Origin of the sequence: Ferrovibrio xuzhouensis (assembly GCF_042648965.1) — a bacterium.
In the GTDB taxonomy this organism is placed as follows: domain Bacteria; phylum Pseudomonadota; class Alphaproteobacteria; order Ferrovibrionales; family Ferrovibrionaceae; genus Ferrovibrio; species Ferrovibrio xuzhouensis.
This window is the reverse complement of the sequence record NZ_JBHRYJ010000001.1, coordinates 612,731-724,265: the sequence shown is the minus strand read 5'-3', so window position 1 is coordinate 724,265 and position 111,535 is coordinate 612,731. Positions and strand designations below refer to the sequence as shown.

The window sequence follows — 111,535 nt, the reverse complement described above, 5'->3', positions numbered from 1 at the left end:
TGGTCGCCCAGGCCGAGGCGCAGATCATCGCCGCCAATGCGGAAGTGGTGCGTACCCGCGCCGATGTGTCGCGCTATCGCCAGCTTGCCTCGGCCGAATATGTCTCGCAGCAGCGTCTGCAGCAGGCCGATGCCGACAACCGGAAAGGCGCCGCCGCTGTCGACAGCGCCCGTGCCGCACGCGATGCCGCCGAACGCCAGCTTGCGGTGATCGACACCCAGAAACAGCAGGTCCGTGCGGCGCTGGCCGAAGCCGAGGCCAATGTCGAGATCGCCCGGCTCAACCTCGGCTATACCGAGCTGCGGGCGCCGGTCGACGGCACCATCGGCAACCGGTCGGCCCGGGTCGGCGCCTACGCCACCATCGGCGCGCAGCTGCTGTCGGTGGTGCCGGCCAGCGGCCTGTGGGTCGATGCCAATTTCAAGGAAAGCCAGCTCGCCCACATGCATCCGGGCCTGCCGGTGACGATCCGCGCCGACGTGCTGCCGGGTCGTGAGTTCCGCGGCCATGTCGGCAGCCTGGCACCGGCCACCGGGGCGGAGTTCAGCGTGCTGCCGGCCGAGAATGCCACCGGCAACTTCACCAAGATCGTCCAACGCGTGCCGGTGCGCGTGCTGCTCGACGGCGATGCATCGCGGCTTGGCCTGCTGCGGCCCGGCCTGTCGGTGGTGGCCACGGTCGACACCAAAGGCGCGGCGAAAGAAGGAGGCGCGCCATGACAGCCGGCGCACCGGGGCAGGGCATCGACGCCCTGTCGCCGGGCCAGAAGATCTTCGCCTTCGCGGTGATGTGCATCGGCTTTTTCATCGCGCTGCTCGACATCCAGATCGTTTCGGCGTCCTTGCGCGATATTGGCGGCGGCCTGTCGGCCGGCAGCGACGAGACCGCCTGGGTGCAGACCAGCTACCTGATCGCCGAGATCATCGTCATTCCGCTGTCCGGCTGGCTGTCGCGGGTGATGTCGACGCGCTGGCTGTTCGCCGCCTCGGCCGCAGGCTTCACCATCACCAGCCTGCTGTGCGGCGCTGCCTGGAACATCGAGAGCATGATCGTGTTCCGCGCCCTGCAGGGCTTCCTCGGCGGCTCAATGATCCCGACCGTGTTCACCGCCGCCTTCGCCTTCTTCCCCGGCAAGCGTATCGTCGCGGCCGCGGCTACCATCGGCGCGCTGGCCTCGCTGGCGCCGACGCTCGGCCCCACGGTCGGCGGCTGGATCACCGAAAGTTATTCCTGGCACTGGCTGTTCTTCATCAACCTGGTGCCGGGCATTTTCATCACCATCGCCGTGCCGATGCTGGTGAAGATCGACAAGCCCGACCTGTCGCTGCTGAAAGGTGCCGACTATCCCGGCATGATCCTGATGTCGTTGGCGCTCGGCTGCCTCGAATATACCCTCGAGGAAGGTCCGCGCTGGGGCTGGTTCGGCGACGATGTGATCCGCACCACCGGCTGGATCGCCATCATCGCCGGCGTCGCCTTCATCTGGCGCAGCCTGACCTTCGCCAATCCGGTGGTCGACCTGCGTGCCCTGAAGAGCCGCAATTTCGCGCTCGGCTGCTTCTTCTCGTTCGTCACCGGTATCGGCATCTTCGCCACCATCTACCTGACGCCGCTGTTCCTCGGCCATGTGCGCGGCTTCAGCGCGCTGGACATTGGCCTCGCGGTCTTCTCCACCGGCGTCTTCCAGGTGATGGCGATCCCGGTCTACGCCATCCTCGCCAGGCGCTTCGACCTGCGCTGGCTGATGATGTTCGGCCTGGCCTGCTTCGCGCTCAGCATGTGGAACTTCATGCCGATCACCCATGACTGGGGCTGGCGCGAGCTGCTGCTGCCGCAGGCCCTGCGCGGCTTCGGCCAGCAGTTCGCCGTGGCGCCGACGGTGACGCTGACGCTCGGCGGCCTCGCGCCCGACCGGCTGAAGCTGGCGTCGGGCCTGTTCAACCTGATGCGCAACCTCGGCGGCGCCATCGGCATCGCGGTCTGCGGCACCATCCTGAACGACCGCACCAACCTGCATTTCCTGCGGCTGGCCGAACACCTGACCAGCGCCAATCCGGCCGTCACCGGCCTGCTCGGCAGGGTGGCAGCGGCGCAGACGGCCCTGCTCGGCGGCGATCCGCTGCATGGCCAGGCGGCGGCGCTGAAGCAACTGTGGGCCCTGACCATGCGCGAGGCGCAGACGCTCAGCTACGGCGATGCCTTCACCGTGATCCTGGTCTGCTTCGTGATCGCCACCGCGATGGTGCCGCTGATGCGCAAAGTGGGCGCGCCGTCGCCGGCGGCCGCGGCGGAGGCCCATTGACCGACGTTCCGTCACCATAACCATAATGATCCCCAGGGAGCTGACCCGATGACCATGCCGATCTCTGCCGCCGCCGGCCCAGCCATCACCCTTGCCGCCGCGCCGCCAGTCATGGACCCGCGCACCCGCCGGCTGCTGGAGGGCGCCATCGTGCCGACCCTGCTGCGCATGGCGGCGCCCAATGTGGTGGTGATGGTGGTGCAGGCCTCGGTCGGCCTGATCGAGACCTATTTCATCGGCAAGCTCGGCACCGACGCTCTGGCCGGGGTTACCCTGGTCTTCCCGGTGCTGATGCTGATGCAGATGATGTCGGCCGGTGCCATGGGCGGCGGCATCTCGTCGTCGATCGCGCGTGCGCTCGGCTCCGGCCGGCGCGCCGATGCCGATGCGCTGGTCCAGCATGCGCTCGCCATCTCGCTGCTGTTCGGGCTGGTCTTCATGGTCGCCGTGCTCGGCGGCGGCCGCTGGCTCTACGGCATGATGGGCGGCGATGGCGCCGCGCTGGAGGCGGCGCTGGTCTATTCCGGGGTGATCTTCTGGGGTGCCGCGCTGCTGTGGATCTTCAATGCGCTGGCCAACGTGCTGCGCGGCACCGGCAACATGATGGTGCCGGCGCTGGTCACCTGCATCGGCGCCGTGGCGCTGATCCCGCTGTCGCCCTGCCTGATCTTCGGCTGGGGTCCGCTGCCGCGGCTCGGCATCGCCGGCGGCGCCTATGCCGTGGTCGCCTATTACGGCATCGGCAGCCTGGTCTTCGCCGTCTACCTGTGGTCGGGCCGCTCCGTCGTGCACCTGTCGGCGCGGTTCGCCGGCTTCCGCCGCAAGCTGTTCGCCGACATCCTGCGGGTTGGCGCCGTCGCCGCGCTGATCAGCCTGCAGACCAACCTGATCATTGCCATTGCCACGGCGCTGGTCGGCCGCTTCGGCGCCGCCGCGATTGCCGGCTACGGCACCGGGGCGCGGCTGGAATACCTGCTGGTGCCGATCATCTTCGGCTTCGGCGCGCCGCTGGTTGCCATGGTCGGCACCAACATGGGCGCCGGCCGTCATGACCGCGCCCTGCGTGCCGCCTGGATCGGCGCCGCCATGGCGGCCGCGATCTGCGAGGTGATCGGGCTGGCGGCGGCGGCTTTCCCGCATGCCTGGCTGACCCTGTTCGACCGCGATCCGCTGATGCTCGATGTCGGCACCCGCTACCTGCAGACGGTCGGGCCGCTCTACGGCTTCTTCGGTCTCGGACTGGCGCTGTATTTCGCCTCGCAGGGCGCCGGGCGGCTGCTGTGGCCGCTGATCGCCAACATGACGCGGCTGGTCATCGCCGCCGGCGGCGGCTGGCTAGCGCTGCAGCTCGACGGCGATGTCTTCCACATCTTCGCCGCGCTCGGCCTCGCCATTGTCGTCTTCGGCGTGATCAATGCCGCCGCGGTCGCCGGCGGTTCGTGGTTCGGCCGCCTCAGCCTGCCGGGCCGGCGCCGGCTTGTCTGACAGGGGCCGGCCTGAATACGCGCGTCTTCAGGCAATAATGTCGGGCCGGCCTGACGCTTCGCGTCAGGCGATGATATCAGGAATCAGCAGGTTCTCGATCTTGGTAATCTGATCCTTCAGCGACAGTTTGCGCTTTTTCATGCGCTGGATCTGGATCAGGTTGAGATGCGGCTGCTCGGCCAGGGCGGCAATCGCGTCGTCGAGATCGCGATGCTCGGCGCGCAGGTCGACCAGCTTGCGCTGCAGTTCCTCGGTATCGATCGGACCGGGATAATTCATGCTGGAAACGGACCCCGGGTGGTTGGGCGGGCAATGACGGTCAGAGGGTGGCAATATGGCTTCCCAGCCGGCCGGAAAGCCCTTAACCATAGCATGGATGAGCGAGCCCGGCACACTGGCAAAAGACGGCAATCAGCCCCCGGCCGATGGCGGTTTCTGGCGTTTTTCCCTGGCACTTTACGGCCGGCCCGGGGCGGCGGCGGCCTGCCTTGCCCTGCAGGACCGCTGCGGCGCCGACGTCACCCTGCTGCTGCTCGGATTCTGGCGTGCCCATAAGGGATTTCCCGGCTGGGCCGATGGCGAACTGGCCCGCGTGACGGCGGCGCTGGCACCGGTCAATGCCGTGCAGCGGCCGTTGCGGCAGGCGCGCCGGGCGCTCAAGGCCCTGCAGGCCGACGAGCCGGCGGCGCCGGCGCTTTACGGGGAGATCAAGGCGCTGGAACTGCGCCTCGAGCAGGTCGCCCAGGTCTGGGCGCTCGGCGCCTGCCGCGCCTCGCCGGCCTTTCGCGACCCCGAGCCGCCGGGGCGCGAGGCCGAGATCGCCGCCGCGGCGCAGCATCTGTCGGCTAGCCTCGACATGATCGCGCCGGGCGACGCGGAGGCCCTGCAACTCGGCGCCGCGCTGCTGGACGCGGCCTTCGCGGCCTAAATCTCTTCGGGGTCGGTGCTGCGCACCGGCTTGCCGCCGGTCCAGCGTTTCACCAGCCCGGCATCGAGGCCGAACAGGTCGAGCACGCGGCCGACCGTGTGGTTGATCATGTCGTCGAGGCTCTGCGGCTGGGCATAGAAGCCCGGCATCGGCGGCGCGACGATGGCGCCCATCTCGGTCACCGCCGCCATGTTGCGGATATGGCCGAGATGCAGCGGCGTCTCGCGCGGCACCAGCACCAGCCGGCGGCGTTCCTTCAGGGTCACGTCGGCGGCGCGGCTGAGCAAAGTCCCGGTCACGCCGCTGGCGATCTCGGCCAGGGTCTTCATCGAGCAGGGAATCACCGCCATGCCCAGCGTCTGGAACGAACCCGACGAGATCGCCGCGCCGATGTCGCCGATGGCATAGACCTTGTCGGCCATGGCCTTCACCTCGGCGATGCTGCGGTCGGTCTCGTAGGAAATCGTCATCTCGGCGGCGCGGGTCAGCACCAGATGGGTCTCGACGCCGCTGCCTTTCAGCGACTCGAGCAGCCGCAGGCCATAGATCACGCCGGATGCACCGGTGATGCCGACGACCAGCCTGCGGTAGGCCGGTGCACGGATCGCCGGTTTCGCCACCGGTGCCGCCAGTTTGGCAGCGGTCGGGCGGCGCGGTGTGGATGGACCGGCCTTATCCACAGCTTTCGCCACCGGCCTGGCGGCTTTCTTCTGGCTGCGGACGGATTTTGCGGCGGGTTTCACGGGGCGTGGCATGACCATTTCCAATTATGAAGCAATTTTGACGCAGGGGGCTGACAAAGCGCAAGGGCAGTGCTTAACTCTTGTAGTGCGCGTGGCGGTGCGGCCGCGCCGCAATCAGGCGCCTGCCGTGCCGCTAGACGCGCTCCGAACCGCAAGGAGGAGGTCGCGATGAATACACCGGCGCATCTCGAAACGCTCATCGAAAAACATCACAGCCTGCAAGAGGCGATCGATGACGAGATCCACCGCCCCATGCCCGACTCGGTTCGCCTGACCCAGCTCAAGCGCGAGAAGCTCAAGCTGAAAGAGGAAATCACCCGCTTCGAACAATAACTGCCTGACCGGCGAAGGCGCTGCCGTCAGGCCAGCAGTCCTTACGGAAGAGCCTTCGCCTTCTCGCGCAGTTCGAATTTCTGGATTTTGCCCGTCGAGGTTTTCGGGATATCGCCGAACACCACGGTCTTGGGGCATTTGAACTTCGCCAGGCGCTCGCGGCAGAAGGCGATGATCGCGTCGCTGCCACTCTGGTCGGCGGCGAGGGCGGCGCCATTCTTGAGCGTGACGAAGGCGCAGGGCGTTTCGCCCCAATGCGCATCGGGCCGTGCCACCACGGCGGCTTCGAGGATGTCGGGATGCATATACAGCACGCCCTCGACCTCCAGGGTCGAGATGTTCTCGCCGCCCGAGATGATGATGTCCTTCGAGCGGTCCTTGATCTGCATATAGCCGCCCGGATGCAGCACCGCGAGGTCGCCGGAATGGAACCAGCCGCCGGCAAAGGCCTCCTGCGTCGCCTTCGGGTTCTTCAGGTAGCCCTTCATCACGACGTTGCCGCGGAACATGATCTCGCCCATGGTCTCGCCATCGGCCGGCACCGGCTGCAGGGTCTGCGGGTCCAGCACGGTGACGTCTTCCTCGACATGGTAGCGCACGCCCTGGCGCGCCTTCATCGCCGCCTTCTCGGGCAGCGGCAGCGCATCCCATTCGTCGTGCCAGTCGCAGACCACCGCCGGGCCATAGACCTCGGTCAGGCCGTAGACATGGGTGACGTCGAAGCCCATGTCGTCCATCGCCGCCAGCACGGCGGCCGGCGGCGCGGCGCCGGCGGTCATGCATTTCACACCGGGCTTCAGCCTGGCCTTCACTTCGGCCGGCGCGTTGATCAGCATGTTGAGCACCGTCGGGGCGCCGCAGAAATGCGTCACGCCGAGATGGACGAAGCTGTCGAAGATCGCCGCCGGATCGACCCGGCGCAGGCAGACATGCACGCCGGCCAGCATGGTGATGGTCCAGGGGAAGCACCAGCCGTCGCAATGGAACATCGGCAGGGTCCACAGATAGACCGGATGCTTGGGCAGGTTCCAGGTGACCGCGTTGCCCATGGCGTTGAGATAGGCGCCGCGGTGATGCGTGACCACGCCCTTCGGATTGCCGGTGGTGCCCGAGGTATAACCCAGCGAGATGGCATCCCATTCGTCGAGCGGGCCCTGCCACGGATACTCGAAATCGCCGAGTTTGAGGAAATCCTCGTATTCGATGGCGCCGATGCGCTCGCCGGCGGTCACGGCTGCATCGTCGATGTCGATCACGTAGGGCTTGTTCTTCGCCTGGGCGAGGGCCGCTTCGGCGACCGGCGCGAATTCGCGGTCGACCATCAGCACCTTGGCCTCGCCATGATCGAGGATGAAGGCGATGGCGGCGGCATCGAGCCGGGTGTTGATGGCGTTGAGCACCGCGCCGGTGGCCGGCACGCCGAAATGCGCCTCGAGCTGCGCCGGGGTATTGGCGGCGATGATGGCGACCGTGTCGCCGCGGCGGATACCGCGCCGCGCCAGCGCCGAGGCGAGCCGGCGGCAGCGCATGTACAGCGTGGCGTAATCGTAACGCCAGTCGCCGTGGACGACGGCCAGGCGATGCGGGAACACCTCGGCGGTGCGGCGCAGGAAACTCAGCGGCGACAGCGGCTCGTAATTGGCCGGCGTCTTGTCGAGGTCGCGGTCGTAGATCGTCGTCATGGCGGAAGCCTCCCCAGCAGGCGCGGCCAAGCTAGCCCGGATTGTACGCCGGCGGCAACGGCTGCCCCCGGTTGTCCAGCGGGCTCAGGTGAATTTGAGGCCGAAACCGTCGGCCAGCAGCTTCAGGCCGCAGAGCAGGGTGATGATGTTGACCATCTGGTAGAAGATCCGGTCGTTCAGCTTGCGGTGCAGCCAGATGCCTGTGGTCACGCCGACCAGCGCCACCGGCATCAGCACGACGGAGGTGCCGAGGTTCTCGGCGCTGAACTGGCCGAGCCACCAATAGGGGATCAGTTTCACGTAGTTGATGGCGGCGAAGAAGATCACCGCCGTGCCCATGAACAGCGTCTTGTCGAGCTTCAGCGGCACCATATAGACCATCAGCGGCGGGTTGCCGGCATGGGCGATGAAGCTGGTGAAGCCGGAACAGGCGCTCCAGAACAACCCCTTGGGCAGGCTGTGCGGTGCCGGCTGGTCACTGCGGCGGCCGAACCAGCGGTGCAGCGGGAACAGGACCGCAACAGTGCCGACGATCAGCAGGATCGCCTCGTTGTCGACCCAGCGGGCAATCGCCGCGCCGATGCCGACGCCGGCCACGCCGCCGGCCAGGATGGTGGGCAGCACGCGGCGGTCCCAGATGCCGCGGAAGCCCCACAGGCTGGCCAGGTCCATCAGGCACAGCACCGGCAGCATGACGGCGGCGGCCTGCAGCGGCGGCAGCACCAGGCTGATCAGCGGCAGGGCGATCAGCGACGAGCCGGGGCCGAAGCCGCCCTTGCTGAAGCCCACAATGATCACAGCGGGAAAGGCCACGGCGTAGAACCAGGGATCGGGAATCATGGCGAAATGCGACAGCATGGCGGGACAAAGCCTGATCGCCGGCAGACGGCCGGTTCGGTTGACGGTATGGTGCGGCGAAGTTTATCTTCCATATCAAGTTTGCTGTGCAACACCAATCACCAGAACGAAGCATGGATAACGGCGTCTCCGCGGCGGTAACCGCGATGGAGCAGGCGGTCCGCCGCCTCGATGCCGCGCTGGGCAAGCGTGCGGCAGCCTTCCGTTCGCTTTCCGACCAGCACGGGGCGACGGCGGCCGAGCTGCGTGCGCTGCGCGAGGAGCTGCAGGCGGCCCGCGACGAGGCGGCCAGCTTGCGCGAGCGCGCCGATCTGGTCGATGCCCTGCGCGAGGAACTGGCCCAGATCCAGAACGAGCGCGGCGAGGGCGACATGCAGCCGGTTGCTGCCGGCGCCGGCGACACCGCCCGGCACATGCAGCTCGAACAGGCGGTGGCGGCACGCGACGCCGAGATTGCCGCCCTGAAGGACGAGCGCGATACACTGCAGCAGCGGCTGGCCGCGGCCGGCAGTGCGGCGATGCCGGCCACGGTACAGGCTGCGGATGTGACGACCCTGAAGGCCGAACTGACCGCGGCGCGGGCGGCCCAGGCGGAAATGCAGGCCTTCCAGTCGGGCATCGCGGCGCGGCTGGAGGCCACCATGGCACGGCTGCGCCAGGCACTCGACGCCGAAGTAGCCGGCCAGAGATAGACAGGAGCACGCGATGGGACAGGTCAATGTCACTGTCAACAACCGGCTCTATTCCGTCGGCTGCGACGACGGCGAGGAGGCGCAGGTCCAGCGGCTGTCGCAGGTGCTGGACGGCCGCATGCGCGAACTGGCGGCCCTGGTCGGCCAGGTCGGCGAGGCGCGGCTGATGCTGATGACGGCGCTGACGCTCGCCGACGACCTCGAGACCGTGCAGGGCGAGATCGCGGCCATGCGGGCCGAGCTGGAGGCGCTGCGCGAACAGCAGAAAACGGCGGAAGGCGGCGCCGATGCGCTGGTCGGGCTGGCGCAAAGGCTGGAAGACATTGCCGCGCGGCTGGAGACCTCCTAGATTAAGGGCAGGACGGTGTGCTGCCCGGTGCGTTAGGTTTACATAACCCTGGGGCCAATGCTCATCTCTGAGGGAGCTGTCCCTGCCGGAACCGTGGTTCCGATCATACGGCGCCCACCTGGTACGCCAGGCCACAGAGGTTTGTTCATACCGACGGCCATGGTGGGCTCCGTCCGCTTTCCCTTCCCTCGCGCTGTTCCCGCATGTCAGAGTCCCGGCATGACCGATCTCGATGCGCGCAAGGCCGTCCTGCGCGGCAAACTGAAAGAGCGCCGCGCCGCGGCCGCGGCAGCCAACGGCGCTGCCGTCGCCGCGCTGGCCGCCGACCGCTTTCTCGCTGCCGTGCCGTTGCGCGCCGGCCAGGCGGTGGCCGGCTACTGGCCGATGGCGGACGAGCTCGATCCGCGGCCGCTGCTGGACGCGCTGCGACAATGCGGTGTGCTGGTTCTGCTGCCCTGCGTGGTGGCGAAAGCGCAGCCGCTGGCCTTCCGCCGCTGGGACGAGGATGTCGCGCCGCCGCCGGGACGCTACGGCATTCCGGCGCCGCCGGATCACCTGCCGGCCCTGCGGCCCGATATCCTGCTGGTGCCGCTGGTCGGCTTCGATGCCGAAGGCCACCGGCTCGGCATGGGCGGCGGCTTCTACGATGCGACGCTCGAGGCCTTGCGCGGCGACGGCCTGCCGTTGCTGGCCGCCGGCTATGCCTTCGCGGTGCAGCAGGTGGCGGAGTTGCCCCACGGCGCGATGGATGAGAGACTGGACCTAGTGGTGACCGAACGCGGCGCCATCGACTGCCACGCAGAGGGCGGCCAGACCATATGACGACGGGACACGACAGGGACAGCGACGTGAGGACGATGGCGTGAAGCTTCTGTATTGCGGTGATGTGGTCGGGCGGGCCGGGCGTGACGCGGTGGTGTCGCGCATCCCGGCGCTGCGCCAGAGCCTCGGCCTCGATTTCGTGCTGGTCAACGGCGAGAACGCTGCCGCCGGCTTCGGCATCACCGCCAAGATCTGCGAGGACTTCTACGCCGCCGGCGTCGATGCCATCGTGCTCGGCAACCATTCCTGGGACCAGCGCGAGACGCTGAGCTACATCAACGGCGACCCCAGGCTGCTGCGGCCGCTGAATTACCCCAAGGGCACGCCGGGCAGGGGCGCCGCGGTATTCACCCTGCCCGGTGGCCGCAAGGTGCTGGTCGTGCAGGTGATGGGCCGCATCTTCATGGACCCGCTGGACGATCCGTTTGCCGCGGTCGACGGCGAATTGCAGAAATACCGGCTCGGCAGCGGCAGCGTCGATGCCGTCATCGTCGACATCCACGGCGAGGCGACCTCCGAGAAGATGGCGATGGGCCATTTCTGCGACGGCCGCGCCTCGCTGGTCTGCGGCACCCACAGCCATGTGCCGACCGCCGATGCGCAGATCCTGCCCGGCGGCACGGCGTACCAGACCGATGCCGGCATGTGCGGCGACTACAATTCGGTGATCGGCATGGAGAAGACCGAGCCGGTCAACCGCTTCACCCGCCGCATTCCCGGCGGCCGTTTCGAACCGGCCAGCGGCGAGGGCACGCTCTGTGCCGTCTATGTCGAGACCGACGACCGCAGCGGGCTGGCGACGAAGATCGCGCCGCTGCGCCTCGGCGGCCGGCTGCAGCAGGCGACCCTGCCAGCCTGACCATGGCGGCCTGACCATGGCGGCATTCGGCAGACTGCTGAAGGACGTGCGAGCCTGCACCGTCTGCGCCGCGCAACTGCCGCTCGGGCCGCGCCCGGTGGTGCGCATGGCATCCTCCGCGCGGCTGATGATCATCGGCCAGGCACCGGGCACGAAGGTGCATGAGAGCGGCATTCCGTGGGACGACCGCAGCGGCGACCAGCTCCGCGCCTGGCTCGGCCTCGACCGCGATGTGTTTTACGACGAAACGCGCATCGCCATCATGCCGATGGGCTTCTGCTATCCCGGCCGCGACGCGCGCGGCGGCGACAGCCCGCCCAGGCCGGAATGCGCGCCGCTGTGGCATGACCGCCTGCTGGCGCATCTGCCGGGCATCGAGCTCACCCTGCTGGTCGGGCAATATGCCCAGGCGCGCTATCTCGGCACCCGGCGCAAATCCACGCTGACCGCCACGGTGCAGGCCTGGGCCGAATACCTGCCCGGCGGCCTGCTGCCGCTGCCGCACCCGAGCTGGCGGAATACCGGCTGGCAGAAGCGCCAGCCGTGGTTTGCCGCCGACCTGCTGCCGGTGCTGCGGCAGCAGGTCGCGCGGCTGCTCTAGCCGACGGCTTCCAGCTCGCCGGCGAGTTCGGCGCAGGTCTTGTCGAGCATCGTCCGGGCGAAATCGTCGATCGGCAGGTCTTTCACCCGTTCGTAGGTGCCGCCGGCACAGATGACCGGCACGCCGCAGATCAGGCCGGGCGGAATGCCGTAGCTGCCGTCCGACGGCACGCCCATCGATACCCAGCCGCCCTGCGTGCCCTGGATCCAGTCGCGCATATGGTCGATGGCGGCATTGGCGGCGGAGGCGGCCGACGAGGCGCCGCGTGCCTCGATGATCGCCGTGCCGCGCTGGGCCACGGTCGGGATCAGCGTCTCGCGATACCAGGCCGCGTCGCCGATCATGTCGCGCAGGCTGCGCCCGCCGACGGTGGCAAAGCGCCAGTCGGCGAACATGGTCGGCGAGTGGTTGCCCCAGACGACCACCTTCTCGATGTCGTGTACGGCGACGCCGGCCTTGGCGGCGAATTGCGAGGCCGCGCGGTTGTGGTCGAGCCGGATCATCGAGGTGATGTTCGCGGCGGGAAACTCCGGGGCGTTGCGGGCGAGGATGGCGGCATTGGTGTTGGCCGGGTTGCCGACGACGATGACGCGGGCGTCGCGTTTTGCGCCCTCGTTCAGCGCCCGGCCCTGCACTTTGAAGATCTCGGCATTGGCCGACAGCAGGTCGCGCCGCTCCATGCCCTTGCTGCGCGGTCGCGAGCCGACCAGGAAGGCCGCATCGGCATCGCGGAAGGCGGTGGCCGGATCGTCAGTGACGGTGACGCCGGCCAGCAGGGGGAAGGCGCAGTCCTCAAGTTCCATGACGACACCGCGGACGGCGGCCTGCGCCTGCGGCAGATCGAGCAGTTGCAGGATGACCGGCTGGTCCGGGCCGAAGACATCGCCCTTGGCGATCCGGAACAGCAGGGAATAGCAGATCTGGCCGGCAGCGCCGGTCACGGTGATGCGTTTGGCCTGTAGTGACATGGGTTTCTCCTTCGGCGGGCTGGGCGGTGATGGCAGGACAATGGTATTGGCCGTTCGATCAGACCAACAGATTGTCCGGTTCGTATCGACAAGAAAAATCGAACGATCTGGCGGTCAGGGGCGCCGGCGCGCCACGAATTCGAGGAAGCAGAGCAGCTTGTCGACCTGCACGCCGTCGGTCGACAGCGGCATGACGATGTCGACTACCGAGAGGAAGTCTTTGTGCGGGCCGACATAGGGCACCCGGTTGACGCGCGGCACCTGCTGCGTGGTGACGGCCTCAAGGCTCTGCCAGATGCGGCTGCCCGGCTGCTGGTGCGGCAGGTCGCTCATGCATGTGCCGGTATAGCGCGCCAGCATGTGCTCGTCGGCGAAAGTGCCGAGTACGCGGTAGCGGAAATCCAGCGGCCAGCCCGGCTTGGCGTCGCGCAGCACGTCCATCAGGATCAGGTTGGGCAGCAGCGGCGTGATCGCCGCCGGATCGATATCGGCACGTGACGGCATCGCCCGGTCGCCGCGCTGCGCATCCCAGTAGTCGAAGCCGGCCAGCAGCAGGGGCGTGGCGCCGTCGCGCTCAAGGCTGTCCCGCAGCGCGCTCACCTCACGGCGCCCCTTTGCCCGGACGCGGCACCGGCTGCGGGGTTTCCGCCGGCACCGGGCCAAGGCCGTGGCGGGGCAGGAAGTCGACCAGGTTGAACAGCATGGTCACGGTCCTGCCGTCTTCCGACAGCGGTGCGATCAGGTCCTGGGCGGCGAGGAAATCCTTGTGCTGGCCGATATACGGCACCTGGGTGACCAGCGGCCGGGCCGTTTCGACGACGGTGCTGAAATTCTGCCACATGCGGCTTGGCGGCTTCTGGTGTGGGATCTCGCTCATGCGCAGGCCGGTATAGCGCATGGTCAGATGTGCCTCCACCGCGCCGCCCATCAGGCGATAGCGGAAATCGAGCGGCGCGCCGGTCGTATTTCCGGATGGCGCCTCGCGCAGCACTTCGAGCAGCACCACATGAGGCAGCAGGGCGGGGATTTCGGCCGGATTGATGTCGCCGCGCGCCGGCATCGGCCGTCCGGCGCGCTTGGCGTCCCAGTAACGATAGCCCTGTTGCAGCAGGTGAGTGGCGCGGTTCAGCTCGAGCACGACCCGATGTTAGGCTGGCACCGCGCCGCTTGTCGCGCAGGTTCTAAAGACCTGCACTCATTGGGTTGAGCGGTTTACCACCGGCATGTCCGCGCGGTTGCGGTCAGCCAAGCTGGGTGAAGGGATGGGTGCCGTCCTCGAGGCGGACGGCAGGACCGAGATCGACGCAGACTAGCAGCCGGTCGACGGTCTCGCCGTCATCGGCCAGCGGCAGCACGATGTGATAGATGCTGCTGAGGTCGCGGGCGCGGCCGACATAGGGCAGTATGCCGTGGATCGGCGCCCGGGCGTCGAAGGCGGCCGACAGATGGTCCCAGACCTTGCTGGGCGGCCGCTGGTGCGGCAGCTCGCTGAGCAGCCGGCCGGTATTGTCGGAATTGCTGATCGCCTGGATGCGGCTGCCGATCTCGGCATAGCGGAAATCGAAGGGCTCGCGGATCGCCGCGAACAGGATGGTGAAGGGGCGGATGGTCTCGGGGATCAGCGGCGCCAGGGTCGCCCGGTCCGGCATCTCGCGGGCGCCGCGGGCCTGCAGCCACAGGCCATGGGCCTGGCGCATCATCCCCGACTGCGGGTAGCCCGGCAGCGCCGAGGGCGTCTGCGGCAGCGCCACCGGCGGGATGGCGATCCATTGGGCGAGGTCGGACATGCGTCTCCCATTATAATCTGTATGCAGATCAGCCCGTTGCCACGGACGGCTCCGACACACGCGTTTGATTGTATGGAGCAGGGTGGTTTCGCGCAAGAGTGATATCGGGATCGGCGGTAAAGGCTTCCGGCAGCTTGCTTTTAGCTCCGCGGAAGGCTATCCGGGCGCCTCGCCGGCTGCCGGTGGCGGCCGAAATATGGTAAACACACCCGATTCGCCCGTTTTCCGCTACGCCGCAGGTTGAAGGTCATGGCCGGCCATTCCCAGTTCAAGAATATCATGCACCGCAAGGGTGCGCAGGACGCCAAGAAAGCCAAGGTGTTCACCAAGCTGATCCGCGAGCTGACCACGGCAGCGCGCGCCGGCCAGCCCGACCCGGCGGCCAATCCGCGCCTGCGCGCCGCGATCCAGGCCGCCCGTGCTGCCAACATGCCGAAGGATACCGTCGAGCGCGCCGTCAAGCGCGGCGCCGGCGGCGACGGTGCCGACAATTACGAAGAGGTGCGCTACGAAGGCTACGGCCCCGGTGGTGTCGCCGTGATCGTCGAGGCGCTGACCGACAACCGCAACCGCACCGCCGGCGAGGTGCGCGCCGCCTTCTCGAAGAACGGCGGCACGCTCGGCGAGACCAATTCGGTCGCCTTCATGTTCGATCGCGTCGGCGAGATCGTCTTCCCGGCCGCTGCGGCCAGCGGCGAGGCGATGTTCGAGGCGGCGCTGGAAGCCGGCGCCGACGACTGCCAGTCCGACGACAACCATGTGATCACCTGCAACCAGGATGACTTCGCCCAGGTGCGCGAGGTGCTGGAAAAGCAGTTCGGCGATCCGGAATCGGCCAAGCTGGTGTGGCGGCCGAAAACCGGCACACCGATCGAGGGCGAGAAAGCGGAAACCTTGTTCAAGATGATCGAGGTGCTGGAAGATTCCGACGACGTCCAGCAGGTCTATGCCAATTTCGAGATTTCGGAGGACGAGCTGAGCAAGCTCGCGAGCTGACAGGACCGCATGCGCATCATTGGCCTCGACCCGGGTCTGCGCGCCACCGGCTGGGGAGTGATCCTCGCCGAGGGCAACCGGTTGAGCCATGTGGCGCATGGCACCATCCGCAGCAATCCGGACGAGGACCTCGCCTATCGCCTGCGCAGCCTGCATGACGCGCTGACCGAAATCCTCAATGAATGGCAGCCGCAGAGCGCCGCCGTGGAAGAAACCTTCGTCAACAAGAATCCGGCCTCGACGCTCAAACTCGGCCAGGCGCGCGGCGTGGTGCTGCTGGCGCCGGCCCAGGCCGGGCTGCCGGTCGCCGAATATGCGCCCACCGTGATCAAGAAGGCGGTGGTCGGCACCGGCGCCGCCGACAAGGACCAGGTGCATGCCATGGTCAAGCGTCTGCTGCCCGGCGTGACCGTGCAGGGCAGCGATGCGGCCGACGCGCTGGCGCTGGCGATCTGCCACGCCCATCATGCGGCCAGCCAGCGCGTGCTGCGTGCCGCCGAGGGCCGCGCCCATGCCGCTGCCCGGACTGCCAGACTGGCAGGTGCGCGGTGATCGCCCGGCTGTCCGGCCTGCTCGATTCCGTCTCCGAGAGCGCCTGCATCGTCGATGTCGGCGGCGTCGGCTACCTCGTCTATTGCTCGGGCCGCACGCTGCGTGGTCTGCCGCGGCCGGGCGAGGTCGTGCGGCTGCATGTCGAGACCCATGTCCGCGAGGACCATATCCATCTCTACGGCTTCCTCGCCGAGGCCGAACGCGGCTGGTTCAACCTGCTGCAGACCGTGCAGGGCGTCGGCGCGCGGGTCGCGCTCGGCATCCTGTCCTCGCTGTCGCCTGACGAGCTGTTCCGCGCCATTGCGTCCGCCGACAAGACGACGCTGCACCGCTGCGATGGCGTCGGCCCCAAGCTGGCCGCGCGGCTGGTCACCGAACTGAAGGACAAGGTCGGCGGCATCGCGCTCGGCCCCGTCGCCATGGCCGGCGGTGGCGCCGCCGAGACCGTGGCGGCGACCGAGGGCACCGGGGCCGTGGCCGATGCGCTGTCGGCGCTGGTCAATCTGGGCTATCGCCGCGCCGATGCCTTCGGTGCGGTCACGGCCGCCGCGCGCACGCTCGGCAGCGAGGCCAATGTGCAGGCGCTGATCCGCGCCGGGCTGAAGGAGCTGGCCCAGTGACGCCGAAACCGGCAAAGGACACGCCGGTCGATGCCGGCCGGCTGGTCTCGGGGGCCACGGCCGAGGGCGACGACTTCGAGCGCCACCTGCGGCCGCAGCAGCTCGGCGATTTCATCGGCCAGCGCCAGGCCCGCGAGAACCTGCAGGTCTTCATCCAGGCCGCCCGCGCCCGCGACGAGGCGCTCGACCATGTGCTGCTGCACGGCCCGCCGGGCCTCGGCAAGACCACGCTGGCGCAGATCGTCGCCCGCGAGCTCGGCGTCAGTTTCAAGGCGACCTCGGGCCCGGTGATCGCCAAGGCCGGCGACCTTGCCGCGCTGCTGACCAATCTCGAAGCTCGCGACGTGCTGTTCATCGACGAGATCCACCGGCTCAACCCGGCCGTCGAGGAAATCCTCTATCCGGCGATGGAGGATTTCCAGCTCGACCTGATCATCGGCGAGGGGCCTTCGGCGCGCAGCGTGCGCATCGACCTGCCGCCGTTCACCCTGGTCGGCGCCACCACGCGCTCAGGGCTCTTGACCACGCCGTTGCGCGAACGCTTCGGCATTCCACTGCGGCTGAATTTCTACGAAGCGGACGAGCTTGAGCTGATCGTGCGGCGCGGCGCCCGCATCCTGGCGCTGGAGCTGGATGCCAGCGGCGCCCGCGAAATCGCCCGCCGGGCCCGCGGCACGCCGCGCGTCGCCGGCCGGCTGCTGCGCCGGGTGCGCGACTTCGCCGCCGTCTCGGGGGTGAAGACCGTCGACGCCGCCGCCGCCGATGCGGCGCTGCAGCGGCTCGAGGTCGATGCCCGCGGCCTGGATGCCATGGACCGCCGCTATCTCGGGGTCATCGCCCGCGACTTCCAGGGCGGCCCGGTCGGTGTCGAGACCATCGCCGCCGCCCTGTCCGAGCCGCGCGACGCGCTGGAAGACATCATCGAGCCCTATCTGATCCAGCAGGGCTTCCTGCAGCGCACTCCGCGCGGCCGGCTGTTGACCGCCCAGGCCTTCGCCCATATCGGGCTGACCGCACCGGCAGGCCTCGCCGGCCGCCAGCTCGACATGCTGGGAGACGACGATGCCTGAGCAGGCCGCAGGGCAGGGCACAGGACAGGGCTTCGTGCATCGCTATCCGCTGCGGGTGCAGTGGGAGGATACCGATGCCGCCGGCATCGTCTATTACGCCAATTACCTGCGCTATATCGAGCGCGGCCGTTCCGACCTGCTGCTCGCCCATGGCATCGACCAGCGCGGCCTGATGGACGGCGGCGAATCGGACGGCCGGGGCGGCGCCGCCTTCGCGGTCCGCGCCTGCAATGTCGAGTATCTGAAGCCGGCCCGCCTGCATGAGGATCTGGTCGTCACCACCGCAATCACCGCTTTGCGCGGCGCCACGGTCGAGGCCCGCCAGGATGTCTGGCGGGGCGAGGAACTGCTGGTTTCCGCCGAAGTCCGGCTCGCCTGCATCGACGGCCGGGGCCGGGCGCGGCGGGTGCCGCCGGCGGTTGCGGCCGTATTCGCCACACTTTCACCAAATTTATCGCGTTGATCTGCTAGTTCTTAACGGAAGGACTCAAATCTAATGGACAGGACCGTCAGCGCCATGCAGCTCGGGGGCTCGTCAGCCGTATCCGACCTGTCCCTGTGGGCGCTCTTCATACAGGCCGACTGGATCGTCAAGGCCGTCATGCTGATGCTGATCCTCGCCTCCTTCTGGTCGTGGGCGATCATCTTCGACAAGATCCTGAAGATCCGGAAGGTGGTGGCCGATACCGACAAGTTCGAAAGCGACTTCTGGTCGGGTGGCTCGCTGGACGCGCTGTATGACCGCCTGTCGGTCTCCGGCCCGCAGCATCCGATGGCCGTCCTGTTCGTCGCCGCGATGCGCGAATGGCGGCGCTCCACCGAACGCGGTCTGGTTCGCGGCAAGCAGGGACTGGGCTCGCTGCAGATCCGCATCGGCCAGGTCATGCGGGTCTCGATCGACCGCGAGATGGACCGCATCGAACGCTACCTCGGCTTCCTCGCGTCCGTCGGTTCGGTGTCGCCCTTCGTCGGCCTGTTCGGCACCGTCTGGGGCATCATGAACAGCTTTCATGCCATCGCATCCAGCAAGAACACCTCGCTGGCCGTGGTGGCGCCGGGCATCGCCGAGGCGCTGTTCGCCACCGCGCTCGGCCTGCTCGCCGCGATCCCGGCGGTGATGGCCTACAACAAGTTTTCCAGCGATCTCGGCCGGCTCAATATCCGGCTCGAGGGCTTTGCCGGCGAGTTCCAGGCGCTGATGTCGCGCCAGCTCGACGAAGAAGCGGCGGAGTAATCCATGGCAATGCAACTCGGAGGCGGCAGGACCAGCGGCGGCCGCATGCGGCGCCGGCCGATGGCCGACATCAACGTCACCCCGATGGTCGACGTGATGCTGGTGCTGCTGATCGTCTTCATGGTGGCGGCGCCTTTGCTCACGGTCGGCGTGCAGGTTGACCTGCCGAAGACCCAGGCCGCCGCGATCCAGGGCCAGGACGAGCCGCTGGCAGTGACCATCGACGCCAAGGGCACCATTTACCTGCAGGAGACGCCGGTCGAAATCGACCAGCTGGTGCCGCGCCTGCAGGCGATCGCCCAGGGCGCCGCCGACCGCCGCATCTTCGTGCGCGGCGACCAGTCGATCAACTACGGCAAGGTGCTCGAGGTGATGGGCATGATCAATGCCGGCGGCTTCACCAAGGTGGCGCTGGTCGGCAATCCGCCGGCGGCCGGCGGGAAGAAGTAACGGCAGGACAGCACGAACCGTGCAGCGCACTTCGTACATATTCTCGGCCAGCCTGCATGCCGGTATCCTGGCATTGGCAGTCTTCGGGCTGCCGTATTTCCAGCCGGACGTGCAGACCGAGCCCACGGTGATCCTGGCCGAATTCGCGCCGATCGCCGAGCAGACCAATGTGCCGAAGCCGCAGCCCAAGACGGTCGAGACCAAGGCCGAGCCGAAGCCGGAACCGAAGCCCGAGGTCAAGGAGGCCAAGCCCGAGCCGCCGAAGCCGCCGCCGGCCGCCGTGACTCCGCCGCCACCGCCACCCCCGCCGACGCCGGAGCCACCGAAAAAGCAGGTCGAGGCACCGAAGCCCGCGCCGATGCCGGAACCCGAGCCGACGCCGAAGCCGGTGCCCAAGCCCGACAAGGTTGCCGACGCGCCGGAGCCGCCGAAGAAGAAGGTCGAAGCGCCGAAGCCGGTCGAGAAGCCGGCGCCGCCGAAGCCGCAGACCCCGCCGCAGAAGAGCAAGACGCCGGATTTCGCCGACGTCGCGGCGCTGGTCAACAAGATGCAGAAGACGCCGCCGGCGACTCAGCCCAACCAGGCGCCGCAGGTGGCCTCGCGCACGCCGCCGGCGTCCGCGTCGCGCGCCGAGGGGCCGTCGAACCCGAACCTGCCGATCTCGATGAGCGAGAAGGATTTTATCCGCAAGCAGGTCGAGGACAACTGGCTGTTCGATCTCGGCGCCAAGGATGCCGAGAACCTGGTCGTGCGCATCCGCTTCAGCATCAATCCCGATGGCACGCTGCGGACGCAGCCGCAGATCGTCGACCAGGCCCGCATGTACCTGCCGGGCCAGGAAAGCTATCGCGCCGCCGCCGAATCGGCGCGGCGCGCCGTCCTCAAGGCAGTGCCGTTCAAGCTGCCGCCGGGCGACAAGGAAAAATGGGGCCAGGATATCATCCTGAATTTCGATCCGCGGCAGATGCTCGGAGGCTGACAGAATGGAGGCACGTATGATGCGACGGTTGAACCTGCCGGTGACGGTGGCACTGGCAATGCTTGCGGTCGTCGCGGTCGCATCCTCCGCCTTCGCCGATGTCGTCATCGACATCACGCGCGGCAACTTCAAGCCGGTGCCGATTGCCATTTCGGATTTCGATGCCGACAATCCGCAGGCCACCAAGGTCGGCCAGGATGTCGCCCGCGTCATCCGCGCCGATCTCGAACGGTCCGGCCTGTTCGCGCCGATCGATCCGAAAGCGCATATCCAGACGCCGGCGGCCATGCGCGTGCAGCCGCGCTTTTCCGACTGGCGCGTGCTGAATGTCGATGCGCTGGTCAACGGCCGCATCGAGATCCAGTCCGATGGCCGCCTGCGCGGCGAGTTCCGCCTGTGGGATGTTGCCGCCGAGCAGCAGATGACCGGCCTGGCGCTGTTCACCACGCCGGACAACTGGCGCCGGCTGGCGCATCTGATCGCCGATGCCATCTACAAGCGCGTCACCGGCGAGGACGGCTATTTCGACACCCGCATCGTCTATGTCGCCGAGAGCGGTCCGCCCGACCGCCGCATCAAGCGGCTGGCGATCATGGACCAGGATGGCGCCAACCATCGCTTCCTCACCGATGGCCGCTTCCTCGTGCTGACGCCGCGCTTCAGCCCGAGCCAGCAGGAAATCACCTACCTCAGCTATTACAACAACAAGCCGCGGGTCTATCTGTTCAACATCGACACCGGACAGCAGGAGCTGGTCGGCGATTTCCCCGGCATGACCTTCGCGCCGCGCTTCTCGCCCGACGGCAACCGCGTCATCATGTCGATGGCGGTGAACGGCAATTCCGACGTCTACATGATGGACCTGCGCACGCGGGCGAAGACGCAGCTGACTTCCGATCCGGCGATCGATACCTCGCCCAGCTTCTCGCCCGATGGCAAGCAGATCGCCTTCAACTCCGACCGCGGCGGCACCAAGCAGCTCTATGTGATGAATGCCGATGGCTCGAACCAGCATCGCATCAGCTTCAACCAGGGCCGCTATGCGACGCCGGTGTGGTCGCCACGCGGCGACCTGATCGCGTTTACCAAGGAGCACCAGGGCCAGTTCTCGATCGGCGTGATGCGTCCCGATGGCTCGGGCGAGCGCATCCTGTCGTCCTCGAACAATGTGCAGGAAGCGCCGACCTGGGCGCCGAACGGCCGTGTCCTGATGTTCTATCGGGAATCGCCATGGAACGCCCAGGGCAAGGGCCAGCGGGTGCGGCTGTTCTCGATCGACCTAACCGGGTATAATGAACGGGAAATTCCCACTCCGATTGATGCGTCCGACCCGGCCTGGTCGCCGCTGTCGGCGCTGGTCCGCTGACCCGGCGCCGGTCATTCGGGCCGCTGTCCCAGGCAGATATCCACAGGGCCGGCTGTTGCAGAAATGCCGCAGCCGGCCGGTAAGTCCTTATGTTTACTTGGCGGCCTATTGATTCACCAAAAACCGATGGATATAGTCGATTGTGACGCAATGGCTTGAACCAAAGGTTCCGGCACCGTCAGCTGTGGGTCACAATTTTCGAGCAGAATGGACCGAACGGCCGACATGTCTGGAAAGGTCTGGTTTGTGTCGGCGCATCGTTCCGGATGCGAAAAAATTCAGCGCCGGACACGGTCGCCTGTTTAGGTTGTTCAGGTTCCTGCACTCACTCGAAACCCTTGGAGGGATAAAAAAAATGCGCCTCAACTCCTTCGGCTCCAAGTTCCTGGCCGTCGCTGCCGTGGGCTTGTTCCTTGCCGCTTGCGAAAAGGCCCCTGAGAATGCCGCCAACACCGGCGGTTCGGGTACGTCCACGATGTCGACCGGTCCGTCGACCTCCGGCATTGCGTCCGGTTCGGTTCAGGACTTTCAGGTCAACGTCGGCGACCGCGTCTTCTTCGATTTCGACAAGTATGACGTGAAGCCCGCCGGCAAGGCGACCCTCGACAAGCAGGCCGCCTGGCTCAAGAAGTATCCGAACTGGAAGGTTGTCATCGAGGGTCATGCCGACGAACGCGGCACCCGCGAGTACAATCTGGCGCTCGGCGAGCGTCGCGCCAATGCCGTGAAGACCTATCTGGTCAACCAGGGCATCCCGGCGAACCGCGTCACCACGATCTCCTATGGTAAGGAGCGTCCGGTGGCTCTCGGTTCGAACGAGGCCGCCTGGGCCCAGAACCGTCGCGGCGTGACGGTCCTGTCGAACTAAAGCTTTTCCGGCGGGCGCCTTGTCGCCTGCCGGATACCGCTTGTGGAACACCCGCTCTGCTTCCGGCTCCGGCCGGCGGCGGGCGGGTGTTTCCGTTTGCGGGCTCCTGTTGCCCATGCCATGGTCCGCGGCCGCGAATAACGGCGGTTTGCCGCCCTGCGCCATTGCGGGGCGCCATGCTTTTGACGTAAATCCCTGTAAGATCAATATGCTCGACCGGAACCGGGGTATCGCCATGCCCGTGCTGCTGACCCATCACGTGATCGTCCGTCCGCCGCTTTTCGCGGCCCTGCTGGCCCTGCTGCTGGCGGGGTCCGTGCTGCTGCCGCCGCCGGCCGCGGCCCAGGACAACCAGGCCCTGATCGATCGCGTCAATCGTCTGCAGGCCGACCTGCAGGCGCTGCAGCGCCAGGTCTATCGCGGCGGCAGCACGCCGCCGGCGGCGCTGCCCAGCGACGGCAGCCTGGGCCAGACCGGGGCCAGCGGCCAGTCGGTCGCCAACCAGCTCGCTGGCCGCATCGACGACCTGGAAAGCCAGGTCCGTGCGCTCACCGGCCGCTTCGAGGAGGTCGAGTTCAAGGCCAGCCAGGTGCAGCAGAATCTCGACAAGCTGAGCAAGGACATCGATTTCCGCCTGACCCAGCTCGAACGCGGCCAGCAGCCCGGCGTCCAGCCGGCCGCTGAAGGCCCTGCCGCCGCGGCGCCGGCCAATGCCGCCGGCCAGCCGCTCGCCCGCGGCTCGACCTCGGCGACGCCGGGCGCGGCGCCGACCAAAGAGGGCGTGCTCGGCAGCCTGCCGGTCGATGCCAGCGGCAGGCCTCTGCCGGGCGCCGCCGCCGCTGGCACCCAGACCGCCCAGCGCGCCGCGCCGCCCGCGGCCGCGGCGCCGTCGGCCCGCGCCAAGCTGCCGCCGGGCAGCCCCCAGGAGCAGTATAACTACGCCTACAAGCTGCTGGTGCAGAGCGACTATGCCGATGCCGAGGGCGCCTTCCGCGAATTCCTCGGCGCCCATCCGCAGGACCCGCTGGCCGGCAATGCGCAATACTGGCTCGGCGAGACCTTCTACGTGCGCCAGCAGTACGAACAGGCGTCCGCCGCCTTCCTCACCGGCTATCAGAATTACCCGAAGGGGGCCAAGGCCTCCGACAGCCTGCTCAAGCTCGGCATGTCGCTGGCGGCGCTGAAAAAGAACCCGGAAGCCTGCGCCGCGCTCGGCCAGCTGTCCAAGCAGTTCCCCGAGGCGCCGCCCCATGTGAAGGACGCCGCCCAGCGCGAGCGCGCCAAGGTCGGCTGCAAGTAGCATCATGCCGCGCCGGGGGGAGGGCGCCGCCGGCGTCACGGCCGCGGATTTCGCGGCCGCGCTCACCCCCCTGCTGGCCGGCGAACGCCCCGACCATCTGGCCGTCGCGGTCTCCGGCGGCGCCGACAGCCTGGCGCTGGCGCTGCTGGCGCAGCACTGGGCGCAGAAGCGCGGCGCCAGCCTCACCGCCTTCATCGTCGACCACCGCCTGCGCGCGGACTCCACCAAAGAGGCGAAACAGGTCGCCCGCTGGCTGAAAGCCGCCGGCATCGCCGCCCGCGTGCTGGCCTGGCAGCATGACGGCAAGCCTGCCGGCAGCCTGCAGGCCGCCGCCCGCGCGGCGCGCTATGCGCTGCTGGCACAGGCCTGCGCCAGGGCCGGCATCGGGCATCTGCTGCTCGCCCATCACCGCGATGACCAGGCCGAGACGCTGCTCCTGCGTTGCTTGCGCGGCTCCGGCGTCGACGGCCTGGCGGCGATGCAGCCGTCGCGTGTCATGGATGATGGCCTGGCCTTGCTGCGGCCGCTGCTCGACATCCCGAAGGCGCGGCTGGTGGCAACCCTGCAGAAACGCAGGCAGCCGTGGATCGAGGACCCGAGCAACGCCGACCCCGCCCATGCCCGGGTCCGCGTGCGCCGCGCGCTCGACGATCTCGCCGGCGGCGATCCGGCGGCGCGCAGTGAACTCGTCGCCCATCTGGCGCAGACCGCCCGCAACCTCGCCCGGGCGAAAGCCGCGCTGGCGGCGGCGGCTTACGACGTGCTGCGCGCCGCCGTCACCGTCACCCCCGCCGGCATCGCCTGGCTCGATCCGCGGCCCATCGCCGCCGCGCCCGACGAAGTGGGCTTACGCGCGCTCGCCCGCCTGCTCGGCGCCATCGGTGGCCAGCCTTTGCCGCCCCGGCTCGACCGGCTGGAGCGCCTGCTTGGCCAGCTGCGCAGCCCGCAGGCTTTCACCGCGCAGACCCTGCACCGCTGCCGCCTGCTGCCGCAGAAAGAACGCCGCGCCCGCGACCGCAGGACAGGGGAGGCGACTGCCGCACCGCCGCCGTTGCTGCTCGTCGTCTGCCGCGAGGCGCGCCACCTGCCAGCGCCGCAGCCGCTGGTGCCCGGCGCGACGATCCTGTGGGACGGCCGCTTCCGGATTGTGCTGACCCGCCGCGCGCCGGCCGGGCTGCAGGTCGCGGCGCTCGGCAATGCCCGGCTGCCGGTCCGCCCGCTGCCTGCGGCGGCCCCGGCTGCAACGCGGGCCGGCCTGCCGGCGATTCTGGGCGGCGATGGCGGCCTGCTGGCGGTGCCGGGCCTCGGCTGGGGCGATCTGCCGCAGGGGGTGACCGTCACATTCGCGCCGCCGCCGCTGGCGTGAGGCCGGCGTGAAGCGGGCATGAATCCGGGCTGCGACGCGGCGCTTGATCAGGATCATGCGGCCGGGCGGCCGTCTGATTTACGGTAATCCCCTGGACCGCCGCTTGTTTCCGGCCCGTCCGGTCATATCTATGGTCTTGAGCCGCGGAAATCGGCTAAACTTTTCCGCCCGCCCGGAGCTTTATCCCGGCAGCGGCGCGCGGGTCTCGTAACGGCCTGCCAGACATGAGGAATGTACTGCGGTGAACATGTTCGGTCGCAATCTGGCTCTGTGGGTGATCATCGGTCTGCTGGTGGTCGCGCTGTTCAATCTTTTCCAGGGGCCGAGCAATCGCAGCAGCAGCAGCTCCGTCGCCTATTCCGAATTCCTCAATGACGTGCAGTCGGGCCAGATCACCGACGTCAGCATCCAGGGCCATACCGTCAGCGGCCATTACCGCGACGGCCGCAGCTTCAGCACCTACACGCCGAACGACCCGACCCTGGTTGCTAAGCTGACCGAGCGCGGCGTGCGCGTGAATGCCGTGCCGCCGGAAGAAAACAACACCCTGATGCAGATCCTGATCTCGTGGTTCCCGATGCTGCTGCTGATCGGCGTCTGGATCTTCTTCATGCGCCAGATGCAGTCCGGCGGCGGCAAGGCCATGGGCTTCGGCAAGTCCAAGGCCCGCCTGCTGACCGAGAAGCACGGCCGCATCACCTTCGAGGACGTTGCCGGCATCGAGGAAGCCAAGAGCGAGCTGGAAGAGATCGTCGAATTCCTGCGCGACCCGCAGAAGTTCCAGCGCCTCGGCGGCAAGATCCCCAAGGGCTGCCTGCTGATCGGCCCGCCCGGCACGGGTAAAACCCTGCTGGCGCGCGCCATCGCCGGCGAGGCCAATGTGCCGTTCTTCACCATCTCGGGGTCCGACTTCGTCGAGATGTTCGTCGGCGTCGGCGCCAGCCGCGTGCGCGACATGTTCGAGCAGGCGAAGAAGAACGCGCCCTGCATCATCTTCATCGACGAAATCGACGCGGTCGGCCGCCATCGCGGCGCCGGCCTCGGCGGCGGCAACGACGAGCGCGAGCAGACCTTGAACCAGTTGCTGGTCGAGATGGACGGTTTCGAGGCCTCGGAAGGCGTCATCCTGATCGCCGCCACCAACCGCCCCGACGTGCTCGATCCGGCCCTGCTGCGGCCCGGCCGCTTCGACCGCCAGATCGTGGTGCCGAACCCCGACATCATCGGCCGCGAGCACATCCTGCGCGTCCATATGCGGAAAGTCCCGCTGGCGCCCGACGTCGACCCCAAGATCATCGCCCGCGGCACGCCCGGTTTTTCGGGTGCCGACCTGGCGAATCTCGTCAATGAGGCAGCCCTGCTGGCCGCGCGCCGCAACCGCCGCGTCGTCACCATGGCCGATTTCGAATCGGCCAAGGACAAGGTGATGATGGGCGCCGAGCGCCGCTCCATGGTGATGGGCGAAGAGGAAAAGCGCCTGACCGCCTATCACGAGGCGGGCCATGCGCTGGTCGGCCTGTTCATGCCCAAGCATGATCCGCTGCACAAGGTGACCATCATCCCGCGCGGCCGCGCGCTGGGTGTCACCATGTCGCTGCCGGAAAAGGATCGCCTGTCGATCTCGCACCTCGAACTGGAATCGCGCCTCGCGATGATGTTCGGCGGCCGCATGGCGGAAGAGATCATCTTCGGCAAGGAAAACATTACCACCGGCGCGTCGAACGACATCCAGCAGGCCACCGGCCTGGCGCGCCGCATGGTCACCGAATGGGGCATGTCCGACCTGCTCGGCCGCCTGCGCTATTCCGACAACGAGGAAGAGGTCTTCCTCGGCCATTCCGTCACCCAGCGCAAGAACGTCTCGGATGCCACCGCCAGGCTGATCGACGAGGAAATCCGTCGCATCATCGACGACGCCGAGGGCAATGCGCGCCGCATCCTCACCGAACATCGCGAGGACCTCGACAAGATCGCCCAGGCGCTGCTCGAATACGAGACCTTGTCGGGCGACGAGGTGCGCGCACTGCTGCGCGGCGAGCCGATCGTGCGCCCCGAGGACAAGACCCCGGCGGCGCCGACCGGCAGCGACACCGGCCCGCGCAGCGCGGTGCCGACCAGCACCAGCCGCCCGGGAGCCAAGCCCGGCCCCGGCTTCGAGCCGGAACCGCAGCCCGGCGCGTAAGCGCCAGAGCGGACGGCCGGCGCGTAAGCCTTACATACCATCGTCACCCTCGGGCTCGACCCGAGGGTCCACGCAAAAAGCCCGGCAGCACTGCCGGGCTTTTTTGTTGCGGCCGACGTGTCTCTCGCTGCAGGCACCGCATGGACCCCGGCTCGGGCTGCGCTTGGCCGGGGTGACGATCTATGGGAATGGGCACTCTCTCATAAACCGTCACCCTCGGGCCACCGGGTCCGGCCGAAGGCCGGCCCGGCGGTAAACTTCACGACCCGGGGATCCCATTCAAGAAGCCCGGCAGCGATGCCGGGCTTTTTTTGTTGCGGCCGACGTGCCTCTCGCTGCCGGCATCGCATGGACCCCGGCTCAGGGCCGGGGTGACGATCTGTGAGACAGTGAACAGCCTCACGGGCCGCGACGATCTTGAAGATAAAGCTCATTCACACAGATCGTCACCCTCGGGCTCGACCCGAGGGTCCCATTGAGAAGCCCGGCAGTGTTTTTTATGCCGCCGCCCATTGCTCCGCCAGGAAGCCGGCGATCCAGCGCATGCCGGTATCGTCCCCAGCCTCGTCCGGTGCGGCATCCGGCGGCAGGCCCGGCGCCGCGTCCTGCTTCGCCAGCACGTCGATCAGGTCGGCGAGATACGGCCGGCTGAATTCCGGGTGGAACTGCACCGACAGGATCGGGGCGTACGCGTAGCGCAGGGCGGCGTAGGCACAGGCCGGGCTGCTGGCCACGACCTCGCTGCCGGGCGGCGGCACGACCACCTGGTCCTGGTGGAAGGCCGGCATCGCCACGGTCCGCTCTGCGCCGCCGCCGAGCGTGGTCGTGTAGCGCTCCAGGCCGACGCGCCAGCCGACCGGGGCTTTCTCCACCTGGCCGCCCAGCGCCTCGGCCAGGATCTGGTGGCCGAAACACACGCCGACCAGCGGGCGCCGCACCCCGGCCGCCGCGCGGATGAAATCCTTCAAAGGGGCGATCCACGGCAGGTCGTCATAGACGCCATGGCGCGAGCCGGTCAGCAGCCAGGCATCTTGCGCTTCGGGTGCCGTCAGCGTCTCGCCATTGACCACCGAGACGGTCTCGAACGAAGCAAAGGGCAGCAGGGGCGCCAGTTGCGCGGCGAACATCGCGGGATAGCTGACATAAGTGCCGCGCAGCGCCTCAGGCACCGGCCCGCATTCGATGATACCGATGTTCATGGTTATGCGATTCGAAGGGTCTGTAAAAAAGCTCGATAGCTAGTTGATCGTTATATGTTTAGGGAATTGTCATCCCCCAATAGTTTTCGAAATTCGTTCTCCAAGTCTGCCAGAGCTGCTTTGATCTCATTTCCTACCCTTTGAGCTATTTCTCCCCATTTCTGATGCATGCTTCCATATTGCCCACTGTCAACAAACACCCGAAATTCATTGCCCGCTTTTATATATTCGGCGTTTACGTGGTCTAATTTGTCAGCCGTGCTTTTAGGAAAAAAGATAAGATTTAAAGAATAGGCAGCGCGGAACTTCTCGTGTGATTCTACCAATTTTCTATACCGCTCTTGACGAGGTTCCTCGCCGGACATTTCAATCTTTTTGACGTACTCTGCTAGTCGAAAGAAAACATCTTTGAGAGATGCATAGGTTTCTGCGATCACCTCCGCACGTTTTTGATGTAAGCGAGAGAATCGCACTTCATGTTCAGTTGACAAAATGCTTAGTTGGGCGCGTAAACGCTCAAGTTCTATCTCAGACTTCGCCCTCAGCTCCGCCTTATAAGTTTCCAATTTCTGATCATATTCATTCTTAATCGATTGCTTGATTCGCTCGGACAGCCAAAGTCTTGTAACCCAGACAATGAATCCGGCGGCGAGGGCTCCGACGAATCCGGAAGACAGAATCTGAACTAGAATTTCCATTGTCGGGTCCGTTTGTTTAATTACCGCTCCGCCAGCGCCAGCTTGGCGCCCAATGCCACGAAAGCCGCCGCAAAACTCCGCCGCAGCCAGGTCATCACTGTCGGACTGCCGATCACGCGGTCGCGTACGCTGGCGGCACAGAGTCCGTAGAGCACGAAGACGACAAACGTCATCGCCATGAACACGGCGCTCAATTCCAGCATGCGCCCGAGCGCGTCCGGCGCCCCGGCGGGCACGAACTGCGGCAGGAAGGCGAGGAAGAACACCGACAGCTTCGGGTTCAGCAGGTTGACCAGGATGCCCTGGCCGGCAATGCGCAGCGCCGGGCGGCTGCCGCCGGCGAGGACCGATACGGTCAGGGTGCCGGTCGCGCGCCAGCTCTGCCACGCCATCCACAAGAGGTAAGCCACGCCGGCATATTTGAAGATGGCGAAGGCCATGCCGCTCGCCTGCAAGAGCGCGGCCAGCCCGGTGATCGCGGCCAGCATATGCGGCACGATGCCGAGCATGCAGCCCAGCGCGGCGATCACGCTGGCCCGGGCGCCACGGCCCAAAGCGGCGGAGAGCGTGTAGAGCACCCCGGTGCCCGGGGCGATGACGACGACCAGCGCGATGATGAGAAATTCGGGGCTCATGAGGGCTCCTGTCCGGAAGGCTTCACTCGGCGGCGGCGATGCTGATCTTCAGCCGCAGGCCGGTGGCGGCCAGCATGTTGACCAGGGTATCCAGCGAGAAATGCTCGATGCGGCCATGCATCAGGTCGGCGATGCGCGGCCCGCCGACGCCGAGCATGCCGGCGGCGGTCGCCTCGTCCAGTCCGGCGCCGGCGATATGGTCGACCAGCAGGCCGGCCAGGCTGGCGCGCAGCCGCATGTTCTCGGCCAGTGGTGCAGCTTGGGGCGCGGCCTGTGGTGCAGCTTGGGGCGCGGCTTGCGGGGCGGGCGCAGCGGCAGGCGCCGCCGCTGCCGGCTTCACTGCCCGGCCGGTTCTCTGGGATTTTGCCGTCATGGGGCCCCCCTCCCGCAATGCCGCCGCACGGCAGCCGGCCCTATACAATCCTGCCGGGGCGGGGGCTGTAAACCGGCACCGGCCTGCCTATATGGCTGGGCGTCCCCGTTCCCCCGTCCGGCAGGGCGGCCCGTCCCCGGCCGGCCGCCCACCTCCGGTCCGGCGGAATTTGCCCCCGGCGGGCGCCGGCGGTACAAAACGGTCCGGATTGGTCACCAGCGGTCACCAGCGGTCAGAAACGGTCCCGAACGGGCAGAAACGGTCCCGAACGGTCACCAATGGTCACCGGCGGGCCGGAACGGGCAGCAACGGACGGAAAATGATGACGCGTGTATTCAGGTCCGCCCCGCTGCCGCCGCTGCCCGGCCTCGATCCGGATGCGGCGCGACCCGTCGTCATGGGCATCGTCAATGTCTCGGATGACAGCTTCTCGGGTGACAGCCTGAAGGGGGACGCGGGGCGGGCGATACAGCAGGCCCGCGCGCAGGTCGCCGCCGGGGCCGCGATGGTCGACCTCGGGGCGGAATCGACCCGGCCCGGGGCCGCGCCGGTCAGCGTGCAGCAGGAGATCGACCGCCTGCTGCCGGTGCTCGAAGGCCTGCGCGATCTGGGCAAGCCTGTCTCGGTCGATACCCGCCATGCGGCCACCATGCGGGCGGTCGCTGCCGCCGGGGCCGCCATCCTCAACGACATTTCCGCGCTGGAAGGCGAGGGCAGCCTTGCCGCCGCCGCCGCCAGCGGGCTTCCCATCGTGCTGATGCACATGCAGGGCGAGCCCGGTACCATGCAGAGCGCCCCGCAATACGATGATGTGGTCGCCGAGGTACTGGCCTATCTGGAAAGCCGCATCGCCGCCTGCGCCGCCGCCGGCATCGCGCGGGCGAAGATCATCCTCGATCCCGGCATCGGCTTCGGCAAGACGGTCGCCCACAACCTCGCGCTGCTGCGCGCCCTGCCGCGCTTCCACGGGCTCGGCTGTCCGCTGCTGATCGGCGTCTCGCGCAAGAGCTTCATCGGCGCCATTGCGCATGAGCCCGATCCGGCCCGCCGGCTGCCCGGCTCGCTGGCGGTCGCCCTGCATGCGGCCACCCGGGGCGCCGCCATCCTGCGCGTGCATGATGTGCCGGAGACCGTGCAGGCGCTGGCCCTGTGGCATGCCATAAGTGGTCCGGAGTCGGGGGGAAACCCCGCGGTTCAAAAGTCGTAACACTTCCTTTCGCCGGCCTGACCGGGCGGCGGCTTCTGTGGCATAGTCCCGCGTCACTCAGGGTGAAAACACCCGATTCGCAGGATTATCCGCATGACCCGCAAATTCTTCGGCACCGACGGCATCCGCGGCCTCGCCAATACCGAGCCGATGACCGCCGCCATGGCTTTGCGGGTCGGCATGGCCGCCGGCACCTGGTTCACCAACGGCGACCACCGCCACCGCGTGCTGATCGGCAAGGACACCCGGCTGTCGGGCTACATGCTGGAACCGGCGCTGGTGGCCGGCTTCACCGGGGTCGGCATGGACGTGTTTCTCGTTGGCCCGATGCCGACGCCGGCGGTGGCGATGCTGACCCGCGCCTTGCGCTGCGATCTCGGCGTGATGATCTCGGCCTCGCACAATCCCTTCCACGACAATGGCATCAAACTGTTCGGCCCCGATGGCTACAAGCTGTCCGACGAAGCCGAGCATGGCATCGAGGCGATGATCCTGGGCGAGCGCGAGCCGAAGCTCGCCGATGCCGCCCATCTCGGCCGCGCCAAGCGGCTCGACGACGCCGACGGCCGCTATGTCGAATTCGCCAAGGCGACCCTGCCCAAGGGGCACCGGCTCAAGGGCCTTAAAGTGGTGGTCGACTGCGCCAACGGCGCCGCCTACAAGGTGGCGCCGGCGGTGCTGTGGGAACTGGAAGCCGAGGTCATCTCGATCGGCGTGAAGCCCGACGGCTTCAACATCAACCGGGACTGCGGCTCGACCCATCCGGCCGCCCTGCAGGAGGCCGTGGTCGCCCATGGCGCCGATCTCGGCATTGCGCTGGACGGCGACGCCGACCGCGTCGTGATGGTCGACGAACGCGGCCAGGTGATCGACGGCGACCAGCTGATGGCGGTGATCGCCGAAAGCTGGCACAAGCAGGGCCGGCTGGCCAAGGCCGGCCTGGTCGCCACGGTGATGTCGAACCTCGGGTTGGAGCGTTTCGTCAACGGGCTCGGCATCGATCTGCTGCGCACCAAGGTCGGCGACCGCCATGTGCTCGAGGCGATGCGCGAGGGCGGCTACAATCTCGGCGGCGAACAGTCCGGCCATATCATCCTGTCCGACTTCGCCACGACAGGCGATGGCCTGGTGGCCGCTTTGCAGGTGCTGGTGGCGCTCTGCGAGTCCGGTCGCAAGGCCAGCGAGTTCTGCCGCCGCTTCACGCCTTACCCGCAGCTGCTGCGCAACGTGCGCCATGCCGGCGGCAAGCCGCTGGAGACGGCCGGCGTGCAGCAGGCGATCGATGCCGCTGAACAGACGCTCGGCCGCCAGGGCCGCGTGGTGATCCGCCCCAGCGGCACCGAGCCGCTAATCCGCGTGATGGCCGAGGGCGAGGACCAGGTGTTGGTCGAGAAGGTGGTCGCCGATATCTGCATGGCGCTAGAGCAGGCCGCGGCATGAGTGAGTCTTCCGCGCGGCACCGTGGCCGCGTCCTGATTATCGCCGGGTCCGATTCAGGCGGCGGCGCCGGCATCCAGGCCGACATCAAGACGGTCACGGCATTGGGCGGCTATGCCGCCACCGCGATCACCGCGCTGACCGCGCAGGATACGCTGACCGTGCATGCCATCCACGACGTGCCGGCGGATTTCGTCGCCCGGCAGATCAAAGTCGTGCTGCAGGACATCGGCGCCGATGCGATCAAGACCGGCATGCTGCACCGCGCCGACATCATCGCCGCCGTTGCCGATGCGCTGGAGGAATATGCGCCGGATGTGCCGCTGGTGGTCGATCCGGTGATGGTGGCCAAGGGCGGCGCCCGGCTGCTGCAGCCCGAGGCCGAAGCCGCGCTGCGCGAGCGGCTGATCCCGCGTGCCGCCGTGATCACGCCCAACCTGCCCGAGGCCGAGGCGCTGGCGGATGTGAAGATCGCCGATGCCGCCGCGATGCCGGCGGCGGCGCAGGCTTTGCTGGCGCTCGGCCCGCAGGCGGTGCTGCTGAAGGGCGGCCATCTCGACGGCGACCATCTGGTCGACCTGCTGGTGCAGCGCGACGGCGGCAGTTTCCGTTTCGAGGGCACCCGGCTGCACAGCAATGCGACGCACGGCACCGGCTGCACGCTGGCTTCGGCCATCGCCACCGGGCTGGCACTCGGCCAGCCGCTCAATTTCGCCGTCGAGGAAGCGCGCCGCTACGTCCGCCATGCCATCGAGACCGCGCCGGGTTTCGGCCGCGGCCATGGCCCGCTCAACCACGGCTGGCCGCTGCGGCGGAGCTAGATAAAACCTAGACGCCAGAAATCCTAGACGACGGTGCGGCGCGGCGTGTCCGGGCCGCGCTCGATCAGCGCGCGCAGCCGGCGCAGGCCCTCGCCGAGCTGGGCGCGGTCGGGCGAGGGGGCCAGCGAGATGCGCACCCACGGCGGCGGATTCGGTCGGTTGTCCGGCACGAACGACGTGCAGCTGGCGATGCGCACGCCATGGGTGAGCGCCTGGGCGGTAAAGTCGTTCGGCCGCCACGGCGGCGGCAATTCGATGTAGCAATGCAGCGCGCCGGGATGGCTGCGCATGGTGATGCCCTCGAAAGCCTCGACCGCCATGGCGTTGCGGATCATGGCTTCCTCGCGCAGGCGTTCGACCAGATGGTCGGCGGTGCCATCCTCGATCCACTGGCGCACGATTTCCTGGTTGAGCCGCGGATTGTTGACCGACAGCGCATGCAGCACATCGGCAAAGCGCTCGATCAGCGCCGGCGGCGCCGCCAGCCAGCCGACCCGCAGGCCCGGCGCCATGCATTTCGAGGCGCTGGCGATATAGACGGTGCGCTCCGGCGCCAGGGTGGCCAGCGGCACGGCGCGGTCGCGGATCAGGAAGCCGTAGACGTCGTCCTCGATGATGGTCAGGTCATGCTGGCGCGCGATGGCGACGATCTCCTCGCGGCGCTGCAGCGACATGGTCGCGGTGGTCGGGTTATGGATGGTCGGCTGCAGCAGTACGAGGCGGCTGCCGGTGCGTTTCGCCGCGGCGGCCAGCGCGTCGGGCAGCATGCCCTCATGGTCCATGGCGACCGCTTCCATACGCACCGGGCGCTGGCGGGCATTCTCGTGCACGCCGCCGTAGGTCAGCGATTCCACCATCATGGTTTCGTTCGGCATGGCCATCGCCGAGATCGCGATGGCCAGCGCCTGCTGGGCGCCGGCAGTGACGATGATCTGGTCGGCGGTGATGCTGAGCCCGGTGCGACCGATCCATTGCGCGGCCGCCGCGCGATGCGCCGGATCGCCGAGCGTGCGGCTGTAACCGAGCAGATGCTGCAGGCCGCTTTTCGCCGCCACCGTCTGCAGCGAGCGGCGCAGCAGCGCATCGTAATCGGGCAGGCTCGGCTCGTTGTGGGAGAGTTCGATCACGCCGGGCGTCGCCAGCGACAGGATTTCGCCCGCACCCGCCTCGATCGGCGCCGGACCGTTCAGCCGGATTGCGTCCAGGCCGGGATTTTCCGGTCGCAGCGCATCGGCCTTCACGCCATTCGCTTTCACAAAGGTGCCGCGGCCGACCTCGCCGGACAGCAGGCCCTTCTGTTCCGCCAGCATGTAGCCGCGGCTGACCGTGCCGACGGTGACGCCGAGCTTCCAGGCGAGATTGCGTTGCGGTGGCAGCTTGGCGCCGGGCGGCAGTTCACCGGTCTGCACGGCGGCCTCGATGGCGGCCGCCAGCGCCTGATAGCGCGGACCGGGGAATTGCTGGAGATCGGGGATCCATATTGTCATGGTGACAATGTTTAGATTGACCCGATCAAGGAGTCAATATTGTATCTGCACTGCCCGCATTGAGCGGGCTCAATAGGTCCAACACGGATGAAGAAGGAGCAAAACATGTCCGATTGTATCGATACAATCGACCGGCCCTACGGTACAGGCCCGGTCGAACGCGCGGGCAGCACGATCGGCCGGGGGATTGACCAGCTGGTCGCTGTCAGCGCGAAAGTCGCGACGGCTGCCGTGCTGACGCTGCTCACCCTGCAGCGCCGCGCCCGGGAACGGTCCGATCTGGCCGCGCTGCCCAATGACATTCTCAAGGACGTCGGGCTGTCGCGCGCCGATATCGAGGCCGAGCTCAACAAGCCGCTCTGGCTGCGATAGGGCCTGACCCGCGTACCAACAGTACCTCCCTGGAGGCCGGCGGCTGCGCTGCGAGCGCGGCGCCGCCCGACCGGACAAGCCGGGATCCCGATGACCTTGACCGCCGAAACCCTGCTGCTGCCGTTGGCCCTGTTCGCCCTGGTCACCTCGGTGACGCCGGGGCCGAACAACATCCTGCTGACGGCTTCGGGGGCCAGCTTCGGCTTTCGCCGCACGGTGCCGCATATGCTGGGCATCAGCGCCGGTTTCTTCTCGCTGCTGCTGGTCTGCGGCCTTGGCGTCGGCGCGCTGATCCTCGCCGAGCCGGTAGTGCATAACGCGCTCAGGATCGCCGGCGCCGGCTACCTTGTCTGGCTGGCCTGGCAGCTAGCCCGCGCCGGCAGCGCCGAAACCATGCAACGCGCACGGCCCATGCGGTTTCACGAAGCGGCGCTGTTCCAGTATGTCAATCCGAAAGCCTGGATGATGGCGGTCGGCGCGGTTGCCGCCTTCACCACGCCGGGCGGCAATTATGCCGTCGAACTGACATTGATTGCCGTCGTTTTCACCCTGATCAACCTGCCCTGCGTGTCGTTGTGGGCGCTGTTCGGCACCGGTCTTGGCCAGCTGCTGACCCGCACCAGCTGGCGCCGGGCTTTCAATCTTGCCATGGCGGTGCTGACCATCGCGTCCGCCGTGCTGATGTTCGTCTAGGGGGAATGGGAAATGCGCCTGCCGATCCACCAGATCGATGCCTTCACCAGCGAAGTCTTCCGCGGCAATCCGGCCGCCGTGGTGCCGCTGGAGGCCTGGCTGCCCGATGCGACCATGCAGGCCATCGCCGCCGAGAACAATCTCGCCGAGACCGCCTTCTTCGTGCCGGAACCGGTCGACGGCCGTGACGGCTTCCGGCTGCGCTGGTTCACGCCGGCCGTCGAGGTCGATCTCTGCGGCCATGCCACGCTGGCGACCGCATGGGTGATCTTCAACAAACTTGATGGCGCCCGCAGCCGCATCGACTTCGCCACCCGCAGCGGCACGCTGACCGTGGTGCAGGACGGCGAGAGCGGCCGGCTGGCGATGGATTTCCCGAGCCGGGATGCCGCGCCGGTGGAACCGGAAGCCGGCCTGGTCGCGGCCATGGGTGCAGCACCGCAGCAGGTGCTGGGATCACGCGACTATCTGCTGGTCTACGAGACGGCGGCACAGGTGCGCGCGCTCAAGCCCGACATGCAGGGTCTGATGGGCATCGACAAATTCGCCGTGATCGTCACCGCGCCGGGCGACGAGGCGGGTCTCGACTGCGTGTCGCGTTTCTTCGCACCGGCCAAGGGCGTTCCGGAAGATCCGGTCACCGGTTCGGCGCATTGCACGATCGTTCCCTACTGGGCAAAGCGCCTCGGCAAGCCGGACATCACCGCCTGGCAGGCCTCGGCGCGCGGCGGCACGCTGTATTGCCGCGACGAGGGCGCGCGGGTGCGGCTGGCCGGATTCTGCAAGCCGTATCTCGAAGGCAGCATCACGGTATGACGATGGCGGTGTGATGCATTGAGACAGAACTGCGGCGGCTGCCCCGATGCCGCCGCGGCCCGGTGCTGCGCAAGGCACCGGCGGGCGAGGCGCCTTCCCCTGTTTGGCGTCTCGCCCTTTTCTTTTTTCAGTGCTTTGCCTTTGCCGCGGTTTGCGGTCAGATAGGGCATGACTGAAGACACCGATCAGACCGCCACCCCGCTCGTCGCCATCCGCACCGCGGAAACCGCCGCCGATCTCGGCGTCGCCCGGCTGCTGTTCCAGGCCTATGCCGAATCGCTGGATTTCAGCCTCGACTTCCAGGGCTTCGAGGACGAACTCGACAACCTGCCGGGGCGCTATGCCGCCGCCAGCAACGGTGCGCTGCTGCTCGGCCTCGTGGAAGGCCGGCCGCTCGGTGTCGTCGGCCTGCGTGATCTCGGTGACGGCATCTGCGAGATGAAACGGCTCTATATCGACCCCGAGGGCCGTGGCCGCAATCTCGGCCGCCTGCTCGCCGATGCGGTGATCGCCGAGGCCCGCAGGCTCGGCTACCGGGTCATGCGGCTGGATACCCTGCCGCGCATGGTGGCTGCCAACCGGATCTACGATGCGCTGGGATTCCGCGATATTCCGGCCTATTACGACAACCCGCTACCGGATGCCCGGTATCGCGAGATTAATTTATGAACACTGTTCATTTTTATGAACTATGATACAGTCGTGGTATCCAGGGGAGGATGCCATGACCCAAGAACCCGTCGTCCAATACGAGCGTGACGGCCGCGTCGCGCGGATCACGCTGAACCGCCCGGAACATCTGAACGCCATCTCCGACGCGATGCCCGGCGAACTGAAAGCGGCGGTCGAGCGCGCCAACACGGACGACGCCGTGCATGTCATCGCCCTGTCGGGCGCGGGACGGGCCTTCTGCGCCGGCTATGACCTCAAAGCCTATGCCGAGGCGCCGCGCCCGGTGAAGGGCAGCCAGGACATGCCGTGGGACCCGCTGGTCGACTATCAGTGGATGCGCTACGCCACCGACTGCTATTTCAGCCTCTGGCGTTCGCTGAAGCCGGTGGTGACCAAGGTGCATGGCTATGCGGTGGCCGGCGGCAGCGACATCGCGCTCAGCTCCGACATCGTCATCATGGCCGAGGATGCGAAGATCGGCTATCCGCCGGCGCGCATCTGGGGCTGCCCGACCACCGGCATGTGGGTCTATCGCCTCGGCGCCGAGAAGGCCAAGCGCATGCTGCTGACCGGTGACCTGATCGACGGGAAGACGGCGAAGGACTACGGCCTGGTGCTCGACTGCGTGCCAGCCGATGAGCTGGATGCCCATACCGAGGCGCTGATCGCCCGCATCGCCAGCGTGCCGAAAAACCAGCTGATGATGCAGAAAATGATGATCAACCAGGCCTACGACAACATGGGTCTCAATTCGACGCAGACGCTGGCCACCCTGTTCGACGGCATCACGCGGCACAGCCCGGAAGGCGTCGCCTTCAAGGCACGCTGCGAACAGGTCGGCTTCAAGGCCGCGGTGAAGGAACGCGATGGCGGCGACCCGCTGGCGTGGAAGAATGCCCGCTGACGCCGCCACCGTGGAGGCCGCGAAGCAGAAGCGCCGCGGCGCGCTCAAGGCGGTCCGGCGCGACGGCATCCTGCAGGCGGCGCGTGCCGTCTTCGCCCGCGATGGACTGGACGGCGCCACCTTGCGTGCCATTGCCGCCGAGGCCGGCATGGCGGTCGGCACGGTGTATCTGTATTTCCCGACGAAAGAAGCGCTCTACGCCGAGATGCTGGCGGGCTCGCTGGCCGACCTGCAGAAGGCGCTGCGCGATGCCGTGGCAAGGACCCGGCCGGAGGACCAGTTGCTGGCTGCCGCGCTAGGCTTCTATGGGTTCTACCGCGACCGGCCGGACGACCTCTATCTCGGCCTCTATCTGGCCCAGGGGCTGAAGCCCGTCGGCCTGACGCCGGAGCTCGACCGCCTGCTGAACGGCCGGCTGATCCAGTGTTACACGGTGCTCGGCGACGGCATGCGGCGGCGGGCGACGCTGGAGGCCGAGACCCTGCGGGCCGAGACGGTGACGCTGGCCGCCGCGATCACCGGGGCGCTGGTGCTGGAAAGCACCGGCCGGCTGAAGGTGCTGGGCGACAGCGGCGAGGCGGTGGTGCGGCGCGCAGTCGACGCCCTGATCGCGCGCCTGACCTAGGGTCATCCGGGGCGCCGGGCGGTTGCATGGCGCCGCTTTGCGGGCGACAGTATGGCCCGCAGAATCTTCCCCCCACAGACTTCAGAGACGCCTGCCCGTGAGCAATTTCCGTGAAACCTATCGTGGCTCGGTCGCCGCCTGGGAATGCGACCAGTATGGCCACATGAATGTGCAGTTTTACACCGCGCGGATCAGCGATGCGGCTGCCTCCGCCATGCTGGCCGCCGGCTTCGGTCGCGAGGCCTTCGAGGACAAGAAGCTCGGCGTCGCCGCCGTGCATGCCGAGGTCGATTACCTGGCCGAGCTGCATGCCGGCGACCTGATCCGCATGGAAAGCGGCGTCAAGCTGGCCGAGGGCCGCAAGCTGAAGTTCCACCACCGCCTGTTCAATGCCGAGACCGGCGCGCTGTGCATGACCGCCGATGTGCTGGGCCTGTGCTTCGACCTGCAGAACCGCAAGTCTGTGGCGCTGCCCGACGACATCCGCGCCGGCTTTAGCGCCCTGCTGGTGACCGGCGAGGAAGAGCGCATGCCGGCGGCCCAGCCGGCGGCCCAGGACGGCTTCCTGGCGACCGGCCGCAGCCCGGTGCAGCCCTGGGAATGCGACCGCATGGGGCATCTGAACGTGCAGTTCTACCTGGCGCGCTTTGCCGAGGGCGAGAAGCAGCTGCTGGCGGCGCTGGGTTACGGCCCGTCGCGGCGCCGCGCCGACGCTGTGGCGATCCGGCCTTTGCATCACCGTATCCAGTTCAGGCGCGAGAACCACGAGGGCGCGATCCTCACGCTCCGCAGCGGCGTGCGCAGCGTGGCAGCCGACCGGCTGGCGATCCGCCACGAACTCTACGAGGCCGAAAGCGGCAGCCTGTCGGCCATCGCCGAAGCCGTCGTGGCGCTGGATGCGCTGGACGGCAGCGGCCTGCGGCCTATCCCTCAGGATGTGGCGCTGGCGGCCGAGCGGCTGGCGGCACAGCTTGTGGCGCCCGCGCCGCCCGGTCCGACCGGCGAGCCGGCGTCGCCGGCCGTGCCGGTGGAGGGCATGTACGAGACCTGCCGCGGCGGCGTCGACCGCTGGGAAGCGGAAGAGACCGGCCGCATGGCGACGCGCTTCTTCATGGCGCGGTTCTCCGATGCAGCCGGCAATATGCTGGCCGGCGGCGACCTGACGGCGGACCAGATGCGGGCCAGCGGCATCGGCTCGGCGGCGCTCGACTACACCATCGATTACTTCCGGCCACAGAGCATCGGCGACGCCTATTACGCCCGGACCGGCATTCTCGAGCTGCGCGAGAAGACCTGGCGCTTCTGCCATTTCCTGCTCGACAGCAACAGCCACGCGCCGATCGCCCGCGCCGAGGTGGTGGCCGTGCTGTTCGACCTGACGGCGCGAAAGGCGATTGTCATGCCGGACCATGTGCGGCAGGCTTTCAGCCGCCGGCTGGTGACGGTGCCGGCCGGCTGAACCCGCCCGCACCAGAGAACACTCTACCGCAAGACCACCGGGGGGACCGGATCGCGGCATGGAAACGCTGCTCAACGTATCGCTGCCCTTTTTCGGGCTGATCTTCATCGGCTATGGCGCCGGCCGCACCCGGCTGATCACGCCGCAGGCCTATCTCGGCCTCAACGCCTTCGTGATCTGGTTCGCGCTGCCGGCCCTGCTGTTCATCAAGATGTCGCAGGCGCCGGTCTTCGAGGCGTTCGATCCGCGCTTCGTTGCCGCCTATACCGGCGGCGGCCTGATCGCCTATGGCACCGTGGCGGGACTCAGCCGCCTGCTGTTCCCCCAGCTTGCCTGGGGCCAGCGCGCGGTGCAGGCCATGGGGGCATCCTTCGGCAATGTCGGCTTCATGGGCCTGCCGATCCTGGTCACCCTGTTCGGCGATGCCGCGGTGCTGCCCGCCGTGCTGGTGATCGTGTTCGACCATATCGTGCTGATCCCGCTGACCACCGGCATCATCGAGGGCTCGGCCAGCGGCCATACCTCGGTATGGATGATCTTCCGCAAGGTCTGCACCGGCATGGCGCGCAACCCGCTGATCCTGTCGACCTTCGGCGGCCTGCTGTGGGGCCTGACCGGCCTGCATTTGCCGGTGCCGGTCGACGCGCTGCTGAAACTGCTGTCGGACAGCGCGGCGCCCTGTGCGCTGTTCGCGCTCGGCCTCACGCTGGTCGGGCGGCCGCTGTCGCACGGGCTGGAACAGGTGACCCTGACCACCATCGGCAAGCTTGCGGTGCATCCGCTGATGGTCTGGATGCTGGCGGCTTACGTGCTGAAGCTCGATCCGTTCCTCACTGCCGTCGCGGTGATCCAGGCCTCGATGCCGACGGCGGCCAACGTCTACATTCTCGCCACCACCTATCACACCTTCGTCGAGCGCACCTCGAGCGCCATCCTGGTCAGCACCGTGGTCGCCACGGTCACCGTCTCGGCCTTCATGGTGCTGTTCACCGCCTATTGAGGCGCCGGACATGAGACGGGGCCGGCTTTGCGGCCGGCCCCGTCATCCGTCATGCCCAGAAGGCTGGCGTCAGTGGCCCGGATAGACCAGGCGGGGCAGCCACAGGATGATATCCGGGAAGGTGATGCAGAGCGCCAGCCCCAGGATCTGCAGCCCGATGAAGGGCAGGGCCGCCTTGAACACCATGGCCATGGTGATCTGCGGTGGCGCCACGCTTTTCAGGTAGAACAGCGAGTAGCCGAAGGGTGGACTGAGGAAGGCGACCTGCATATTGACCATGAAGATCACGCCATACCACAGCGGCACCTCCGACGGCGCCACGCCGTTCACGCCGAGCAGGCCGGTGAAATCCAGGCTCTTCAGGATCGGCAGGAAGATCGGCACGGTCAGCAGCAGGATGCCGACCCAGTCGAGGAACATGCCCAGCACGATCAGGATCGCCATCATCAGCAGCAGGATGCCGTAAGGCGACAGCCCGGTGCCGAGGATCGAGTTGGCAACGAAGGTCTGGCCACCCTTCACGATGAAGAAGCCGACGAACATGGTGGCGCCGAAGAAGATCCACATCACCATGGCGGTTGCCTTCAGGGTGGCGATCGCCGCCTCCTGCACCGCGATCCAGGTCAGCCGGCGATGCAGTGCCGAGACGAACAGGGCGCCGAAGGTGCCGATGCCGGCAGCTTCCACCGGGGTGGCGATGCCGAGGAAGATGACGCCGAGCACCAGGATAATCAGCAGGATCGGGCTGATCGTGTTGCGCAGCAGATGCAGCTTCTCGCGCATGTCGACGCGCTCCTCGACCGGCAGGGCCGGACCGAGCGACGGGTTGATGTAGCAGCGGATGGTGACATAGCCGACATAGAGACCCGCCAGCATGAAGCCCGGCAGGATCGAGCCGACCAGCAGTTCGCCGAGGGATTGCTGCGCCACCACGGCGTAGACGATGGCCATGACCGACGGCGGGATCAGGATGCCGAGCGTGCCGCCCGACAGCAGGGCGCCGCAGGCCAGCTGCGGGTCGTAGCCGCGTTTCAGCATTGCCGGCAGTGCGATCATGCCCATGGTCACCTCGGTGGCGCCGACCACGCCGACCATGGCGGCCAGCGCCGTGCAGGCGATGACGGTAGCCGAGGCAAGACCGCCCTTGACCGAGCCGAGCCATTTATAAATGACGTCGAACAGTTCCTCGATGATGCCGGCTTTCTCCAGCATCGCCGCCATGAAGATGAACAGCGGCACGGCGGAGAGCTGGTAATCGGTCATGAACGGGAAGATGCGCGCCGGCATCATGTTCAGGATGGCCGAATTGCCGAACACGAAGAGGAAGATGACTGCCAGGCTGCCGGTGCAGAAGGCCATCGGCAGGCCGAGCAGCAGCAGCAGGCCGAGGCCGCCGAACAGCAGCAGGCTGAGCCATTCAATGCTGATTTCGAGTCCCATGATCAGGCCTCCTTACCGGTAACGATGAGGATGTCCTTGATCAGTTTGGACAGGCCCTGCAGGGCGATGAGTGCGGCGCCGACCGGGATCATCAGTTTGACCGGCCAGTACTGGATGCCCCATTCGGTGAAGGAGTGCTCGCCGACCTGGATGGCATCACTGGCGAAGCGCCAGCCGGTCCATAGCAGGGTCATGGTGAAGAGGAAGAAGAAGACCGAGCTGATGATGTCGGCGATCGCCTTGCCGCGCGTCGAGAATTTTGTATAGAGCACATCGACGCGGACGTGCTGGTCCTCGCGATAGGCGTAGGCGCCGGAGATCATGTATTGCATGCCGAACATCAGGAACATGCTTTCATGGACCCAGTTGGTCGGTGAATTGAACACATAGCGGGCAATGACCTCATAGTAGTAGAAGAACACGGCAATGACCGACCAATAGGCGACGAATTCGCCGGCCCGGGAATTGATCCATTCGATGGCATCGGTCAGCGGATTGCGCAGGTGGCGGGTCGGATCCTGGCCGACGCCGATTTCATGGAAATCCGGCGGCAGCACGATCTCGGCCGGCTGCGGCAGGTTGCGTTCCAGCTCACGCCGGCGACGCACCAGGCCGGGCAGCAGGATGGCATCGCCGATCAGCATGGCGGCCAGCAGGATGCCGAGGCCGCGGGCAATCATATGACGCTGCGCCAATTCGGCTTCGGCAGCGTCGTGATCGGCGGCTTTTACGGCGAGGTCGGCCTTGGCCTTGGCCAGCGCCGCCGCGTCGGCCGCCTGGCCGGGCTGCGGCTCGGCGCGTTTGACGACAAGCTCGGCGCTCTCCCAGTCCGACCTGGTGCGCGAGACATCCTCGCGGGCATCCGACAGCAGGCCGTTGGTGTAGATGATCCCGAGGAAGACGGGGATGAACAGCACGCCGAGCAGGCTGCGCAGGTAGAACCGGTGCAGGCCGGCGAAGCCGGAGAAGATGAGGAACATATAGGCGATCGGCAGCGAGGGGCCGATCTGGACGCCGGTCCGCTTCTGGCGCGCCACCAGATACTGGGCGACGACGGGGAACAGCAGCAGGGCTGCCCAATACAGCCAGTGCGGTAGCACGAAGGTCAAACTTGGCATGTGCGCCTCTGAAGCAACGGGAAAGACAGAAGGGTGATGGCAGACAGCAACGAAGGGGATGCCCCGAGGGCACCCCCTTCGCCGCCTCACTCACTCACTCGAAACGGGACATGCGGACACCGGCCGTTACAGGTCGATCTTCAGGCCCTTGTACATATCCGGCGTGACATAGCCGACAGTGGGCGATTCCATGACGTCGAGCTGCAGCTTGAACAGCCTGGCGGCATCCTTGTCCTTGTTCGCCCATTTGAACCAGATCGGCACGGCGGCCTTCTGGAACTTCGGCAGGTCTTCCGCCGGCAGGCGGTTGATCTGGGTGCCGGCCTTCTCGAACTTGCCCCAGGCTTCGATGTCGGCCTTCTGGATCGCGCCGAAATGGGTGTTGGAATAGACCTGAATCTCGGCCTCGACCCACTGCTTCATCTTCGGCGACAGCTTGTTCCAGTGGTTCATGCCGACGCAGAAGTCCATCAGATCGACCGGCTGGTAGATCGACTCGAGGCCGGGCGGGCCGACCCAGATGTATTTGGTGACCTGCTGGAATCCGAGGTCCCAGTTCACCGCCGGACCGGTATAGTCGGCGGCATCGACCGTGCCCTTTTCCAGTGCCGAGAAGACTTCGCTGCCCGGCAGCAGGGTGGTCTTGGCGCCGATGGCGGCAAAGCCCTCGGCGATCATGCCACCCGGCACGCGCAGCTTGAGGTCCTTGAAGTCGTCGATCGAGCGGATCGGCTTCTTCGAGTGGATGATGTTCGGGCCGTGATGGATACGGCCGACGTAATACAGGCCCTGCTTGGCGAAAATCTCGCGCGCCGCCTCGATGCCGCCCTTCGAGTAGAAGAAGATGTCCCACTCGTGCGGATAGCGCAGGCCCATCAGGTAGGAGCTGAGGAAGGCGGTTGCCGGCATCTTGCCGGCCCAGTACAGCGTGAAGGAATTCATCGCTTCCAGCACGCCATTCTTGACGCCGTCGAGCAGCTCGAAGTCGCCGACCACTTCCTTGGCGGCGAAAGGTTTGAATTCCAGCTCGCCGCCGGTCTTTTCCTTGATCGAGTTGGCCCAGGTCTTGAAGGTCTCGAGACCGACGCCGGCCGGCCAGGAGGTCTGCACCTTCCAGGTGGTGGTGGCGGCCTTGGCCGGGTCGCTGATGAACGGTGCGCCGATGGCGACCGCGCCGGCCCCGGCGATGGTGCCCGCGCCGATGGTCTTGAGCAGGCCGCGGCGGTTGACGGTGCCGCCCTGGCCGGAACCCTGTTTGCCTTGTCTGGTCATTTGATGTCCTCCCACGTTTCTATCGTCGACGTTTTCCTGATCGGCACAGCTCCGGAATACTGCGCCGTGTACGCGGTATTCGTCCGTCCGTGGCAACCGGCCTGCGACTGAAGTCTGCGCGGAGGGTATGCGGCATCCGTATAAGACCAGCCGCCAGTTCAGGCGGGATGGTCAGGCCGGATGCGACACACACTCGGCAGTACGGGAGGCAATGTATGCTTTGTTTGTTTTTTCAAAGGGTAGGTCGGGGAACCTAGCGGGTCAATGCCAGTTTGGCCTTCATGCGCCACCGTGTGGCGAAATTCGATGTTGCGCCGCGAAAGGCTGCGGTCGCTGCACAATATCTGCTGCAGGCAACAAAAAGGCCGGGACAAGCCCGGCCTTCGCTGTTTCGTGCGGGATACGGTCAGGCCGTGTAGAAGCTGCGTCCCTCGGCGGCCATGTCGCGCAGCAGTTTCGGCGGCGTGAAGCGGCTGCCGAATTTCTGGGCAAGCTGGTCGCATTCGGCGACGAAGGGCTGCAGGCCGACGGTGTCGATCTGGCTGACCGTGCCGCCACGGAAGGGCGGGAAGCCCCAGCCCATGATCGAGCCGACATCGGCGTCGCGCAGGTCGATGACGACCTTCTCCTCCAGGCAGCGGGCGGTCTCGACCGACTGGATATAGACCAGCCGTTTGATGACATCGGCGAGCGCCGGCTGTTCGGCCTTCACCGGGAAGTGCTGGGCCAGCTCCGGCCACAGCCGCTTTTTCCCGTCGACCGGGTAGTCGTAGAAACCTTTGCCGGCCTTTTTGCCCATGCGGCCGAGCTTTTCGACCAGCAGGCCCAGCACCGGTTCGGAACTGTCGGGCTTGTAGGCGGCGCCGAGATCCCTGCGGGTCTGGCTGCGGATCCGGTGCATCAGTTCCAGCGACACCTCGTCGGCCAGCGCCAGCGGTCCGACCGGCATGCCGGCGGCCTTGCCGGCATTCTCGATCAGTGCCGGGGCGACGCCCTCGGCCAGCAGGGACAGGCCCTCGTTCACGTAGGTGGCAAAGACCCGGCTGGTATAGAAGCCGCGGCTGTCGTTGACCACGATGGGCGTCTTGCGGATTTTCTTCACGAAATCCATGGCGCGCGCCAGCGTCTCGTCCGAGGTCGCCTTGCCGCGGATGATCTCGACCAGCGGCATGCGGTCGACCGGCGAGAAGAAATGCAGGCCGATGAAATTGGCCGGCCGGGCGCTGGCCTCGGCCAGGCCGGTGATCGGCAGGGTCGAGGTATTCGACGCAAAGATGGCATCGGCGGCCAGTTGCGCCTCGGCCCGCTTCGTCACCTCGGCCTTGATGGCGCGGTCCTCGAACACCGCCTCGATCACCAGGTCGCAGCCCTTGAGCGCCTCATAGCTGGTGGTCGCGGTGATCAGGCCAAGCTGCTTCTCCTTGTCGGCCTCGGTGGCCTTCTTCGCCTTGATCCGCTTGTCGAGCAGGCCGGCGCTATAGGCCTTGCCACGGTCGGCGGACTCCTGCGTCGAATCGAGCAGCACGACCTGCAGCCCGGCCGAGGAGGCGGCCCAGGCAATGCCGGCGCCCATCATGCCGGCGCCGAGGATGCCGATCTTCGTATAGGCCTGGGTCGGCACGCCTTTGGGCCGGTTGGCCAGCTTGTTGGCCTCGCCGATCGAGAAGAACAGCGAGCGGATCATGTTGCGCGCTTCCTTCGACTGGGTGCAAGCGACGAAATAGCGGCTTTCGATCTTGAGGCCCGTGTCGATATCGACCAGCATGCCCTCGTAGACGCAGGACATGATGTACTGGGCATTGGGATAATTGCCCATGGTCCTGGCGCGCAGCATGGCGTTGCCGGCGGTGAACACCTGCATGCCTTTCGGCGTGTTGGCGGCTTCCGGCACACGAAAGCCCTTCTGGTCCCAGGGTTTCACATGGGCGGTCTGGCCCTCGCCGAGCAGCCAGGCTTTGGCGCGGATCAGCAGTTCGCCCGGCGGCACGACCTCGTCGACCATGCCGAGCGCCAGTGCCGCCTTCGGGTCGACCTTGCGGCCTTCCAGCATCATCGGCAGGGCTTTCGAGACACCGATCATGCGCGGCAGCCGCTGGGTGCCGCCGGCGCCGGGCAGCAGCCCGATGGTGGCTTCCGGCAGGCCGATCAGCGCCTTCGGGTTGTCGGCGGCGATGCGGCGATGGCAGGCAAGGCAGATCTCGTAGCCGCCGCCGAGTGCCGTGCCGTTGATCGCGGCGACGAAGGGCTTGCCGGCCTTTTCGATGTCGCGAAACAGCTTCTGCAGGGCAAAGCTGTTCTGCAGCGCCTTGGCCGCGTCTTTCGATTCTTTCAGAAGATTGACGAGGTCGGCGCCGGCGACGAAATCGCCCTTGGCCGAGGTGACGATCACGCCCTTGACCGCCTTGTCGGCGATCGCCTTGTAGACCGCCTCGCGGAAGGCGGCGAGGCTCTCGCCGTTCATCACGTTCATCGGCCGGTCGGCCATGTTCCAGACGATGGCGGCAATGCCGTCGCCGTCGATGCTGTATTCGATCATGTCGCTACCCGATCCTGCTGCGGCGCTCAGACGCGCTCGATGATGGTGGCGGTGCCCATGCCGGCGCCGACACAGAGCGTGATTAGTGCCGTGCTCTTGCCGCTGCGCTCCAGCTCGTCGACCATGGTGCCGAGGATCATCGCCCCGGTGGCGCCGAGCGGATGGCCGAGCGCGATGGCGCCGCCGTTCACGTTGATCCTGTCGTGCGGGATGTTCAACGCCTGCATGAAGCGCAGGACGACGGAAGCGAAGGCCTCGTTGAGTTCCCAGAGATCGATGTCGGACGGTTTCATGCCGGCGTTCTTCAGCGCCTTTTCGGCGGCAAAGCTCGGGCCGGTCAGCATGATGGTCGGCTCGGAACCGATCGAGGCAAAGCTGCGGATGCGGGCGCGCGGCCTGAGGCCGGCGCGCTTACCGGCCTCGGCATTGCCGATCAGGACCGCGGCGGCGCCGTCGACGATGCCGGACGAATTGCCGGCATGGTGGACATGCTCGATACGCTCGACCTCCGGGTAGCGCTGGGTGGCCACCGAATCGAAGCCGAACTGTTCGCCCATGACGCCAAAGGACGGATCGAGCGCAGCCAGGGTCTGCATGGTGGTGTCGGGCCGCATATGCTCGTCGCGGTCCAGCACGGTCAGGCCGTTGATGTCTTTCACGGCGATGATCGACTTCGAGAAGCGGCCCTCGTCCCACGAGCGTTTGGCGCGTTTCTGGCTCTCGACGGCGTAAGCATCGACGTCGTCGCGGGAGAAGCCGTATTTGGTGGCGATCAGGTCGGCCGAGATGCCCTGGGGCACGAAATAGGTCGGCAGCGCGACCGCCGGGTCGGTCGACCAGGCGCCGCCGTCAGCGCCCATCGGTACCCGGCTCATGCTCTCGACGCCGCCGCCGATCGCCATCTGCGACTGGCCCGACATCACCTGGGCGGCGGCCATGTTGCAGGCTTCCAGCCCCGAGGCACAGAAGCGGTTGACCTGCACCCCGGCGGTGGTCTCGGCATAGCCCGACTGGATCACGGCGACGCGGGCGATATCGGCGCCCTGTTCGCCGACCGGCATCACGCAGCCCAGCACCACATCGTCCACCAGCGAGGTGTCAAGCTCGTTGCGGTCGCGCACGGCTTCCAGCGCGGTGGTGGCCAGCCGCATCGGGGTGACCTCATGCAGGGCACCGCTGGCGCGGCCCTTGCCGCGCGGCGTGCGCACGGCATCGTAGATAAAGGCTTCGGTCATGGTCGTTTCTCCCTTGGCATCGGGTCAGCCTCACAATGTGCGGCTGATCAGTTCCTTCATGATCTCGTTGGTGCCGCCGTAAATGCGCTGCACGCGGGCATCGGCATAGGCGCGGGTGATCGGGTATTCCCACATGAAGCCGTAGCCGCCGAACAGCTGCAGGCAGCGGTCGAGGACCTTGCATTGCAGGTCGCTGCACCAGTATTTCGCCATCGCCGCGGTGGCGACGTCGAGCTTCTTCTCGACCACCAGCTCGATGCATTTGTCGACGAAGACCCGGGCAATCTGGGTCTCGGTCTTTATCTCGGCCAGCTCGAATTTGGTGTTCTGGAAGTCGATCACCGCCTTGCCGAAGGCCTTGCGCTCACGGACATAGTCGGTGGTCCATTTCAGCGCCGCCTCGCAGCCGGCGACGGCCATGATGGCGATCTGCAGCCGCTCCCAGGCCAGTTCCTGCATCAGGTAGAAGAAGCCTTGGCCCTCGCCGCCCAGCATGTTCTCCGGCGGCACGCGCACGTCGGCAAAGAACAGTTCGGAGGTGTCCTGCGCCTTCATGCCGAGTTTTTCGAGATTGCGGCCCTTGGTGAAGCCCTCGCGGCCGGCCTCGACCAGGAACAGGCTGGTGCCCTTGGCGCCCTGTTTGGGGTCGGTCTTGGTCACCACGATCACCAGGTCGGCGTTCTGGCCGTTGGTGATGAAGGTCTTCTGGCCGTTGATGACGAATTCGTTGCCGTCGCGGATCGCGGTGGTCTTCACCGCCTGCAGGTCGGAGCCACCGCCGGGCTCGGTCATGGCGATGGCGCCGATCACCTCGCCGCTGGCCATCTTGGGCAGCCACTTCTGCTTCTGCGCCTCGCTGCCGTAATGCAGCAGGTAGGGCGCGACGATGTCGGAATGCAGCGAAAAGCCCGGGCCGGTGCAGCCGGTATAGGCCTGCTCCTCCATCAGGATCGCCGAATAGGCGCGGTCGACGCCGGAGCCGCCGTATTCCTCCGGCATGGTCGGGCAGAGGAAGCCGGCCGCACCGGCCTTGCGCCAGACCTCGCGCGGCACCACGCCGTCCTCTTCCCACTTGGCATGATGGGGGACGACCTCGCGCTCGAAGAACTTGCGCGCGGCGTCGCGGAACATCAGGTGGTCTTCGGAATAGACGCTCCGCGGGATGCCGAATTCGGTCATGGTCTTTTCGTTTCCTCCGTAGACGTGCCGCGCCCCCTTTCTTGTGAAGAGTGGCGCGGCCCTTTTTGGGTCAGAAATTGGCCGCCTTCAGCATCATGGTGCTTTCGGCGCCGGCCTGGATCTTGGCGAGCTGCGCGGATGTGTCGGGCAGCATGCGGTCCATGAAGAAGCGGGCGGTGACCAGCTTGGTCTCGTAGAAGTCCTTGTCGTCGGCGCCCTCGGCGAGCTTCACCTTGGCCACCTTGGCCATCTTGGCCCACATGAAGCCGAGCGCGACCAGCGCGAACAGGTTCAGGTAATCCCACGAGGCGGCACCGGCCTCATCGGGGTTCTTCATGCCGCGCTCGCTGATCACCGCGGTGGCGGTCTGCAGGCGGGCAAAGGCCTTGGCCAGCGGCATCACGTAGTCCTTGCCGATGGCGGCATCCATCATGTTGTCTTCGATGAAGGTCGACACCGGATGGAAGAAGCGCCGCGCCAGCCGGCCGATGCCGGTCGGCAGCTTGCGGCCGACGAGGTCGAGCGCCTGGATGCCGTTGGCGCCTTCGTAGATCATGGCGATGCGGGCATCGCGCACGAACTGCTCCATGCCCCATTCCTGGATATAGCCGTGGCCGCCGTAGACCTGCTGCGCCATGGTGGCGCACTGGTAGCCGTAGTCAGTCATATAGGCCTTGACCATCGGGGTCAGGAAGGCGACGAGGTCGTCGGCCTCCTGGCGGCGCTCGGCATCGGGATGCTTGGCGGCGACATCGAGCTCGATGCCGGTCCACAGCGCCAGCGCGCGGCTGCCCTCGGTAAACGCCTTCATGGTCATCAGCATGCGCCGGATGTCCGGGTGCACGATGATCGGGTCGGCGGGCTTGTCCGGCACCTTGGTGCCGGTGATCGAGCGGCCCTGCAGCCGGTCATTGGCATAGGTCAGCGCGTTCTGGTAGGCGACCTCGGCCTGGCTGAGACCCTGCACGCCGACGCCGAGACGGGCGGCGTTCATCATCACGAACATCGCCTGCATGCCCTTGTGCATCTGGCCGACCAGCCAGCCTTTGGCGCTGTCGTAGTTCAGCACGCAGGTCGAGTTGGCATGGATGCCCATCTTGTGCTCGATCGAGCCGCAGGACACGCCGTTGCGGGCACCGAGGCTGCCGTCCGGGTTGACCAGGAATTTCGGCACCACGAACAGGCTGACGCCCTTGATGCCTTCCGGACCGCCGGGAATCTTGGCCAGCACCAGATGGATGATGTTCTCTGCCAGGTCATGCTCGCCGGCCGAGATGAAGATCTTGGTGCCGGAGATTAGGTAGCTGCCATCGGCCTGCGGCTCGGCCTTGGTGCGCATCAGGCCGAGATCCGTGCCGCAATGCGGCTCGGTCAGGTTCATGGTGCCGGTCCATTTGCCGGACGCCATATTGGGCAGATACATGTCCTTCTGCTCTTCCGAGCCGTGCCGCAGCAGGGCCTCGTAGGCGCCGTGGGTCAGGCCGGGATACATGGCAAAGGCCATGTTGGCAGCGGACTGGATTTCCGCCATGGCGATGCCCAGCACATGCGGCAGGCCCTGGCCGCCGTATTTCTCTTCCGCGGTCAGGCCGCCCCAGCCGGCCTCGCAATACTGCTGGTAGGCTTCCTTGAAGCCCTTCGGCGTGGTGACCACGCCGTTGTCCCAGTGGCAGCCTTCCTGGTCACCGCTCTGGTTGAGCGGGGCGGTCACCGCGCTCATGAACTTGCCGCCTTCTTCCAGCACCGCGTCGATGACGTCACGGCTGGCATCGGTGAAGCCGAGCTGGTTGCTCAGCTTTTCCATCTGCAGCACGTCATGCAGCACGAACTGGAAGTCCTTGATCGGTGCGGTATAGCTCGGCATGGCCTGTCTCCCTGCAAACTTTCCTACTTGGCCCTGGCGTCAGTTGCGCAGGGGTTTGCCTTTGGTCAGCATGTGCTCGATGCGGTCGAGCGTCGCATTGGTCTTGATCAGCGCCATGAAATTCTCGCGCTCGAGTTCCAGCAGCTTCTTCTCGGTCACCGGCTCGGTGATGTCGGTCTTGCCGCCCGACACCACGTTGGCCAGCGCCAGCGAGACGACGACATCGTGCTTGGTCGCCTTGCCCTGCTGGTGGAAGCCCTGTACGGCCAGTTCCATGGCGGCCTTCGCCGTCGGGCCGGGCAGGTTGATCTCGACCGGCTTCGGCACCTGGTAGTCCTTGGCCAGTTCCAGCGCCTTCGCCTTGGCATCGGCCAGCAGGCGGCGGCGGTTCATGGTGATGCCGTCGCCGTCGCGCAGGATCAGCATGTCGCGGGCTTCCATGGCCGAGGTCGAGACCTTGGCCGTCGAAATCGCCTCGAATACCTGGGCCAGCGCCGGCATCGGGCCGCCGGGGCGCCGCTTGTTGAGAATCGCGCGCGTGGTCAGCTCCTTGCAGCCGCCCCAGCCGGGGATGACGCCGACGCCGACCTCGACGAGGCCCATGTAGCTTTCGGCATGGGCCTGGATCGCCGAGGAATGCAGGGCGATCTCGCAGCCGCCGCCGAGCGCCATGCCCGCCACCGCCGCGACGACGGGGAAGGGGGCGTATTTCAGCTTCATATAGGCATCCTGGCCTTCGCTGATGCCCTGCTCGATGGCGGGCCACATGGCGATATTGGCCTGGAACAGCGCGATGCCGACATTGGCGCCGACCGAGAAATTGTCGTAGTCGCCGCCGATGATCAGGGCCTTGAAGCCCTTCTTGTCGATCTTGGCGGCTTCCTTGACCATACTGATGATGTCGGCGTCGACCGCGTTCATCTTGGTATGCAGTTCGAGGCAGACGACGCCGTCGCCGATGTCCCACAGGCTGGCGCCGCGGTTCGAGGCGATCGGCTGCTTGCCGCGCTTCTTGTCGGCCAGCGCCCAGGCATCGGCCGCGACGGCGATTTCGGCATAGTCGCCTGACGGCATCAGGCGATAGGCCTTGTCGCCCTCTTCCTTGTAGAAGGGACGGCCCTTGGCGATTTCCACCATCTTCGGCACCGGCAGGCCGGACGCCTTCAGCTTGTCGGCGAACCACTGGGTGCCGAGCTGGTCGATCTGCTGGAACGGCCCGTATTTCCAGGCGTAGCCCGTTTTCATCGCGGTATCGACGGCGAGGATGTCGTCGGCGATTTCCGGCACCAGGTCGGCGGCATAGGACAGCACGCGGCTGAGCACGCCCCAGGCATACTGGCCGCCCTTGTCGTCGAAGTCGACCAGCGCGCGCAGGCCGGCCTTGGCTGCCCTGGCCGAGCCGAGACTGGCACGCTGGGTGGCGCGGTAGTCGCCGGTCTTCAGATCGAGGGCTTCCTTGCCGCGGGCGCGGTAGAAGCCGCCCTTGCCCTTGCGGCCGGTATAGCCGTCCTTGATCATCTTCTGCATCAGGGCGTTCAGCGGATGGTCCGCCTTGTAGAACTGGTGCAGTGCATCGGTCTTCGGCAGGGTCTTGAGCATCGAGCCGACCACATAGGGGCCGAGGTCGATGCCGGTGAGGTCGGCAAGACCGAAAATGCCGGTCTTCGGCACGCCCATCGGCCGGCCGACGATGCTGTCGGCCTCCTCGACGGTCAGGCCGAGGTCATAGGCCAGCGCGGTGGCGACCGTCGACCAGTAGATGCCGATGCGGTTGGCGATGAAACCCGGGCGGTCCTTGCAGTCGACCACCTCCTTGCCGAGCCTGACGTCGCCGAAACGGCGCAGCGCATCGATGGTCGCGGGTTTGGTCTTCGGGCCCTTCACCAGCTCGAACAGCCGCATGTAGCGCGGCGGGTTGAAGAAGTGGGTGACGGCGAAATCGGCGGCGAAGCTGTCCGGCAGGCCCTCGGTCAGCAGGTCGAGCGGGATCGTCGAGGTGTTCGACGTGACGATCGAGCCCTTTTTGCGCTTTTGCTCCAGCGTGGCATAGAGCTTCCGCTTGAGGTCGACATTCTCGATGATCGCCTCGCAGATCCAGTCGACATCGGCCAGCTTGTCGAGGTCGTCTTCCAGATTGCCCGGCGTGACCAGCTTGGCGACCCGCGCATGCATGAAGGGCGCCGGCTTGGTCTTCAGCATCCGTTCGATGGCGCCCTTGGCGAGCGCCGAACGGTCGTTGGCACCCCCCACTCCGACATTGGGGGGCACGATGTCGAGCAGGATCACTGGGATGCCGGCATTGGCGACATGGGCGGCGATGCCGGACCCCATCACGCCGGAGCCGATCACCGCGACTTTCTTGATTTCGGTCATGGTCGGATACCCCGGCTCAGACGGCTTCGAGAACGGTGGCGATGCCCTGGCCGCCGCCGATGCACTGGGTGGCCAGCGCGAACTGCTTGCCCTCGCGCTGCAGCAGCGATGCTGCCTTGCCGGTGATGCGCGCGCCGGTGGCGCCCATCGGATGGCCGAGCGCGATGGCGCCGCCATCGAGGTTGACCTTCGACATGTCGTAATCGGCCTGTTTGACGCAGGCCAGCGTCTGGGCTGCAAAGGCCTCGTTCAGTTCGATGATGTCGATGTCCTGCAGCTTGAGGCCGGCGCGCTCCAGCGCCTTCCTGGTCGCCGGCACCGGGCCGATGCCCATCAGTTCCGGTGCGCAGCCGGCCACCGCCACCGCCTTGATGCGGGCCAGCGGCTTCAGGCCATGGGCCTTGGCGAAATCCTCCGAGCAGACGAGCGTCGCCGAGGCGCCGTCGGTCAGCGGCGAGGAGGTGCCGGCGGTGACCGAGCCCTGCTCGTCGAACGCCGGCTTCAGCCCGGCGAGGCCTTCAGCCGAGGTGTCGGCGCGGATGCAGCCGTCTTCCTCGACGCGGCTGTTGCCGTCGACGATGGCGACGATCTCGTCCTTCAGCTTGCCGGCCTTCTGCGCGGCGGCGGCCTTGGCATGGCTGTCGACCGCCATCTGCTCCTGGGCCTTGCGGTCGATGCCGTATTTGTTGGCGAGATTTTCCGCCGTGATGCCCATGGAGACATAGGCCTGCGGGTAATCCTTCAGCAGCCTGGGGTTCGGCAGGGTGTTGAAGCCGCCCATGGGGATGCGGGTCATGCTCTCGACGCCGGCGCAGATGAAGGCCTCGCCGGCATTCATCTGGATGGCGCCGGCGGCCTGGTGGATCGACTGCATCGACGAACCGCAGAAGCGGTTCACCGTGGTGCCGGCGGCCTCCTGCGGCAGGCCGGCGAGGAAGCTGATCAGGCGGGCGACGTTCAGGCCCTGCTCGCCCTCCGGGAAGGCGCAGCCGACGATGACATCCTCGATGGCTTTCGGGTCGACGCCCGTGCGTTCCACCAGCGCCTTGATGACCTGGGCGGTCAGGTCATCGGGGCGCACCTTGGTCAGGGCGCCCTTGCGGGCCAGAGTGAACGGCGAGCGGGCATAACCAGCGATCACCACGTTGCGCATCATGACGGCGTCTCCTTCGGCGGACGGACAGGACTGTTCGTTGCTTGCTTGAACGGCAGTAGATAGCGGACGGGGCGGGGCGGGACAGGGCCCCGCCGCGACTTATTCGGCGACCTCGGCGAGCTGGCCGACGCGGCCCTGGATGAATTCCTTGAAGCTCGGCGCCTCGCGGCTGCGCTCTTTCACCTTCAGGAACTCGTCGATGATGCGCACGTCGTGCTTCAGCTGCAGAATGGCGTCGTCGATGTCGCGTTTCTGCAGCTCCAGCGCGGCCAGGCGCTCCTGCGAGCGCTTGAGCGTCAGCTTCATCTGCTCGACCCGGCCATCGCCGACATCATAAAGGTCGATCATCTCGCGGATTTCCGCGAGGCTGAAGCCGAGCCGTTTGCCGCGTAGGATCAGCTGCAGGCGGGCGCGGTCGCGGCGGGCGTAGACACGCATCATGCCCTGGCGGGACGGATGCAGCAGGCCCTTGTCTTCATAGAAACGGATGGCGCGCGGGGTGACGTCGTATTCATGCGCCAGTTCAGTGATCGTGTAGGTCTTGTCCGACACGGTTAGCCTCCCTCAGTCAGGCTCTGTTTCTTGGCGGCGACTCTTAGTTTACGTTTACGTAAACGTCAAGATGAAACTATGAGCATCCGCCCGGCAGAGCCGGTTTCTCTTGGATTTCCGCATTTTACGGGCGTATGATGGCCCCGGCCAACCAGCCGGAGGGACCACCATGCCCGACACATTGTCCGACAATCGGATCGAGTCGTACAGCGATTTTTGGCCCTACTACCTGCGCGAGCACAAAAAACCGACGACCCGCGCCTGGCATTATGCCGGCAGCACGGCGGCGCTGGCCTGCCTCGCGGCCTTGGTGGCGACCGGCCAATGGGGCTGGCTGGGCGCCGGCCTGGTGGCCGGTTACGGCCCGGCCTGGATCGGGCATTTCTTCATCGAGAAGAACCGCCCGGCCACCTTCCGCTATCCCCTCTGGTCGCTGGTGTCCGATTACCGCATGTACGCCTGTTTCCTGACCGGCAGCATCGGCCGCGAACTCGAGCGCGCCGGCGTGGGCGACACGGCACCGCGGCAAACCGCGCAAACCTCGTGACCGGTCACGAAATCGCAACCCTTGTCGCGGCATTGTAGCTTTCCATTGCCGCGGCGGTTCCGTCCGCTTTTTCCTTAGCTTCAGTCAGGGTCCGGTTCCCGGTTATGCAGATCTACCTCCCCATCGCTGAGATGTCGGTCAGCCTCTGGCTGCCACTCGGCCTCGGGGCGGCGGTCGGCTATCTGTCCGGCCTGTTCGGCGTCGGCGGCGGCTTCCTGCTGACGCCGCTGCTGATCTTCATCGGCGTGCCGCCGCCGGTGGCGGTGGCCGCCTCGGCTAACCAGGTGGTCGCCTCCAGCGTCTCGGCGGTCTACGCCCACTGGCGCAAGGGCAATGTCGATTTCAAGATGGGCGGTGTGCTGCTGATCGGCGGCCTCGCCGGCTCGGCCTTCGGCGCCTATCTCTTCTCGGTGCTCAAGCGCATCGGCCAGCTCGATGCGGTGATTGCGCTGTCCTATGTCGTCATTCTCGGCCTGATCGGCAGCCTGATGATGACCGACAGCATCCGCCTGTTCTGGCGCAGCCGCGGCGGTGCCGTGCAACCGCCCATGCGGCGCCGGCGCATGCACGATCATCCGTGGATCCGCGTGCTGCCGTTCAAGCTGCGGTTCCGCAAGTCGCAGCTCTATGTCAGCGCGCTGCTGCCGGTCGCGCTTGGCTTCGTGGTCGGTATCCTCGCCGCCATCATGGGCGTCGGCGCCGGCTTCATGCTGGTGCCGGCGATGATCTACCTGCTCGGCATGCCGACCGCGGTGGTGATCGGCACCTCGCTGGTGCAGATCATTTTTGTTACCGCCAACGTCACCATGCTGCACGCAATCTCGACCCAGACCGTCGACCTGACCCTGGTGCTGCTGCTGGTGATGGGGTCGGTGGTCGGTGCGCAATATGGCGTGCGCCATGGCGCACGCCTGCGCGGCGAGCAGATCCGCGGCCTGCTGGCCGCCGTGGTGCTGGCCGTGGCGGTGGTGCTCGCCACCCAGCTTGTTATCCCGCCCGACGACGTCTATTTCCTCGAAGCGGGGTCGCAGCGATGATGCGGCAATATCGCTTGGTCCTGCTGCTCGCGCTGCTGGCCGCCCCGCTGGTCGCGTCGCCGCCGGCTTCGGCGCAAACCCGCGGCGCGACGCAGACACGGGGTCCGGCACCGGCCGATTCTCCGCTGATCACCGACCTGTCGTCGCATCTGATCGCCATCACCTCCAACTTTACCGGCACCGACCTGCTTTTGTTTGGGGCCATCGACGAGCCGGGCGATATCATCGTGGTGGTGCGCGGGCCGACCAGCACCGCGGTGGTGCGGCGCAAGGAATCGACCTTCGGCCTGTGGCTGACCCGGCGTTCCGCCACGTTTGACGGCGTGCCGGCCTTTTATGCTGTCACCAGCACCAAGCCGCTGGCCGAGATCGCACCGGAGACCCTGCTGCAGCGCCTGCAGATCGGGCTCGGCGGCCTGCGGTTCCGCTTTGTCGGCAGCGGCATCGTCGAGGATGTCGACGAATTCCGCAAAGCGCTGATCCGCCAGAAAGGCTACGAGGGGCTGTATCACCAGAGCGTCGGCGGCGTCGACTTCCTCGGCCCCAAGCTGTTCCGCACTGCGATCAGCTTCCCGGCGACGGCGCCGGTCGGCACTTACCAGGCCGAGGTCTACCTGATCCGCGACGACCGTATCATCGCCGCGCAGTCGAGCCCGCTGTTCATCGACAAGCAGGGCATCGAGCAGGAAATCTATGATTTCTCGCGGCAGGCACCGGCCGCCTACGGTCTCGTCGCCGTGCTGACCGCCATGCTGGCCGGCTGGCTGGCGGCGGTGCTGCTGCGCAAGAACTGAGGCTGCCGGCTTTTCCGGCCGCGGCGGTTGTGCCAATCTTGCCGCAGACCCTTGCGGCAGAGTGAAGAAAACGACCATGGACACGGAAACGCTTGAGCAGACGCGGCAGGTGCTGCGACGCTTCGTACGCGAGCGGCTGGTGCCGCTGGAACAGCAGGTCGCCGACGACGACCGCATCCCCGACGAAATCCGCGGCGAATTTGCCGGGATGGGCCTGTTCGGCCTGTCGATCCCCGAGGAATACGGCGGTCTCGGCCTTGCCCTTGCGGAAGAGGTCGAGCTGGTCTTCGAACTGGGCTGGACCTCGCCGGCCTTCCGCAGCATGTTCGGCACCAATGTCGGCATCGGCAGCCAGGGCATCCTGATCGACGGCACGCCGGAGCAGAAGCAGACCTGGCTGCCGAAACTGGCCAGCGGCGAAGTGATCTCCAGCTTCGCGCTGACCGAGCCCGAGGCCGGTTCGGATGCGGCCAGCGTCAGGACCCGCGCCGAACGCCAGGGCGACCATTACGTCGTCAACGGCACCAAGCGCTTCATCACCAATGCGCCGCATGCCGGCGTGTTCACCCTGATGGCGCGCACCGATCCGGCCAACAAGGGCGCCGGCGGGGTGACGGCCTTCATCGTCGAGGCGAACACGCCGGGCATCTCCATCGGCAAGCATGACCGCAAGATGGGCCAGCGCGGCTCGCATACCGCCGACGTGATTTTCGACAACGTGAAGGTGCCGGCGGCGAATATCATCGGTGGCCGCGAGGGGCAGGGCTTCAAGACGGCGATGAAAGTGCTCGACCGGGGGCGGCTGCATATCTCGGCCATGTGCGTCGGCGCCGCCGAGCGGCTGATCCACGAGGCGGTGGCCTATGCCCGCGACCGCAAACAGTTCGGCCAGCCGATCGCCGAGTTCCAGCTGGTCCAGGCCATGCTGGCCGACAGCCGCACCGAAGCCTATGCCGCACGCTGCATGATCCGCGACGCGGCCCGGCGCTACAGTGTCGGCGAGAATGTCTCGATGGAAGCCTCCTGCTGCAAGTATTTCGCCTCCGAAATGGTCGGCCGCGTCGCCGACCGCGCCGTGCAGGTACATGGCGGCTCGGGCTATATCCAGGATTACGCCGTCGAGCGCTTCTACCGCGACGTCCGCCTGTTCCGTCTCTACGAGGGCACCAGCCAGATCCAGCAGATCGTCATCGCCCGGCAGATGCTGAAGCAGGCCGCAGCCGGCGCGGCGGACTGAGCCGATGCCGGAGGACGGACCAGAACCTGCCGCCAGTCCCGCGTCTGCCAGTCCCGCGTCTGCCGGCCGCACGCCCGCCAAGGCCGCCATCGTCCTGGTCGGCCTGTGCTTCGGGTTGAATGCCCTGTCGCGCGGCATGGGTGAGACCTTCGCCACCTTCCTGCTGGCGCTGACCGAGGATTTCAAGACCGACCGTGCCGCCGTGGCGGCGATCTATTCGGTGCAGATGCTGATCGCCGGCTTTGGCGCGCCGCTCGCCGGTTACTGCTTCGACCGCTTCGGGCCGCTGCGGCTCTATATCGGCGGCTTCCTGTTCCTCGCCAGCGGTCTGGCGCTGGCATCGCTGAGCGGCACCCTGTGGCAGCTCTACCTGTTTATCGGGCTTGGCGTCGGCGGCGCGGCCGCCTCGCTTGGCAATGCGCCGCATTCGGCGCTGCTGGCGCGCTGGTTCGAGGGGGCGGCGCTGTCGCGCGCCATGAGCGTGGTCTATGCCGGCCTCGGCGTCGGCTCGCTGCTGCTGGTGCCGCTGGCCCAGCTGCTGATCGATACCGGCGGCTGGCGCGTGGCCTATGCCAGCATGGCCGGCATCGTCGTGCTGCTCAGCCCGCTGCTGCTGCTGGTGCGCTGGCCGCAGGCGCAGGCCGGCCGCATCGCCGCGCCGCCGCCGCTGGTGCGCGCCGACGGCCTGCCGGGCGACGAATGGACGGTGCTGTCGGCCATGCGCACCACCGCCTTCTGGGGCCTGGCTTCGGTGTTCCTGTTCACCAGCGCCGGGATGTTCTCGGTCATGGTACAGGCAGTCGCTTATCTGATCGAACTCGGCTACCCGCCGCTGCAGGCCGCCTCGATCTATGGCCTGATCGGCGTGCTGACCCCGATCGGCATCATCGGCTTCGCCTGGGCCGACGGTCGCATCGGCCGCCATGCCTCGGCCGCCATCTCCTATGCCTTCAGCCTGGCCGGACTGGCCGCGCTCTGGGCGCTCAAGGCGCACCAGAATATGGTGTTCATGTCGCTGTTCGTGCTGCTGGTCGGGCTGTCCTTCGGCGCCCGCGGACCAATGATCGGCGCCACCGCCGCATTGATTTTCAAAGGGCGCCGCTTCGGGGCGATTTTCGGCACCATCATGGTCGGTTCCGGAGTGGGCGTGTCGCTCGGCACCTTCATCGGCGCCCTGCTGCACGACTGGACCGGCGGCTATACCGCGGTTTTCCTGTTTTCCGGTTTCTGCGTGCTGATGGGGGCGCTCCCGTTCTGGAGCTACCGCTCGCTGCGGGCCTATGGCCCCTGACCGGGTGGGTTCCCTCCAGGTGACCAATGCGGTGGGTGCGATTTCTGTCCGGCCGGAAAATGTACCCCGGCAATGATCTGTAACCGGCGGGTTGAAAACCCCCCGCCGGACTCCCTATCATTTCCCCAGGATCGTTTCCCCAGGTTCATTCCTTGGCCCCCAGCCTGCCAGACAGCCGTCTCCCGAAAGGACGCCCCCGATGACCAAGTTCGGCCAGAGCCAGCCGGTTCGCCGCGTGGAAGACCAGCGTTTCATCACCGGTGCCGGCCGCTATACCGATGACATTTCCCTGCCCAACCAAGCCGTCGGCGTGGTGCTGCGCTCGCCCCATGCCCATGCGAAAATCCGTTCGATCGACACGACGGCCGCCAAGGCGGCGCCGGGCGTGCTGGCGGTCTATACCGTGGCCGACCTGAAGACGGCCGGCATCGGCAACCTGCCTTGCATGATCCCGCTGAAGAACCGCGACGGATCCCTGCGTGCCGATCCGGCGCGGCCGACGCTTGCCGACGGTGCGGTGCGCCATGTCGGCGACCCGGTGGCCTTCGTGGTGGCCGAAACCCAGGTCCAGGCCCGTGATGCTGCCGAGTTGATCGAGGTCGATTACGACCCGCTGCCGGCCGCCGCCCATCTCGCCACCACGATGGATGCCGGCCAACCGCAGATCTGGCCGGAGGCGCCGAACAACCGCGCCTTCGACTGGGAGGTCGGCAACAAGGAAAAAGCCGACGCGCTGTTCGCTTCGGCCGCCAGGGTCGTGAAGATCACCATCGAGAACAACCGTGTCATCGTCGCCTCGATGGAGGCGCGCGTCTCGCTGGCTGCTTTCGACGCCGCCACCGGCCGCTTCACGCTTTATGTGCCGACCCAGGGCGTCTGGGTGCAGAAGAACGTGCTGTCGAAGATCCTCGGCGTCGAGCCATCGAGCCTGCATGTCATCACCAGCGATGTCGGCGGCGGCTTCGGCATGAAGATCTTCATCTACCCCGAACAGGTGCTGACCATGTTCGCCGCCCGCGCGCTCGGCCGGCCGGTGAAGTGGACCTCGGAGCGGTCGGAAGCCTTCCTGACCGATACCCATGGCCGCGCCAACCTGACCCATGGCGAACTGGCGCTCGACAAGGACAACAACTTCCTGGCGCTGCGCACCTATAACATCGCCGATATGGGCGCCTATCTGTCGACCTATGCGCCGATGATCCCGACCATGGCCGGCACCAAGGTGCTGTCCTCGGTCTATCGCTTCCAGGCGGTGCATGCCCATGTCGAGGGCGTGTTCACCAACACCGTGCCGGTCGATGCCTATCGCGGCGCCGGCCGGCCGGAATCGAACTACCTGATGGAGCGCCTGATCGACAAGGCGGCGCGCGAACTCGGCGTCGAGCGTTCGGCGCTACGCAAGCAGAACTTCATCCCGCCCTCGGCCTTCCCGTGGACCAGCGCCATGGGCCTGACCTATGATTCCGGCGAATTCGAGAATACCGCCAACACGGCGCTGAAGGCGATCGACTGGGACGGTTTCGAGACGCGCCGTGCGGAAGCCAGGAAGCGCGGCATGCTGCGCGGTATCGGTATGGCCTATTACCTCGAGGCGACCGGCGGCGCACCGAGTGAACGCGCCGAAGTGCGTTTCCTCGAGGACGGTATCGTCGAGGTCTATGTCGGCACCCAGTCGACCGGACAGGGCCACGAGACCGCCTATACCCAGATCGTCGCCGAGCAGCTTGGTGTCGATTTCGACAAGGTGCGCATCCGCCAGGGCGACAGCGACGCGATCCCCACCGGCGGCGGCACCGGCGGTGCGCGTTCGCTGTATTCCGAGGGCGGCGCCATCCTCAAGGCCAATGACGGCGTGATCGAGAAGGGCAAGGCGGTCGCTGCCGAGATGCTGGAAACCGCGCAGGGCGACATCGAATTCGTCGCCGGCCGCTTTGCGGTGGCCGGCACCGACCGTGGCGTCGGCATTGCCGAGGTGGCGCAGGAGGCCCGCAAGCGGGCCGGTGTCGCCGCCGGGCAGACTGGCGGTCTCGATACCGTGGCCGACTGGCAGGTGCAGGCGATCACCTTCCCGAACGGCTGCCATGTCTGCGAGCTGGAGGTCGATCCGGCCACCGGCATCACCACGGTGGTGCGCTACGTGGTCGCCGACGACATGGGCCGGGTGATCAACCCGACCATCGTCAAGGGCCAGATCCATGGCGGCGTGGTGCAGGGCGTCGGCCAGGCGCTGTATGAAAGCGTGGTTTATGACGATGACGGCCAGCTGCTGACCGGCACCTTCACCGATTACTGCATGCCGCGGGCCGACGATTTCCCGGAGATCGAGGTGATCCTCTGCGAGGTGCCGTGCAAGACCAATCCGCTCGGCGTCAAGGGCGCCGGCGAGGCGGGTGCGGTGGGCTCGGCGCCGGCGACGATGAACGCACTGGCCGACGCGCTGCTGCCGGCCGGCATTACCCATGTCGACATGCCGGCGACGCCGCAGAAGGTATGGGACCTGCTCAACGGGGCCGCGGCGCTGGCCGCCGAATAAACCGGACCGCAGAACCGCAAACGGCCGCGTGGGGCAACCTGCGCGGCCGTTTTGTCTGGCAGCCGCCTAGTGGCCGTTCTCGGGCACCTGCATCACGGTGAAGAACAGGCCGAGCGCGCGGATCGCCTGGGCGAAATTCTCGTAGTTCACCGGCTTGGTGATGTAGACGTTGCAGCCCAGCGCATAGCAGTTCTGGATTTCCTTTTCGTCGTCGGTGGTGGTCAGGATCACCACCGGCGCCAGCTTCATGCCGGGGCTTGCCTTCACGCGGCGCAGGATTTCGGTGCCCTGCATGTCGGGCAGGTTGAGGTCGAGCAGGATCAGCGTCGCTTCGTGCCGATGGCCGGCACCGTTGCCATCGGCACCGAGCAGGTATTGCAGTGCCGGCTCGCCCGCAGTGAACGGCACGATTTCGTTGTTGACGCCGGCGCGCCGGATGTTCTTCTCGATCAGGCGGGCATGACCCTCGTCATCCTCGATCATCACGATGGTCACGGGCTGCTGCTCAGGCATCGATTCTGTCCCTCTCAGGCACGCGTCCTGATGCTTCGGGATATGCTTTCCACTGTTTTGGTAAAGTAACGGTAAAAATCGTGCCGGTGGCCGGCGTGCTGCTGACCCTGATGCTGCCGCCGATCCGGCGCACCACGATGCGGACATGGGCGAGGCCGATGCCTTCGCCCGGCTGGTCGGGATCGCCGGAGCGGCGAAACAATTCAAAGATGCGCTCGTGATCGCGCGGATCGATGCCGCGCCCGTTGTCGCCGACCCGGATCGCCACCGTATCGGCCGCGTCCTCGGCGCGGATCGTGATCTCACCCGCAACGCCAGGCCGGAGATATTTTACTGCATTGTCGAGCAGGTTGGAGAAGATCTGCTCGATGGCCAGCCGGTCGCTGACGATCTGCGGCAGGTCGTCGATCTCGATCCGGCAGTCTGCCGCCTGGGCGCGATGGGCGAACTGGTCGGCCAGGCCACGGAGCAGGCTGCGCAGGTCGATCTCCTGCGGATGGAATTCGCGCTGGCCGGCCCGCGACAGCCGCAGTACGGCATTGATCAGGCGATCCATCTTGCCGATCGAGGCCTTGATGAAGCCGATGGCCTCGCCGAGTTCGGTCTTCTGGCGCTGCCGGGCCGGATCATCGGCCGGAAGACCGGCAAAGATTTCCTCCTTCAGCGCCTCGATCTCGCCGGTGAAACCCATCACGTTGACCAGCGGCGTGCGCATGTCATGGCTGACCACGAAGGCGAAGCGCTGGATTTCCTCGTTGGCCTCGCTGAGGTCGGCGGTCCGTTCCGCCACGCGATGCTCCAGATTGGTGTTGGCCTGCTCGAGCGCGCGGTTGGCCAGGGCCAGCCGGTCGGCGGATTGTTCCAGTGCGGCATGCGCCGACAGCAGGTCGCGGCTGTTGCGGCGGATCAGCCGCAGGGCGAGGATGGCCAGTGCGGCGATGGTCAGGCTGCCGGCAAAATTGACGATGAACAGGATCGGGTTCAAGCGGTCGACAAGGCGCTGGCTGTTGTCCGAGGCCTGCATCTCCTCGTCGAGCATGCCGCGGATGATGCCGGAGATCTCGTTCATCACCCGCAGGCCTTCGTCGGTCTCCAGCAGCGCCAGGGCAGAGACGCCCTGGCCGGCTTCTTTCATGGCGACGACGCGCTCGAGCTCGACCAGTTTCTGATGCACCAGCGGCTGCAGCTGCAGGAACTGCTCGCGCTGCGGCGGATCCTCGGCGATCAGGCCGGCCAGCTGTTCGCCGATCTCGCGGTTCCGCTGCAGGCCGATCCGGTAGTCGTCGAGATAGCTCTGCCGGCCGGTGACCAGATAGCCACGCTGGCCGCTCTCGGCGCGCCGCAGGGCAGCGATATAGGTGACCAGCGCGGCGTTGACCTGCAGGCTGTGGGCGACTTCATCCGACACGCCGTTGATCCGGTCGGTCAGCCAGATCGAGCTGATGCTGGTCACCGCGATGACCGCGAAACCGGCCATCAGCAGGGCGAGCTGGAGCGGCGAACGGGCAGTGGGTCTCAGCATGCTGGCGCACCGGCGTGAGGAGAAGCATCAACATTGCCAAAATCAGTATGCTAATCAATTGTATTCGCATCGCTTGCCGGCTGCGGGCCGGAACAGGCCGGTACAGGGAGGACAGCATGTCGCGTGAATATCCGGATCAGCCGCTGGTCGGGCTTGGTGCCATCGTCTGGAAGGACGGCCGGGTGCTGATGGTCAGGCGCGGCCGGCCGCCGGGCGAGGGGATCTGGAGTCTGCCGGGTGGCCTGCAACTGGTGGGTGAGACGGTGGCCGAGGGTGTGCGGCGCGAGATCGCCGAGGAGACCGGAGTCGAGATCGAGCTGCTCGGCCTGGTCGAGGTGATCGATTCGGTGCGCCGCGACGCCGCCGGGCGGGTGCTGTATCATTTCACCATCATCGACTACGCCGCCCGCTGGATCGCCGGCGAGGCGGTGGCGGGGGATGATGCGGCCGCTGTCGCCTGGGTGGCACCGGAAGACCTCGGCAGCCTCGAGACCTGGGCGGAAACCGCCCGGGTGATCGAAAAATCGCGCGACTGGCTCGGCTGACCCCGACAGTCATTTGCGCCGACCCCGCCTTGTGGTTAAGTAGGGGGCATCAGAGGCCAATTCTACCGTTGGGCGTGGGGGATGAATTTTCCGAGGGGAGCCGGGCAGCAGTTCCAGCCCGCCAAGTTCGAAGAGCGCGGCACCGCCGTCGCCTTCACGACCCCGGCGCTCAGCCAGGCCCGGGTGCGCCAGGACAGCCGTGAGCAGCTCGAACTGACGGTCTCGGCGTTTTCCGGCGCCAAGGGCAATTACGTCATCCGCTGGAAGGACGTGCCCGACATCTTTTCCCTGACCATGCACGACCGGGCCCTGCAGGATACGATTTTCAGCCATAATTCCTGCCTGCCGCCGGATGTCCGCCACGCCATGCTGGAAACCGCCAGGACCGGACTGGCCGGCCCCGAGGCCCAGCGCATGGCCGAGGAAGCCCTGGCGGAGGATGACGACGAGAAGCTGCTGACCAGCTTCTTCCTGTTCAAGTCGGCGATCGAGAAGATGTCCGGCGGTTCGATGGACCTGCGGGTTTCCGACCTCACCTCCGACAGCGGCCGCGACCGGATCAAGAGCGGGCTTGGCGATATCGCCCAGCGCCTGCACACCTCCAGCAACGAGCTGTATGCCCGGCTGGAGGAATGGGGGGCCATGATCGGCCAGCTCGGCGTGCCCGGCATGCCGCGCGAATGCCGCCTACGCCGCATGATCAGCAGCATCACCGCGCTGACCGACGGCCTCAACCGCTGGGCCGATACCGACAAGTCCGAAGCCGCCGACCTGGCCCGCTCGATTGCCAAGGTTGCCCGCTTCACCGACGAGTTCGCACGCGACCAGGCGATCCTGGTGGGGCGGCCGATCGAGCATGCCGAACGCGTGCTCGCCAACTGGGAAAAGGCCCGGCTCAATATCCGCAAGGACATGGAGCGCCTGTGGTGGACCATCGATGGCTGGGAGTTTATCATCCTGCTGTGGCGGGACGCGGAAGGCCGCGACCGCGATGCCCAGCGGGCAGCGGTAACGGAAATTTACCGTATTCTGCCCATCATCCCCGACAAAGAGGCCGCCAATCGTCCGAACCTGCAGGCCATGCAGGAAAGCACGCGGATGCAGGTGCGCGCTCTGGAGGGGTGGAATTCCGGCATGCTCGACATTGAAATGATCCATCGCGTCGAGACGATCAAACGGAGCCAGGTATGACCGATCTGGCCTCAGAACTGCGCGATATCGAACGCAAGCTGTTCGAGATTCCCGACGAGAAGGTCGCCCAGCTGACCCTGCTGATCGAGCGCTCGCGCGCCGTGGTGCTGTCGGCGGCGATGGCCAATGCGGCGCTCGGTACGCTGCGGCCCCGGCTGGTGAAGACGCGGCCGCCGCGCCACCTGACCCTGCAGCGCATTTTCTGCCACCCCTTCGAGGATCTTCTGGTGATCCCGGAGGACGGCGACAAGCAGTTCGGTCGCATCTCGCGCACCTCGCTGGCGGCCTGCTGGGACTATGTGGTGCATGGCCTCGACCAGACCGCGGTCAAGCAGCTCGAAGCCAGCCTGCGCACCGAGGCGGCGCCGCGCATCGGCGCCGCCGCCGATCCGCGCATTCCCAAGCTGGGCGCCACCCTCTGGGCGGTGGCGGCGAAGCGCCTGCGCGAAGACATCAGCCGCGCCGGCAGCGACCCGGCTTTTCGTGCCGAACTGGTCGAGAAACTGGGCGGCGAGACGCCGCTGCTCGACCTGGTGGACATGACCGGCATGCTGGAGATTGCCGGTACGCTGGAAAAGCTGCGCGACGAGCTGTCGCCCAAGCCGGTCGGCAAGCTGCTCGACGATCAGGTGGCGGCGATCAAGGAGACGTATGCGGAGCTGAGCGCCAGCGGCACCGGCCTGCCCGGCTACATGATCGCCTTCGTGATCGCGCGGCTGACCGACGGCTTCCAGTTGCTGCCGATCTGCGACGGGCTGGCCGATGCGCCGACCGGTTTCGAGGGCCTGACGCCCGGCCAGTTCGCCCGCCAGATGCTGGCCGGCGACAGCAAGCGCTTCTTCAAGTCGCTCGGCCGTGTCGATGCGGCCACCGTGCCGGATGCCAATGTCGCCGGCATGGTGGTGGATTTCGTGCATCTGGTCGGCCGGCTGGAGGCCGATGGCATGGCCGAGGGACCGCAACCCGAGATGGAGGCGGCCAGCGCCAAGCTGCATGAGGCCGTGAAGACCAGCATGCTCGACTCTGCCGGCGCCACCGTGCTGTCGGCGCTGGAAGCACCGGCCGCCGATGCCGACCCGAAAGCCGCCCGCGAAGCGGCCTTTGAAGCCAAGATGCAGGCGGAGACCCGGGTCTTCGCCATCCAGAAGGTAGCCAAGGTGGCCGAGGGTATCGGTGCCGGCAAGGATATCGGCGCCACGCTGAAGACGCTCAGCCAGCAGCTCGAGCAGGGCGGTGGCAGCCTGCTGGCCGATATCAAGGCCGGCAAGCTGAATGCGCTCGGCAAGGATGCCGCCAAGCAGCAGTTGTTCGGCGCGGTGCGCATGCTGGAACTGGTCGGTGGCGGCCATGCGGCCGGCAAGCTGATGAAGGACGGTCTCGCGGCGATCGAGAAGATGCCGGCCTGAGCGCCGGCGGGGAGGGCGGACAGGCATGGCGGAACAAGCCGGCAGCCCGGGCGGGCGCAGGAAACTGAGCCAGCAGGCCATCGCCCAGACCGTCAAGCTGCATCACGACTATCGCAACGGCGTCATGGGCGGGCGCCGCGCCAGCTTCGCCTTCACCGACCTGACCGGCATGGCCTTCATCGGCGCCGACCTCAGCGATGCCGATTTCACCGGTGCGGTGCTCAACGGCGCCAATCTCGGCGGCTGCATCCTCGACCGCGCGGTGCTGTTCGGGTCCGACTTGCGCGGCGCCAACCTGATCGGTGCCAGCCTGGTGCGGGCCGACCTGCGTGGCGCCCTGCTGCAGGGTGCCAACCTGACCCATGCGAACCTGTTCGATGCCGATCTGCGCGACGGCATGATTGCCGAGCGCGATCGCCACGGCAATATCGTGGCGATGAAATATGACCCCGGCCCGGTCGAGATGGAAGGTGCGCAGATGAAGGGCGCCAACCTGTCCAGCGCCAAGATGAGCGGCGCCATGGCGCATCACACCGACTTCACCGACGCGATCATGGTCGGCTGCAACCTGGTGCGTGCCAACCTGTCCAACGCCAACCTGACCAATGCCAACCTCTCCGGCGCCGACCTTTCGGGCGCCAGCCTGAAGGGCGCGGCGCTGACCAATGCCGTGCTGACCGGCGCGACGCTGACGCAGACCGACATGTCGGGCGCCAATACCGCCGGCATGCTGGGCGACAAGCCGGCCGGCAAGCCGCTCGATGAACTCGGCATGCCGCCGGAGGAAGCCCTGCGCCAGCACGGCCTGTGGGTCACCTCTGGCGGCGCTCAGGGCAAGCTGGCCGATTTCAGTGGCTTCGACCTGCGCCAGATCGGCAGCCTGTACAAGGCATTGCTGGTCGGCGTGGTCGCCAACAAGGCGGTCTTCTACGGGCTCAACATGGAAGGCGCGCTGATGCAGGGGGCCAAGCTCGCCGGTGCCGACCTGCGCAATGCGCGCCTGCAGGGCGCCGACCTGCGCGGCAGCAACCTTGCCGGCGCGCGACTGGCCTATGCCGACCTGCGCAATGCCGATCTCGGCCCCCTGGTGATCACCGCCGACCGCAAATTCCCGAGCAGCCTGGAAGGCGCCCATCTGCGCCACGCCGACCTGCGCGGCGCCAAGCTGACGCAGGCCAACCTGCGCGGCGCCGACCTGCAGCAGACGAGACTCGATGGTGCCGTCACCGAGGGCTGCGATTTCACCGATGCCCAGGGAGTGCCGCGGGGCGCGCCGCCGGAGAAAACCGGCGGCTGACCCTCCGTCAGCGTGCCGGCTGCGGGATTTTGATCTGATAGGCGGCGCGCTCGGCCGCGAATCCGTCCAGATCGCTGGCCGGGCGGCCGATCGCGAGCGTATTGGCACCGTCGCGCTCGAAGATGACCCGCACGTTGAAGGCTTGGTGCGTGAAGCCGTGCTTGTCCTTGATGTGGTAGATCGTGGTGCCGGCGCGACCGATTTCCGGCGCGGAGGTTATTGCGGTGCGCAGCGACAGGATCTGCTGGTGGCCGATCTCAAGCTCGGTGAATTTTGCCGCGCCGCGTTCGGCCCGGGCCAGAAATCCGAGCGTATCGGCCTCGGTGTCCTTGCCGGTCAGCACACCCGTGGCGCGGACGAACTGGCCGACCAGAATCTGGCCCGGCAGCGCCTTGGCGATGATGCGCGCCAGCGTGATGGTGACGTCGCCGACGATGTATTCGAAGCCGCGCGGGCTGTTGCCCTCGACCTGGTGGTAGGAGAAATGCGCCCCGACGGCAAAGGCCACGCGCAGCGTCGGCACCAGCCGCGGATCGCCTTTCTGGTGCGCCAGCGCATTGTCGGCGAGGATCAGGGTCAGCGCCAGCCAGGTGCGGATGTCGGCCTCCAGCCCCTTGGCGCGGTTCCACACATAAAAGCCGTCACCGACCGTGGAGCGCGCCAGTTCGGTGCGCAGGCCGATCTGGTTCAGCCGCTTCACCGCGCTGTTGATACTGTATTCCAGCGAGCTGAGTTGGGCGACCTGTTCGAGCGGCGTGTGTTTGGAGAAGCTGACGATATCGAAAAGGATGGCGGCGCGCGATGTCGTGGCCGACACGGCATAGCGACGCACCAGGTTTTCGATCATCAGCGGATTGACCTCGCCGCGGCCGGTGCCGACGGTGAAAGGCACTTCCATTTCCATCGGCCGGGCGCGCAGCGTCTTGCAGGCTTCGGCGAAGGTGCGCGGGCCCATCAGCCGTTTGCCGCGGATCAGGCGCGGCATCGCCTCCGCCTTGCCCAGCACATTGTAGGATTCGGAAAAGCAGAAGCTGATCTTCGCGCCCTGGTGGCTCCAGCCGGCCACGATGGTCTTGCCCAGCCGCCAGCAGGAATTCAGCACGAAGTCGATTTCCCGCATGCCCTGCCGCACCGTGGCCGGGTCCCCCTTCGGCCCATCATTTCTGGGCCCGTCGCTTTTCGGCGCGTCGCTCATGCCGCACCGTCGCCGCGCTTCATTTGTCTTGGCCCCTTCAGGAGCGGTCGCGGCCCTTTGCCAGCTCGATCAGGCCGCTTGTCGCGGCATCATGATGATGCCGGAGGCCAGCGCTGGTCAACTCCTCAAGAATCGGTTTGGCGAGCTGTTTGCCGAGTTCGACCCCCCATTGGTCGAAGGAGTTGATCCCCCAGATACAGCCCTGGACGAAAATCTTGTGCTCATACAGAGCGATCAGCATGCCGAGGTGATGTGGATCCAGACGCGGCAGCAGCAGGGTGGTGCTCGGCCGGTTGCCGGTGAACATCCGGTGCGGGGCGAGTGCGGCGGTCTGTTCGGCAGACAGGCCTGCGGCGCGCATTTCGGCTGCCGCCTCGTCGCGGGTACGGCCGCGCATCAGGGCCTCAGCCTGGGCCAGGGCATTGGAGACCAGGATGTCGTGGTGATTGTCGAGCCGGTATTGGCTGCCCAGCGGCACAATGAAATCAGCCGGCACCGGCTGCGGCCCCTGGTGCAGCAGCTGGTAGAAGGCATGCTGGCCGTTGGTGCCCGGCTCGCCGAACACGATGGGGCCGGTGTCATAGCCGACCGGGCGGCCCCAGCGGTCGACGCCCTTGCCGTTGCTCTCCATGTCGGCCTGCTGCAGGTATGCGGCGAGCTTCGACAGGCCCTGATCGTAAGGCAGCACGGCCAGCGTGCGATGGCCAAGGAAGTTGATATTCCAGATGCCGGCGAGACCCATCAGCAGCGGCAGGTTCTCGGCCGGCGGGGCGGATGCGAAATGCTCGTCCATCTCGTGCGCGCCGGCCAGCAGCTGGTGAAAGCGGTCGATGCCGATGCCCAGCGCGATCGGCAGGCCGATGGCAGACCACAACGAATAGCGGCCACCGACCCAGTCCCAGAACTGCAGCACGCGCTCGGGCGGAATCCCGAAGCCGCCGGGGATCTGCGGATTGGCCGAGATGCCGACGAAGTGGCGGTGCCAGCCATCCGATGCGCCGCCAAGCCCGGCCTTCAGCCAGTCCCGCGCGGTGACGGCGTTGGTCATCGTCTCCTGGGTGGTGAAGGTCTTGGAGGCGACGATGACCAGCGTGGTGGCGGCATCGCAGGCGGCCACCGCCCGCGCGATATCGGCACCATCGACATTGCTGACAAAATGGATGTCGAGGCCCGGCTCGCGGAACGGCGTCAGCGCTTCGACCGCCATGCGCGGCCCGAGGTCCGAGCCACCAATGCCGATGGCGATGACGTGACGGAAATGCTTGCCCGTCGCACCGGTCCAGCCGCCGCCGCGGATCGCCGCCACCATCCCGCCCATGCGACGCAGCTCGCGGTGCACCATCGGCACCACGTCTTCGCCCTCCACCACCAGGCTGCGGCTTTCCGGCAGGCGCAGGGCGGTGTGGAGGACGGCGCGGTTTTCGGTCAGGTTGATCTTCTCGCCGGCCAGCATGCGGTCGCGCCAGCGCAGCACGTCTGCCTCGCCGGCAAGCTCGAGCAGTAGCCGCAGGGTTTCGTCTTCCAGCCGCTGGCGCGACAGGTCGAGCAGCATGTCGCCGCAGCGGAACGAGAAGCGCGTGAACCGGTCTGCATCGGCGGCAAACAGGTCGCGCAGATGGCGTTGCCGCACCGCCGAGGCATGCGCGGCCAGTGCCCGCCAGGGGGCGGTCTGGTCGATCGGCAGGGGTGGCGGCTGGATCATGGCGGTCTCCGCTTCGGTCCGGCTCAGGTGATCACATCGGGCCCGGCGCGGCCAGTGATCTTGCGAAGACCGGTCACGCTTTCGGCGAAGTCGAACAAAGGCTGCAGACGTGTCTGCACATCGTCATCCTGCCGTGCCGGATCGGCCTCGAACAGCTCGAAATAGAGTCGCACGGTGGCGCCCTCGGTGCCGGTGCCGGACAGCCGCGCGATCACGCGGGCCTGTTCGCCGCAGATCACGCGCAGGCCCTGGCCCCTGCTTTCGCTGCCGTCGATGGGGTCGCGATAGGCGAAGTCGTCGGCCTGCGTGATGGTCATGCCGGCAATCGCGCTGCCGGCGAGATCGGGCAGGGCGCTGCGCAGCCCGGCCATCGCGGCCTGCGCCTGTGCGGCATCCACCGCCTCGTAATCATGGCGGCTGTAGTAATGCCGGCCGAAGCGCTGCCAGTGCTGCTGCAGGATGCCGTGCACGGTTTCGCCCTGCCGGCGGGCCAGCACATTCAGCCAGAACAGCACCGCCCACAGGCCGTCCTTCTCGCGCACATGGTCGGAGGACGTGCCGTAGCTTTCCTCGCCGCACAGCGTGATGCGGCCGGCATCGAGCAGGTTGCCGAAGAATTTCCAGCCCGTCGGCGTCTCGAAGAATTCGACGCCGAGCTGTACCGCTACCGCATCGGCGGCGCGGCTGGTCGGCATCGACCGCGCGACGCCGGCGATGCCGCGCGCATAACCCGGCGCCAGCGTCGCATTGGCGGCCAGCACGGCGAGGCTGTCGCTCGGGCCAACCGCGATGCCGGCGCCGAGGATCATGTTGCGGTCGCCGTCGCCGTCGGAAGCGGCGGCAAAATCGAGCCGGCCGGCCATCGCTGCGTCATACAGCTCTTTGGCGTAGACCGGGTTCGGATCGGGATGGCCGCCGCCAAAATCCTCCAGCGGCACGGCGTTGATCACCGCGGCTGCCGGCGCACCCAGCCGGTCGACCAGCAGGCGGCACGCGTAAGGCCCGGTCACCGCATGCATGGCATCGAAGCGGAAGCGGAAGTCGGTCCGCCGCAGCAGGGTGGAGATCGCGTCGAAATCGAACAGGCACTCCAGCAGGTCGGCATAATCGGCGACCGGATCGATCACGGCGACCTGCAGGGTGCCGAAGGCCGTCTCGCCGATGCGGTCGAGATCGATCTCGATGCCGTCGCGGATCAGGTAGCGGTCGATGACCTGGGTGCGGGCATAAATCGCCTCGGTGACGGACTCCGGCGCCGGCCCGCCGTTGGCGATGTTGAACTTGATGCCGAAATCGCCGTCCGGGCCGCCGGGATTATGGCTGGCGGACAGCACGAGACCCCCCTGCGCGCCGTGGCGGCGGATCACCGCGCTGGCCGCCGGAGTCGACAGGATGCCGCCCTGGCCGACCAGCACGCGGGCAACCCCATTGGCCGCCGCCATGCCGAGGATGGTGCGAATGGCATCGCGGTTGAAGAAGCGTCCGTCACCGCCCAGCACGAGCGTACCGCCGCGCAAGGCTTCTTGCGTGTCGAAAACCGCCTGCACGAAGGCCTCGAGATAGCCCGGCTGCCGGAACACCGCGACCTTCTTGCGCAGCCCCGAAGTGCCGGGCTTCTGGCCCTCGAACGGCCGGATGGCGACGGTACGTACAGTCATGCGGGCTCAGGCCTGCGGCAGATGGCTGACCAGGTCGTGGCGTACGCCGGTCTTCGCCATCAGGATCACGGTATGCAGGCGGGCGACACCCTTGTGGATAGAGACGCCGCGGCAGACCGGCCCTGAGTTAATCCCGGTGGCGACGAAGATCGCATCGTCGCTCTTCACCAGTTCGGCGCCCGACAGCCACTTGCCGGCATCAAGGCCGAAATCCTTCACCGCCTTTGCCTCGTCCTCGCCCTGCGGATCGACGCGGCCGAAGAATTCGCCGCCGAGTGCACGGGCGAAGATCGCGGTGATCACGCCTTCCGGCGAGCCGCCGGTGCCGAACAGTGCGTCGACGTTATGACCGTGCTGCAGCGCCATGAAGGCGCCGGCGACATCGCCGTTTTCCTGCAGCATGGTGCGCGCGCCGGCATCGTGGATTTCCTTGATCATCGCGTGGTGGCGCTTGCGGTTCAGCACGAAGATACGCAGCTCCGAGACCGGCTTGTTCAGTGCGGCGGCCAGCGCCTCCAGCTTCTGCTTCACCGGCCAGCGCGGATCGACCTTGCCCTTGGCCGGGGCCGGCAGCACCAGCTTGTCCATGTAGAAGCTGGGGCCGAGATCGAACATGGCGCCGCGCGGCGCCAGTGCGAAAACCGCCATCGAATTCTCGGTGCCGTTCGCCATGTTGGTCGTGCCCTCGATGGGGTCGACGGCGATCTCGATCTCCGGTTCACCGCTGCCGATACGCTCGCCGCGATAGAGCAGCGGAGCATTGTCCTTCTCGCCTTCGCCGATCATCACCACGGCATTGACGTTGATGTCGTTGAGCGCCTTGCGCATCGCATCCACCGCGGCGCCATCGCCGGCTTCCTTCTGGCTGCGGCCGACCCACTTCCAGGCGGCCAAAGCGGCGGCCTCGGTCACCAGGCGAAGGGCAAAGGGAAAATCGGCACGGTCGAAGGGACCGGGGCGCGAGGTCATGGCAGGGAACTCCCGAAAGGTCGGATGGCCAAAAGGCCGGATGGTGGCCGGTTGTCTGTCCGGTATGGTTATCCCTTGGGAATACGGCAAAAACCGGGCAGGGCCAAGGTGCCGGCCGGCGGATTTTCGCTAACCCCGGAATGGCGCCCGGCCGGCCTACTGGTCGAAGCGGCGGCGCCAGAATTCCCGGCTCTGCTTCTCGCCGATATCACAGCCCCTGTCGTAGCCGTTCTGGCCATAGCCGCCGGCCGTCTGGGCCCGGATCACCCGCGGGCGGGTCGCCGGGGTCGGGACCGGCGCGGCGGCGATCTCGAGGATCAGCTTACGGCGCACGGCGACGTCGAAAGAGGCGAAATCCTCGGCCACCACCACGAAGGCGCCGGGGCCGCCGATCACGCAGCCTTCGTAATATTTGTCGAGATCGGGCAGGGTGGGAAAGCCCCAGCTGTTCTGCCGGCCGTTCATGATCGGCAGGCCGTTGATGGCGATGCCGGCGGCCAGTGCCGCGTCGCGGGCGAGGTCGACCGGGCCGCCATCGTTATTCGGCCCGTCGCCCGAGATATCAAGCACCCGGCGCAGCGCAGTGTACGGCAGGCCGGCGAAGCGCGGCAGGGCAAACTGGATCGCGCCCGAGATGCTGGTGCGCCGCGCCGTGGTGATCGGTTCGGCGGTCAGTTTGCGGGCCACCGCCTCGGCGCTGGCGCGGTCGGAAATCACCGTCCAGTCGAGCAGGGCATTCTGGGTATAGCTGTCCGACCACTCGAAATAGGCCACCGCGATGCGGCCGTTGATGCCTGAGGTGATCGCCTTGATCACCGCCGGATCGCTGATCGCCTGGGCATAGCCCTCGCGCTGCAGCCGTGCCTCGTCGAGATCGATGCTACCCGAGATGTCGACCGCCAGCATGAGCGCGAGATCGACCGCAGGTTTCTCCCCGGCCGTCGCCATCCTCGGCAGGAGGAAGCCGGCGGCCGCGACCAACGCCAGCACAGAGGCGACGACAGGCCGTAACAGCATGCGGAACAAGCTAGTACGGCGCCCCGGCCGCGTCCAATGGGAAGGACGGGGCGGTGGGCGGGGAATGGCGCCCGGTCCGACACTGGACAAGCGGCAGGGCAGGGTCGATCCTGCCGCCATGACCCAGTCCAGTACCGCGCAGAACGACCCCGTCGACGTTGCCATCATTGGTGGCGGCCTGGCCGGCCTGACCCAGGCTATCGCCTTGGCCAGCCACGGCATTTCCGTCACCGTGATCGACCGCGAAGACCCCGCCCGGGCGTTGGCCGCCGGTTTCGACGGCCGCGTTTCGGCCATCGCGCTCGCGTCCCAGCGCATGCTGGCGGCGATCGGCCTGTGGAACCATGTCGCCGCCGCCCAGCCGATGTGGGACATCCGGGTGTCCGATGGCGACTCGCTGCTGTTCCTGCATTACGACCACAGCGCCATCGGCGACCAGCCCTTCGGCTACCTGGTCGAGAACCGGGTGATGCGCCAGGCCCAGCAGGCCGCCATCGCCGGGCTGCCCAGGCTGCGCCTGCAGGCGCCGATGACGGCCGCCCGCATCGACCACGGGGAGCCCGGTGCCGGGCGGCCGGCCGAAATCGAACTCGCCGACGGCAGCCTGATCCGCGCCTGGCTGGTGATCGGCGCCGATGGCCGGCAGTCGGCGGTGCGCGCCGGTGCCGGCATCCGCACCACCGAATGGCGCTACAACCAGACCGGCATCGTCTGCACCGTGGCCCATGACCTCGACCACGAGGGCGTGGCGCAGGAGCGCTTCCTGCCGGCCGGGCCGTTCGCCATCCTGCCGATGACCGATGCCGCCGACGGCACCCACCGCTCGTCGCTGGTCTGGACCGAACCCACCGCGCGCGCCGCCGCCATCATGGCGCTCGACGACGCGGCTTTCGAGGCCGAGATGCGCCACCGCTTCGGCGACGGTTATGGCGAGGCCCATGTCACCGGCCCGCGCTGGTCCTATCCGCTGACCTTCCTGCATGCCGAACGCTATGTCGGCCACCGGCTGGCGCTGGTCGGCGACGCCGCCCACGGCATCCATCCGATCGCCGGCCAGGGCCTCAATCTTGGCCTGCGCGACATCGCGGCACTGACCGAGGCGGTGGTCGAGGCGCACCGGCTCGGCCTTGATATCGGCCGCGAGGACGTGCTGGAGCGTTATGCCCGCTGGCGCCGGGTCGATGCCTTCGTGCTGTCGGCCGTCACCGACGGGCTGACAAGACTGTTCTCCAACGACATTGCGCCGCTGCGGCTGGCCCGCGATCTTGGGCTTGGGATCATCGAGCGGCTGCCGCCGGTGAAGAAATTCTTCATGCGCCATGCCATGGGCGAGGTCGGTGTCCTGCCCCGGCTGCTGCGTGGCGAGCGTGTCTGACGCCATCAATCTGTAACATCCGGCCGGTCATGCCTATGCTATAGGCGGGCCGTCGAGCCAAGAGATCCCCGTGACCGATCCGCAGACCATCGCCCAGTCTTCCGCTGCCGCTTCCGCCGCCCAGTCCGCCAGCCCGGCGGCGGCACGGCTGCTGACCGTGCGCGCGATCCTGCTCGGCGAGCGCATCGACACCACCGGGCTGGAACGCTCGGACGCCATCTCGACGGTGCCCTTCGCCTTCCGGGTCGGCGACCGCGGCATGGTCGCCCTGTTCCGCTACGGCGCCGCGGTGATCGCCGGCCTGTCGCCGGTCGAGGAAGACGACATCCTGCGCATGATCCAGCCGCGCGTCAGCGGCAGCCATACGCCGCTGGAGGACGAGGTTGCCACCATCCGGATCGGCGATGCCGGCGGCGAAGATGCGATTCCGCCCGGCGGTCCGCTGCAGCTGCGCGAGCTGACGCCGGAGCGTTTCCTGGTGATCGCCGACGTGTTGGGGAAAAGCGTGGCGCTTGCCCATAACGAGCGCGAGGTCAGCAAGGTTTTCGACATCATCGACCCGCTGGCGCGCAACATGGCCGGCGACGGCCGGGTGCCGGGCAACCGCAAGCAGCTGCTGAAGCTGATCGGCGAATCGCTGCTGGTGCAGCACCGGGTTGCCGGCCGCGTCGCCGTCGAGGACAAGCCCGACGTGCTGTGGGACCGGCCGGAGCTGGAGCGCCTGTTCAGCCGCCTGCAGGACGAATACGAGCTGACCGAGCGCGCCGACGCGCTGGCCAACAAGGTGACGGTGATCCAGAATACCACCCGGGCGCTGACCGACCTGATCGACGCCCAGCGCAGCCTGCGGCTCGAGGCGGCCATCGTGCTGCTGATCGTCTTCGAGATCGCGCTGACCCTGATCGACTGGATTTTCTGACATGACCGGTGTTCCGACTTTCGCCCTGTCCGGCGGTTTTCTCGGCGTCACCCGGCGCGACACTGACCCGGCACTCGCCGTCGCCGGCATCCCCTTCGATATCGCTACCACCAACCGGCCCGGCGCCCGCTTCGGGCCCGACGCGATCCGTCGCGCCAGCCGCATGCTGGTCGACGGCGACCACCCCGTCGCCCGCCGCGACCTCGCGGCCGGCCTGTCCGATATGGGCGACTTCGCGATTGCGCTTGGCGATGTGCCGGCCAGCCTCGCCCTGATCGAGCGGCAAGCAGCCGGCTTCCGCCACCTCGTCACACTCGGTGGCGACCATGCCATCGCCCTGCCGCTGCTGCGCGCGCTGGCGAAGCGGCAGGGCGGGCCGGTCGGCCTCGTGCATTTCGACGCCCATGTGGATACCTGGCCGGACAGCTTCGGCCTGGCTTACGGCCATGGCTCCTGCTTCTACCACGCCATCCGCGAGGGCCTGGTCGATGCACGCCGGATGATCCAGATCGGCATCCGCTCGCCGGTGCAGAATGACGTGCTCGACTGGACCTTGGGGCAGGGGGTGACCATCGTGTCCGCCCAGGAGGTCCATGAGCAGGGCGTGGCCGCCGTGGCCGAGCGTATCCGCAGCACGGTCGGCCTGGCGCCGGCCTATCTGTCGTTCGACATCGACGCGCTGGACCCCGCCTTTGCGCCGGGCACCGGCACGCCGGAGATCGGCGGGCTGGCCACCTGGCAGGCGCAGGCGCTGCTACGCGGCCTCGCCGGGGTGAATTTCGCCGGCATGGACATGGTCGAGGTGGCGCCGGCCTACGATCACGCCGAGATCACCGCGCTGGCGGCGGCCACGCTGGTCTGCGAATACCTCGCGCTGCTGCCGCCCGGAATATGACATTTTCGCCGTAATTGAAATTTTATCTTGCATCGCGGCGCAATTGCTTTAAGTGACGCGTCAAGACGCAGATCGCACGTGCCCCCGGCCGCCAGTTCGGTCAAGCAACGACGGAGCGTCCTTTTCGGAGAGCCAGCCAGAACCAAGTAAATCTGGGCAGAGTGGGCTGGTGCCTTGAAGGAGCAGACGATGGTTGCGCTTAGTATAAGCTGGGGCGGTCGATAGCCCCCGCGAACCGGTCCCTGGCGATCACGCCCGCAAGTCATTGCGGCCAGCCGGATCGGTTCCGCATTTCCAGACATCCTGAAGTCCGCCGCGCTCCCGTGCCGGGAGCCGTCGTTTGCCGTTATGGGAGTTCGCCATGACTGCGTCCCGCCTTCGCGTCGCCGTTTCCCCGCTCCGCCGCGAGTTCGCCCGCGGCCCGAAATCCGATGCCCTGCCCACGGTGGATGCCGTGGTCGCCCGGTTGCGCCCGGAAGAGCCGCTGCACTGCCTGCGTCCGGCCGCCATCGAGGCGGCGGCGCGCAGCTTCACTGCGGCCTTTGCCGGCCGCACGCTGTATGCCGTGAAGTGCAACCCGGAGCCCCGCGTGCTGTCGGCGCTGTGGCGCGGCGGCCTGCGCGCCTTCGACTGCGCCTCGCCGGCCGAGGTCGCCCTGGTGCGCCAGGTGCTGCCGGAAGCCAGCATCCACTACATGCACCCGGTGAAGGCCCGCTCGGCGATCCGCGCGGCTTACGTTGAGCATGGCGTGCGCGACTTTGCCTTCGACAGCGCCGACGAGCTGGCCAAGATCGCGGCTGAAACCCGCCAGAGTGATGACGGGCGCGCCAACGATCTCGGCCTGATCCTGCGGCTGGCACTGCCCAAGGGCAATGCCGGCCTCGACCTGTCGGGCAAGTTCGGTGCCGCCATGGAAGACGCGCCGGCCCTGCTGCGGGCCGCGCGTGGCATGGCCGTCCGGCTCGGCATTTCCTTCCATGTTGGTTCGCAATGCACCGACCCGGCCCGCTGGAGCCAGGCCATCGCGCTGGCGGCGGATGCCGCGGCGCAGGCCGGCGTGAAGCTCGACATCCTCGATGTCGGCGGCGGCTTTCCCGTGGCTTATCCGGGCGCCGACCTGCCGGAACTGGCCGCCATCATGGCCGAGATCGATGCCGGCGTGGACCGGCTGCGCGACCGGCTGGGCGTCCATGCCCCGGCCGAAATCTGGGCCGAGCCCGGCCGCGTGCTGGTCGCCCAGGGCGCCTCGGTGGTGGTGCAGGTGCAGGCCCGCCGGGGCGATGCGCTCTACATCAACGACGGCGTCTATGGCAGCCTGGCCGACGCCGGCAGCCTCGGCTGGCGCTTCCCGGTCCGCCCGCTTCGTGCGGATCAGGGGCGGGCCTCGGCGGCGGCCGGCCAGAGCTACACCCTGTTCGGGCCGACCTGCGACAGCCTCGACCGCATGGATGGCGGTTTCGCCCTGCCGGCCGATATCGCCGAGGGCGACTGGATCGAGATCGGCCAGCTCGGGGCCTACGGGGCGACCTTGCGGACCGCCTTTAACGGTTTCGACCGGGGCCGGCTGGTCGAGGTTTCCGACCCGCCCCTGCTCGAAACCCCCGGTATCGCCATTGCCTGACTGACGTCCAGCCGTCATAGGTTTGCGCTAACAAGGGCCGGGAGCGGGATCCCCGGTCTTGCCTACAGAAGGAGACTCCAGAATGAAGCATGTGTCGTTTTCGGGCCGCCTGGTCATGGTCGGGTTCGGCAGCATCGGCCAGGGCGTCCTGCCGCTGATCCTGCGCCACATCGACATGCCGGCCGACCGCATCGTCATCGTCACCGCAGAGGACCGCGGCCATGACGTCGCCAACGAATACGGCATCCGCTTCGTCCGGCAGCCGCTGACCCGCGACAATTACCAGACGGTGCTCGAGCCGCTGCTGGGTGCGGGCGACTTCCTGCTCAATCTGTCCGTCGATGTCTCGTCGGTGGCGCTGATCGAGCTGGCGCAGGCGCGCGGCGCCTTCTATCTCGACACCTGCATCGAGCCCTGGGTCGGCGGCTATACCGATCCGTCGAAAACCCCGTCGCAACGGTCGAACTACGCGCTGCGCGAAACTGCCCGGGCGCTGGCCGAGAAGTACAGAAACGGCCCCACTGCCGTGCTGACCCATGGCGCCAACCCCGGCCTGGTGTCGCATTTCGTCAAGGAAGCCCTGCTGCATATCGCGCGCGACACCGGTCATGGCACCACCGTGCCGGCCGACCGTGCCGGCTGGGCCAAGCTCGCCCAGGCGCTCGGCGTCAAGGTGATCCATATCGCCGAGCGCGACACCCAGGTGGCGCAGGTGCAGCCCAAGCGGCGCGGCGAATTCGTCAATACCTGGTCGATCGACGGCTTCGTCGGCGAGGGTTGCCAGCCGGCCGAACTCGGCTGGGGCAGCCACGAGAAGACCATGCCGGCCGACGGCAAGCGCCATGATTTCGGCTGCGACGCCGCGATCTACCTGATGCGGCCGGGTGCCGGCACCCGGGTGCGCTCGTGGACGCCGCTGGAAGGCCCGATGCACGGCTTCCTGGTCACCCATAACGAGTCGATCTCGATGGCCGACTATTACTCGGTGAAGGACGGCGCCGCGGTGGCCTACCGCCCCACCGTGCATTATGCCTATCATCCCTGCGACGATGCCGTGCTCTCGCTGCACGAGATCGCCGGCAAGAACTGGGACATGCAGCCGAGCAAGCGGCTGATGATGGACGAGATCACCTCCGGCATGGACGAACTCGGCGTGCTGCTGATGGGCCACAAGAAGGGCGCCTACTGGTACGGCTCGCGGCTCACCATCGAGGAGGCCCGCAAGCTGGTGCCGCACAACAACGCCACCTCGCTGCAGGTCACCGTCGCGGTGCTCGGCGGCCTGATCTGGGCGATCGAGAACCCGAAGGCCGGCCCGGTCGAGGCCGACGAACTCGACCACGCGCGGATCATGGACATCTGCCGGCCGTATCTCGGCGAGATGGCCGGCGCCTATACCGACTGGACGCCGCTGGCCGAGCGCGAGACCCTGTTCCCCGAGGACATCGATCGCGCGGACCCCTGGCAGTTCAAGAATTTCCGCGTGGTCTGACGCGCGGCGCCGGACTGAAACGACAGCCGGCCGGGCGCAAACCCGGCCGGTTTTTTTTATAGTCGGCTCAGGCGCGTGGGTCGCGGCTGAGGCCGCGGGCCTGCATGCGGGCGAGATACTCAGCCCAGAGTTGGTCCTGGTCATGGCCGCGGTCGTAGAACCATTCCCAGCTGTACAGCCCGGTATCGTGCAGGTCGTCGAAGGTCAGTCGCACGGCGTAACTGCCGACCGGATCGATGGCGGTGATGCCGACCTCACGGCGGCCGGGCACCAGTGTCTTGTCGGTGCCGCCATGGCCCTGCACTTCAGCTGAGGGGCTTTCGATGCGCAGGAATTCCGCCGTGAAGCCGAAGGCCTTGCCGTCGGCATAGGCGATCTCGAGGCGCTTCTCGGCGGATTTGTAGCGCAGCTCGGTGCAGGCCGGCCGGCCGGCGCGCTGGTAGGGCGACTGCGGGTTCATGCCCGATGATGGCATCAGGAGGCAGGCTTCTCGGCAGCCGCCTTGTCGAGCGCAGATTGGGCATGGTCGGGCGTATCGTCGAGCTGACGCGCCTCGTCGACCAGCATGATCGGGATGCCGTCACGGATCGGGAAGGCGAGGCCGGCCTTTTCGCTGACCAGCTCGTTGCGCAGGCGGTCCCAGGTCAGCCGTTCCTTGGTGACTGGGCAGACCAGCAGCTCCAGCAGTTTCGGATCGACCGGCGCCGGGCCGGCCGCAGGTGTGTCGCTCATCGGGATACTCCGGTCAGTTCAGTTTGCGGCCAAAGGGCGGGCCGCCGGGCTCCAGCACGGCCATTTCCATCAGGGTGATCAGCATCTCGGCCCGGGCGGCGAAATCCGGCGCTTCGAGCAGGGCCTGTTTTTCGCCAGCCGAGAAGGGACAGACCATGGCCAGCGAATGCACCAGCAGGTCGTCCGGGGCGGTGTTGATCGAATCCCAGTCGGCCGGCAGGCCCTGACGGTCGCAGAAGGCCTGCAGGGCTTTCAGCAGGCGGTCGCGCTGGCAGATGCCATCCGGCGCGACCTCGAGGTCGGCGGCGAAGGCGGCATAATCGGCATCGACCTGGCGATACAATGTGCCGGCCTCGAGTTCGCGGGCGACATGGAACCGGCAGATGCCGCGCAGCGTGATCAGGATGCGGCCGTCCTCGGTTTCGGCGGCGCCGGCGATCTCGCCGAGGCAGCCGATCCGGTAGAGATCGGGGCGCTGGCCGCCGCGCTCGGGCTCGGTCGGCTGGATCATGCCGATCAGGCCGCGGCCCGTTGCCTCGACGGTGCCGAGCGCGTCACGGGTCATCGCCAGATAGCGTGGCTCGAAGACGTTCAGCGGCAGCAAGGCACGCGGCAGCAGCAGCACCCCGCGCAGCGGAAAGATCGGAATGGTGCGGCTGAGGTCGTCGATCGTCAGCGATTCGGCCGGCGCGCTCATGCCGCCAGTCTATCAGGCAAACAGGATCGACGACAGCCGCCGGCGGGCATCGACCACCAGCGGGTCCATCGGCCCCAGCGCCTCGAAGATCTTGACGAGCTGCTTGCGGGCCGCCTCGTCATTCCATTTGCGGTCGCGCTTGACGACGTCGAGCAGCTGGTCGATCGCCTCCTGCTGGCGGTTGGCGCCCATCAGCGCGGTGGCATAGTCGAGCCGGGCCTGGTGGTCGTTCGGGTTGGCGGCGACGGCATCTTCCAGCGGCTTGAGCTGGCCGGCGGCCTGGGCGCCTTCCTCGTGCAGGGCCAGCGCGGCGCGCACGGCGGCGACATCGGCATGCTCGACCGGGGCCTCCGGCACCTGGGTCAGCACTTCCTTGGCTTCCTCGATCTCGCCCATGCCGACCAGCGCGCGGGCCAGGCCGGCCAGCGCGGCGACATTCTCCGGCTCGGTGCCGAGCGCCGTCGAGAAGGCGGTTGCCGCCTCGGTCCAGTCCTGGACACCAAGCGCGGCCTTGCCGGCCTCGATCATCTGGGTGGCGGTGTCGCCTTCCAGGGCGCCGCCGGCCAGGCCCTCGACGAATTTCTTCAGCTGGCTTTCCGGCAGGGCGCCGACGAAGCCGTCGACCGGCTGGCCGCCGGAGAAGGCAAAGACCGCCGGGATCGACTGGATGCGCAGCTGCTGGGCGAGCGGCTGGTTCTGCGGCTCGTCGATATTGACCTTGACCAGCTTCACCTTGCCGTTCGACGCCTTGACGATCTTTTCCAGCATCGGCCCCAGCGTCTTGCAGGGGCCGCACCACGGCGCCCAGAAGTCCACCAGGACGGGTGTGGTCATCGAGGCCTGGACGACATCCTGCATGAAGGTGGTGATGTCGACGTCCTTGACCGCATCGCCGCCGGGAACGGCGGCAGGGGCGGGGGCGGGGTTGGCTCCGAGAATGTCCATCGCGCGATCTTTTCGTGTCTGGCTTTTCGTGTCTGGTCGATGCGGGCCCGACTCTTGCGGCGGGCGGCGGCGGATACGGCAATGACAGATAATGGCCTGCCGCCGAAAAGCCAACACCCTGCCGCCTGTTGCCGGGTCAGCTGCCAAAAATATAGGCATGCCCGCGGCTGATACAACCGCTGGACCGCTATCTATCGCTGGTACGGCTCTTGCTACGGGAATCGCGGAGGATTTGCCGACCCCATGCCCTCGTATCCCTGCTGTCAGCTCCCGTAAATCAGGCCCCATGATCCTGGACCGCGTCGACATCGCCTGGGTGCTGGTCGCCACCTGCATGATCTTTGTCATGCAGGCCGGCTTCTGCTGCCTGGAAAGCGGCTTTGTCCGCGCCAAGAACAGCATCAACGTGGCGTTGAAAAACCTCATGGACTTCTGCGTCGCCGGCCTGCTGTGGTGGGCCTTCGGCTTCGCGCTGGCGTTCGGTGCCGGCACCAGCGGGGTGTTCGGCCTCAGCCACTGGCTCTATGGCGGCGAGGACGGTGCTTCGGCGGCCACCTTCTTCCTGTTCCAGCTGATGTTCTGCGGCACCTCGGCCACCATCGTCTCGGGCGCCGTGGCCGAACGCGTCACCTTCTCGGGCTATGTGGTCATCACCCTGGTGATCTCGGCCGTGGTCTATCCGCTCTATGCCCACTGGGCCTGGAACACTGCGCAGTTCGGCGGCGTGCCGGGCTGGCTGGCGGCCCTCGGCTTTGTCGATTTCGCCGGTTCGACCGTGGTGCATTCGATCGGCGGCTGGGTGTCGCTCGCCGCCGTGCTGGTGATCGGCCCGCGCGCCGGCCGTTTCCTGCGCGGCGTGCCGGCGATCCGCGGCCATGACCTCGTCATCTCCACGCTCGGCACCATGCTGCTGTGGTTCGGCTGGTTCGGCTTCAACGGCGGCAGCACGCTGGCGCTCGACGACAAGGTGCCGATGATCCTGATCAACACCACGCTGGGCGGCTGCGCCGGCGGGGTGGCGGCACTATTCGCCTCGCGGCTGTTTCACGACAAGGTGCAGGTCGAGGATTTCCTCAACGGCACGCTGGCCGGCCTGGTGGCGATCACCGCCAACTGCCATACCGTCTCGGCGCTGTCCGCGGTGATCGTCGGCGGCATCGGCGGCGTTGTCGCGCTGGCCGCTGCCGCGCTGCTGGAATGGGCGCGGATCGACGATGCGGTCGGCGCCGTGCCGGTGCATCTGGCCGCCGGCATCTGGGGCACGCTGGCCGTCGCCTTGTTCGGCAATCCGGCCGACTGGCCGATACAGCACGACCGCCTGACCCAGCTTGGTGTGCAGGCGCTCGGCTGCGTCGCTGCCGGCGTGCTGGCCTTCGGCGGGTCCTGGGTCCTGCTGTGGATCGTCAACCGCCTGATGCCGCTGCGCGTCAGCCCGGAAGGCGAAATGGTCGGCCTCAACCAGGCCGAACACGGCGCCGGATCGGCCATGCTCGATCTGGTCAACGACATGGAACGCCATCGCTCGGAAGGCTACTTCGCCCAGCCGGTGCGCGTCGTCATCGGTTCGGAAGTCGAGTCGATCGCGCTGCAGTACAACCGGGTGATCCAGCGCGTGAACAGCGATGCCGACAAGCTGCGCCGCGCCATCGACGATCTTGAACGCGCCAAGGCCAGCGCCGAGGCGGCCAGCCAGGCCAAGACCGCCTTCCTCGGCAACATGAGCCACGAGCTGCGCACGCCGCTCAATGCCGTGATCGGCTTTTCGGAAATCCTCAGCCAGGAACTGTTCGGCGAACTCGGCGATGCGCGCTATCGCGAATATGCCCGCGACATCCTCGCCAGCGGCCGCCACCTGCTCAGCCTGGTCAACGACCTGCTCGACCATACCCGCATCGAATCCGGCCGCATCGACCTGATCGAGAGCGAGATCGACGTCGCCGAGCACTGCGACGCGGCGCTCCGCATGGTCAAGGAGCGTGCCGCCGCCGGCGACGTGACCCTGGCATTCGAGATCGATGCCGACCTGCCGATGCTGGTCACCGATGAGCGTGCCTTCCGCCAGATGCTGCTCAACCTGCTCGGCAACGCGGTGAAATTCACCCCCGCCGGCGGCCGCGTCGTGCTGGTGGCGCGGATCGAGCAGGACGGCCGCATGGCGGTCGGCGTCGCCGATACCGGCATCGGCATGAAAAAGGAAGACATCCCGCGTGCGCTGGAGCCCTTCGTCCAGCTGCACCACCATCTCAGCAAGTCCTATGGCGGCGCCGGCCTCGGCCTGCCGCTGGTGCAGGCGATGATGCGGCTGCATGGCGGCTCGGTGACGGTCGAAAGCGGCGAGGGCGAAGGTACCACGGTCACCCTGCGCTTCCCGCGCGCCCGGCTGATCCGCCTGCCGCAGCAGGCCGCCGGCGACTAGGCAGGCAGTGCGCCGTTAAGACAGTGCATCGTTAAGACAGGGCGCCACGCAGGCGCTGGCGGCGCGACCATTCGAAATGCCCGAGGATGGCGACGCTGGCTGCCGCGGCGAAGAAGCACCAGACCGACACGAAGGCCTCGCGATAGAACAGATAGGTGACGACGTAGCCGGCGAGGATGATGGTGCCGAGCGTCAGGGCCGTGCGGTGCGACGACAGGAACAGCGGCAGCACCGTCGCCACCAGATAGGCCAGCGCGATGGCGCGCGAATCGCGGTCCTCCGACAGATAGGCGATATGGCCGCCGACGATCGCGGCCGCATGCGGCCGGGCCAGCACCCACCAGGCCAGCACGGCGCCAGTGCAGAGGCCGATGACGAGACAGCCGCGGATCAGCCGGCGCCGCAGCCGGTCCGGCTCGATCAGCAGGATGGCGAGCGGCGCATAGACCGGCCAGAAGGCCTCGGCGATCAGCAGGAACAGCACCGTCAGGCCGCCGGCCAGCGGCCGGCCGGGACCATGTGCCAGTTCGAGCCACAGCAGCCCCTCGATGCCCTGGTGCAGGGCGAACAGCAGCGGCGTCGCCGCCAGCAGCAGGTCCTGCCGCTGCGGCGCGCGAATCAGCGCCGCGATGCCGAGGCTGCCGGTCACCGCTGCCGTCACGAAACTCGCCGAGGCGGAGAAACACATGTCAGTCACGGCCCCTTCGGGCCGGCTGTACGATGACAGCGGCGCGATGATGTGCAAGCTGCGCCTTCCGGCCGGCGAAGTCCAGACCGGAAGGCCGGAACCGGGCGATCAGGCGGCCTGTTCAGCCAGCGCCTGCCTTGCTGCCGGCCGCTCCATCATGCGGTTGCGGTGATCCAGAATTTTCGGGAAGCGCGCCGGATCGACGCCGTCGGCTTCCAGCCACGACGCCATGGTGAAGAGATAGGGATCGCAGATGCTGTAGCGCTCGCCCATCACCCAGGGGCCGCGCAGCATGCCGTCCTCGATCAGCGCGAAACTGTCGGCCATCACCTGCGGCGCCTTGCGCTTCATGGCGGCGATGGCCTCCGGCTCGTCGGCCCAGCGATAGCCGCGCCGGCCATGGGCATGGGCGACATGCACGGTGGTGGCGATGTAGCTGTTGAAGGCCTGCACCTCGGCAAAGGCATGCGCGTCGTCAAGCGGCGCCAGCTTGGCTGCCGGGAAGCTCTGCGCCACATAGGCCAGCAGGGCCGGCGATTCGGTGAGGATGCCCCGCGGCGTGACCAGCGCCGGCACCCGGCCCTTGGGATTGACCGCGAGGTATTCGGGCGTGCGCTGCTGGTTGGCGGCGAAATCGACCGGCTTGGCCTCATAGTCGGCGCCGGCATCGATCAGGGCGATATGGGTGGCCAGCGCGCAGCTGCCGGCGGCGTAATAGAGTGTCAGCATGGAGACCCGTTCACGGGAGGGGAGGTTGCCCGCCGAGCATGGCGCGCGGGACTGACGGTCGCAAGCGGCGGGGCGCAGCGCCGCCGGCCGATCACGATGCCTTGATCAGGCGAGGGACGGCCGGGCCACGCGGCGCAGCGCGACAATGCCGAGCCCGACGAACAGCATAAGCACGAAGACCTGCGCGGCCTGGAACGGCCAGTCAGCATGGCCCGGCGCGATGGCGTTGAGGGCCGGGATCTTGGCGAAGGCCTGGGCGATGCCGACGAAAGACAGCAGGTACAGGCTGGCGACCAGACCGGCGGCATGGATGCGCGGCCAGCGCCTGCGCGCCGGCACGGTGACGGCCAGCACCAGCAGGGCGATGGCGCCGATGACATGCGAGGGCAGGAGCTGGAAGAAGGGGAACAGGAAGCCACTGGCGCTGGTGATAAAGGCCGCAGCGAGGAAGACGGCGGTCAGCGCCGGCCGGTCGCGACCCCGCAGCAGCCCGGCCACCACCGGAATGCCGATGAGGATGGCGATGATGCTGACCGCGGTATGGGCCGGCAGCAGGATGTCGATGGGCATGGCGGGTCCGTTCCGGGGATTGGCAGGCTGCCGGGATCATGCCCGAAGCGGTGCCGGCGCGATACCGGGATGTTGTCAGGCCGGCGTGGCATTCCGCGCCGCCAGTTGCCGCACCCGGGCGCGGTCGATCATGGCCGGCCGGCCTGCGGCATCGAGGGGCGTCTGCCAGTCGAAAGCCTGCGACGACGCACCATGGTCATGCAGATGTTCGTGCCGCGCCACGGCCTCCTGCCAGTGGGGCCGGTGATCACCCGCCACCCACCACAGCACGTAGGGCGGCCAGGCTGGCCTCGCCGGCGGCGGGACGGGTTTCAGGAACCAGTCGCGCCCATGCGCGAGGGCCTCGGCGTGGATGCCATGATAGGTAAACGCCATCGGCGCTTCGAGGCTGTCCCACAGCGACAGGGTCGAGGGCGAATGGGCATCGCCGCCCCGATAGAAACGCGGATAGGCATGCGGCCCCCAGCTCGCCGGCCCCGGATCGCCGTCATAGCCCGACCGCGCGATGAAGCCGGCAGCGGCTTCGGCGGCGGCGAGATTGGGCTCGTTGCGGGCATGAAAGCCGGCATTGGCCGGATCGGCGGAGGGCCGCCGGAAGATGCCGAAGGTGTAGAGGGCGAGGCCGGGCGCGTTCGTCACATCCCCACCACGATCTTGCCGAAGGCTGCCGCCTTGCCCATGTGGGAAAAGGCATCGCGCACGCCGGCTTCCGAGAAATCGAAGCGGCTGTCGATCACCGGGTGCAGCTTCGCCTGCGCCATGGCGCGCAGCATGGCGTCGAGCGCTTCCTTCGGGCCGACGGTGACGCCCTGCAAGCGGACCTGCTGCATGACGACAAGCGGGATATGCAGGGCATTCTTCGGCCCCGAGAGGACGCCGATCATGCTGATCATGCCACCCGGGCGGATGGCGCGGATCGACTGGTTGAGCGTCTCGGCGCCGCCCAGCTCGACGATATGGTCGAGCCCGGCGCCGCCGGTCAGCGCGCGTGCCGCGCGGCCCCATTCCGGATCGTTGCGGTAGTTGATGCCATGATCGGCGCCGAGTGTCTTGGCGCGGGCGAGTTTCTCGTCGCTGCTGGACGTCACGATCACCTCGGCGCCGCACAGCTTGGCGAACTGCAGGGCGAACAGCGCGACGCCGCCGGTACCCTGCACCAGCACGCGGTCGCCCGGCCGCACATTGCCGAGCGTGACAATGGCGCTCCAGGCGGTCAGCGCCGCACAGGGCAGCGCGGCGGCCTCTTCATACGAGAGGTGATCGGGAATCTTCGCCAGTGCGGCGGCCGGATAGCAGCGGTATTCGGTGAGCCAGCCGTCGTGCGGCCCGCCCATGCTGACGGCGAATTTCGCGACGCTGGGCTCGCCCGATGCCCAGGCCGGGAAGAAATGCCCCAGCACGCGGTCGCCCGGTGCGAAAGCCGTCACACCGTCGCCAGTGCTGATCACCTCGCCGGCGCCGTCGGAGACCGGGATCAGCGGCAGCCTTTGTTTCGGATTGTACTGGCCCAGCAGCATCAGCCAGTCGCGGAAGTTCAGCGAGCAGGCCTTCACCCGGACCAGCACTTCGCCGGCAGCGGGGGCCGCCGGCTGCGGCCGGTCGGCCATGACCAGGGCTGTCGTATCGCCATCGGGGGCGAAACGCTGCAGCGCGATGGCGCGCATCTCAGTGCACGCCTGCGGCGGCCAGCGTTTCGGCGGCGGCGATGCCGACGCGTTCGCCGGCGGCCACGATCTCGCCCCAGGTGGTGGCATCGACCGGGATGCCTGCGGCGAGCCGCGCCTTGCGGGTCTGGCGTTCCGGTTCGCCGGCGACCAGTACGCCGTCGCTGCCGGGTGCTCCATTCTGAGGAGAGGGTGGCGAGGCCTTGACGAAATCGACGAAGGCGGCGACCTCGCGGCGCCAGCTGTCGGCACCGCCGAGTTTCGCCGGATCGACGATCACCGAGAACATGTTGTTGGTGATGGTGTTCTTCGCCCAGCTACCGTCATGCATGGTGACGCCGCCGGTCATGGCGCCGGCCAGCAGTTCGGCGATCACCGCCAGGCCATAGCCCTTGTGGCCGCCGAAGGCGAGGATGGCGCCGGTGGGCGGCTCGAACATGGTGCGCGGCTCGGTGGTCGGCGCGCCGTTGCTGTTGATCAGGGTGTCGGGCGCCACCTGCTCGCCCTTGTTCATGGCGACGCGCACCTTGCCCATGGCGATCTTGGATGTCGCCATGTCGAGCACGACCGGTTCGCCGCCGGGCGCGGTCGCCGGAATGGCGCAGCAATAGGGATTGGTGGCAAAGCGGGCATCGGCGCCGCCATGGGGCGCCACCAGCGGCGGCCGGCCGACGACATTCACATAATGGGTCGAGACGAAGCCGGCGGCGGCGCATTGCTCGCCCCAGTGGCCGATGCGGCCGATATGGTGGCTGTTGCGCAAGGAGACGATGCAGACGCCGGTCTCGCGGGTGCGACGGATGCCGAGCTCCATGGCGTCATGGCCGATCACCTGGCCGTAGCCCATGTTGCCGTCGAGGTTGAGGATGGCGCCATGGTCGGCGATCACGCTGGGCGCCGCGTTGATCCTGAGGCGCTTTTCCACCACGGCGAGGATGTATTGCGGCAGCATGCCGACGCCGTGGCTGTCGTGACCGCTGAGATTGGCCAGCACCAGATTCTCGGCGACCAGCGCCGCCTCGCGCGCGTTGCTGCCGCCCGCCAGCACGATGTGGCGCACGGCGCGGCGCAGGGCCTCGGCTTCGACGGTGACGGTGGCAGCCATGGGGCAGTCCTCGTTCTCTGGAGTTTCCTCGAGCTTATGGCCATCCGGTCTAGCGGAAAGCCGGCAGGGCGACAAGACGGGCGCTTGCGGGCATGACCGCGTTGCGGCAGAGTTCCCGCCATGCGCCAAATCGCCCTGCTTGCCCTGCCACTGCTGCTCGCCGCCTGCACCTCCGACCTGGAGCTGGCGGCCGAACGCGCGCCGCGGGAACTGCCCGGCCTGACCGCCACGCAGCTCAAGCTCTGTGCCGGCGAGCCGGCGGCGAAGAACCGCGAGGGCGGCAACGAGATCTGGAGCTATTTCCGCGAGACCAGTTCTTCGGCCACGGCGGATTCCGGGCTGGGCAGCACGCCGACCAACCGCGGCACCACCACCTTCGATTATTACCGCTATTGCGATGCGACCTTCACCCTGCGCGACGGCCGGGTCACTGCCGTGGCGCTGAAGGGCCGCACCTCGACCGGGCGGCCGACCTTGGAGCCCTGCGGCGCCATCGTGCAGAGCTGCCTGAAGCTGCGCGGGCGGTAACTCTATAATCGTCATGCCCGCGAAAGCGGGCATCCCGTTTGAACGATACGGCCGGGCGGAGAATGGGACCCCGGCTCGCGCTGCGCTTGGCCGGGGTGACGGTGATACGCCTAGTGCGCGGCTTCCCAGTTGTCGCCGACGCCGGCCTCGACGGTCAGCGGCACCGACAATGCGGCCGCCGCCTGCATCACCCGCTTGGCCACCGCGATCAGCGCCTCGACCTCCGCTTCCGGCGCCTCGAACACCAGTTCGTCATGCACCTGCAGCAGCATGCGGGCCTGCAGCCCCTCGGCGGCCAGCGCGGCCGGCAGCTTGCCCATGGCCCGCTTGATCACGTCGGCGGCCGAGCCCTGGATCGGCGCATTGATCGAGGCGCGCTCGAGGAAGGCGCGTTCGGCCGGGTTCCTGGTGTTGATGTTGGGGAAATGCACCCGGCGGCCGAACAGGGTGGTCACAAAGCCCTGCTCCTTCACCTGTTTCCTGGTGCGGTCCATATAGTCGCGGATGCCGGGATAGCGTTTGAAATAGGCCTCGATATAGGCCTGCGCCTCGCGCTGCGGAATGCCGAGCTGGGCGGCGAGACCGAAGGCGCTCATGCCGTAGATGATGCCGAAATTGATCGCCTTGGCGGCGCGGCGCACCATCGGGTTCATGCCTTCGACCGGCGTGTCGAACACCTGGCTGGCGGTCAGCGCATGGATGTCGATGCCGTCGAGGAAGGCCTGCTTCAGCGCGGCGATATCGGCGATATGGGCGAGGATGCGCAGCTCGATCTGTGAATAATCAGCGGAGACCAGCTTGCAGCCCTTGTCGGCGACAAAAGCCTTGCGGATCTTGCGGCCTTCCTCGGTGCGCACCGGGATGTTCTGCAGGTTCGGATCGTTCGAGGCAAAGCGCCCGGTATTGGTCGAGGCGATCGAATAGGAGGTATGGACGCGCCCGGTCTTCGGGTTGATCGAGGCGACCAGCGCATCGGTATAGGTCGATTTCAGCTTGGCGAGCTGGCGCCAGTCGAGCACCGCGCGCGGCAGGTCGTGACCCTGGGCGGCCAGTTCCTCCAGCACGTCGGCGCCGGTGGAGTATGCGCCGGTCTTGCCCTTCTTGCCGCCGGGCAGGCTCATCTTGTCGAACAGGATCTCGCCGAGCTGCTTGGGCGAGCCGATGTTGAAGCTTTCCCCGGCGAGGTCGTGGGCCGTCTTCTCGAAGCCGGCCATGCGCTCGGCGAAATCCGCCGACAGACGGTTGAGCTCGGCCGGATCGACCCGGATGCCGGCCACTTCCATGGCGCAGACCACGGCCGGCAGCGGCCGTTCGATGGTCTCGTAGAGCGTCACCTGCTTCTCGGCCAGCAGGCGCGGCTTCAGTGCGCGATAGAGCCTGAGCGTGATGTCGGCGTCTTCGGCGGCGTATTTGCAGGCGGCCTCCAGCGGCACCTCGGCAAACGAGATGCGCGCCTTGCCGGTGCCGGTGACCTCGTCATAGCTGATCGGCTTGTGGCCGAGATGCAGCTCCGACAGCTCGTCCATGCCGTGGCCATGCTTGCCGGCATCGAGCGTGTAGGAGATCAGCATGGTGTCGTCGTAGGACACGATGTCGACCCTGTAACCGGCCAGCACCGCCATGTCGTATTTGATGTTCTGCCCGATCTTCAGCACGCCCGGATCGGCCAGCAAAGGTTTCAGCGCTGCCAGGGCGTCCTGCAGCGGGATCTGCCGGATCTCGCCATGGCCGCCGAGATCGAGGCCGCCGCCGCCCGGCGGGATATGGCCCACCGGCACATAGCAGCCCTCGCCAGGCTCGACCGCCAGGCTGAAGCCAACCAGTTCGGCCTTTGTCGGCGACAGGTCGGTGGTCTCGGTATCGAAGGCGACGATGCCGGCCGCAGAGGCACGGTCGATCCAGGCCTGCAGGGTCTTGATGTCCTGCACCAGTGTGTAGCTGCCTTGGCCGACCGGCGCTGCCGGCTGCTCCGGGCCGCCTTCGCCTTCGAAGGCGATCTCTTTCGCCGGAGCCGCCACAGTAACAGGGGCGCCCCCGCTTGAGCCCGGGCCCATGTCGGCGGTGCCGCGCAGCTTCAGCCGGTTCTCGATCCGCGCCTTCAGCGTGCGGAACTCCATCAGGTCGAGGAAGGCGGCGAGCTTCGGCCATTCGACCGGGCCAAGGGTCAGCGCGTCGAGGCCGTCTTTCACCGGTGCGTCGTCGCGCAGCTTCACCAGCTGCCGCGAGATGCGCGCCTTGTCGGCATTGTCGAGCAGGGTCTGGCGCCGCTTCGGCTGCTTGATCTCGGCCGCGCGCTCCAGCAGCGTGTCGAGATCGCCATAGGTGTTGATCAGCTCGGCCGCCGTCTTGATGCCGATGCCGGGCACACCGGGCACGTTGTCGGTGGCATCGCCGGCCAGCGCCTGCACGTCGACCACCTTGTCGGGCGCGACGCCGAATTTCTCCATCACCTCGGCCGGGCCGATACTGCGGTCCTTCATCGGGTCGAGCATGCCCACGCCCGGTTCATCAGCAGAAGAGGCGCGCACCAGCTGCATCAGGTCCTTGTCGGACGAGACGACGACGACCTCCATGCCGGCCTCATGGGCGATCCGCGCATAGGTGGCGATCAGGTCGTCGGCCTCGAAGCCGTCCATCTCCAGCGTCGCCAGGCCGAAGGCGCGGCTGGCATCGCGGATCGGGCCGAACTGCGGGATCAGGTCTTCCGGCGTTTCGGCGCGGTTCGCCTTGTAGGCAGGGTAGATGTCGCTGCGGAAGGTCTGCCGGCTGGTGTCGAAGATCACCGCCATATGGCTGACCGCCTGGTCATGCTCGGCCTTGTCGCGCAGCGACGAGAGCATGTTGCAGAAGCCGGAGACGGCGCCGATCGGCATGCCGTCGGACTTACGGGTCAGCGGCGGCAGTGCGTGATAGGCGCGGAAGATATAGCCCGAGCCGTCGACGAGGTAGAGGCGGTGTTTTCCGGGCATTACAAGGGGAAACCCGGCCTCAGTGGCCGTGGCCGCCGGCGCCCGCCTTCAGCACGTAGAGCCGGCCGCAGTAGGGGCAGTCGATGTCGTGCTTCTCGCCCATGTTGAGATAGACGCGCGGATGGCCGAGCGCGCCGCCGCCGCCGTCGCAGGCGACCACGGGGCTGTCGACCGTGATGGTCTCGACAGGCGAACGGCCGGGGGCGGGGGCGGTTTTCTGGGGCTGCATCTTGCCATTCTCCGAAAGGGCGATATCTGCCAGTGGGACCGGTGGTTTAACCGCGCCGGTTTGACCGGGTCGGCCCCGGGTGATACCTACCCCAGCAGACACCGTTTCGCCAGTCTTTCGCAACCCGCAGGGCCCCGCCGCAACCGGCCGGAGCAGCCCCCGGGACAACCACGGACCCGTGCCCGATGCCGGACAATATCCATGCGATTCCCGCCGCTGCCGCCCGGGCCGCCCCGCCGGCGATTGCCGTGCGCGACCTGGTCAAGGTCTATGGCGCCGGGCCGACGGCCAAGACGGCGCTGAAGGGCATCAACCTCGCGGTGCCGCGCGGCAGCTTTTTCGGCCTGCTCGGGCCCAACGGCGCCGGCAAGTCGACCCTGATCAACATCCTCGCCGGCCTGGTGCGCAAGACCGGGGGCACGGCAGCGATCTGGGGCTTCGACATCGACGGCCAGACCCGCCAGGCGCGCGGCGCCATCGGCGTGGTGCCGCAGGAACTGAACATCGATCCCTTCTTCACGCCGCGCGAGGCGCTGGAATTCCAGGCCGGCCTCTACGGCGTGCCGAGGTCCGAGCGCCGCACCGACGAGATCCTGGCCGCGGTCGGCCTCAGCGACAAGGCGAATTCCTATGCCCGCACGCTGTCCGGCGGCATGCGCCGGCGCATGCTGGTGGCCAAGGCGCTGGTGCATGCGCCGCCGGTGCTGGTGCTGGATGAACCCACCGCCGGCGTCGACGTCGAACTGCGCCAGCAGCTCTGGGCCTATGTGCGCCAGCTGAACCGGGCCGGCACCACCGTGGTGCTGACCACCCATTACCTCGAAGAGGCCGAGGCGCTGTGCGACCATATCGCCATCGTCAACCACGGCGAGATCGCGGCGATGGATTCGACGCCGGCCCTGCTGTCGCGGCTCGACCGCAAGGATGTGATCCTGACGCTGGGCGCCGATCTCGCCGCCGTGCCGCCGGTGCTTGCCGATCTCGGCGCCGAACTGCTCGGCCCCCGTCGCCTGCGGCTGCATTACCGGCCGAGCCAGATCGCATTCTCGACCGTGCTGGCCCGCATCCAGGGCGCCGGGCTCGAGATCGCCGATCTCTCGACCCAGGATGCCGACCTCGAGGACCTGTTCCTCGAACTGACCTCCAGGAAGGCGGCGTAGGGTATTCCAGGTCGTCATGCCCGGACGTAATCCGGGCTTCACGCCTTCAGTCTTGTCCGGTGGCAAGGCGTGGATGGCCGGGGCGGGCCCGGCCATGACACGGAAAGACAATTGCCGGCACGTCGTGATTTTAACCCCCGCTTAACCATAACCGGGTCTGATCGGCGTGATGGTCCACCGCCGCCACGATTCGTGGCGGGACAGAAGATCGCTCGCCGCGATTCGTTTGCGGCGGCGCAACGAGGAGGACAGTGCGATGGACAACACTGTCGCATCGGCCCTGCCCGGCCGCCAGTCGGGTCGCTACTGGGATGCCGCAGCCACCACCTGGGAAGACGAAATCTTCTCGTCGTTTCACAACGACCGCAAAGGCGTGATCGCCGCAGCCCTCAGGGCCGCCGCCGATCCCGATGCCACGCTGGCCGATTTCGGCTGCGGCATCGGCATCTACCTACCATTGCTGGGCAAGCTGTTCGGTGAAGTGCATGGCTTCGAGCAGTCGGCGGCCTGCGTCGCCGTGGCGCGCAAAAAGACCAGGGCGCAGAAGAATGTCTCGGTGCATGTCGCCAGCCGCAGCGCGCCGCAATGGCGCGGCGCTTTTGATGCCGTGCTCTGTGCCAATGCGGCGATCCATCCGCGCCGCGCGGTGTGGCGCGGCGTGCTGCAATCGGCGCGTGACCTGCTGCGCCGCCAGGGCCGGCTGATCCTGGTGGTGCCGGCGCTGGGCTCGGCGCGGCTGCTGATGCGGGCGGAACAGCTGCAGGGTGCCGAGCCGAGCATCAGGGTGACCCGCGATGCCGAAGGCGCGGCGCAGGTCACCATCGACGGCGTTGCCACCAAGCATTACACCGGTGCCGAGCTGAAGCGCGAGCTGGCCGCGCTCGGCTTCGCCGGGATTCAGGTGCGCCGGATCGAATATTCCTGGGCCTGCCACGGCATCCGCCGGCCGAAAGCGCTGCGCGCGGCGCGGCCTGGCGCCCTCCAGCCCTGGGACTGGCTGGTCACCGCCCGCGGCTAAGGCGGCGGCCACGCCGCCGTTTCCACTGCCCTGATTATCCTCCGTCACGCGAATAATCCTGTATTCGCCAGTTTTCCGGGAATTCTTCTTGACTTATTGTTCCCGTTATGTACTCTATAAAACATGAGCGACCGTCAGGTCCGGATGAAGCCGGGGCCCAGTGGCGGAGAACGCTCCCTGTCAGTTCCGCGCTTTTCCATCCGCGCCGGCCTGTCCGCCGGCAGCGTCCGGCGGCCTGCATCCTGGTGCACGGCTGTCGCCAAACAGCCAGGAGACATGCCATGTGCAAAGGAGCCGCCTGCATGACTGCCCCCGCAAACGCCCCCCGCGCCCTTGCCCCCCGCGCCCTTGCCCTGCGAGCCCCGCTCGGCCCTGACCATGTCGTCGAGCCGGAAGACATCCTCGATGCCAAGCAGGCCCTCGGCCGTCTCGGCTATTACCGGACCGCCGATGGATCGGCCCCCGGCGCCTGGGTGGACAGCGCCCTGTTCAATGGCATCCGCAGTTTCCAGCGCGCCAACAACCTGAAGGCCGACGGGCTGATCCGGCCCGGTGGCGTAACGGAGCGGGCGGTGAACGCGGCCCTGAGGACGGAAGAGCCGCCGGCCAACGACGACGAGCCGCCGGCCAATGACGAGGAACAGCATGCGCTCAGGGACTGCGAGCAGCAGCGATTCCTCGACGAGATGAAATGTGGCACGCTTCCGAATGCCATGGCGCGCGCCAAATGCTATTCCTCCTCGATGCAGCGCTACGCGAACTGCCGCCACAACGGCTATCCTTATCCCGATCTCTACGTGGGCTGATCATGAAGGCATTTGCGATCGATGGCTTTGTCCGGTCGGCCGAGGGAACGCAGCAGTCGTTTCACGGCGAGGTGAGTGGCGTGGTCCGGCGCGGCGACGGGCAATACCAGTGCGACTTCGCCAGCACGGCGTCCTCCGGCGGTGGCATGCTGTACGGCACCATTCCGGAATGGGTCTATCACCAGTCGGTGGCCTTCATTCGCCATGACCTCCTCTATCGGCATCTTGCCTTGGTCGACGGGCGGGGACAGGAGCTCGCCTTCATTCCTCCACTCGCCGATGCAGCGGGCCACAGCCTGTTCCCGGCGGTGTCCTTTGCCGGCTGGATCAGCCATGCCGATGGCCGCCGCGTGCGGTTCGAGGCGGGCGTCGGCCCGCCGGTGCCGGACCCGATCGGCTTCGCATGTCCGGTCTCCTGCTCGCTGTATCAAAGCCTCGCCCCGTCCCGGTCGGAATGGCCGGAGCAGGCTTACGAGCTGGCCTTCATGCTGCTGCGGCGCCTGCTGCTGGCCGATGACGCTGCTCTGTCCCATGACGACGGACGCCCGCTCGACCTGATCGCACCGGTCGGATGACATGATCACCGCGCCTTTCCTGAAACAGATACGGCTCGATCCGCAGAAGGTCGACGTCAAGGCGTTTCCGTTCAACACGGTGTCGTATCTCACCGCAGATTTCGAATTGGGCTTCGATGCTGCCGTCACCATCCTGGTTGGCGAGAATGGCACCGGCAAATCGACCCTGATCGAGGCAATTGCCCAGGCGGCCGGCTTTTCGGCGCAGGGCGGCAGCCAGGACCACAGGACAGGAGGCCCCGATACAGGGAACGCCCTGGCCAAGGCTTTGCGCCTGTCGTGGCTGCCGCGGGTCAGTCGCGGCTTTTTCTTCCGCGCCGAAAGCTTCTTCAATTTTGCCAGCTACCTCGAACAGCATGACGGCGTCGGCGACCTGCACCGGCGCAGCCATGGCGAGGCTTTCCTCGATACGTTTCTCGACCGCCTGCATGCCCGCGAGCGCGCCATCTACATCCTCGACGAGCCGGAAGTGGCGCTGTCACCGCAGCGCCAGCTCGCCTTCCTGCGCATCCTGCGCGAATGGCAGCTGAGCCGGCAGGTGCAGGCGATCATCGCCACCCATTCGCCGATCCTGATGTGCCTGCCCGATGCTGCCCTGCTGTCGCTCGACGGCGGCACGATTCGCCCGGTCACCGTGGCGGAGACCGAGCATTACCGGGTGACCCGCCGCTTCCTCGCCAATCCAGCCGCCGTCCTGGCCGACCTGTTCGAGGATCTCGGCTGAGCCGGGCGGCTTCCGCCGGGGGCGGGCGGGACGTGCTGCCCGGTCTTGCCTCTGCCGGGACGGTCGAGTATGGTCCGCCGCGTCCGCGCAGGACCTGCGCACCCGTAGCTCAGCTGGATAGAGCGCTGCCCTCCGAAGGCAGAGGTCACAAGTTCGAATCTTGTCGGGTGCACCAATTTTCAATGACTTATAGAAAATCACTTCGCCGACGATTTGCCATAGCTACAGCTTAGCTACAGGCGGACAGGGTATTCGAGCGGAGATTGGGAGTGCCGGAAGGGTAGGGCAGCCGATTTGACTGCCCTACGCCATGGTCCTGTTCTGCTGCTATAAGGCCTTGATCCGTGAGAGCCCAGACTTGCGGATGCAATAGTATCTCGGCTTGCCGGTGATGCCCTTGCGGGTGCTTCAGATCGTGCCCGGGCCCACGGTAGAGGGAAACGGCAGCCTATAAATGCGCTTGACCGCATATGCGTATAGAAGTATAAACAACCATGAACCGCGAAATTGATATTCTGTCCGCCCTCGCCGAACCGACCCGCCTGGCCGCCGTCCGGCTGCTCTGGGATGGCCGTGAGCATTGCGTCTGCGAACTCATGCGCGAACTGGGGGCGACCCAGTCCCGCATGTCCCGCCATATGGCTGCCCTGAAACAGGCCGGCCTGGTGGTGGACCGTCGCGATGCCCAGTGGGTCCGCTACCGCCGCAATCCCGCATTGGCGAACCATCTGGCCGCCATCGTGGATGCGGCGATGGCTAGCCTCGCAGCGAATGAGGAAAGGAATGCGGCATGAGCGCCGATGCGTCATTGATCTCGCGCAAGCCACCTGCGGGGCCGCAGCCTGTCCTGTGGCTGGCGGGGGTCGCCGCAGCGGTCGCGCTCTGGTTCGCCGTCTACGGACAGTTATTGCCTTTCTCGGAATGGGCCGTGGCCCAGTTGCCGCTGGAACGCGGCAGCCATCTGGAAGAGGCAATCAAATTCTTCGTCTACGACACGCCCAAGGTCCTGATGCTGCTGACCCTTGTCGTTTTTGCCATGGGGGTCGTGCGCAGTTTCTTCTCGCCCGAACGCACCCGGGCATTGCTCGCCGGGCGCAGGGAGGGCATCGGCAATATAGCGGCTGCCGGGCTCGGCATCTTCACGCCCTTCTGTTCCTGCTCAGCCGTCCCGCTGTTCGTCGGGTTTGTTTCGGCAGGTGTGCCGCTTGGCGTGACGTTTTCGTTCCTGATTGCCGCTCCAATGATCAACGAAGTGGCGCTCGGCCTGTTGTTCGCCCTGCTGGGGTGGAAGGTAGCTTTGACCTATCTCGCATTCGGCCTTGCAGTGGCCATGAGTGCGGGTTGGGTGATCGGGCGGCTGCGTCTTGAATCCTGGCTGGAAGGCTGGGTACGCGATGTTCGGGCTGGAGCGGTCGAACTGCCGGTCGATCAGCTATCGCTGGTTGACCGCATCAAGGCCGGAATCGAGGCGGTGCAGGATATCGTCGGCAAGGTGTGGCTGTGGATCATTGCCGGTATTGCGGCAGGTGCCTTTATCCACGGCTATGTACCGGCCGATCTGCTGGCAACGATCATGGGGCGCGATGCCTGGTGGTCGGTGCCCGCTGCCGTGCTCCTCGGGATTCCGATGTATTCCAACGCGGCCGGGATCATTCCGGTGGTTGAAGCCCTGCTCGGCAAGGGTGCTGCGCTGGGCACGGTGCTGGCCTTCATGATGTCGGTCATCGCCTTGTCGCTGCCGGAAATGATCATCCTGCGCAAGGTCCTGAGCGTGAAACTGATCGCCGTTTTCATCGGCGTCGTCGGAGCCGGAATTCTGGCCGTCGGATTCCTCTTCAATCTGCTGTTCAGCTGAAAGGATTGAGACATGAAACAGGTGAAAGTGTTGGGTCCGGGCTGCAAACGCTGCCAGGCGACCGAGGACATGGTCAGGGCCGAGGCGCAGAAACTCGGCATCGAGGTCGCAGTGGAGAAAGTCACCGACTATGCCGCAATTGCCGGTTTTGGCATTGCCTCGACGCCGGGCATCGTGATCGACGGTCGTGTTGTTCATGCGGGGGGCCTGCCCAAGCCGGAAGATCTGTCCAGATGGCTGGCCGCCTGAAGGCGCGGTTTTTGGCATTGTCTCGAGCTGGCGCCACAGTTTTTGCGGTCTTGACCGGCCTTCTGGTCGCGTCTGGCCCGGCGCGGGCTCTGGAGGCCGTCCGGGTTGCAGAGAATGTCTATGCTCTCGTCGGCCCGCTGGAACAGAGGTCTGCATCCAATCTGGGTAACAATGCGACCTTCGGGGTTATCATCACCGCCGATGGGGTGGTCCTGATCGATTCCGGAGGGAGTGCCAAGGGTGCGGTCGCGATCGAGGCGGCCGTGAGGAGACTGACCGACAAGCCCATTCGGACGGTCATCAACAGCGGCGGGCAGGATCACCGCTGGTTCGGTAACGACTATTTCCGGTCACGCGGCGCGCGCATCATCGCCGCGTCTGCGGCAGTTGCGGACCAGGAATCCAGAGCTGCCCAACAGTTGCAGGGCATGACCGCGCTGATCGGCGCGACGGCAATGGATGGGACGCAGCTTGCATTTGCCGAGCGCCGTTTCGAAGAGCGCCTCGAGTTGCAGGCCGGCGGCATCAAGATCGAGATTCGTCATCCTGGGCAGGCACATACTCCGGGGGATTCCTTCATCTGGCTGCCGGAACAAGGGATCGCTTTTGCAGGCGACATCGTGTTCATGGACCGGCTTCTCGGCATCGGCCCGCAATCATCCAGCAGGGCCTGGCTATCCGCATTCGAGGCCATCGAGGCGTTGCATCCAGTGGTGATCGTGCCCGGTCACGGCTGGCCGGGGCCGCTGCAGAAGGCGAAGCGGGAAACCTATGATTACATCCACGATCTGCGAAACGGCATAGGGCGACTCCTTGAATCCGGCGCGGATCTGGCATCCGCGGCTGATCTCGATCAATCGGGATATAGGCATCTTGCGGTATTCGATGAACTGTCGCGCCGCAATGCCCAGGCCGTGTATCAGGAAATGGAGCTGGAATGATGCTGGAATACAGGGTCAACGCCCGGAGGGTGGACGCACATGGCAGCCTCGCTCGCACGAAGGAAGCCGAGATAGTCCTGGACACCGATGTGTCAGGCCGTATCGATGCCTTCAATCCTGCGGAACTTTTCCTGGCTGCCATTGCCGCCTGCATGATCAAGGGTATCGAACGGGTAGCCCCCATGATCAAGTTCGACTTCCGCGGCGTCGAGGTGAAACTGCATGGCGTGCGTCAGGATGCGCCGCCGAAGATGGTTTCAATCGATTACGAACTCATCGTCGATACTGATGAAGATGACCGGCGGTTGGACCTGCTGCACACCAACGTGCGCAAATATGGCACGATCTCCAATACTGTTGCGGCAGCGACAACACTGACCGGCATTATCCGACGTGAAACCTGACTGTTCCCGGGAATTGCATTGTGGCTGGTGACCACATTCATTCCCATGCGGCAGCCGATGGAGGCGCCCTTGATGGCGCGTTTCGATGGGCAGTGGCGCTCAATGCCGGGTATGTCATCGTTGAGGCCGGTTCCGGGCTTTACTTTGGCTCACTCGCGTTGCTCGCCGATGCGGCCCATAATCTGACGGATGTAGCCGGGCTGCTGATTGCCTGGGGGGCCGCGGTGGTCGCCCGGCGGCCTCCGATGCAACGGTTTACATACGGGCTTGGCCGATCGACAATTCTGGCGGCCCTGGCAAACGCCGTTGCCATCCTCGTCGGTGTCGGCGCGGTTTTGCTGGAAGCCGTACAACGGTTGTCGAGCCCGCAGATTGTCCCTGCGCTACCTGTTCTGTTGGTCGCCGCCGCTGGTATAGCCATCAACACGGGAACAGCATTGCTGTTCCGTCGGGAGCGGGGCCATGACTTAAATGCGGAGGGTGCATTTCTGCACATGGCGGCTGATGCGGCGGTATCGGCTGGCGTCGTTCTGTCTGCTGTCGTCATACTGGCCACCGGCTGGAACTGGGTCGATCCGGCGGCAGCAATAATCGTCAGTCTGGTTATCGCCTGGACGGCGTTCGGATTGCTGAAATCGTCGATGGCCCTGTCCCTGGACGGAGTGCCGGCATCGGTCGATCTTGAAAAAGTCGGCAACTGGCTGCGAGCAAGACCTGGAATCGCGGCGGTTCATGATCTGCACATATGGGCGCTCAGCACGACATCGACCGCCATGTCCGCCCATCTGGTCATGTCCGGGGGCCATCCGGGCGATGCGTTCATTGATGCAGTTGCCGGGGAGCTTGAGCGAAATTTCGCAATCACCCACGCAACACTGCAGATCGAGCTGGGAGACGGCGGTGCCTGTCGTCTGATCGACAATGACGGCCTGCCGCGTCATTAGAATGCATTAGACCGGGGCCGCTGCCCGGCATCTGGTATGGCCAAACCGACAGATGAACTTCTGCCGTCGTCCATCACTCGCATTGCAACGAGAATGGGAAAGCCGACCGTTACAGGGCTTCTAACGCCAAGGCGATTCCCTGGCCGCCGCCGATGCACAGCGTGACAATTCCGCGCTTTAACTGGTCGCGCTTCATCGAGTGCAGCAGGCGTGTCGTCAGAATGGCGCCGGTCGCGCCGATGGGGTGGCCGTGAGCGATGGCGCCGCCTTCGACATTGACAATGTCTTCGCCAAGTCCAAGTTCGCGCGTCACGGCAAGGGCGATCGCGGCGAATGCTTCGTTAATTTCGACGCGGTCGATGTCGCCGATTTTCCAGCCGGCCCGTTCCAGCGCCTGGCGGACAGCCGGGACCGGACCGATCCCGAACATACCGGGTTCAACCGCGCCGACACCGTAGGCGACGAGCCGTGCCATGGGTGTCATTCCATGCTTCTCGGCATAGGCCCGTTCGGCCACAATGACTGCCGCAGCACCGGTGTTCAGGCCCGGAGCGTTACCAGCCGTGATCGTTCCTTCCTTGCGGAAGGCAGGTTTGAGTTTCGACAGGCTTTCAACCGTGGTGTCCGGGCGGTTGTGCTCGTCCCTGACAAAGGGCTCCAACCCTTTTCGGCCCTTCACCTCGATGCCGACAATCTCCGCGTCGAATTTTCCGGCCGCCTGGGCAGCCGAGAAATTTTGTTGCGAGCGTGCGGCCCAGCGATCCTGGTCGGCACGGCTGATCTGGTACTTGGCGACCAAATCCTCGGTGTGCCACCCGGAATGCTCGTTCGAAAAGGCATCGTTGAGGCCGTCGCGCAGCATCGAATCATAGACCTGGGCGTCGCCCATGCGATAGCCCCAGCGCCCGCTACTCATCAGGTAGGGGGCTGCGTCCATGTTCTCCATCCCTCCGGCAATCGCGGCATTGCCAAAGCCAAGCCAGATTTCCTGGGCGGCGGAGACGATTGCCTGAGCCCCTGAACCGCACACCCGGTTGACAGTCATTGCGGGCACTGCAACGGGGATGCCGCCGTTGATTGCAGCCTGCCGGGCGGGGTTCATCTTGTTTCCGGCCTGGATGACATTGCCCATGATGACGGCGTCGAGCTGGGCAGATTCCAGTTTCGCGCGTCGAACGGTTTCGCGCACAACAGCAGCGCCAAGGTCGGTGGCCGGGATCGATTTCAGACTGCCGTTATATGTGCCGATGGCAGTCCTGACCGGGTGGCAGAGGACAATTTCGCGTTTTGACATGGGGCTGCTCCGTTTCAACGTATTTCATTCTGTTCCATTCAGCGCATTCGGCGATGATGCAAATCAACCCGGCCTGCTACCTTCTGGCGGCGGGATCTGAATGATTGGTGGCCCGGCCGCGCTCGCTTCGCTCTGTTCCGGCGATACGGGTGTTGACGGTCCCGCCAATGACCGTAAAGCGTGATCTGACAATCTCCGGGGGGAGAGCGGCGCCAAACTTTCCCCGTATGCTCTCGGTGCCGACCGCCGTTGACAATTAAGGCGTCCCGCCCTACGTTATTCGTCGAATAACGAATGGATGCCACCATGACCGCCAGAACCGCCACACCGCCGCCAGCACCCGCTGCCGATGCCTGCTGCGCGCCGGCCGCCGATCCCGCCGATCTGGCCGAAGCTCTGCGACCGGAAGATGAGGAACTGGCCGCTCTGGCCAAGGCGCTCGGCCATCCGGTGCGTATCCTGATCCTGCGCAACCTGCTGCGCATTGGCACCTGCTATTTCGGCCGGCTGGCCGACCTGCTGCCGGTGGCGCCGTCCACGGCCTCGCAGCATCTGACCATCCTCAAGGAAGCCGGACTGGTGAAGGGCGACATCAGCGATGCTCGGCCCTGCTACTGCGTCGACCTCGACCGGCTGCGGCGCGTGCAGCAGCTGGTCGGCGATCTCTGAAAAAGATTGCCCATCCGTTTCGTATTTCGACGAGCACCGAAGAGATCCGGCATGAACGCCATCGCCTCCGCCGCGGCCGGCCCGGCCGCAGAAACACTGCCGGTCATCGTCATCGGGGCCGGCCCGGTCGGCCTTGCCGCCGCCGCCCATCTGATCGCGCGCGGCATCCCCGTCCGGCTGCTGGAAGCCGCCGCCGATGTCGCCGCCCATGTGCGCGACTGGGGTCATGTGAAGCTGTTCTCGCCCTGGGTCTACAACATCGACAAAGAGGCGCGGGCCCTGCTGCATAAGGCCGGCTGGCAGGAACCGCTGCCGCTGGCCTATCCCACAGGCGCCCAGCTTTATGAGCTGTACCTGAAACCGCTGGCCGAAACACCGGAACTGAGCGCTGTCATTGAGACCGGCGCGCGGGTCACCGCGGTCAGCCGCGCCGGCCATGACAAGATGATGAGTCCGGGCCGCGAGCAGGCACCGTTCGTCGTCATGGTCCACAAGAGCGACGGCAGCGCGCGCGCGGATCTGGCGCGGGCGGTGATCGACACCTCCGGCACCTGGTCGCGGCCCAGCCCCATCGGCGCCCATGGCCTGCCGGTGCCGGGCGAGGCGGCCAATGCCGGCCGCATCGCCTATGGCATCCCGGACATCCTCGGCAGGGACATCGACACGTATGCCAACCGGCATGTGCTAGTGGTCGGCGGGGGACATTCGGCCGCCAACGGGCTGCTCGATCTCGCGCAGCTTGCGGCGGACCGGGCACCGGATACCAGGATTGTCTGGGCCGTGCGTGGCAGCAGCCTGAAGCGGCTGTTCGGCGGCGGCGAGAACGACAGGCTGGAAGCCCGCGGCGCGCTCGGGCGCGCGCTGGAGACACTCGTCGAAACCGGTGGGCTGGAGTTGCATATGCGTAGCGCAGTGGCGCGGATCGAGGCCGCCGGCAGTGCTCTAGCCGTCACCCTGACGCAGCCGGACGGCGCTGCCGAAGTGGTTGGGGTCGATCGCATCATCGTCGCCACCGGACTGCGCCCCGACCTCGAGATGCTGCGCGAGCTGCGGCTGGCCCTCGATCCGGTCACCGAGAGTCCGCGCGTGCTGGCGCCCCTGATCGATCCGAACCTGCATTCCTGCGGCACCGTCCGTCCACATGGTCATCGCGAGCTGGCCCAGCCCGATACCGGCTTCTACATCGCCGGCATCAAGAGCTACGGCCGGGCGCCGACCTTCCTGATGGCGACGGGCTACGAGCAGGTCCGCTCCATCGCCGCGGCGCTGGCCGGCGACATGGCGGCCGCCGATGACGTGCAACTCGAACTGCCCGAAACCGGCGTCTGCAGCAGCGACCCCGGCGAAGGCGGCGGTTGCTGCGAAGCCGCCACCGAAGGCGCGGGCTGCACGACGGTCAGGGAAACAGTCCCGACCACTGGCGAAAAGGCCTGCTGCGGCGCCGGCAAACCGCGTGTTACCGTGACGGCCGCCGTTGCGCCTGCCAAGGGATGTTGCTGATCCATGCCGATCTCACATGAGCGCCGCACCATCGTCACCATTGCGCTGGGGACGGCACAGACCCTGAGCTGGGGCTCGACCTACTATCTGCCGGCGATCCTGGCCGTGCCCATGGCCCGGGAATTCGGCATCAGCACCGACTGGGTCTACGGCATCTTCTCGGTCGCGATGCTGATGACGGCATTCATGGGACCAGCCGTCGGCCGCCGCATCGACCGCTTCGGCGGCCGCGGCATCCTGATGGTCTCCAGCCTGGTCTTTGCCACCGGCCTTGGCCTGCTCGGCTGGTCGCCCAATCTCCCGGTTTTCATTGCCGGCTGGCTCATCATCGGGCTCGGCATGGGCATGGGGCTGTATGAAGCCGCTTTTGCTGCTTTGACGGCCATCTACGGCACGGGCGCCCGCAACTCGATCACCGGCATCACCCTGCTGGCCGGTTTCGCCAGCACGGTCTGCTGGCCCATCTCGGCTTTTGTGGATGCGGAAATGGGCTGGCGGGCGACCTGCTATGTCTGGGCGGTGGCGCATCTCGTCCTGGCGTTGCCGATCTATGTGCTGATGATCCCGAAGGAACTGGGCGAGCATACCAGGCCCGAGGCATCGGCTGCGGCGACCGATGGCGCCCCGCTCTGGAACCGGCAGATGATCCTGCTGGCCTTCGCTTTCGCGGCGACCTGGATCACCAGCACAGCCATGGCGGCGCATCTGCCGCGCCTGCTGGAGGATGCGGGAGCCACGAAAACGGCGGCCATCGCCGCTGCCGCCCTGGTCGGTCCGGCCCAGGTCGCGGCCCGCGTGCTCGAATTCAGCGTGCTGCAGCGGTTCCATCCACTGCTGTCGGCGCGGCTGGCCTCGATCACCCATCCGATCGGCGCCGCCGCCGTGCTGCTGTTCGGCGCCCCGGCGGCGTATTTCTTCACGATCATCCACGGCTCCGGCAACGGCGTGATGACCATTGCCAAGGGTACGCTTCCACTGGCGATCTTCGGTCCCTATGGATATGGTCGCCGCCAGGGTCTGCTGGCGGCGCCGTCACGGTTCGGCCAGGCCGCATCGCCATTCGTGTTCGCGGTCCTGATCGAGCATTTCGGCGTCGGCGCGCTGATGTTCACGTCTGGCCTGTGCGTTGCCGGCTTCATCGCCATGATGCTTCTCAGAACCGAAAGCTCCGCGTTGGAACGCGCTTCCGTATAACCTTCCGGTCGAATTGCAAAGATTGCAGCGGTTTTTCATGCGCCTTCGCGAAATCCCCGATCTTTACGCGCTACCGGCCCTGAATCAGGCCTTCGTCCATCGGCGGCCGGCCGAGGGCCTGCCTGATGGCGGCCTGAGCCATCCGCCGCGCATCCTCATCCTTTACGGCTCCCTGCGCGAGCGGTCGTATTCCCGCTTCGCCGCCGAGGAAGCGGGCCGGCTGCTGACCTGGTTCGGTGCCGAGGTGCGGCTGTTCGATCCGTCCGACATGCCGTTCCCGGACCAGGTCAAGGGTGACAACCATCCGGCCATTCAGGACCTGCGCGACCACGCCATATGGTCCGAGGGCATGGTCTGGATCAGCCCCGAGCGCCATGGCCAGGTCACCGGTCTGATGAAGGCCCAGATCGATAATCTGCCGCTGAGTCTTGGCGCCGTCCGCCCGACCCAGGGACGGACCCTGGCCGTCATGCAGGTCAGCGGCGGTTCCCAGTCGTTCAATGCCGTGAACACCCTGCGCCTGCTCGGCCGCTGGATGCGGATGGTCACCATCCCCAATCAGAGCAGCGTCGCCATGGCCTATAAGGAATTCGACGAGGCCGGCCGCATGAGGCCGTCGGGCTATTACGAGCGGATCGTCGATGTCTGCGAGGAACTGATCCGCTTCACGATACTGCTTCGGCCGCATGTGGCGCAGATGACCGACCGGTATTCCGAACGGAAGGAGCGCGGCGTGTCCGGCACGGTCGAAACGATGCTGCCGAAGGGATCGACCTGAGATTTCACAATACCGTCACTGGACGCAGCCTTATATTTCTATAAATTTGGAATCATGGAAATTAACGATTCCACTGCCGTCACAGCATTCGGCGCCCTGGCGCAGGAGACCCGTCTGGCCATCTACCGCCTGCTGGTCGAGCGGGGGCCGGGCGGCTTGCCGGCGGGGGCGATTGCCGAGGCGCTGGGCGTGCCGTCGGCGACGATTTCGTTCCATCTGGCGCAACTCCGGGGCGCCGGCCTGATCACCCAGCGCCGGGAGAGCCGGTCGCTGATTTATGCCGTCGATGTGGCGGCGATGAACGGGGTGATCGCCTTCCTGACGGATCGCTGCTGCGGCGGCAATCCAGAGATATGTGCGCCACAATCGAAGAGGCAAGCCGATGAATCACCTCAATCCCGCCGAAAAGCCGTTTAACGTCCTGTTTCTCTGCACCGGCAATTCCGCCCGCAGCATCCTGGCCGAATCCATCATGAACAGCGTCGGGGCTGGCCGCTTCCAGGCCTTCAGTGCCGGCAGCTACCCGAAAGGCGCCGTGCATCCGATGGCGCTTGACCTGCTCAAGACCTCTGGCCTGCCGATCGAGGATTTGCGGTCGAAATCCTGGGACGAGTTCGCCAAGCCGGATGCCCCGAAGATGGATTTCGTCTTCACCGTCTGCGATAACGCCGCGAGCGAGCCGTGTCCGGTGTGGCCGGGCCAGCCGATGAGCGCCCATTGGGGGCTGCCGGACCCGGCCGCGGTCGACGGCGACGAGGTGAAGCAGCGGCTCGCCTTCGCTGACACTTTCCGCATGCTCAGCAACCGCATCCGCATCTTCACCAGCCTGCCGATCCGTTCACTCGACGAGATGAGCCTGCAGCATCGCCTGAACGAGATCG

The 111,535-nt window shown here is 66.8% G+C and carries 111 protein-coding genes, 1 tRNA gene and 1 other RNA gene (2 of these 113 cut by a window edge); 70 read left to right on the top strand and 43 right to left on the bottom strand.

The features are described from left to right. The 3 genes in view from ACFOOQ_RS03455 to ACFOOQ_RS03445 are tightly spaced (at most 48 nt apart) and all read left to right on the top strand, a layout consistent with a single transcriptional unit that may run on beyond the window. Window positions 1–719 carry the 3' portion of an HlyD family secretion protein gene (locus ACFOOQ_RS03455; RefSeq protein WP_379721824.1) on the top strand. Its footprint begins 403 nt before the window's first position, so 719 of the gene's 1,122 nt are visible here — the last part of the coding sequence; its start codon lies beyond the left edge, outside the window; the stop codon is at window positions 717–719. After that, window positions 716–2,302 carry a DHA2 family efflux MFS transporter permease subunit gene (locus ACFOOQ_RS03450; RefSeq protein WP_379721821.1) on the top strand — a complete coding sequence of 529 codons (1,587 nt, stop codon included), beginning with the start codon at window positions 716–718 and terminating at the stop codon, window positions 2,300–2,302. The genes ACFOOQ_RS03455 and ACFOOQ_RS03450 overlap by 4 nt, the downstream gene beginning before the upstream one ends. 48 nt (window positions 2,303–2,350) lie before the next feature. Continuing rightward, entirely contained in the window at window positions 2,351–3,787 is a 1,437-nt protein-coding gene (locus tag ACFOOQ_RS03445; RefSeq protein WP_379721818.1) for an MATE family efflux transporter, read from the top strand. A 63-nt stretch (window positions 3,788–3,850) separates the two neighbouring features. Here ACFOOQ_RS03445 and ACFOOQ_RS03440 read toward each other — a convergent pair whose 3' ends face one another. Then, complete coding sequence (locus ACFOOQ_RS03440) at window positions 3,851–4,066, bottom strand: YdcH family protein (RefSeq protein ID WP_379721815.1); 216 nt, start codon at window positions 4,064–4,066, stop codon at window positions 3,851–3,853. Window positions 4,067–4,163: 97 nt separating this feature from the next. On the opposite strand from ACFOOQ_RS03440, the gene ACFOOQ_RS03435 reads away from it, so the two are divergent. Then, on the top strand, window positions 4,164–4,715 hold the full coding sequence (locus tag ACFOOQ_RS03435; RefSeq protein ID WP_379721812.1) for a TIGR02444 family protein: 552 nt from the start codon (window positions 4,164–4,166) through the stop codon (window positions 4,713–4,715). Here the strand turns inward: ACFOOQ_RS03435 and ACFOOQ_RS03430 are convergent. Continuing rightward, window positions 4,712–5,470, bottom strand: a complete 759-nt coding sequence (locus tag ACFOOQ_RS03430) for a UbiX family flavin prenyltransferase (RefSeq protein ID WP_379721809.1) — start codon at window positions 5,468–5,470, stop codon at window positions 4,712–4,714. The genes ACFOOQ_RS03435 and ACFOOQ_RS03430 overlap by 4 nt on opposite strands. 156 nt (window positions 5,471–5,626) lie before the next feature. On the opposite strand from ACFOOQ_RS03430, the gene ACFOOQ_RS03425 reads away from it, so the two are divergent. Beyond that, on the top strand, window positions 5,627–5,791 hold the full coding sequence (locus ACFOOQ_RS03425) for a YdcH family protein (RefSeq protein ID WP_379721807.1): 165 nt from the start codon (window positions 5,627–5,629) through the stop codon (window positions 5,789–5,791). A gap of 41 nt (window positions 5,792–5,832) precedes the next feature. Here the strand turns inward: ACFOOQ_RS03425 and ACFOOQ_RS03420 are convergent, their stop codons facing one another. Both ACFOOQ_RS03420 and ACFOOQ_RS03415 read right to left on the bottom strand, forming a co-directional pair. After that, the gene (locus ACFOOQ_RS03420) at window positions 5,833–7,473 is read right to left on the bottom strand and encodes an acyl-CoA synthetase (RefSeq protein ID WP_379721804.1); all 1,641 of its coding nucleotides are present in this window, start codon (window positions 7,471–7,473) and stop codon (window positions 5,833–5,835) included. A gap of 84 nt (window positions 7,474–7,557) precedes the next feature. Further along, window positions 7,558–8,331 carry a sulfite exporter TauE/SafE family protein gene (locus tag ACFOOQ_RS03415; protein WP_379721801.1) on the bottom strand — a complete coding sequence of 258 codons (774 nt, stop codon included), beginning with the start codon at window positions 8,329–8,331 and terminating at the stop codon, window positions 7,558–7,560. A gap of 113 nt (window positions 8,332–8,444) precedes the next feature. On the opposite strand from ACFOOQ_RS03415, the gene ACFOOQ_RS03410 reads away from it, so the two are divergent. The 6 genes from ACFOOQ_RS03410 (at window position 8,445) to ACFOOQ_RS03390 (ending at window position 11,654) form a co-directional block, all read left to right on the top strand. Next, window positions 8,445–9,023, top strand: a complete 579-nt coding sequence (locus tag ACFOOQ_RS03410) for a hypothetical protein (protein ID WP_379721798.1) — start codon at window positions 8,445–8,447, stop codon at window positions 9,021–9,023. Window positions 9,024–9,036: 13 nt separating this feature from the next. After that, window positions 9,037–9,372 carry a cell division protein ZapA gene (locus ACFOOQ_RS03405; protein ID WP_379721795.1) on the top strand — a complete coding sequence of 112 codons (336 nt, stop codon included), beginning with the start codon at window positions 9,037–9,039 and terminating at the stop codon, window positions 9,370–9,372. 14 nt (window positions 9,373–9,386) lie between these two features. Beyond that, window positions 9,387–9,545, top strand: a non-coding RNA gene (ssrS, locus tag ACFOOQ_RS23285) — 6S RNA. A 46-nt stretch (window positions 9,546–9,591) separates the two neighbouring features. Then, a complete protein-coding gene (locus ACFOOQ_RS03400) occupies window positions 9,592–10,194 on the top strand; it encodes a 5-formyltetrahydrofolate cyclo-ligase (protein ID WP_379721792.1) in 603 nt (200 codons plus the stop codon). Between the two features lie 40 nt (window positions 10,195–10,234). Continuing rightward, window positions 10,235–11,053: a TIGR00282 family metallophosphoesterase gene (locus ACFOOQ_RS03395; RefSeq protein ID WP_379721789.1), complete on the top strand. Its 819-nt coding sequence runs from the start codon at window positions 10,235–10,237 to the stop codon at window positions 11,051–11,053. A 16-nt stretch (window positions 11,054–11,069) separates the two neighbouring features. Continuing rightward, complete coding sequence (locus ACFOOQ_RS03390) at window positions 11,070–11,654, top strand: uracil-DNA glycosylase family protein (RefSeq protein WP_379721786.1); 585 nt, start codon at window positions 11,070–11,072, stop codon at window positions 11,652–11,654. Here the strand turns inward: ACFOOQ_RS03390 and ACFOOQ_RS03385 are convergent. From ACFOOQ_RS03385 to ACFOOQ_RS03370, 4 genes are all read right to left on the bottom strand, one after another. After that, window positions 11,651–12,622, bottom strand: a complete 972-nt coding sequence (locus ACFOOQ_RS03385; RefSeq protein ID WP_379721783.1) for a malate dehydrogenase — start codon at window positions 12,620–12,622, stop codon at window positions 11,651–11,653. The genes ACFOOQ_RS03390 and ACFOOQ_RS03385 overlap by 4 nt on opposite strands. A gap of 114 nt (window positions 12,623–12,736) precedes the next feature. Beyond that, window positions 12,737–13,222, bottom strand: coding sequence for a PAS domain-containing protein (locus tag ACFOOQ_RS03380; RefSeq protein ID WP_379721780.1), 486 nt, complete (start codon window positions 13,220–13,222; stop codon window positions 12,737–12,739). Window position 13,223: 1 nt separating this feature from the next. Beyond that, window positions 13,224–13,760 (bottom strand): PAS domain-containing protein, encoded by a 537-nt coding sequence (locus tag ACFOOQ_RS03375; RefSeq protein ID WP_379721778.1) that lies wholly within the window; start codon window positions 13,758–13,760, stop codon window positions 13,224–13,226. A gap of 103 nt (window positions 13,761–13,863) precedes the next feature. After that, window positions 13,864–14,409, bottom strand: a complete 546-nt coding sequence (locus tag ACFOOQ_RS03370; RefSeq protein ID WP_379721775.1) for a hypothetical protein — start codon at window positions 14,407–14,409, stop codon at window positions 13,864–13,866. Between the two features lie 249 nt (window positions 14,410–14,658). Between ACFOOQ_RS03370 and ACFOOQ_RS03365 the strand changes: the two genes are divergently transcribed. The 13 genes from ACFOOQ_RS03365 to ftsH all read left to right on the top strand — a co-directional run bounded on the left by ACFOOQ_RS03365 (window position 14,659) and on the right by ftsH (window position 27,392). Continuing rightward, window positions 14,659–15,405: a YebC/PmpR family DNA-binding transcriptional regulator gene (locus ACFOOQ_RS03365; RefSeq protein ID WP_379721772.1), complete on the top strand. Its 747-nt coding sequence runs from the start codon at window positions 14,659–14,661 to the stop codon at window positions 15,403–15,405. A gap of 9 nt (window positions 15,406–15,414) precedes the next feature. Then, entirely contained in the window at window positions 15,415–15,957 is a 543-nt protein-coding gene (gene ruvC / locus ACFOOQ_RS03360) for a crossover junction endodeoxyribonuclease RuvC (RefSeq protein WP_379721769.1), read from the top strand. Then, complete coding sequence (gene ruvA, locus ACFOOQ_RS03355; RefSeq protein ID WP_379721766.1) at window positions 15,954–16,577, top strand: Holliday junction branch migration protein RuvA; 624 nt, start codon at window positions 15,954–15,956, stop codon at window positions 16,575–16,577. Before ruvC ends, ruvA begins: the two co-directional genes overlap by 4 nt. Further along, window positions 16,574–17,647, top strand: a complete 1,074-nt coding sequence (ruvB, locus tag ACFOOQ_RS03350; protein ID WP_379721763.1) for a Holliday junction branch migration DNA helicase RuvB — start codon at window positions 16,574–16,576, stop codon at window positions 17,645–17,647. Before ruvA ends, ruvB begins: the two co-directional genes overlap by 4 nt. Further along, a complete protein-coding gene (locus ACFOOQ_RS03345) occupies window positions 17,640–18,110 on the top strand; it encodes a YbgC/FadM family acyl-CoA thioesterase (protein WP_379721760.1) in 471 nt (156 codons plus the stop codon). Before ruvB ends, ACFOOQ_RS03345 begins: the two co-directional genes overlap by 8 nt. A gap of 33 nt (window positions 18,111–18,143) precedes the next feature. Continuing rightward, window positions 18,144–18,881, top strand: coding sequence for a protein TolQ (gene tolQ / locus ACFOOQ_RS03340; protein WP_379721757.1), 738 nt, complete (start codon window positions 18,144–18,146; stop codon window positions 18,879–18,881). Window positions 18,882–18,884: 3 nt separating this feature from the next. Continuing rightward, a complete protein-coding gene (tolR, locus tag ACFOOQ_RS03335) occupies window positions 18,885–19,331 on the top strand; it encodes a protein TolR (protein WP_379721754.1) in 447 nt (148 codons plus the stop codon). A gap of 19 nt (window positions 19,332–19,350) precedes the next feature. Next, complete coding sequence (locus ACFOOQ_RS03330; RefSeq protein WP_379721751.1) at window positions 19,351–20,310, top strand: energy transducer TonB; 960 nt, start codon at window positions 19,351–19,353, stop codon at window positions 20,308–20,310. Between the two features lie 16 nt (window positions 20,311–20,326). After that, window positions 20,327–21,676 carry a Tol-Pal system beta propeller repeat protein TolB gene (gene tolB, locus ACFOOQ_RS03325; protein ID WP_379721749.1) on the top strand — a complete coding sequence of 450 codons (1,350 nt, stop codon included), beginning with the start codon at window positions 20,327–20,329 and terminating at the stop codon, window positions 21,674–21,676. Window positions 21,677–22,031: 355 nt separating this feature from the next. After that, complete coding sequence (gene pal, locus ACFOOQ_RS03320) at window positions 22,032–22,544, top strand: peptidoglycan-associated lipoprotein Pal (RefSeq protein ID WP_379721746.1); 513 nt, start codon at window positions 22,032–22,034, stop codon at window positions 22,542–22,544. 235 nt (window positions 22,545–22,779) lie between these two features. Beyond that, window positions 22,780–23,844, top strand: a complete 1,065-nt coding sequence (gene ybgF, locus ACFOOQ_RS03315) for a tol-pal system protein YbgF (RefSeq protein ID WP_379721743.1) — start codon at window positions 22,780–22,782, stop codon at window positions 23,842–23,844. Window positions 23,845–23,848: 4 nt separating this feature from the next. Continuing rightward, entirely contained in the window at window positions 23,849–25,210 is a 1,362-nt protein-coding gene (tilS, locus tag ACFOOQ_RS03310) for a tRNA lysidine(34) synthetase TilS (RefSeq protein ID WP_379721740.1), read from the top strand. 241 nt (window positions 25,211–25,451) lie between these two features. Continuing rightward, on the top strand, window positions 25,452–27,392 hold the full coding sequence (gene ftsH, locus ACFOOQ_RS03305) for an ATP-dependent zinc metalloprotease FtsH (RefSeq protein WP_379721737.1): 1,941 nt from the start codon (window positions 25,452–25,454) through the stop codon (window positions 27,390–27,392). Window positions 27,393–27,889: 497 nt separating this feature from the next. Here the strand turns inward: ftsH and ACFOOQ_RS03300 are convergent, their stop codons facing one another. From ACFOOQ_RS03300 to ACFOOQ_RS03285, 4 genes are read right to left on the bottom strand one after another with little or no spacing between them, the layout of a single operon-like run. Beyond that, the gene (locus tag ACFOOQ_RS03300; protein ID WP_379721734.1) at window positions 27,890–28,591 is read right to left on the bottom strand and encodes a type 1 glutamine amidotransferase; all 702 of its coding nucleotides are present in this window, start codon (window positions 28,589–28,591) and stop codon (window positions 27,890–27,892) included. Window positions 28,592–28,641: 50 nt separating this feature from the next. Beyond that, complete coding sequence (locus tag ACFOOQ_RS03295) at window positions 28,642–29,289, bottom strand: hypothetical protein (RefSeq protein WP_379721731.1); 648 nt, start codon at window positions 29,287–29,289, stop codon at window positions 28,642–28,644. Window positions 29,290–29,309: 20 nt separating this feature from the next. Next, complete coding sequence (locus ACFOOQ_RS03290; protein ID WP_379721728.1) at window positions 29,310–29,924, bottom strand: LysE family translocator; 615 nt, start codon at window positions 29,922–29,924, stop codon at window positions 29,310–29,312. Window positions 29,925–29,946: 22 nt separating this feature from the next. Next, window positions 29,947–30,297 carry a helix-turn-helix domain-containing protein gene (locus ACFOOQ_RS03285; protein ID WP_379721726.1) on the bottom strand — a complete coding sequence of 117 codons (351 nt, stop codon included), beginning with the start codon at window positions 30,295–30,297 and terminating at the stop codon, window positions 29,947–29,949. 319 nt (window positions 30,298–30,616) lie between these two features. Between ACFOOQ_RS03285 and folP the strand changes: the two genes are divergently transcribed. The 3 genes from folP (at window position 30,617) to thiD (ending at window position 33,762) form a co-directional block, all read left to right on the top strand. Beyond that, window positions 30,617–31,504, top strand: coding sequence for a dihydropteroate synthase (folP, locus tag ACFOOQ_RS03280; RefSeq protein WP_379721723.1), 888 nt, complete (start codon window positions 30,617–30,619; stop codon window positions 31,502–31,504). A 93-nt stretch (window positions 31,505–31,597) separates the two neighbouring features. Then, entirely contained in the window at window positions 31,598–32,944 is a 1,347-nt protein-coding gene (gene glmM, locus ACFOOQ_RS03275) for a phosphoglucosamine mutase (protein ID WP_449265794.1), read from the top strand. Then, the gene (gene thiD / locus ACFOOQ_RS03270; RefSeq protein ID WP_379721721.1) at window positions 32,941–33,762 is read left to right on the top strand and encodes a bifunctional hydroxymethylpyrimidine kinase/phosphomethylpyrimidine kinase; all 822 of its coding nucleotides are present in this window, start codon (window positions 32,941–32,943) and stop codon (window positions 33,760–33,762) included. The genes glmM and thiD overlap by 4 nt, the downstream gene beginning before the upstream one ends. Window positions 33,763–33,785: 23 nt before the next feature. Here the strand turns inward: thiD and ACFOOQ_RS03265 are convergent, their stop codons facing one another. After that, the gene (locus ACFOOQ_RS03265; protein WP_379721718.1) at window positions 33,786–35,249 is read right to left on the bottom strand and encodes an aminotransferase-like domain-containing protein; all 1,464 of its coding nucleotides are present in this window, start codon (window positions 35,247–35,249) and stop codon (window positions 33,786–33,788) included. Between the two features lie 105 nt (window positions 35,250–35,354). Here ACFOOQ_RS03265 and ACFOOQ_RS03260 point away from each other — a divergent pair, with 105 nt between their 5' ends. From ACFOOQ_RS03260 to ACFOOQ_RS03225, 8 genes are all read left to right on the top strand, one after another. Continuing rightward, window positions 35,355–35,621 (top strand): DUF1127 domain-containing protein, encoded by a 267-nt coding sequence (locus tag ACFOOQ_RS03260; protein ID WP_379721715.1) that lies wholly within the window; start codon window positions 35,355–35,357, stop codon window positions 35,619–35,621. A 90-nt stretch (window positions 35,622–35,711) separates the two neighbouring features. Then, the gene (locus tag ACFOOQ_RS03255; protein ID WP_379721712.1) at window positions 35,712–36,314 is read left to right on the top strand and encodes a LysE family translocator; all 603 of its coding nucleotides are present in this window, start codon (window positions 35,712–35,714) and stop codon (window positions 36,312–36,314) included. A 12-nt stretch (window positions 36,315–36,326) separates the two neighbouring features. Beyond that, entirely contained in the window at window positions 36,327–37,130 is an 804-nt protein-coding gene (locus ACFOOQ_RS03250; protein ID WP_379721709.1) for a PhzF family phenazine biosynthesis protein, read from the top strand. Window positions 37,131–37,298: 168 nt separating this feature from the next. Beyond that, entirely contained in the window at window positions 37,299–37,799 is a 501-nt protein-coding gene (locus ACFOOQ_RS03245) for a GNAT family N-acetyltransferase (protein ID WP_379721706.1), read from the top strand. Between the two features lie 55 nt (window positions 37,800–37,854). Further along, the gene (locus ACFOOQ_RS03240) at window positions 37,855–38,706 is read left to right on the top strand and encodes a crotonase/enoyl-CoA hydratase family protein (RefSeq protein ID WP_379721703.1); all 852 of its coding nucleotides are present in this window, start codon (window positions 37,855–37,857) and stop codon (window positions 38,704–38,706) included. Further along, entirely contained in the window at window positions 38,696–39,331 is a 636-nt protein-coding gene (locus ACFOOQ_RS03235; protein WP_379721700.1) for a TetR/AcrR family transcriptional regulator, read from the top strand. The genes ACFOOQ_RS03240 and ACFOOQ_RS03235 overlap by 11 nt, the downstream gene beginning before the upstream one ends. A 97-nt stretch (window positions 39,332–39,428) precedes the next feature. After that, complete coding sequence (locus ACFOOQ_RS03230; protein WP_379721697.1) at window positions 39,429–40,790, top strand: thioesterase family protein; 1,362 nt, start codon at window positions 39,429–39,431, stop codon at window positions 40,788–40,790. A 58-nt stretch (window positions 40,791–40,848) separates the two neighbouring features. Next, window positions 40,849–41,790 carry an AEC family transporter gene (locus ACFOOQ_RS03225; RefSeq protein WP_379721694.1) on the top strand — a complete coding sequence of 314 codons (942 nt, stop codon included), beginning with the start codon at window positions 40,849–40,851 and terminating at the stop codon, window positions 41,788–41,790. 69 nt (window positions 41,791–41,859) lie between these two features. Here ACFOOQ_RS03225 and ACFOOQ_RS03220 read toward each other — a convergent pair whose 3' ends face one another. The 10 genes from ACFOOQ_RS03220 to ACFOOQ_RS03175 form a co-directional block, all read right to left on the bottom strand. Next, a complete protein-coding gene (locus ACFOOQ_RS03220) occupies window positions 41,860–43,230 on the bottom strand; it encodes a TRAP transporter large permease (RefSeq protein WP_379721691.1) in 1,371 nt (456 codons plus the stop codon). Between the two features lie 2 nt (window positions 43,231–43,232). Beyond that, window positions 43,233–44,348 carry a TRAP transporter small permease subunit gene (locus ACFOOQ_RS03215; protein ID WP_379721688.1) on the bottom strand — a complete coding sequence of 372 codons (1,116 nt, stop codon included), beginning with the start codon at window positions 44,346–44,348 and terminating at the stop codon, window positions 43,233–43,235. A 126-nt stretch (window positions 44,349–44,474) separates the two neighbouring features. Continuing rightward, complete coding sequence (dctP, locus tag ACFOOQ_RS03210; RefSeq protein WP_379721685.1) at window positions 44,475–45,620, bottom strand: TRAP transporter substrate-binding protein DctP; 1,146 nt, start codon at window positions 45,618–45,620, stop codon at window positions 44,475–44,477. 406 nt (window positions 45,621–46,026) lie between these two features. Next, entirely contained in the window at window positions 46,027–48,156 is a 2,130-nt protein-coding gene (locus ACFOOQ_RS03205; protein WP_379721681.1) for a 3-hydroxyacyl-CoA dehydrogenase NAD-binding domain-containing protein, read from the bottom strand. Window positions 48,157–48,182: 26 nt separating this feature from the next. Then, window positions 48,183–49,391, bottom strand: a complete 1,209-nt coding sequence (locus ACFOOQ_RS03200; RefSeq protein ID WP_379721678.1) for an acetyl-CoA C-acetyltransferase — start codon at window positions 49,389–49,391, stop codon at window positions 48,183–48,185. A 30-nt stretch (window positions 49,392–49,421) separates the two neighbouring features. Beyond that, window positions 49,422–50,570 carry an acyl-CoA dehydrogenase family protein gene (locus ACFOOQ_RS03195; protein WP_379721675.1) on the bottom strand — a complete coding sequence of 383 codons (1,149 nt, stop codon included), beginning with the start codon at window positions 50,568–50,570 and terminating at the stop codon, window positions 49,422–49,424. 70 nt (window positions 50,571–50,640) lie between these two features. Beyond that, entirely contained in the window at window positions 50,641–52,434 is a 1,794-nt protein-coding gene (locus ACFOOQ_RS03190; RefSeq protein ID WP_379721672.1) for an acyl-CoA dehydrogenase C-terminal domain-containing protein, read from the bottom strand. Window positions 52,435–52,473: 39 nt separating this feature from the next. Then, window positions 52,474–54,807 carry a 3-hydroxyacyl-CoA dehydrogenase/enoyl-CoA hydratase family protein gene (locus tag ACFOOQ_RS03185; protein ID WP_379721669.1) on the bottom strand — a complete coding sequence of 778 codons (2,334 nt, stop codon included), beginning with the start codon at window positions 54,805–54,807 and terminating at the stop codon, window positions 52,474–52,476. Window positions 54,808–54,823: 16 nt separating this feature from the next. Beyond that, entirely contained in the window at window positions 54,824–55,960 is a 1,137-nt protein-coding gene (locus tag ACFOOQ_RS03180) for a thiolase family protein (protein WP_379725318.1), read from the bottom strand. 102 nt (window positions 55,961–56,062) lie between these two features. After that, entirely contained in the window at window positions 56,063–56,515 is a 453-nt protein-coding gene (locus tag ACFOOQ_RS03175; protein ID WP_379721666.1) for a MerR family transcriptional regulator, read from the bottom strand. Between the two features lie 169 nt (window positions 56,516–56,684). On the opposite strand from ACFOOQ_RS03175, the gene ACFOOQ_RS03170 reads away from it, so the two are divergent. From ACFOOQ_RS03170 to ACFOOQ_RS03145, 6 genes are all read left to right on the top strand, one after another. Further along, entirely contained in the window at window positions 56,685–57,062 is a 378-nt protein-coding gene (locus ACFOOQ_RS03170) for an Mpo1-like protein (protein ID WP_379721663.1), read from the top strand. A 104-nt stretch (window positions 57,063–57,166) separates the two neighbouring features. Continuing rightward, window positions 57,167–58,099, top strand: a complete 933-nt coding sequence (locus tag ACFOOQ_RS03165) for a sulfite exporter TauE/SafE family protein (RefSeq protein ID WP_379721660.1) — start codon at window positions 57,167–57,169, stop codon at window positions 58,097–58,099. Further along, window positions 58,096–58,893, top strand: coding sequence for a TIGR02186 family protein (locus ACFOOQ_RS03160; RefSeq protein WP_379721657.1), 798 nt, complete (start codon window positions 58,096–58,098; stop codon window positions 58,891–58,893). The genes ACFOOQ_RS03165 and ACFOOQ_RS03160 overlap by 4 nt, the downstream gene beginning before the upstream one ends. Before the next feature lie 76 nt (window positions 58,894–58,969). Continuing rightward, a complete protein-coding gene (locus tag ACFOOQ_RS03155; RefSeq protein WP_379721654.1) occupies window positions 58,970–60,130 on the top strand; it encodes an acyl-CoA dehydrogenase family protein in 1,161 nt (386 codons plus the stop codon). 4 nt (window positions 60,131–60,134) lie between these two features. Beyond that, complete coding sequence (locus tag ACFOOQ_RS03150; RefSeq protein ID WP_379721651.1) at window positions 60,135–61,421, top strand: MFS transporter; 1,287 nt, start codon at window positions 60,135–60,137, stop codon at window positions 61,419–61,421. A 199-nt stretch (window positions 61,422–61,620) separates the two neighbouring features. Further along, entirely contained in the window at window positions 61,621–63,954 is a 2,334-nt protein-coding gene (locus ACFOOQ_RS03145) for a xanthine dehydrogenase family protein molybdopterin-binding subunit (protein WP_379721648.1), read from the top strand. A gap of 66 nt (window positions 63,955–64,020) precedes the next feature. Here ACFOOQ_RS03145 and ACFOOQ_RS03140 read toward each other — a convergent pair whose 3' ends face one another. Next, window positions 64,021–64,467: a response regulator gene (locus tag ACFOOQ_RS03140; protein WP_379721644.1), complete on the bottom strand. Its 447-nt coding sequence runs from the start codon at window positions 64,465–64,467 to the stop codon at window positions 64,021–64,023. Further along, window positions 64,460–65,989 (bottom strand): sensor histidine kinase, encoded by a 1,530-nt coding sequence (locus ACFOOQ_RS03135; protein ID WP_379721641.1) that lies wholly within the window; start codon window positions 65,987–65,989, stop codon window positions 64,460–64,462. Before ACFOOQ_RS03135 ends, ACFOOQ_RS03140 begins: the two co-directional genes overlap by 8 nt. 116 nt (window positions 65,990–66,105) lie before the next feature. Here ACFOOQ_RS03135 and ACFOOQ_RS03130 point away from each other — a divergent pair, with 116 nt between their 5' ends. From ACFOOQ_RS03130 to ACFOOQ_RS03115, 4 genes are all read left to right on the top strand, one after another. After that, window positions 66,106–66,534: an NUDIX hydrolase gene (locus ACFOOQ_RS03130; RefSeq protein WP_379721638.1), complete on the top strand. Its 429-nt coding sequence runs from the start codon at window positions 66,106–66,108 to the stop codon at window positions 66,532–66,534. Between the two features lie 81 nt (window positions 66,535–66,615). Beyond that, a complete protein-coding gene (locus tag ACFOOQ_RS03125; RefSeq protein ID WP_379721635.1) occupies window positions 66,616–67,725 on the top strand; it encodes a hypothetical protein in 1,110 nt (369 codons plus the stop codon). Continuing rightward, window positions 67,722–69,131: a hypothetical protein gene (locus ACFOOQ_RS03120; protein WP_379721632.1), complete on the top strand. Its 1,410-nt coding sequence runs from the start codon at window positions 67,722–67,724 to the stop codon at window positions 69,129–69,131. The genes ACFOOQ_RS03125 and ACFOOQ_RS03120 overlap by 4 nt, the downstream gene beginning before the upstream one ends. Before the next feature lie 25 nt (window positions 69,132–69,156). Next, entirely contained in the window at window positions 69,157–70,428 is a 1,272-nt protein-coding gene (locus ACFOOQ_RS03115) for a pentapeptide repeat-containing protein (RefSeq protein WP_379721629.1), read from the top strand. A 7-nt stretch (window positions 70,429–70,435) separates the two neighbouring features. Here ACFOOQ_RS03115 and ACFOOQ_RS03110 read toward each other — a convergent pair whose 3' ends face one another. The 5 genes from ACFOOQ_RS03110 to ACFOOQ_RS03090 form a co-directional block, all read right to left on the bottom strand. Continuing rightward, on the bottom strand, window positions 70,436–71,623 hold the full coding sequence (locus ACFOOQ_RS03110) for a hypothetical protein (protein WP_379721626.1): 1,188 nt from the start codon (window positions 71,621–71,623) through the stop codon (window positions 70,436–70,438). Window positions 71,624–71,660: 37 nt separating this feature from the next. Next, the gene (pgi, locus tag ACFOOQ_RS03105; RefSeq protein WP_379725315.1) at window positions 71,661–73,307 is read right to left on the bottom strand and encodes a glucose-6-phosphate isomerase; all 1,647 of its coding nucleotides are present in this window, start codon (window positions 73,305–73,307) and stop codon (window positions 71,661–71,663) included. A 41-nt stretch (window positions 73,308–73,348) separates the two neighbouring features. Further along, window positions 73,349–74,983, bottom strand: a complete 1,635-nt coding sequence (locus tag ACFOOQ_RS03100; RefSeq protein ID WP_379721623.1) for an alpha-D-glucose phosphate-specific phosphoglucomutase — start codon at window positions 74,981–74,983, stop codon at window positions 73,349–73,351. Window positions 74,984–74,989: 6 nt separating this feature from the next. Then, complete coding sequence (glpX, locus tag ACFOOQ_RS03095) at window positions 74,990–75,952, bottom strand: class II fructose-bisphosphatase (protein ID WP_379721620.1); 963 nt, start codon at window positions 75,950–75,952, stop codon at window positions 74,990–74,992. Window positions 75,953–76,108: 156 nt separating this feature from the next. Further along, window positions 76,109–76,969 (bottom strand): DUF1194 domain-containing protein, encoded by an 861-nt coding sequence (locus tag ACFOOQ_RS03090; RefSeq protein ID WP_379721617.1) that lies wholly within the window; start codon window positions 76,967–76,969, stop codon window positions 76,109–76,111. A gap of 118 nt (window positions 76,970–77,087) precedes the next feature. On the opposite strand from ACFOOQ_RS03090, the gene ACFOOQ_RS03085 reads away from it, so the two are divergent. From ACFOOQ_RS03085 to ACFOOQ_RS03065, 5 genes are all read left to right on the top strand, one after another. Continuing rightward, window positions 77,088–78,344, top strand: coding sequence for a UbiH/UbiF/VisC/COQ6 family ubiquinone biosynthesis hydroxylase (locus ACFOOQ_RS03085; RefSeq protein ID WP_379721614.1), 1,257 nt, complete (start codon window positions 77,088–77,090; stop codon window positions 78,342–78,344). A 70-nt stretch (window positions 78,345–78,414) separates the two neighbouring features. Then, on the top strand, window positions 78,415–79,263 hold the full coding sequence (locus tag ACFOOQ_RS03080) for an RMD1 family protein (protein ID WP_379721611.1): 849 nt from the start codon (window positions 78,415–78,417) through the stop codon (window positions 79,261–79,263). 1 nt (window position 79,264) lies between these two features. Continuing rightward, window positions 79,265–80,158 carry an agmatinase gene (gene speB / locus ACFOOQ_RS03075; RefSeq protein WP_379721608.1) on the top strand — a complete coding sequence of 298 codons (894 nt, stop codon included), beginning with the start codon at window positions 79,265–79,267 and terminating at the stop codon, window positions 80,156–80,158. Window positions 80,159–80,519: 361 nt separating this feature from the next. After that, window positions 80,520–81,779 (top strand): type III PLP-dependent enzyme, encoded by a 1,260-nt coding sequence (locus tag ACFOOQ_RS03070; RefSeq protein ID WP_379721605.1) that lies wholly within the window; start codon window positions 80,520–80,522, stop codon window positions 81,777–81,779. 82 nt (window positions 81,780–81,861) lie between these two features. Next, window positions 81,862–83,271 carry a homospermidine synthase gene (locus ACFOOQ_RS03065; RefSeq protein ID WP_379721602.1) on the top strand — a complete coding sequence of 470 codons (1,410 nt, stop codon included), beginning with the start codon at window positions 81,862–81,864 and terminating at the stop codon, window positions 83,269–83,271. Between the two features lie 67 nt (window positions 83,272–83,338). Here ACFOOQ_RS03065 and ACFOOQ_RS03060 read toward each other — a convergent pair whose 3' ends face one another. From ACFOOQ_RS03060 to trxA, 4 genes are read right to left on the bottom strand one after another with little or no spacing between them, the layout of a single operon-like run. Continuing rightward, window positions 83,339–83,746, bottom strand: a complete 408-nt coding sequence (locus ACFOOQ_RS03060; RefSeq protein ID WP_379721599.1) for a gamma-butyrobetaine hydroxylase-like domain-containing protein — start codon at window positions 83,744–83,746, stop codon at window positions 83,339–83,341. Further along, window positions 83,746–84,003: a Trm112 family protein gene (locus ACFOOQ_RS03055; RefSeq protein WP_379721597.1), complete on the bottom strand. Its 258-nt coding sequence runs from the start codon at window positions 84,001–84,003 to the stop codon at window positions 83,746–83,748. Before ACFOOQ_RS03055 ends, ACFOOQ_RS03060 begins: the two co-directional genes overlap by 1 nt. A gap of 13 nt (window positions 84,004–84,016) precedes the next feature. After that, on the bottom strand, window positions 84,017–84,700 hold the full coding sequence (locus tag ACFOOQ_RS03050; protein WP_379721594.1) for an LON peptidase substrate-binding domain-containing protein: 684 nt from the start codon (window positions 84,698–84,700) through the stop codon (window positions 84,017–84,019). Window positions 84,701–84,712: 12 nt separating this feature from the next. Next, window positions 84,713–85,645 (bottom strand): thioredoxin, encoded by a 933-nt coding sequence (gene trxA / locus ACFOOQ_RS03045; protein WP_379721591.1) that lies wholly within the window; start codon window positions 85,643–85,645, stop codon window positions 84,713–84,715. A 286-nt stretch (window positions 85,646–85,931) separates the two neighbouring features. On the opposite strand from trxA, the gene amt reads away from it, so the two are divergent. Next, window positions 85,932–88,061 (top strand): ammonium transporter, encoded by a 2,130-nt coding sequence (gene amt, locus ACFOOQ_RS03040; RefSeq protein WP_379721588.1) that lies wholly within the window; start codon window positions 85,932–85,934, stop codon window positions 88,059–88,061. A 31-nt stretch (window positions 88,062–88,092) separates the two neighbouring features. Here amt and ACFOOQ_RS03035 read toward each other — a convergent pair whose 3' ends face one another. From ACFOOQ_RS03035 to ACFOOQ_RS03010, 6 genes are all read right to left on the bottom strand, one after another. Beyond that, complete coding sequence (locus tag ACFOOQ_RS03035; protein WP_379725312.1) at window positions 88,093–88,749, bottom strand: DUF6629 family protein; 657 nt, start codon at window positions 88,747–88,749, stop codon at window positions 88,093–88,095. A gap of 108 nt (window positions 88,750–88,857) precedes the next feature. After that, window positions 88,858–89,478, bottom strand: coding sequence for a glutathione S-transferase family protein (locus ACFOOQ_RS03030; protein ID WP_379721585.1), 621 nt, complete (start codon window positions 89,476–89,478; stop codon window positions 88,858–88,860). Window positions 89,479–89,583: 105 nt separating this feature from the next. Further along, on the bottom strand, window positions 89,584–90,048 hold the full coding sequence (locus ACFOOQ_RS03025) for a hypothetical protein (protein ID WP_379721582.1): 465 nt from the start codon (window positions 90,046–90,048) through the stop codon (window positions 89,584–89,586). A gap of 75 nt (window positions 90,049–90,123) precedes the next feature. After that, complete coding sequence (locus ACFOOQ_RS03020) at window positions 90,124–90,687, bottom strand: DUF3291 domain-containing protein (RefSeq protein WP_379721579.1); 564 nt, start codon at window positions 90,685–90,687, stop codon at window positions 90,124–90,126. Further along, window positions 90,684–91,712: a zinc-dependent alcohol dehydrogenase family protein gene (locus tag ACFOOQ_RS03015; RefSeq protein ID WP_379721576.1), complete on the bottom strand. Its 1,029-nt coding sequence runs from the start codon at window positions 91,710–91,712 to the stop codon at window positions 90,684–90,686. Before ACFOOQ_RS03015 ends, ACFOOQ_RS03020 begins: the two co-directional genes overlap by 4 nt. 1 nt (window position 91,713) lies before the next feature. After that, complete coding sequence (locus ACFOOQ_RS03010; RefSeq protein ID WP_379721573.1) at window positions 91,714–92,817, bottom strand: malate/lactate/ureidoglycolate dehydrogenase; 1,104 nt, start codon at window positions 92,815–92,817, stop codon at window positions 91,714–91,716. Between the two features lie 120 nt (window positions 92,818–92,937). Here ACFOOQ_RS03010 and ACFOOQ_RS03005 point away from each other — a divergent pair, with 120 nt between their 5' ends. Beyond that, entirely contained in the window at window positions 92,938–93,345 is a 408-nt protein-coding gene (locus ACFOOQ_RS03005; RefSeq protein ID WP_379721571.1) for a hypothetical protein, read from the top strand. A gap of 110 nt (window positions 93,346–93,455) precedes the next feature. On the opposite strand, the gene polA is transcribed toward ACFOOQ_RS03005, so the two are convergent. Both polA and ACFOOQ_RS02995 read right to left on the bottom strand, forming a co-directional pair. Further along, window positions 93,456–96,314 carry a DNA polymerase I gene (polA, locus tag ACFOOQ_RS03000; protein ID WP_379721568.1) on the bottom strand — a complete coding sequence of 953 codons (2,859 nt, stop codon included), beginning with the start codon at window positions 96,312–96,314 and terminating at the stop codon, window positions 93,456–93,458. 19 nt (window positions 96,315–96,333) lie between these two features. After that, window positions 96,334–96,543: a zinc-finger domain-containing protein gene (locus ACFOOQ_RS02995; protein ID WP_379721565.1), complete on the bottom strand. Its 210-nt coding sequence runs from the start codon at window positions 96,541–96,543 to the stop codon at window positions 96,334–96,336. 185 nt (window positions 96,544–96,728) lie between these two features. Between ACFOOQ_RS02995 and ACFOOQ_RS02990 the strand changes: the two genes are divergently transcribed. The 12 genes from ACFOOQ_RS02990 to ACFOOQ_RS02935 all read left to right on the top strand — a co-directional run bounded on the left by ACFOOQ_RS02990 (window position 96,729) and on the right by ACFOOQ_RS02935 (window position 105,219). After that, window positions 96,729–97,703, top strand: a complete 975-nt coding sequence (locus ACFOOQ_RS02990; RefSeq protein ID WP_379721562.1) for an ABC transporter ATP-binding protein — start codon at window positions 96,729–96,731, stop codon at window positions 97,701–97,703. A 256-nt stretch (window positions 97,704–97,959) separates the two neighbouring features. Then, window positions 97,960–98,721 (top strand): class I SAM-dependent methyltransferase, encoded by a 762-nt coding sequence (locus ACFOOQ_RS02985; protein ID WP_379721559.1) that lies wholly within the window; start codon window positions 97,960–97,962, stop codon window positions 98,719–98,721. 302 nt (window positions 98,722–99,023) lie between these two features. Beyond that, the gene (locus ACFOOQ_RS02980; RefSeq protein ID WP_379721556.1) at window positions 99,024–99,527 is read left to right on the top strand and encodes a peptidoglycan-binding domain-containing protein; all 504 of its coding nucleotides are present in this window, start codon (window positions 99,024–99,026) and stop codon (window positions 99,525–99,527) included. A gap of 2 nt (window positions 99,528–99,529) precedes the next feature. Further along, on the top strand, window positions 99,530–100,102 hold the full coding sequence (locus tag ACFOOQ_RS02975; RefSeq protein WP_379721553.1) for a hypothetical protein: 573 nt from the start codon (window positions 99,530–99,532) through the stop codon (window positions 100,100–100,102). A gap of 1 nt (window position 100,103) precedes the next feature. Continuing rightward, on the top strand, window positions 100,104–100,826 hold the full coding sequence (locus ACFOOQ_RS02970) for an AAA family ATPase (protein ID WP_379721550.1): 723 nt from the start codon (window positions 100,104–100,106) through the stop codon (window positions 100,824–100,826). Between the two features lie 98 nt (window positions 100,827–100,924). Further along, window positions 100,925–101,001: transfer RNA gene (locus ACFOOQ_RS02965), tRNA-Arg, on the top strand. Between the two features lie 319 nt (window positions 101,002–101,320). Then, window positions 101,321–101,620, top strand: a complete 300-nt coding sequence (locus ACFOOQ_RS02960; protein ID WP_379721547.1) for an ArsR/SmtB family transcription factor — start codon at window positions 101,321–101,323, stop codon at window positions 101,618–101,620. Beyond that, the gene (locus tag ACFOOQ_RS02955) at window positions 101,617–102,681 is read left to right on the top strand and encodes a permease (protein ID WP_379721544.1); all 1,065 of its coding nucleotides are present in this window, start codon (window positions 101,617–101,619) and stop codon (window positions 102,679–102,681) included. Before ACFOOQ_RS02960 ends, ACFOOQ_RS02955 begins: the two co-directional genes overlap by 4 nt. A 12-nt stretch (window positions 102,682–102,693) precedes the next feature. Then, complete coding sequence (locus ACFOOQ_RS02950) at window positions 102,694–102,930, top strand: thioredoxin family protein (RefSeq protein WP_379721541.1); 237 nt, start codon at window positions 102,694–102,696, stop codon at window positions 102,928–102,930. Next, entirely contained in the window at window positions 102,915–103,871 is a 957-nt protein-coding gene (locus ACFOOQ_RS02945) for an MBL fold metallo-hydrolase (RefSeq protein WP_379721538.1), read from the top strand. The genes ACFOOQ_RS02950 and ACFOOQ_RS02945 overlap by 16 nt, the downstream gene beginning before the upstream one ends. Next, window positions 103,868–104,275, top strand: coding sequence for an OsmC family protein (locus ACFOOQ_RS02940; protein ID WP_379721535.1), 408 nt, complete (start codon window positions 103,868–103,870; stop codon window positions 104,273–104,275). The genes ACFOOQ_RS02945 and ACFOOQ_RS02940 overlap by 4 nt, the downstream gene beginning before the upstream one ends. 20 nt (window positions 104,276–104,295) lie before the next feature. Next, entirely contained in the window at window positions 104,296–105,219 is a 924-nt protein-coding gene (locus ACFOOQ_RS02935) for a cation diffusion facilitator family transporter (protein ID WP_379721532.1), read from the top strand. A 109-nt stretch (window positions 105,220–105,328) separates the two neighbouring features. Here the strand turns inward: ACFOOQ_RS02935 and ACFOOQ_RS02930 are convergent, their stop codons facing one another. Beyond that, the gene (locus ACFOOQ_RS02930) at window positions 105,329–106,513 is read right to left on the bottom strand and encodes a thiolase family protein (RefSeq protein WP_379721529.1); all 1,185 of its coding nucleotides are present in this window, start codon (window positions 106,511–106,513) and stop codon (window positions 105,329–105,331) included. Between the two features lie 306 nt (window positions 106,514–106,819). Here ACFOOQ_RS02930 and ACFOOQ_RS02925 point away from each other — a divergent pair, with 306 nt between their 5' ends. The 6 genes in view from ACFOOQ_RS02925 to ACFOOQ_RS02900 are tightly spaced (at most 54 nt apart) and all read left to right on the top strand, a layout consistent with a single transcriptional unit that may run on beyond the window. Further along, entirely contained in the window at window positions 106,820–107,182 is a 363-nt protein-coding gene (locus tag ACFOOQ_RS02925; RefSeq protein WP_379721526.1) for an ArsR/SmtB family transcription factor, read from the top strand. Between the two features lie 51 nt (window positions 107,183–107,233). Then, the gene (locus ACFOOQ_RS02920) at window positions 107,234–108,682 is read left to right on the top strand and encodes an FAD-dependent oxidoreductase (protein ID WP_379721523.1); all 1,449 of its coding nucleotides are present in this window, start codon (window positions 107,234–107,236) and stop codon (window positions 108,680–108,682) included. 3 nt (window positions 108,683–108,685) lie between these two features. Next, entirely contained in the window at window positions 108,686–109,876 is a 1,191-nt protein-coding gene (locus ACFOOQ_RS02915; protein ID WP_379721520.1) for an MFS transporter, read from the top strand. A 37-nt stretch (window positions 109,877–109,913) separates the two neighbouring features. After that, the gene (gene arsH, locus ACFOOQ_RS02910; protein ID WP_379721517.1) at window positions 109,914–110,654 is read left to right on the top strand and encodes an arsenical resistance protein ArsH; all 741 of its coding nucleotides are present in this window, start codon (window positions 109,914–109,916) and stop codon (window positions 110,652–110,654) included. A gap of 54 nt (window positions 110,655–110,708) precedes the next feature. Further along, window positions 110,709–111,071 (top strand): ArsR/SmtB family transcription factor, encoded by a 363-nt coding sequence (locus ACFOOQ_RS02905; RefSeq protein WP_379721514.1) that lies wholly within the window; start codon window positions 110,709–110,711, stop codon window positions 111,069–111,071. Beyond that, window positions 111,037–111,535, top strand: partial view of an arsenate reductase ArsC gene (locus tag ACFOOQ_RS02900; protein ID WP_379721511.1) — the 5' portion only. It continues 26 nt past the right edge of the window; the window shows 499 of its 525 coding nt (coding positions 1–499); the start codon lies at window positions 111,037–111,039; its stop codon lies off the right edge, out of view. The genes ACFOOQ_RS02905 and ACFOOQ_RS02900 overlap by 35 nt, the downstream gene beginning before the upstream one ends.

Coding starts and splice junctions, on each gene's coding strand:
- ACFOOQ_RS03450 (WP_379721821.1), top strand. CDS start 716: ATGACAGCCGGCGCACCGGGGCAGGGCATCGACGCCCTGTCGCCGGGC.
- ACFOOQ_RS03445 (WP_379721818.1), top strand. CDS start 2,351: ATGACCATGCCGATCTCTGCCGCCGCCGGCCCAGCCATCACCCTTGCC.
- ACFOOQ_RS03440 (WP_379721815.1), bottom strand. CDS start 4,066: ATGAATTATCCCGGTCCGATCGATACCGAGGAACTGCAGCGCAAGCTG.
- ACFOOQ_RS03435 (WP_379721812.1), top strand. CDS start 4,164: ATGAGCGAGCCCGGCACACTGGCAAAAGACGGCAATCAGCCCCCGGCC.
- ACFOOQ_RS03430 (WP_379721809.1), bottom strand. CDS start 5,470: ATGCCACGCCCCGTGAAACCCGCCGCAAAATCCGTCCGCAGCCAGAAG.
- ACFOOQ_RS03425 (WP_379721807.1), top strand. CDS start 5,627: ATGAATACACCGGCGCATCTCGAAACGCTCATCGAAAAACATCACAGC.
- ACFOOQ_RS03420 (WP_379721804.1), bottom strand. CDS start 7,473: ATGACGACGATCTACGACCGCGACCTCGACAAGACGCCGGCCAATTAC.
- ACFOOQ_RS03415 (WP_379721801.1), bottom strand. CDS start 8,331: ATGCTGTCGCATTTCGCCATGATTCCCGATCCCTGGTTCTACGCCGTG.
- ACFOOQ_RS03410 (WP_379721798.1), top strand. CDS start 8,445: ATGGATAACGGCGTCTCCGCGGCGGTAACCGCGATGGAGCAGGCGGTC.
- ACFOOQ_RS03405 (WP_379721795.1), top strand. CDS start 9,037: ATGGGACAGGTCAATGTCACTGTCAACAACCGGCTCTATTCCGTCGGC.
- ACFOOQ_RS03400 (WP_379721792.1), top strand. CDS start 9,592: ATGACCGATCTCGATGCGCGCAAGGCCGTCCTGCGCGGCAAACTGAAA.
- ACFOOQ_RS03390 (WP_379721786.1), top strand. CDS start 11,070: ATGGCGGCATTCGGCAGACTGCTGAAGGACGTGCGAGCCTGCACCGTC.
- ACFOOQ_RS03385 (WP_379721783.1), bottom strand. CDS start 12,622: ATGTCACTACAGGCCAAACGCATCACCGTGACCGGCGCTGCCGGCCAG.
- ACFOOQ_RS03370 (WP_379721775.1), bottom strand. CDS start 14,409: ATGTCCGACCTCGCCCAATGGATCGCCATCCCGCCGGTGGCGCTGCCG.
- ACFOOQ_RS03365 (WP_379721772.1), top strand. CDS start 14,659: ATGGCCGGCCATTCCCAGTTCAAGAATATCATGCACCGCAAGGGTGCG.
- ruvC (WP_379721769.1), top strand. CDS start 15,415: ATGCGCATCATTGGCCTCGACCCGGGTCTGCGCGCCACCGGCTGGGGA.
- ACFOOQ_RS03345 (WP_379721760.1), top strand. CDS start 17,640: ATGCCTGAGCAGGCCGCAGGGCAGGGCACAGGACAGGGCTTCGTGCAT.
- tolQ (WP_379721757.1), top strand. CDS start 18,144: ATGGACAGGACCGTCAGCGCCATGCAGCTCGGGGGCTCGTCAGCCGTA.
- tolR (WP_379721754.1), top strand. CDS start 18,885: ATGGCAATGCAACTCGGAGGCGGCAGGACCAGCGGCGGCCGCATGCGG.
- tolB (WP_379721749.1), top strand. CDS start 20,327: ATGATGCGACGGTTGAACCTGCCGGTGACGGTGGCACTGGCAATGCTT.
- pal (WP_379721746.1), top strand. CDS start 22,032: ATGCGCCTCAACTCCTTCGGCTCCAAGTTCCTGGCCGTCGCTGCCGTG.
- ybgF (WP_379721743.1), top strand. CDS start 22,780: ATGCCCGTGCTGCTGACCCATCACGTGATCGTCCGTCCGCCGCTTTTC.
- tilS (WP_379721740.1), top strand. CDS start 23,849: ATGCCGCGCCGGGGGGAGGGCGCCGCCGGCGTCACGGCCGCGGATTTC.
- ACFOOQ_RS03300 (WP_379721734.1), bottom strand. CDS start 28,591: ATGAACATCGGTATCATCGAATGCGGGCCGGTGCCTGAGGCGCTGCGC.
- ACFOOQ_RS03295 (WP_379721731.1), bottom strand. CDS start 29,289: ATGGAAATTCTAGTTCAGATTCTGTCTTCCGGATTCGTCGGAGCCCTC.
- ACFOOQ_RS03290 (WP_379721728.1), bottom strand. CDS start 29,924: ATGAGCCCCGAATTTCTCATCATCGCGCTGGTCGTCGTCATCGCCCCG.
- ACFOOQ_RS03285 (WP_379721726.1), bottom strand. CDS start 30,297: ATGACGGCAAAATCCCAGAGAACCGGCCGGGCAGTGAAGCCGGCAGCG.
- folP (WP_379721723.1), top strand. CDS start 30,617: ATGATGACGCGTGTATTCAGGTCCGCCCCGCTGCCGCCGCTGCCCGGC.
- glmM (WP_449265794.1), top strand. CDS start 31,598: ATGACCCGCAAATTCTTCGGCACCGACGGCATCCGCGGCCTCGCCAAT.
- thiD (WP_379721721.1), top strand. CDS start 32,941: ATGAGTGAGTCTTCCGCGCGGCACCGTGGCCGCGTCCTGATTATCGCC.
- ACFOOQ_RS03265 (WP_379721718.1), bottom strand. CDS start 35,249: ATGACAATATGGATCCCCGATCTCCAGCAATTCCCCGGTCCGCGCTAT.
- ACFOOQ_RS03260 (WP_379721715.1), top strand. CDS start 35,355: ATGTCCGATTGTATCGATACAATCGACCGGCCCTACGGTACAGGCCCG.
- ACFOOQ_RS03255 (WP_379721712.1), top strand. CDS start 35,712: ATGACCTTGACCGCCGAAACCCTGCTGCTGCCGTTGGCCCTGTTCGCC.
- ACFOOQ_RS03250 (WP_379721709.1), top strand. CDS start 36,327: ATGCGCCTGCCGATCCACCAGATCGATGCCTTCACCAGCGAAGTCTTC.
- ACFOOQ_RS03245 (WP_379721706.1), top strand. CDS start 37,299: ATGACTGAAGACACCGATCAGACCGCCACCCCGCTCGTCGCCATCCGC.
- ACFOOQ_RS03240 (WP_379721703.1), top strand. CDS start 37,855: ATGACCCAAGAACCCGTCGTCCAATACGAGCGTGACGGCCGCGTCGCG.
- ACFOOQ_RS03235 (WP_379721700.1), top strand. CDS start 38,696: ATGCCCGCTGACGCCGCCACCGTGGAGGCCGCGAAGCAGAAGCGCCGC.
- ACFOOQ_RS03225 (WP_379721694.1), top strand. CDS start 40,849: ATGGAAACGCTGCTCAACGTATCGCTGCCCTTTTTCGGGCTGATCTTC.
- ACFOOQ_RS03220 (WP_379721691.1), bottom strand. CDS start 43,230: ATGGGACTCGAAATCAGCATTGAATGGCTCAGCCTGCTGCTGTTCGGC.
- ACFOOQ_RS03215 (WP_379721688.1), bottom strand. CDS start 44,348: ATGCCAAGTTTGACCTTCGTGCTACCGCACTGGCTGTATTGGGCAGCC.
- dctP (WP_379721685.1), bottom strand. CDS start 45,620: ATGACCAGACAAGGCAAACAGGGTTCCGGCCAGGGCGGCACCGTCAAC.
- ACFOOQ_RS03205 (WP_379721681.1), bottom strand. CDS start 48,156: ATGATCGAATACAGCATCGACGGCGACGGCATTGCCGCCATCGTCTGG.
- ACFOOQ_RS03200 (WP_379721678.1), bottom strand. CDS start 49,391: ATGACCGAAGCCTTTATCTACGATGCCGTGCGCACGCCGCGCGGCAAG.
- ACFOOQ_RS03195 (WP_379721675.1), bottom strand. CDS start 50,570: ATGACCGAATTCGGCATCCCGCGGAGCGTCTATTCCGAAGACCACCTG.
- ACFOOQ_RS03190 (WP_379721672.1), bottom strand. CDS start 52,434: ATGCCGAGCTATACCGCACCGATCAAGGACTTCCAGTTCGTGCTGCAT.
- ACFOOQ_RS03185 (WP_379721669.1), bottom strand. CDS start 54,807: ATGACCGAAATCAAGAAAGTCGCGGTGATCGGCTCCGGCGTGATGGGG.
- ACFOOQ_RS03180 (WP_379725318.1), bottom strand. CDS start 55,960: ATGCGCAACGTGGTGATCGCTGGTTATGCCCGCTCGCCGTTCACTCTG.
- ACFOOQ_RS03170 (WP_379721663.1), top strand. CDS start 56,685: ATGCCCGACACATTGTCCGACAATCGGATCGAGTCGTACAGCGATTTT.
- ACFOOQ_RS03165 (WP_379721660.1), top strand. CDS start 57,167: ATGCAGATCTACCTCCCCATCGCTGAGATGTCGGTCAGCCTCTGGCTG.
- ACFOOQ_RS03160 (WP_379721657.1), top strand. CDS start 58,096: ATGATGCGGCAATATCGCTTGGTCCTGCTGCTCGCGCTGCTGGCCGCC.
- ACFOOQ_RS03155 (WP_379721654.1), top strand. CDS start 58,970: ATGGACACGGAAACGCTTGAGCAGACGCGGCAGGTGCTGCGACGCTTC.
- ACFOOQ_RS03150 (WP_379721651.1), top strand. CDS start 60,135: ATGCCGGAGGACGGACCAGAACCTGCCGCCAGTCCCGCGTCTGCCAGT.
- ACFOOQ_RS03145 (WP_379721648.1), top strand. CDS start 61,621: ATGACCAAGTTCGGCCAGAGCCAGCCGGTTCGCCGCGTGGAAGACCAG.
- ACFOOQ_RS03140 (WP_379721644.1), bottom strand. CDS start 64,467: ATGCCTGAGCAGCAGCCCGTGACCATCGTGATGATCGAGGATGACGAG.
- ACFOOQ_RS03135 (WP_379721641.1), bottom strand. CDS start 65,989: ATGCTGAGACCCACTGCCCGTTCGCCGCTCCAGCTCGCCCTGCTGATG.
- ACFOOQ_RS03130 (WP_379721638.1), top strand. CDS start 66,106: ATGTCGCGTGAATATCCGGATCAGCCGCTGGTCGGGCTTGGTGCCATC.
- ACFOOQ_RS03125 (WP_379721635.1), top strand. CDS start 66,616: ATGAATTTTCCGAGGGGAGCCGGGCAGCAGTTCCAGCCCGCCAAGTTC.
- ACFOOQ_RS03120 (WP_379721632.1), top strand. CDS start 67,722: ATGACCGATCTGGCCTCAGAACTGCGCGATATCGAACGCAAGCTGTTC.
- ACFOOQ_RS03115 (WP_379721629.1), top strand. CDS start 69,157: ATGGCGGAACAAGCCGGCAGCCCGGGCGGGCGCAGGAAACTGAGCCAG.
- ACFOOQ_RS03110 (WP_379721626.1), bottom strand. CDS start 71,623: ATGAGCGACGCGCCGAAAAGCGACGGGCCCAGAAATGATGGGCCGAAG.
- ACFOOQ_RS03100 (WP_379721623.1), bottom strand. CDS start 74,983: ATGACTGTACGTACCGTCGCCATCCGGCCGTTCGAGGGCCAGAAGCCC.
- glpX (WP_379721620.1), bottom strand. CDS start 75,952: ATGACCTCGCGCCCCGGTCCCTTCGACCGTGCCGATTTTCCCTTTGCC.
- ACFOOQ_RS03090 (WP_379721617.1), bottom strand. CDS start 76,969: ATGCTGTTACGGCCTGTCGTCGCCTCTGTGCTGGCGTTGGTCGCGGCC.
- ACFOOQ_RS03085 (WP_379721614.1), top strand. CDS start 77,088: ATGACCCAGTCCAGTACCGCGCAGAACGACCCCGTCGACGTTGCCATC.
- speB (WP_379721608.1), top strand. CDS start 79,265: ATGACCGGTGTTCCGACTTTCGCCCTGTCCGGCGGTTTTCTCGGCGTC.
- ACFOOQ_RS03070 (WP_379721605.1), top strand. CDS start 80,520: ATGACTGCGTCCCGCCTTCGCGTCGCCGTTTCCCCGCTCCGCCGCGAG.
- ACFOOQ_RS03065 (WP_379721602.1), top strand. CDS start 81,862: ATGAAGCATGTGTCGTTTTCGGGCCGCCTGGTCATGGTCGGGTTCGGC.
- ACFOOQ_RS03060 (WP_379721599.1), bottom strand. CDS start 83,746: ATGCCATCATCGGGCATGAACCCGCAGTCGCCCTACCAGCGCGCCGGC.
- ACFOOQ_RS03055 (WP_379721597.1), bottom strand. CDS start 84,003: ATGAGCGACACACCTGCGGCCGGCCCGGCGCCGGTCGATCCGAAACTG.
- ACFOOQ_RS03050 (WP_379721594.1), bottom strand. CDS start 84,700: ATGAGCGCGCCGGCCGAATCGCTGACGATCGACGACCTCAGCCGCACC.
- trxA (WP_379721591.1), bottom strand. CDS start 85,645: ATGGACATTCTCGGAGCCAACCCCGCCCCCGCCCCTGCCGCCGTTCCC.
- amt (WP_379721588.1), top strand. CDS start 85,932: ATGATCCTGGACCGCGTCGACATCGCCTGGGTGCTGGTCGCCACCTGC.
- ACFOOQ_RS03035 (WP_379725312.1), bottom strand. CDS start 88,749: ATGTGTTTCTCCGCCTCGGCGAGTTTCGTGACGGCAGCGGTGACCGGC.
- ACFOOQ_RS03030 (WP_379721585.1), bottom strand. CDS start 89,478: ATGCTGACACTCTATTACGCCGCCGGCAGCTGCGCGCTGGCCACCCAT.
- ACFOOQ_RS03025 (WP_379721582.1), bottom strand. CDS start 90,048: ATGCCCATCGACATCCTGCTGCCGGCCCATACCGCGGTCAGCATCATC.
- ACFOOQ_RS03015 (WP_379721576.1), bottom strand. CDS start 91,712: ATGCGCGCCATCGCGCTGCAGCGTTTCGCCCCCGATGGCGATACGACA.
- ACFOOQ_RS03010 (WP_379721573.1), bottom strand. CDS start 92,817: ATGGCTGCCACCGTCACCGTCGAAGCCGAGGCCCTGCGCCGCGCCGTG.
- ACFOOQ_RS03005 (WP_379721571.1), top strand. CDS start 92,938: ATGCGCCAAATCGCCCTGCTTGCCCTGCCACTGCTGCTCGCCGCCTGC.
- polA (WP_379721568.1), bottom strand. CDS start 96,314: ATGCCCGGAAAACACCGCCTCTACCTCGTCGACGGCTCGGGCTATATC.
- ACFOOQ_RS02995 (WP_379721565.1), bottom strand. CDS start 96,543: ATGCAGCCCCAGAAAACCGCCCCCGCCCCCGGCCGTTCGCCTGTCGAG.
- ACFOOQ_RS02990 (WP_379721562.1), top strand. CDS start 96,729: ATGCCGGACAATATCCATGCGATTCCCGCCGCTGCCGCCCGGGCCGCC.
- ACFOOQ_RS02985 (WP_379721559.1), top strand. CDS start 97,960: ATGGACAACACTGTCGCATCGGCCCTGCCCGGCCGCCAGTCGGGTCGC.
- ACFOOQ_RS02980 (WP_379721556.1), top strand. CDS start 99,024: ATGACTGCCCCCGCAAACGCCCCCCGCGCCCTTGCCCCCCGCGCCCTT.
- ACFOOQ_RS02975 (WP_379721553.1), top strand. CDS start 99,530: ATGAAGGCATTTGCGATCGATGGCTTTGTCCGGTCGGCCGAGGGAACG.
- ACFOOQ_RS02970 (WP_379721550.1), top strand. CDS start 100,104: ATGATCACCGCGCCTTTCCTGAAACAGATACGGCTCGATCCGCAGAAG.
- ACFOOQ_RS02960 (WP_379721547.1), top strand. CDS start 101,321: ATGAACCGCGAAATTGATATTCTGTCCGCCCTCGCCGAACCGACCCGC.
- ACFOOQ_RS02955 (WP_379721544.1), top strand. CDS start 101,617: ATGAGCGCCGATGCGTCATTGATCTCGCGCAAGCCACCTGCGGGGCCG.
- ACFOOQ_RS02950 (WP_379721541.1), top strand. CDS start 102,694: ATGAAACAGGTGAAAGTGTTGGGTCCGGGCTGCAAACGCTGCCAGGCG.
- ACFOOQ_RS02945 (WP_379721538.1), top strand. CDS start 102,915: ATGGCTGGCCGCCTGAAGGCGCGGTTTTTGGCATTGTCTCGAGCTGGC.
- ACFOOQ_RS02940 (WP_379721535.1), top strand. CDS start 103,868: ATGATGCTGGAATACAGGGTCAACGCCCGGAGGGTGGACGCACATGGC.
- ACFOOQ_RS02930 (WP_379721529.1), bottom strand. CDS start 106,513: ATGTCAAAACGCGAAATTGTCCTCTGCCACCCGGTCAGGACTGCCATC.
- ACFOOQ_RS02925 (WP_379721526.1), top strand. CDS start 106,820: ATGACCGCCAGAACCGCCACACCGCCGCCAGCACCCGCTGCCGATGCC.
- ACFOOQ_RS02920 (WP_379721523.1), top strand. CDS start 107,234: ATGAACGCCATCGCCTCCGCCGCGGCCGGCCCGGCCGCAGAAACACTG.
- ACFOOQ_RS02915 (WP_379721520.1), top strand. CDS start 108,686: ATGCCGATCTCACATGAGCGCCGCACCATCGTCACCATTGCGCTGGGG.
- arsH (WP_379721517.1), top strand. CDS start 109,914: ATGCGCCTTCGCGAAATCCCCGATCTTTACGCGCTACCGGCCCTGAAT.
- ACFOOQ_RS02905 (WP_379721514.1), top strand. CDS start 110,709: ATGGAAATTAACGATTCCACTGCCGTCACAGCATTCGGCGCCCTGGCG.